General features: G+C 66.1%; 96 protein-coding genes, 3 tRNA genes, 1 other RNA gene and 2 pseudogenes (1 of these 102 running past the window's edge). 47 read left to right on the forward strand and 55 right to left on the reverse strand.

Features of this window, described 5'->3' with window-relative positions:
• Positions 1–25 precede the first annotated feature (25 nt).
• From rnpB to DESTE_RS17830, 27 genes are all read right to left on the reverse strand, one after another.
• Positions 26–389, reverse strand: an RNA gene (rnpB, locus tag DESTE_RS17345) — RNase P RNA component class A.
• Positions 390–414: 25 nt separating this feature from the next.
• Positions 415–1,164, reverse strand: a complete 750-nt coding sequence (locus tag DESTE_RS01590; protein WP_035064289.1) for a zinc ribbon domain-containing protein — start codon at positions 1,162–1,164, stop codon at positions 415–417.
• 18 nt (positions 1,165–1,182) lie between these two features.
• Positions 1,183–2,217 carry a Nif3-like dinuclear metal center hexameric protein gene (locus tag DESTE_RS01595; protein WP_035064291.1) on the reverse strand — a complete coding sequence of 345 codons (1,035 nt, stop codon included), beginning with the start codon at positions 2,215–2,217 and terminating at the stop codon, positions 1,183–1,185.
• Between the two features lie 190 nt (positions 2,218–2,407).
• Positions 2,408–2,483 (reverse strand) — tRNA-Ile (locus DESTE_RS01600).
• 135 nt (positions 2,484–2,618) lie between these two features.
• Complete coding sequence (locus DESTE_RS01605; protein WP_035064295.1) at positions 2,619–3,548, reverse strand: NAD(P)/FAD-dependent oxidoreductase; 930 nt, start codon at positions 3,546–3,548, stop codon at positions 2,619–2,621.
• A gap of 188 nt (positions 3,549–3,736) precedes the next feature.
• The gene (locus tag DESTE_RS01610) at positions 3,737–4,483 is read right to left on the reverse strand and encodes a protein phosphatase CheZ (protein WP_035064298.1); all 747 of its coding nucleotides are present in this window, start codon (positions 4,481–4,483) and stop codon (positions 3,737–3,739) included.
• A 436-nt stretch (positions 4,484–4,919) separates the two neighbouring features.
• Positions 4,920–5,363 (reverse strand): NIL domain-containing protein, encoded by a 444-nt coding sequence (locus DESTE_RS01615; protein ID WP_035064301.1) that lies wholly within the window; start codon positions 5,361–5,363, stop codon positions 4,920–4,922.
• A gap of 33 nt (positions 5,364–5,396) precedes the next feature.
• Positions 5,397–6,398 carry a tol-pal system protein YbgF gene (gene ybgF / locus DESTE_RS01620; RefSeq protein ID WP_035064304.1) on the reverse strand — a complete coding sequence of 334 codons (1,002 nt, stop codon included), beginning with the start codon at positions 6,396–6,398 and terminating at the stop codon, positions 5,397–5,399.
• Positions 6,399–6,503: 105 nt separating this feature from the next.
• Positions 6,504–6,698 carry a PLD nuclease N-terminal domain-containing protein gene (locus DESTE_RS01625; RefSeq protein ID WP_035064306.1) on the reverse strand — a complete coding sequence of 65 codons (195 nt, stop codon included), beginning with the start codon at positions 6,696–6,698 and terminating at the stop codon, positions 6,504–6,506.
• 9 nt (positions 6,699–6,707) lie between these two features.
• Complete coding sequence (lspA, locus tag DESTE_RS01630) at positions 6,708–7,205, reverse strand: signal peptidase II (RefSeq protein ID WP_035064309.1); 498 nt, start codon at positions 7,203–7,205, stop codon at positions 6,708–6,710.
• A 122-nt stretch (positions 7,206–7,327) separates the two neighbouring features.
• Positions 7,328–10,153: an isoleucine--tRNA ligase gene (gene ileS, locus DESTE_RS01635; protein ID WP_035064312.1), complete on the reverse strand. Its 2,826-nt coding sequence runs from the start codon at positions 10,151–10,153 to the stop codon at positions 7,328–7,330.
• Positions 10,154–10,587: 434 nt separating this feature from the next.
• Positions 10,588–11,253, reverse strand: a complete 666-nt coding sequence (locus tag DESTE_RS01640) for an arylesterase (protein WP_035064315.1) — start codon at positions 11,251–11,253, stop codon at positions 10,588–10,590.
• Between the two features lie 143 nt (positions 11,254–11,396).
• Entirely contained in the window at positions 11,397–11,648 is a 252-nt protein-coding gene (locus DESTE_RS01645; RefSeq protein ID WP_035064318.1) for a HypC/HybG/HupF family hydrogenase formation chaperone, read from the reverse strand.
• Between the two features lie 49 nt (positions 11,649–11,697).
• A complete protein-coding gene (locus DESTE_RS01650; protein ID WP_035064321.1) occupies positions 11,698–12,198 on the reverse strand; it encodes a HyaD/HybD family hydrogenase maturation endopeptidase in 501 nt (166 codons plus the stop codon).
• Positions 12,199–12,532: 334 nt separating this feature from the next.
• Positions 12,533–14,236 carry a nickel-dependent hydrogenase large subunit gene (locus DESTE_RS01655; RefSeq protein ID WP_035064324.1) on the reverse strand — a complete coding sequence of 568 codons (1,704 nt, stop codon included), beginning with the start codon at positions 14,234–14,236 and terminating at the stop codon, positions 12,533–12,535.
• Positions 14,237–14,293: 57 nt separating this feature from the next.
• Positions 14,294–15,247: a hydrogenase small subunit gene (locus tag DESTE_RS01660; RefSeq protein ID WP_035064328.1), complete on the reverse strand. Its 954-nt coding sequence runs from the start codon at positions 15,245–15,247 to the stop codon at positions 14,294–14,296.
• Positions 15,248–15,920: 673 nt separating this feature from the next.
• Entirely contained in the window at positions 15,921–16,400 is a 480-nt protein-coding gene (hysD, locus tag DESTE_RS01665; RefSeq protein WP_035064330.1) for a NiFeSe hydrogenase maturation protease, read from the reverse strand.
• 346 nt (positions 16,401–16,746) lie between these two features.
• Complete coding sequence (gene hysA / locus DESTE_RS01670) at positions 16,747–18,279, reverse strand: NiFeSe hydrogenase large subunit HysA (RefSeq protein WP_084559314.1); 1,533 nt, start codon at positions 18,277–18,279, stop codon at positions 16,747–16,749.
• Between the two features lie 29 nt (positions 18,280–18,308).
• Positions 18,309–19,262 (reverse strand): NiFeSe hydrogenase small subunit, encoded by a 954-nt coding sequence (hysB, locus tag DESTE_RS01675; RefSeq protein ID WP_035064337.1) that lies wholly within the window; start codon positions 19,260–19,262, stop codon positions 18,309–18,311.
• Positions 19,263–19,870: 608 nt separating this feature from the next.
• The gene (gene cimA, locus DESTE_RS01680; RefSeq protein WP_035064339.1) at positions 19,871–21,493 is read right to left on the reverse strand and encodes a citramalate synthase; all 1,623 of its coding nucleotides are present in this window, start codon (positions 21,491–21,493) and stop codon (positions 19,871–19,873) included.
• A 9-nt stretch (positions 21,494–21,502) separates the two neighbouring features.
• Positions 21,503–22,732, reverse strand: a complete 1,230-nt coding sequence (locus DESTE_RS01685; protein WP_035064342.1) for an aspartate kinase — start codon at positions 22,730–22,732, stop codon at positions 21,503–21,505.
• Positions 22,733–22,837: 105 nt separating this feature from the next.
• Positions 22,838–23,548: a tRNA (adenosine(37)-N6)-threonylcarbamoyltransferase complex ATPase subunit type 1 TsaE gene (gene tsaE / locus DESTE_RS01690; RefSeq protein ID WP_245590686.1), complete on the reverse strand. Its 711-nt coding sequence runs from the start codon at positions 23,546–23,548 to the stop codon at positions 22,838–22,840.
• 11 nt (positions 23,549–23,559) lie between these two features.
• Positions 23,560–24,012, reverse strand: coding sequence for a CBS domain-containing protein (locus DESTE_RS01695; protein ID WP_035064344.1), 453 nt, complete (start codon positions 24,010–24,012; stop codon positions 23,560–23,562).
• Entirely contained in the window at positions 24,003–25,655 is a 1,653-nt protein-coding gene (locus DESTE_RS01700; RefSeq protein ID WP_051384258.1) for a bifunctional ADP-dependent NAD(P)H-hydrate dehydratase/NAD(P)H-hydrate epimerase, read from the reverse strand. The genes DESTE_RS01695 and DESTE_RS01700 overlap by 10 nt, the downstream gene beginning before the upstream one ends.
• 107 nt (positions 25,656–25,762) lie before the next feature.
• On the reverse strand, positions 25,763–26,134 hold the full coding sequence (locus tag DESTE_RS01705; RefSeq protein ID WP_035064346.1) for a holo-[acyl-carrier-protein] synthase: 372 nt from the start codon (positions 26,132–26,134) through the stop codon (positions 25,763–25,765).
• A 156-nt stretch (positions 26,135–26,290) separates the two neighbouring features.
• Entirely contained in the window at positions 26,291–27,016 is a 726-nt protein-coding gene (locus DESTE_RS01710; RefSeq protein ID WP_035064348.1) for a pyridoxine 5'-phosphate synthase, read from the reverse strand.
• A 39-nt stretch (positions 27,017–27,055) separates the two neighbouring features.
• Positions 27,056–27,211 carry a hypothetical protein gene (locus DESTE_RS17830; protein WP_156925229.1) on the reverse strand — a complete coding sequence of 52 codons (156 nt, stop codon included), beginning with the start codon at positions 27,209–27,211 and terminating at the stop codon, positions 27,056–27,058.
• A 205-nt stretch (positions 27,212–27,416) separates the two neighbouring features.
• Between DESTE_RS17830 and DESTE_RS01715 the strand changes: the two genes are divergently transcribed.
• Positions 27,417–28,754, forward strand: a complete 1,338-nt coding sequence (locus DESTE_RS01715) for a UDP-glucose dehydrogenase family protein (RefSeq protein ID WP_035064351.1) — start codon at positions 27,417–27,419, stop codon at positions 28,752–28,754.
• A 357-nt stretch (positions 28,755–29,111) separates the two neighbouring features.
• Here DESTE_RS01715 and DESTE_RS01720 read toward each other — a convergent pair whose 3' ends face one another.
• A complete protein-coding gene (locus DESTE_RS01720; RefSeq protein ID WP_012611434.1) occupies positions 29,112–29,336 on the reverse strand; it encodes a hypothetical protein in 225 nt (74 codons plus the stop codon).
• A gap of 454 nt (positions 29,337–29,790) precedes the next feature.
• Here DESTE_RS01720 and DESTE_RS01725 point away from each other — a divergent pair, with 454 nt between their 5' ends.
• From DESTE_RS01725 to DESTE_RS01775, 12 genes and pseudogenes are all read left to right on the forward strand, one after another.
• Positions 29,791–30,267, forward strand: a complete 477-nt coding sequence (locus DESTE_RS01725) for a chemotaxis protein CheW (protein WP_007521528.1) — start codon at positions 29,791–29,793, stop codon at positions 30,265–30,267.
• Positions 30,268–30,611: 344 nt separating this feature from the next.
• A complete protein-coding gene (gene mfd, locus DESTE_RS01730; protein ID WP_156925230.1) occupies positions 30,612–34,199 on the forward strand; it encodes a transcription-repair coupling factor in 3,588 nt (1,195 codons plus the stop codon).
• 147 nt (positions 34,200–34,346) lie between these two features.
• Entirely contained in the window at positions 34,347–35,582 is a 1,236-nt protein-coding gene (locus DESTE_RS01735; RefSeq protein ID WP_245590687.1) for a peptidylprolyl isomerase, read from the forward strand.
• 295 nt (positions 35,583–35,877) lie between these two features.
• The gene (locus DESTE_RS01740; RefSeq protein WP_051384259.1) at positions 35,878–36,840 is read left to right on the forward strand and encodes a peptidyl-prolyl cis-trans isomerase; all 963 of its coding nucleotides are present in this window, start codon (positions 35,878–35,880) and stop codon (positions 36,838–36,840) included.
• Between the two features lie 77 nt (positions 36,841–36,917).
• Positions 36,918–37,964, forward strand: coding sequence for a helix-turn-helix domain-containing protein (locus DESTE_RS01745; protein WP_035064357.1), 1,047 nt, complete (start codon positions 36,918–36,920; stop codon positions 37,962–37,964).
• Between the two features lie 72 nt (positions 37,965–38,036).
• Positions 38,037–38,669, forward strand: a pseudogene (recO, locus tag DESTE_RS18280) (DNA repair protein RecO); the annotation flags it as partial.
• 729 nt (positions 38,670–39,398) lie between these two features.
• A pseudogene (locus tag DESTE_RS18285) lies at positions 39,399–39,485 on the forward strand (DNA repair protein RecO); the annotation flags it as partial.
• 98 nt (positions 39,486–39,583) lie between these two features.
• On the forward strand, positions 39,584–40,456 hold the full coding sequence (gene glyQ, locus DESTE_RS01755; protein WP_035064363.1) for a glycine--tRNA ligase subunit alpha: 873 nt from the start codon (positions 39,584–39,586) through the stop codon (positions 40,454–40,456).
• Between the two features lie 27 nt (positions 40,457–40,483).
• Positions 40,484–42,601 (forward strand): glycine--tRNA ligase subunit beta, encoded by a 2,118-nt coding sequence (glyS, locus tag DESTE_RS01760; protein WP_035064366.1) that lies wholly within the window; start codon positions 40,484–40,486, stop codon positions 42,599–42,601.
• Between the two features lie 226 nt (positions 42,602–42,827).
• Positions 42,828–43,091 (forward strand): 30S ribosomal protein S20, encoded by a 264-nt coding sequence (gene rpsT / locus DESTE_RS01765; RefSeq protein WP_035064368.1) that lies wholly within the window; start codon positions 42,828–42,830, stop codon positions 43,089–43,091.
• A 260-nt stretch (positions 43,092–43,351) separates the two neighbouring features.
• On the forward strand, positions 43,352–44,770 hold the full coding sequence (trkA, locus tag DESTE_RS01770; protein WP_245590688.1) for a Trk system potassium transporter TrkA: 1,419 nt from the start codon (positions 43,352–43,354) through the stop codon (positions 44,768–44,770).
• Between the two features lie 2 nt (positions 44,771–44,772).
• Positions 44,773–46,218: a TrkH family potassium uptake protein gene (locus tag DESTE_RS01775; protein ID WP_035064372.1), complete on the forward strand. Its 1,446-nt coding sequence runs from the start codon at positions 44,773–44,775 to the stop codon at positions 46,216–46,218.
• 135 nt (positions 46,219–46,353) lie between these two features.
• On the opposite strand, the gene DESTE_RS01780 is transcribed toward DESTE_RS01775, so the two are convergent.
• From DESTE_RS01780 to DESTE_RS01805, 6 genes are all read right to left on the reverse strand, one after another.
• Positions 46,354–47,025 carry an adenylate kinase gene (locus tag DESTE_RS01780; RefSeq protein ID WP_035064375.1) on the reverse strand — a complete coding sequence of 224 codons (672 nt, stop codon included), beginning with the start codon at positions 47,023–47,025 and terminating at the stop codon, positions 46,354–46,356.
• Positions 47,026–47,327: 302 nt separating this feature from the next.
• Positions 47,328–48,620, reverse strand: coding sequence for a tRNA lysidine(34) synthetase TilS (tilS, locus tag DESTE_RS01785; RefSeq protein WP_035064377.1), 1,293 nt, complete (start codon positions 48,618–48,620; stop codon positions 47,328–47,330).
• A 131-nt stretch (positions 48,621–48,751) separates the two neighbouring features.
• Positions 48,752–49,087, reverse strand: a complete 336-nt coding sequence (locus DESTE_RS01790) for a hypothetical protein (protein WP_035064378.1) — start codon at positions 49,085–49,087, stop codon at positions 48,752–48,754.
• A gap of 8 nt (positions 49,088–49,095) precedes the next feature.
• On the reverse strand, positions 49,096–50,424 hold the full coding sequence (hemA, locus tag DESTE_RS01795; protein ID WP_035069382.1) for a glutamyl-tRNA reductase: 1,329 nt from the start codon (positions 50,422–50,424) through the stop codon (positions 49,096–49,098).
• A gap of 99 nt (positions 50,425–50,523) precedes the next feature.
• Positions 50,524–51,351 (reverse strand): cytochrome C assembly family protein, encoded by an 828-nt coding sequence (locus DESTE_RS01800; protein ID WP_035064380.1) that lies wholly within the window; start codon positions 51,349–51,351, stop codon positions 50,524–50,526.
• On the reverse strand, positions 51,338–52,024 hold the full coding sequence (locus tag DESTE_RS01805; RefSeq protein WP_035064383.1) for a precorrin-2 dehydrogenase/sirohydrochlorin ferrochelatase family protein: 687 nt from the start codon (positions 52,022–52,024) through the stop codon (positions 51,338–51,340). The genes DESTE_RS01800 and DESTE_RS01805 overlap by 14 nt, the downstream gene beginning before the upstream one ends.
• 236 nt (positions 52,025–52,260) lie before the next feature.
• On the opposite strand from DESTE_RS01805, the gene DESTE_RS01810 reads away from it, so the two are divergent.
• From DESTE_RS01810 to DESTE_RS01825, 4 genes are all read left to right on the forward strand, one after another.
• Entirely contained in the window at positions 52,261–53,574 is a 1,314-nt protein-coding gene (locus DESTE_RS01810) for a glycosyltransferase family 9 protein (protein ID WP_035064387.1), read from the forward strand.
• 236 nt (positions 53,575–53,810) lie between these two features.
• Positions 53,811–55,040 carry a CgeB family protein gene (locus DESTE_RS01815; protein WP_425411700.1) on the forward strand — a complete coding sequence of 410 codons (1,230 nt, stop codon included), beginning with the start codon at positions 53,811–53,813 and terminating at the stop codon, positions 55,038–55,040.
• 241 nt (positions 55,041–55,281) lie between these two features.
• Complete coding sequence (locus DESTE_RS01820; protein WP_245590689.1) at positions 55,282–56,076, forward strand: substrate-binding periplasmic protein; 795 nt, start codon at positions 55,282–55,284, stop codon at positions 56,074–56,076.
• A 97-nt stretch (positions 56,077–56,173) separates the two neighbouring features.
• Complete coding sequence (locus DESTE_RS01825; RefSeq protein WP_035064395.1) at positions 56,174–56,380, forward strand: DUF1737 domain-containing protein; 207 nt, start codon at positions 56,174–56,176, stop codon at positions 56,378–56,380.
• Positions 56,381–56,405: 25 nt separating this feature from the next.
• On the opposite strand, the gene DESTE_RS01830 is transcribed toward DESTE_RS01825, so the two are convergent.
• From DESTE_RS01830 to DESTE_RS01860, 7 genes are all read right to left on the reverse strand, one after another.
• A complete protein-coding gene (locus tag DESTE_RS01830) occupies positions 56,406–58,181 on the reverse strand; it encodes a methyl-accepting chemotaxis protein (protein WP_035064398.1) in 1,776 nt (591 codons plus the stop codon).
• A 71-nt stretch (positions 58,182–58,252) separates the two neighbouring features.
• Positions 58,253–58,711 (reverse strand): cache domain-containing protein, encoded by a 459-nt coding sequence (locus DESTE_RS01835; RefSeq protein WP_035064400.1) that lies wholly within the window; start codon positions 58,709–58,711, stop codon positions 58,253–58,255.
• Between the two features lie 317 nt (positions 58,712–59,028).
• Positions 59,029–59,874, reverse strand: a complete 846-nt coding sequence (locus tag DESTE_RS01840) for a split-Soret cytochrome c (protein WP_035064402.1) — start codon at positions 59,872–59,874, stop codon at positions 59,029–59,031.
• A gap of 364 nt (positions 59,875–60,238) precedes the next feature.
• Positions 60,239–61,201, reverse strand: coding sequence for an acetylglutamate kinase (argB, locus tag DESTE_RS01845; RefSeq protein WP_012611457.1), 963 nt, complete (start codon positions 61,199–61,201; stop codon positions 60,239–60,241).
• A 96-nt stretch (positions 61,202–61,297) separates the two neighbouring features.
• The gene (gene hslU / locus DESTE_RS01850) at positions 61,298–62,752 is read right to left on the reverse strand and encodes an ATP-dependent protease ATPase subunit HslU (protein ID WP_198015304.1); all 1,455 of its coding nucleotides are present in this window, start codon (positions 62,750–62,752) and stop codon (positions 61,298–61,300) included.
• Between the two features lie 248 nt (positions 62,753–63,000).
• Complete coding sequence (locus tag DESTE_RS01855) at positions 63,001–64,446, reverse strand: DegQ family serine endoprotease (RefSeq protein WP_035064404.1); 1,446 nt, start codon at positions 64,444–64,446, stop codon at positions 63,001–63,003.
• Between the two features lie 223 nt (positions 64,447–64,669).
• A complete protein-coding gene (locus tag DESTE_RS01860) occupies positions 64,670–66,376 on the reverse strand; it encodes a 30S ribosomal protein S1 (protein ID WP_051384260.1) in 1,707 nt (568 codons plus the stop codon).
• 152 nt (positions 66,377–66,528) lie between these two features.
• Between DESTE_RS01860 and DESTE_RS01865 the strand changes: the two genes are divergently transcribed.
• The 6 genes from DESTE_RS01865 to DESTE_RS01890 all read left to right on the forward strand — a co-directional run bounded on the left by DESTE_RS01865 (position 66,529) and on the right by DESTE_RS01890 (position 73,342).
• Positions 66,529–66,813 carry a peptidylprolyl isomerase gene (locus tag DESTE_RS01865; RefSeq protein ID WP_012611461.1) on the forward strand — a complete coding sequence of 95 codons (285 nt, stop codon included), beginning with the start codon at positions 66,529–66,531 and terminating at the stop codon, positions 66,811–66,813.
• A gap of 373 nt (positions 66,814–67,186) precedes the next feature.
• Positions 67,187–67,615: an Hsp20/alpha crystallin family protein gene (locus DESTE_RS01870; RefSeq protein WP_035064407.1), complete on the forward strand. Its 429-nt coding sequence runs from the start codon at positions 67,187–67,189 to the stop codon at positions 67,613–67,615.
• A gap of 16 nt (positions 67,616–67,631) precedes the next feature.
• On the forward strand, positions 67,632–70,217 hold the full coding sequence (locus tag DESTE_RS01875; RefSeq protein ID WP_156925231.1) for a Lon protease family protein: 2,586 nt from the start codon (positions 67,632–67,634) through the stop codon (positions 70,215–70,217).
• A gap of 457 nt (positions 70,218–70,674) precedes the next feature.
• Entirely contained in the window at positions 70,675–70,914 is a 240-nt protein-coding gene (locus DESTE_RS01880) for a hypothetical protein (RefSeq protein WP_035064410.1), read from the forward strand.
• Positions 70,915–71,454: 540 nt separating this feature from the next.
• The gene (locus DESTE_RS01885) at positions 71,455–71,793 is read left to right on the forward strand and encodes a DUF485 domain-containing protein (protein WP_051384551.1); all 339 of its coding nucleotides are present in this window, start codon (positions 71,455–71,457) and stop codon (positions 71,791–71,793) included.
• Positions 71,783–73,342 (forward strand): sodium:solute symporter family transporter, encoded by a 1,560-nt coding sequence (locus DESTE_RS01890; protein WP_035064413.1) that lies wholly within the window; start codon positions 71,783–71,785, stop codon positions 73,340–73,342. Before DESTE_RS01885 ends, DESTE_RS01890 begins: the two co-directional genes overlap by 11 nt.
• Before the next feature lie 105 nt (positions 73,343–73,447).
• Here DESTE_RS01890 and DESTE_RS01895 read toward each other — a convergent pair whose 3' ends face one another.
• Both DESTE_RS01895 and DESTE_RS01900 read right to left on the reverse strand, forming a co-directional pair.
• On the reverse strand, positions 73,448–73,957 hold the full coding sequence (locus DESTE_RS01895; RefSeq protein WP_035064416.1) for a 4Fe-4S dicluster domain-containing protein: 510 nt from the start codon (positions 73,955–73,957) through the stop codon (positions 73,448–73,450).
• Between the two features lie 9 nt (positions 73,958–73,966).
• On the reverse strand, positions 73,967–76,114 hold the full coding sequence (locus DESTE_RS01900) for a molybdopterin-dependent oxidoreductase (RefSeq protein WP_425411680.1): 2,148 nt from the start codon (positions 76,112–76,114) through the stop codon (positions 73,967–73,969).
• A 481-nt stretch (positions 76,115–76,595) separates the two neighbouring features.
• Between DESTE_RS01900 and DESTE_RS01905 the strand changes: the two genes are divergently transcribed.
• The 17 genes from DESTE_RS01905 (at position 76,596) to DESTE_RS01980 (ending at position 95,265) form a co-directional block, all read left to right on the forward strand.
• A complete protein-coding gene (locus tag DESTE_RS01905; RefSeq protein WP_035064422.1) occupies positions 76,596–77,777 on the forward strand; it encodes an iron-containing alcohol dehydrogenase in 1,182 nt (393 codons plus the stop codon).
• 276 nt (positions 77,778–78,053) lie between these two features.
• Positions 78,054–78,614, forward strand: coding sequence for a 4Fe-4S dicluster domain-containing protein (locus tag DESTE_RS01910; protein ID WP_035064424.1), 561 nt, complete (start codon positions 78,054–78,056; stop codon positions 78,612–78,614).
• Positions 78,611–79,582 carry a CoB--CoM heterodisulfide reductase iron-sulfur subunit B family protein gene (locus DESTE_RS01915; protein WP_035064427.1) on the forward strand — a complete coding sequence of 324 codons (972 nt, stop codon included), beginning with the start codon at positions 78,611–78,613 and terminating at the stop codon, positions 79,580–79,582. Before DESTE_RS01910 ends, DESTE_RS01915 begins: the two co-directional genes overlap by 4 nt.
• Positions 79,579–81,537 (forward strand): CoB--CoM heterodisulfide reductase iron-sulfur subunit A family protein, encoded by a 1,959-nt coding sequence (locus DESTE_RS01920; protein WP_035064429.1) that lies wholly within the window; start codon positions 79,579–79,581, stop codon positions 81,535–81,537. The genes DESTE_RS01915 and DESTE_RS01920 overlap by 4 nt, the downstream gene beginning before the upstream one ends.
• On the forward strand, positions 81,525–83,018 hold the full coding sequence (locus DESTE_RS01925; protein ID WP_035064430.1) for a hydrogenase iron-sulfur subunit: 1,494 nt from the start codon (positions 81,525–81,527) through the stop codon (positions 83,016–83,018). The genes DESTE_RS01920 and DESTE_RS01925 overlap by 13 nt, the downstream gene beginning before the upstream one ends.
• Positions 83,018–84,109, forward strand: coding sequence for a 4Fe-4S dicluster domain-containing protein (locus DESTE_RS01930; protein ID WP_035064433.1), 1,092 nt, complete (start codon positions 83,018–83,020; stop codon positions 84,107–84,109). The genes DESTE_RS01925 and DESTE_RS01930 overlap by 1 nt, the downstream gene beginning before the upstream one ends.
• Complete coding sequence (locus tag DESTE_RS01935) at positions 84,102–84,989, forward strand: FAD/NAD(P)-binding protein (protein WP_035064436.1); 888 nt, start codon at positions 84,102–84,104, stop codon at positions 84,987–84,989. Before DESTE_RS01930 ends, DESTE_RS01935 begins: the two co-directional genes overlap by 8 nt.
• A gap of 249 nt (positions 84,990–85,238) precedes the next feature.
• Positions 85,239–85,727 (forward strand): ferritin-like domain-containing protein, encoded by a 489-nt coding sequence (locus tag DESTE_RS01940; protein WP_035064438.1) that lies wholly within the window; start codon positions 85,239–85,241, stop codon positions 85,725–85,727.
• Positions 85,728–85,991: 264 nt separating this feature from the next.
• Complete coding sequence (locus tag DESTE_RS01945; RefSeq protein WP_035064441.1) at positions 85,992–86,879, forward strand: hypothetical protein; 888 nt, start codon at positions 85,992–85,994, stop codon at positions 86,877–86,879.
• A gap of 253 nt (positions 86,880–87,132) precedes the next feature.
• Positions 87,133–88,275 carry an iron-containing alcohol dehydrogenase gene (locus DESTE_RS01950; protein WP_035064445.1) on the forward strand — a complete coding sequence of 381 codons (1,143 nt, stop codon included), beginning with the start codon at positions 87,133–87,135 and terminating at the stop codon, positions 88,273–88,275.
• A gap of 1 nt (position 88,276) precedes the next feature.
• The gene (locus tag DESTE_RS01955; RefSeq protein WP_035064449.1) at positions 88,277–89,644 is read left to right on the forward strand and encodes a two-component system sensor histidine kinase NtrB; all 1,368 of its coding nucleotides are present in this window, start codon (positions 88,277–88,279) and stop codon (positions 89,642–89,644) included.
• Positions 89,645–89,649: 5 nt separating this feature from the next.
• Entirely contained in the window at positions 89,650–91,059 is a 1,410-nt protein-coding gene (locus DESTE_RS01960) for a sigma-54-dependent transcriptional regulator (RefSeq protein WP_035064452.1), read from the forward strand.
• A gap of 47 nt (positions 91,060–91,106) precedes the next feature.
• Complete coding sequence (locus tag DESTE_RS17835; protein WP_198015305.1) at positions 91,107–91,607, forward strand: hypothetical protein; 501 nt, start codon at positions 91,107–91,109, stop codon at positions 91,605–91,607.
• Between the two features lie 74 nt (positions 91,608–91,681).
• Positions 91,682–92,749 (forward strand): ADP-ribosylglycohydrolase family protein, encoded by a 1,068-nt coding sequence (locus tag DESTE_RS01965; protein ID WP_084559315.1) that lies wholly within the window; start codon positions 91,682–91,684, stop codon positions 92,747–92,749.
• A gap of 255 nt (positions 92,750–93,004) precedes the next feature.
• Positions 93,005–93,081: transfer RNA gene (locus tag DESTE_RS01970), tRNA-Arg, on the forward strand.
• A 311-nt stretch (positions 93,082–93,392) separates the two neighbouring features.
• Entirely contained in the window at positions 93,393–94,520 is a 1,128-nt protein-coding gene (locus DESTE_RS01975) for a glutamate--tRNA ligase family protein (RefSeq protein WP_084559520.1), read from the forward strand.
• 352 nt (positions 94,521–94,872) lie between these two features.
• Positions 94,873–95,265: a hypothetical protein gene (locus tag DESTE_RS01980; RefSeq protein ID WP_035064456.1), complete on the forward strand. Its 393-nt coding sequence runs from the start codon at positions 94,873–94,875 to the stop codon at positions 95,263–95,265.
• 170 nt (positions 95,266–95,435) lie between these two features.
• Here the strand turns inward: DESTE_RS01980 and DESTE_RS01985 are convergent, their stop codons facing one another.
• The 7 genes from DESTE_RS01985 to DESTE_RS02015 all read right to left on the reverse strand — a co-directional run bounded on the left by DESTE_RS01985 (position 95,436) and on the right by DESTE_RS02015 (position 104,566).
• Positions 95,436–96,011: a TetR/AcrR family transcriptional regulator gene (locus DESTE_RS01985; protein WP_035064459.1), complete on the reverse strand. Its 576-nt coding sequence runs from the start codon at positions 96,009–96,011 to the stop codon at positions 95,436–95,438.
• A gap of 848 nt (positions 96,012–96,859) precedes the next feature.
• Complete coding sequence (locus DESTE_RS01990) at positions 96,860–97,717, reverse strand: lysophospholipid acyltransferase family protein (RefSeq protein WP_156925235.1); 858 nt, start codon at positions 97,715–97,717, stop codon at positions 96,860–96,862.
• A 266-nt stretch (positions 97,718–97,983) separates the two neighbouring features.
• On the reverse strand, positions 97,984–98,655 hold the full coding sequence (locus tag DESTE_RS01995; protein WP_035064462.1) for a glycosyl transferase family 2: 672 nt from the start codon (positions 98,653–98,655) through the stop codon (positions 97,984–97,986).
• Positions 98,656–98,748: 93 nt separating this feature from the next.
• Complete coding sequence (locus tag DESTE_RS02000) at positions 98,749–99,975, reverse strand: replication-associated recombination protein A (protein WP_035064465.1); 1,227 nt, start codon at positions 99,973–99,975, stop codon at positions 98,749–98,751.
• A gap of 324 nt (positions 99,976–100,299) precedes the next feature.
• A complete protein-coding gene (locus DESTE_RS02005; protein ID WP_035064468.1) occupies positions 100,300–101,019 on the reverse strand; it encodes a 16S rRNA (uracil(1498)-N(3))-methyltransferase in 720 nt (239 codons plus the stop codon).
• 393 nt (positions 101,020–101,412) lie between these two features.
• Positions 101,413–102,501, reverse strand: a complete 1,089-nt coding sequence (gcvT, locus tag DESTE_RS02010) for a glycine cleavage system aminomethyltransferase GcvT (RefSeq protein ID WP_035064470.1) — start codon at positions 102,499–102,501, stop codon at positions 101,413–101,415.
• Positions 102,502–102,847: 346 nt separating this feature from the next.
• Positions 102,848–104,566 (reverse strand): hypothetical protein, encoded by a 1,719-nt coding sequence (locus tag DESTE_RS02015; RefSeq protein WP_035064473.1) that lies wholly within the window; start codon positions 104,564–104,566, stop codon positions 102,848–102,850.
• A gap of 518 nt (positions 104,567–105,084) precedes the next feature.
• On the opposite strand from DESTE_RS02015, the gene DESTE_RS02020 reads away from it, so the two are divergent.
• From DESTE_RS02020 to DESTE_RS02030, 3 genes are all read left to right on the forward strand, one after another.
• On the forward strand, positions 105,085–106,188 hold the full coding sequence (locus DESTE_RS02020; protein WP_035064474.1) for a GAF domain-containing protein: 1,104 nt from the start codon (positions 105,085–105,087) through the stop codon (positions 106,186–106,188).
• A 50-nt stretch (positions 106,189–106,238) separates the two neighbouring features.
• Positions 106,239–107,261 (forward strand): rod shape-determining protein, encoded by a 1,023-nt coding sequence (gene mreB / locus DESTE_RS02025; protein WP_035064477.1) that lies wholly within the window; start codon positions 106,239–106,241, stop codon positions 107,259–107,261.
• A gap of 120 nt (positions 107,262–107,381) precedes the next feature.
• Positions 107,382–108,248, forward strand: coding sequence for an inositol monophosphatase family protein (locus DESTE_RS02030; protein ID WP_156925236.1), 867 nt, complete (start codon positions 107,382–107,384; stop codon positions 108,246–108,248).
• Positions 108,249–108,341: 93 nt separating this feature from the next.
• Here the strand turns inward: DESTE_RS02030 and DESTE_RS02035 are convergent, their stop codons facing one another.
• On the reverse strand, positions 108,342–109,055 hold the full coding sequence (locus tag DESTE_RS02035; RefSeq protein ID WP_342665685.1) for an NUDIX hydrolase: 714 nt from the start codon (positions 109,053–109,055) through the stop codon (positions 108,342–108,344).
• On the opposite strand from DESTE_RS02035, the gene rimI reads away from it, so the two are divergent.
• The 4 genes from rimI to DESTE_RS02055 all read left to right on the forward strand — a co-directional run bounded on the left by rimI (position 109,054) and on the right by DESTE_RS02055 (position 111,107).
• The gene (rimI, locus tag DESTE_RS02040; protein WP_051384261.1) at positions 109,054–109,614 is read left to right on the forward strand and encodes a ribosomal protein S18-alanine N-acetyltransferase; all 561 of its coding nucleotides are present in this window, start codon (positions 109,054–109,056) and stop codon (positions 109,612–109,614) included. The genes DESTE_RS02035 and rimI overlap by 2 nt on opposite strands.
• 240 nt (positions 109,615–109,854) lie before the next feature.
• Complete coding sequence (tpiA, locus tag DESTE_RS02045; RefSeq protein ID WP_035064480.1) at positions 109,855–110,610, forward strand: triose-phosphate isomerase; 756 nt, start codon at positions 109,855–109,857, stop codon at positions 110,608–110,610.
• Between the two features lie 38 nt (positions 110,611–110,648).
• Positions 110,649–110,984 carry a preprotein translocase subunit SecG gene (gene secG, locus DESTE_RS02050; RefSeq protein WP_035064483.1) on the forward strand — a complete coding sequence of 112 codons (336 nt, stop codon included), beginning with the start codon at positions 110,649–110,651 and terminating at the stop codon, positions 110,982–110,984.
• Between the two features lie 36 nt (positions 110,985–111,020).
• Positions 111,021–111,107 (forward strand) — tRNA-Leu (locus DESTE_RS02055).
• 60 nt (positions 111,108–111,167) lie between these two features.
• On the opposite strand, the gene DESTE_RS02060 is transcribed toward DESTE_RS02055, so the two are convergent.
• The 4 genes from DESTE_RS02060 to lysA form a co-directional block, all read right to left on the reverse strand.
• Positions 111,168–112,418 (reverse strand): substrate-binding periplasmic protein, encoded by a 1,251-nt coding sequence (locus DESTE_RS02060; protein ID WP_245590690.1) that lies wholly within the window; start codon positions 112,416–112,418, stop codon positions 111,168–111,170.
• A gap of 411 nt (positions 112,419–112,829) precedes the next feature.
• Complete coding sequence (locus DESTE_RS17840) at positions 112,830–112,994, reverse strand: hypothetical protein (protein ID WP_012611502.1); 165 nt, start codon at positions 112,992–112,994, stop codon at positions 112,830–112,832.
• Positions 112,995–113,075: 81 nt separating this feature from the next.
• A complete protein-coding gene (locus DESTE_RS02065) occupies positions 113,076–113,843 on the reverse strand; it encodes a LexA family transcriptional regulator (RefSeq protein ID WP_035064484.1) in 768 nt (255 codons plus the stop codon).
• 325 nt (positions 113,844–114,168) lie between these two features.
• Positions 114,169–115,343: the 3' portion of a diaminopimelate decarboxylase gene (gene lysA, locus DESTE_RS02070; RefSeq protein WP_035064486.1), read on the reverse strand. The gene runs 76 nt beyond the window's last position; the window shows 1,175 of its 1,251 coding nt (coding positions 77–1,251); the start codon falls outside the window, past its right edge; the stop codon is at positions 114,169–114,171.

Genomic DNA, 115,343 nt, shown 5'->3' on the forward strand with positions numbered 1-115,343 from the left:
TCCCCCCGTTACCTTTCGATCAACGTTCGGGAGTCGGACTGTAAGCCGGGTTCTGTACCCTTGCGGGTGGCTGTCATTCCTCTAGGAGCGCCGTTACCGACACCCTCAAGCAACCGACCCGGAAGCATCGGCCGGGCAGGCCTCGAACGCTTCCCTATTTGGTCTTGCTCCGGACGGGGGTTACCGAGCCTGGCGCGTTGCCGCGCCAGCTGGTGGGCTCTTACCCCACCGTTTCACCCTTACCCGGCAGGCGAACCTGCCGGGCGGTCTGTTTTCTGTGGCCCTGTCCGACGATCACTCGTCCTGGGGGTTACCCAGCGTCCTGCCCTGCGGAGCCCGGACTTTCCTCCCCGGGCCTTGCGGCCCGCGACGACAGCCCGTCCGGCTCCCGAAAACGGATGTGCGGAGTCCGGCCTATTCGGCGGCCGGGGTTTCCACGCAGAAGTGTTCGCTCCAGTAGATGAGGCGCTGGCAGTTGGGGCAGCTGAGAATCTGGGTGCCCTTCTGCAGCTCGATGTAGCTCTGCGGCGGGATGGAGATGTGGCAGCCGGAGCACACGCCCTTGTCCACGGGCACGATGACCGGGTTTTCCAGCCGCTGGCGGATGAATTCGTAGCGGCTCAGCACGGGCGCGGGCACTTCCTTGCCGGCGGCGTTGCGCTGGGTTTCCAGGTCGGCCAGGCCCGCACCGGCTTCGGTCAGGCGCGCTTCAAGGCTGGCCTTCTTGGCTTCCAGGTCGGCCTTGAGGACGGTGTAGCGCTCGTCCATTTCGGCCATGGCCTCGGTCTGGCGTTGCAGTTCTTCGGCCAGGGCCAGCTTTTCTTCCTCGCGCGAGCGGTTCATCTTTTCCATGTTGTCCATTTCGCGCATCATGGCGTGGTATTCCTTGGTGTTACCCACGAGCATGAGCTTGGACTTGCTCTTCTTGATGCGCAGGGAATCGTCCTCGATCTCGGTGCCGAGGCGCTTTTCCTGGTCCTTCAGGTGCGTGAGCTTGTCGAGGAGGCGGTTGCGCTGTTCCTCGAGGGTGTCGAAGCGCTGTTGCAGCCCTTCCACTTCCTGCGGCGCGTTCTTCAGTTCCGCCTTGATGCCGTAGATGTGGTCGTCCACCTTCTGCAGGGCGACAAGCTGTTCGATCTGCTTGAGATACAGGCTCAACGTCATATCCTCCTGAAATGCGGGTTAGGCCGGATGTTCCGGAACGCGGCCGCCGTCCGTGCCCGTGGGGGGAACGGGCAGGTGCAGCCGCAGTGGATCGCTGGATGGCAGGAAATGCACGGGCAGGCCGGGCAGCGCGGTGCGCAGGCCGTTGGCGAAGCGGCGCATCATTTCCTCTTCAAGGGCAAAGTGCCCCACGTCGAGCAGGCAGCCACGGGCTTCCAGCGCGGTGTGGTACTTCACGTCGCCGGTGACGAACACGTCGGCGCCACGGGCAAAGGCGGCATCGGCCAGCGAACTGCCGGAACCGGTGCAGTAGCCCACCCGCCCGACAATGTCGGGGGCGGGGCCGCTGACGTGGCAGTGGGCGCGTCCGGCAAGCTCGTGCAGACGCCGGACGAAGGCCGTAAATTCAAGCGGCTCGGGCAGGTCGCCCACCAGGCCGAAGCCGAATATCCGCGCGGGCTGCTCCGGCTCGGCGGGCAGGAAGGCAGGCACGGCACCTGCGGGAGCGCTGGAGACGATGGCCGCGCGGATGGCGGGCCACGCAGCGGCCTCGCAACTGAGCACGGCGGTGTTGCCCAGCACCCGGTACGCCAGCACGCCGGAAAGGTCTGCCCAGTGCGGCGGGGGCGTTGTTGCCGTCACGATGCACCGGGTTACCCGTTCCTGACGCAGCGTGGGTTCCAGCACTTCGGGCGCGGCCAGCGACAGTTCGCGGGCCAGCCATCCCACGGGGCCATCGGGATTGGCGTCCAGCGAGGTGTGCGCGGCATACAGCCACGCCCCGCGCGTCAATACGGCAGCAGCCACGGCGTGGTGGTCGTCCAGCGTGTCCAGCGCGCGGGGCGCCATGACCAGCGGGTGATGGGACAGGATGACGTCGGCGCCAAGGTCAAGGGCGGCGGCGACGGCGGCGGGGGTGGGGTCCAGACAGACGGCGAGGGCCGTGGCCTCCGCGTCGTGCCCGGCCACCTGAATACCCGACCTGTCCCACTGGGCGGCGGATGCCGGAAGTGCCGTTTTTTCGATAACGCTAATTATTTCAGAGCGTTTCATGCAAATTTCCCAAGCAAAGAGGGTGCTTCGCCGGATTTGCGCGGCGCAAGCACCCTCGAAGCGGCAAGGCGTGGTTCCGGAATTGGTGCTGCTCCAATGTCCGCGTTCCTGTCCCGTTGCTCTGTTGCACGGCAGGGGGCACTGGCGGTGCCCGGTGCCGGGGCGGCGCAAGCGCCTGCCCGGGAAAATTTGGTGGGCCTAGCGTGACTCGAACACGCAACAAACCGGTTATGAGCCGGGGGCTCTGCCAATTGAGCTATAGGCCCGCACGTAACCGGAGCGGCCCGGCATCATGTCCGGAATGCTGACCGGTGAGCCGACTCTGATACGCCGGGGCGTGGCGGCTGTCAAGCAACCCGTGCCACACCCTGGCGACACCGCCAGCACCTGTCCGGTCGTCATCACCCCGCCTTCCTGATTCCGCATTGTTCCTTGGCGTAGGCAATGGCCGAACGGGCCGCCTTGGCCCCTTCGCCCACGGCCACGCCGATCTGCAGAAAACCGCCGGTGCAGTCACCCGCCGCGAAGATGCCGGGAATGTTGGTGCGCTGCTCGTCATCGGCCACCAGGAACACGCCCTTGCGTTCCACGCCCAGAGAGTAGGCGAAGTCGAGGGACGACGCCTCGCCCATGGCCACGAACAGGCCATCGGCAACCGCTTCCGTGCCGTCGGCGAATACCACGCGCTCAAGGCCGTTGTCACCGGCCAGTCGCGTGATCTTGCGGGTATCGATGGCAATGCCCGCGTCGGCGAGGCGCTGTTCGAAGCCGGAATTGAGCACGGGGGCCTTGCCCTGGGTGCAGATGGACACGTGCGGGGTGTACTGGGTCAGCTCCAGGGCCTGATTGGCCGCGAAGATGCCCTCGCCCAGCACCAGCACCTGCTTGCCGCGAAAGAAGAACCCGTCGCAGCTCACGCAGTAGGAAACGCCCTTGCCCTCGTAGTCGGCAAGGTTGTCGATGCCGGGGCGCACGCGGGCAACCCCGGTGGCCAGCACCACGGCGCAAGCGTCGTAGGCGCCCTTGTCGGTCTTGACGTGGAAGCCGCCCGCATCGCCATGGTGCACGGCCAGCACGCGTTCCTCGCGCAGTTGCGCGCCGAAGCGTTCGGCCTGCCTGCGGCCCCGCTCGATGAGGTCGCGCCCGGAGATGGTTTCGTCGAAGCCGAAGTAGTTGTCGATGTCGTAGTCGCCCGCCACCTTGGGAGCGCTGCCCAGCACCAGCGTGGGAATGCCCGCGCGGGCGGTGTAGATGGCGGCGGAAAGCCCGGCGGGGCCGGAGCCGATGATCACCAGCGGGGCATTGGCGGATGCGGACGTGGATTCGGACATGGGCTTCTCCGTAAGGAAAGGCGCTGGCGGCGGGGCCGCGCGCCTGTTGCGTGTTTCCGGCTGGGCGCGCGGTACTGCGGGAGGGGGCCGCCCGCGCATGGCGCGCCGAACCAGAAAGTAGGCAGTCCGGAGTGGCTGGCAAGGGGGGGGAGGGATGCGGTGTGCCCCCCCCTCTGCGGGCCGAAATTCTACAGGCCGAGCTGGGCCAGCAGGTCGTCCACGTTTTCCTGCGTGGCACCGCGCTGCGGTCCCTTCAGTTCGGAAACCACCTGGCGGGTTTCCGCCTCGATCTGCGAGATGTCCTTTTCCGGGGCTTCCTCGCGCGCGCGGATCAGCAGGCCGGTGGACAGGTAGAGCTCCACGACGGTGCTTTCGATGGTGCGCAGGGCCGCGATGATCTTCTTGATGCGCTGGCCGGTCAGATCCTGAAAGCCGAGGGTGGTCAGGATTTCCACAAGCCCCTCGCCCAGTTCGGCGTTGATCTGCACCATGCGCTCAAGGGCCCGCTCCACGCCCGCTCCGGCGCGCACGGCCTCGATCAGCACGGCCGCTTCCTTCTGGCGTTCGATCTGCACCTCGACCACGTCCATGATCGATTCGGTGGCCTCTTGCGTGGTGACCAGGATTTCGTCCAGTTGGCGCGAGGCTTCGTTGAACAGACGGTCGGCGTCTTCGCGCTCCACCGGCTGCACCCCTTCCGGGGCTTCCTGCGAGCCGGGCTTGGCGGCGGTGGATATCTCTCGGTAGATGGTTTGCAGGCCCCCGCGCATGTCGTCGCTGATGCGGCGGTAAAATTCGCTTTCCACCAGGGCTCGGGTGAGATTGGTGGTGAGTTCCCGCTCGATGGTGGCGGCAAGCACGTCGCGGATGTTGACGACGAGGTTGTTCGTCACGCGTTCCATCACGTTGTCGAGCAGTTCTTCCTGCGTGACCATTGTGCGCTCCTGCTGTGGTGTGTGCGCCGTGCCGCGCGGCCTGCGCCTGCGTGGCACGTGGGGTCCGGCTTTGGTCCGTATCCGGCTTCGGAACCGGGCAGAATCTGGGACTCGACCAAGGGCCGGACGTCCGCATTGGCGAACCTAGCAGATAGTCAGCCGTCGGAAAAGCGGAAAACTGCGGAACAGGCAGCCTTACTTCACGTGCTGGCGCTGGGTGCCGAACGCGGGGGCCAACAGAAAGGCGGGGCATGCGCGGCAGGTTCCGCGCACGCCCCGCCGGGGTGTGTCATTGCAAGGCGGCGATGGGTACGGCAGTGCCCGGTAACGTTTGTCCGGTAACATTTGTCCGGTAACATTTGTCCGGGCAACGCCTATACGGACAACACCTATACGGGCAACGTCTGTACGGGCAGGGCCGCTGCCGCAGTGGCGGCTACAGGCCGCCGTTCTCCATTTCCACGTTCATGGCCCCCACGGGGCACACCCGCGTGCACAGGCCGCAGGCGGTGCAGCGGTCCTTGTCGAACACCACTACCCGTGCCTCGGTATCCATGGCCAGGGCCGAGGTGGGACAGATGGCGGTGCACATGCCACAGTGCATGCAGCTGTCCTCGTCGCGCGAGATGCGCTGCGAGGCGTCGGTGACGGTCACGTCCTGCTCGCGCAGATAGGCGATGCCCTTCAGGCAATTGTCTTCGCCCCCGGAAATCTCCAGGGTCAGATAGCCTTCCTTGCGCGGGGTGATCTGGGCCTTCACGATGTTGACGGTAAGGTCGTACCTGCGCACCAGGTCGCTCACGATGGGCTTGCCCGAGATTTCGGGCGGGAACGTGAGATGGATGTTCTTGCGGTAGGTCTTGGTCTGCTGTTCGGTCATGCTGTTTCCGGGCCGGAGCACCGGGTACTCGGATTATTTGTTCTCGCTCAGGAACTTCTTGGCGCGCTGTGCTTCGGGCGAATCGGGCAGCTTCTTGATCAGCTCGTCCAGGCGCACCTTGCCGGCGTCCTTCTTGCCGAGCTTGTAGAAGCAGATGCCCTGCTTGAGCAGCGACGAGGCGTACTTGGGGCTTTTGGGATACTTGGAGATGACCTGTTCGTACGCAAGCGCCGAGCGGGCATAGTCCTGCTGCTGGAAGTTGGCCTCACCCTGCCAGAACCACGCGTTGCTGGTCAGCTTGTGGTTCCCGAAGGTATCGGTGAAATCGGTGAATGCCTTCACGGAATCCTTGTAGCGCCGCTCGTTGAACGCCGTCATGCCCTGGTCGTACAGCGCCTGGGCCGTGTCCACGGCTGCTGCGGCAGGTTTGGCGGCGGGCGCGGGGGCCGCCTTGGCGGGTTCCGCGTTGGTCACGGCCATGGTGCCGCTTTGCGCCGGGGGCACCGTGACCGGCCCGGTGGGCTGGCTCGATGGCGCGACGACAAAGCCGTTCTCCTTGCCGGGGTTTACAAGCAGGACCGGGGCATTGGGGTCGCCCGCATGGGTCGTGCCGGTGGACGATACGGCGCCCGTGGCGCCTGCGGGCGCAGGGGCCGCCAGCACGCTGTCGATGTCGATGGCCAGTTGCGAGGCCATCTGCCGCAGGGCGATATCGTGGCGGTTCAACTGGTCGCGCATCTGGGGCAGGTCGCGGCTCTGGTCGCCGGTGGCGTTCAGGCGCATCTGCATGTCGTCGATCTGGCCGCGCAGAGTGGCGATTTCCTGCCGGGTGGACTGAACCTGCGACCAGGTGTCCGCCTGGGCAGGCTGCACGCCGGAAAGCTGCGAGTTCAAGGTCTGGATCTGCTGGTCCTGGCGCATGACGCGCGCGTTCAGGGCGTCCACGTCTTCCTGGCGCACGCAGCCGACAAGGGCCACCAGCGCCGCCAGGGAGCACACGGGAAGGATGCGACGGTAAAGAATGCGGGTCTTCATGGCTTTTGGTCCGCCTTTCGGTTCACTAATTGCTGGGCGTAAGGGTTCGGTGCCCGGGCCGGGTGCCGACCATGCGGCGCGGCAGGGGCGTGGGCCGGGCCTGCGTCACGGCTTGCGGGCGTGCCGCTGGCCGAAGACGAGGTAGGCAAGGCCGCCGAGCACGGGAAGGAATATCCCGGCCGCCATCCACAGGGCCTTTTCTGCCGGGCGGTCGAACTCGTGCTTGTAAGAATGCCAGATGCACCACAGGTTGGGCAAGATGGGAATGGCAAGCAGGGGGATGAGCAGGGCCATGTTCATGCGGGTATCCTACCGGGCGTTCGAACGGTTGCGGGGTGCGGGCTGGCGGTACATGGCGATGAAGGCCAGGAACGCGCCCACGCAGATGGCGATGTCCGCCACGTTGAAAGCGGGCCAGTGCCAGTCGCCCACGTAGAAATCCAGAAAGTCGATCACCGCGCGAAAGCGCACCCGGTCGATGAGGTTGCCGAGCGCGCCGCCGAGAATGCAGCCGAACCCGGTGAACAGCACCTTGTCGTCCTGCGCGGCGCGGGTAAGCGAAATGATGGCCCACACGGCAAGCACCGTGGCCACCAGGAACAGCCAGAACTGCCATTCGATGTCGGAACGGTTCAGAAAGCCGAAGGCCGCCCCCCGGTTGCGCACGTTGACCAGGTCGAAGAACCCGGTGACGACCGGCACCGAATGCTGCTCCGGAATGGCCGTCACCGCCCACAGCTTGGTAAGCTGGTCCAGGCCGATGACGGCGGCGGCGATGGAGAAGACCATGACGAATCTGGGACGCATGGGGCCTCTTGGGGCTTTGGGCGCATGCCCCGCCCGGCGGCGCGGTTAACACCGCCGGGTGGGGAGGATGAACGGACCAGTTGCCGCAGTTTCCGCTGTCGCAGCTGTCGCTGTTGTCGCCGTTACTCGGCGCCGCCGGTGCGCAGCACCGTGGTGCAGCGGGCGCAGGCGCCGGGGAAGTCGGGGTCGGCACCCAGTTCCTCGTGGTAGATCCAGCAGCGTTCGCACTTGGCGCCGGGGGCCTTGGCCACGCCGATGCGCAGGCCCTTGACTTCTTCGGAGGCAAAGGCGTCGTGCGGCGCGTCTTCCAGCGGGGCGATGTTCAGCTTGGAGACGATGAACACCGCGCGCAGGTCGGTGCCGGCGGCGCGCAGCAGGGTGGCCAGCTTGTGGTCGGCGTACAGGGTGACGTGGGTGTCCAGCGAATGGCCCACCGTGCCTGCCTTGCGTAGCGGCTCGATGGCCTTGGTCACCTCGGAACGCACGGCCAGCACCGCCTCCCACCGTTCGCTCTCGTCGGAGCTGACGTTGTACAGCGGCGTATCGGACCCGCGCAGGGCGAATACCGTGGGCACGGCGGGGCGCAGCGCCTCGGGGATGTGCCGGAACACTTCCTCCGCCGTGAAGCTGAGCACCGGGGCCATGTCGCGCACCAGCACCAGCAGGATGTGCAGGAGCGCCGTCTGGGCGGAGCGGCGTTCCGGGCTGTCCTTGGCCGAGGCGTACAGGCGGTCCTTCAGCACGTCGAGGTAGAAGGCGCTGAGGTCGGTCACGCACAGGTTGTGCAGGGTGTGGAACACCTTGTGGAATTCGAACTCGGAATACGCCTCCTGGATGCGGGCGTGGGCATCGGTCATGATGTCCAGGGCATAGCGGTCCAGCGGGTCCATGACCGAGAACGGCACGATTTCCTCGGGCGTCAGGTCGTCGATGTTGCCGAGCAGATAGCGGCAGGTGTTGCGGATGCGCCGGTAGGCGTCCACCAGTCGGCTGAGGATTTCATCCGAGATGCGGATGTCTTCGCGGTAATCGACGGAGGCCACCCACAGGCGCAGGATTTCCGCGCCGAACTTGTCGATGATCTCCTGCGGGGCGACGACGTTGCCGATGGACTTGGACATCTTGCGGCCTTCACCGTCCACCACGTAGCCGTGGGTGAGCACGGCGCGGTAGGGCGGCACGCCGCGGGTGCCCATGGAGGCCAGCAGGGAACTGTGGAACCAGCCGCGATGCTGGTCCGAGCCTTCCAGGTACAGGTCCGCCGGGAACGCGGTGTCGCCGCGCTGTTCCAGCACGGCGGAGAAGCTGGTGCCCGAATCGAACCACACGTCCAGGATGTCGGTTTCCTTCTTCCAGTGGTTGCCGCCGCAGTGCGGGCAGGCCAGACCGGCGGGCACGATGTCTTCCAGCGGCGTTTCGTACCAGTAGTCGCAGCCGGTGGGGTGCTTGGCGAAGCGCTCGGCAATGTCGCGCATCCAGGCGGCGTCGTTCCACGCTTCGCCGCAGCCTTCGCAGAGCAGGGCGATGATGGGCACGCCCCAGGTGCGCTGGCGCGAGATGCACCAGTCGGGGCGGAATTCGATCATGTTGTGGATGCGTTCCTCGCCCCAGGCGGGAATCCAGCGCACGTCGTTGCGGATGGCCGACAGCGCGCGGGCGCGCAGGTCGTTCTTTTCCATGGCGATGAACCACTGGGTGGTGGCCCGGAAGATGACCGGCTTCTTGCAGCGCCAGCAGTGCGGGTAGCTGTGCGATATCTTGCGTTCAGCCAGCAGGTGGCCCACTTCGCGCAGCTTTTCGATGACCTTGGGGTTGGCCTCGAACACGTTCAGCCCGGCAAAGAAGGGCACGGAATCAAGGAAGCGGCCTTCGTCGTTCAGCGGCGACAGGATTTCCAGCCCGTAGCGCAGGCCGGTCTCGTAGTCCTCCCGGCCATGGCCGGGAGCGGTGTGCACGCAGCCGGTGCCGGAATCGAGCACCACGTAGTCGGCCAGCACCACCGGCGAGGGGCGGTCGTAGAAGGGGTGCGCGGCGGCCAGGCCTTCCAGCTTGGCGCCGGGCACGGTGGCCACGATTTCGTAGCTTTCCCAGCCGAAGGTCTTGGCGCTGCTTTCCACCAGCGCGGCGGCCAGCACGTAGTGCGCGCCGTCGTGGCGGACCACGGCGTAGTCATGGTCGGGGTGCACGGCCACGGCCATGTTGTCGGGCAGGGTCCAGGGAGTGGTGGTCCAGATGACGATGTAGGCACTGGCAGCGTCCGCCGCGGACAGGCCCAGCACTTCTGCCGCCTTGGCGTCGCGCAGGGGAAAGCGCACGAAGACGGAGGGCGAGGTGTGATCGTAGTATTCCACCTCGGCCTCGGCCAGGGCGGTCTGGCACGAGCAGCACCAGTAGATGGGCTTCTTGCTGCGCACCACGTTGCCCGCGGCCACGAAGTTGCCGAGCTCGCGTGCGGTGGCGGATTCGTAGGCCGGGTCCATGGTCATATAGGGCTTGTCCCAGGCGCCCAGCACGCCAAGCCGCCTGAATTCCTTGCGCTGGATGTCCAGGTACTTTTCCGCGTACTGGCGGCAGCGCTTGCGCACCACGTGGGCGGGCAGTTCCTTTTTCTTTTCGCCCAGTTCCTGTTCCACCTTGTGTTCGATGGGCAGGCCGTGACAGTCCCAGCCGGGCACGTAGCGGGCGGCGTAGCCCTGCATGTTGCGCGACTTGACCACCATGTCCTTCAGGATCTTGTTCAGCGCCGTCCCCAGATGAATGTGCCCGTTGGCGTAGGGGGGGCCGTCGTGCAGGACGTACTGGCCCTTCTGGCCGGAGGCCTGCGCCATGGCGGCGTAGGCGTCGATGCCTTCCCAGAACTTGAGCATTTCCGGCTCGCGCTGGGTGAGGTTGGCCTTCATGGGAAATTTGGTGTCGGGCAGATGCAGGGTCTTCTTGTAGTCGCTCATGGACGTGCTGCTCCTGGGAGGTGTCGGCATGCCGGAAGGTCCGGCCGGCGGCGCATGGCCGCGCCCGGCGGGGGTGACGGCGCGCGTGGCGCGCATCGCCGGGTGATGCAAAACGATGTAATTGGTTCAAGAAGGTGCGGAAGTCAAGCCGCGCGCGGCCCGCGTGGACATTGGGACGGCGGGCGCAGGGGAGCGGCGTGCGCGGGACGGGGGCATGGGATGGTTGCCGTAACCGGAGAAGAAAGCCTGGCGCTGTGGACGGAAGGGGAGCGAGATTCGCCTGACGGGAGAAATCTGAATGGGAGTGGCTGCCCGACGTATTTGCCCGACGTATTTGGCTGACGTATTGGACCTGACGTATTGGACCTGACGTATTGGGCCGGGCGCGTCAGAACGGGCGTGTCGCCTGACTGATCCGGCGTGTTGCGCCCCCGTTACTTTCCGTTGGTCCCCGCCCTGCCGATCATGTCCAGCACGTACGGCAGGGCCTCGCGGGCCATGCGCTCCGCCCCGGCTGCGTTGGGGTGCAGGCCGTCCCACAGTGTCAGTTCCGGCATGCCCCAGATGCCGTCCAGCACGTAGGGCCACAGGGGCACGCCGAACCGCGCGGCCAGGCGTGGAAACAGGGCGTCATATGCTTCGGCGTAGTCCGGATCGTCCGCGAATTCGGCCTTGAACCCGGCCAGCAGGGCGGGCACGCGCCGTTCGGCCAGCAGGGCAAGAATGGCGGCCAGATTTTCTTCCATGTCCTCGGGGTCCAGCCCCATGAATCCGTCATTGGCCCCCAGTTCGACGATGGCGAAGCAGCGCGCAGGAAGTGTCTCGTCGTTTTTGGTGGTGTGGGGTGCGGCGTCGGCTTTGGCATCAGCGTTGCCGAAGCCGGGGGTGCGGGTCAGCCATGCGCGCAGGCGGCGCAGGCCGCCCGCCGTGGTGTCGCCCGATAGCCCAAGGTTGATTACCGTTCCGTCGATGGCGGGCGCGCAGGGGCCACCCGCGCGCAGCAGCCGTTCCAGCGCGGCGGGAAAGGCGGCGTCCGGCTCCAGGCCGTAGCCTTCGGTCAGGCTGTCGCCAAGGGCAAGGATGGTAAGGGGCTGGGGCATGGTGGCCTCCGGGGCGTCCCTGCCTGAGGGAAGGGGAACTGGCCGGGAAAAGGGAAGGGGGAAGAACGTGCGCCGGGCGCGGCGTTCTTCCCCGTAATTTGGTGTGGCCCGGACCGGGGCGCGAATTGCGAAGCCCGGAATTCCTAGAACCCGGCGGGCTGGCCTTCCATGGCCTCGGACATTTCGCGCAGCAGCCGCAGGGTTTCCTCCGCCTCGGCCTTGTCCAGCACGCGCAGGGCGAACCCGGCGTGCACGATGACATATTCGCCAATGGCGGGGCGTTCGGGCAGCAGCATGGCCGAGACGCTGAGGTAGGTTTCGCTCTTGCCCACACGACACTTGGCCATGCCGGCTTCATTGATTTCCACGATCTCGGCGGGAATGGCGAGGCACATCGGGTCTGCTCCGTCGGGTTGGTCAGCCTGACTGGTTCAGGCGGATTGTTCAGGCCGTGGCGATTGCCGGGGTGCAGTCGCCGCCCGCGCGGCGTACCTCGGCGACCACGGCGTCGCACAGCAGGGGCAGGCGCTGGCCCGCCACGGGGGAAAGTTCGGTGCCCAGCGACTGGTAGTCGTGCGGCTCCATGCCGATGATCACCGCCTCTGGCCGTTTGCCCACCAGTTCGCAGAAGATCAGGGTATCCACGAGGTCGGTCTGGTGCATGGAGTCGTTGAAGCCGAGGCTCTTGCGCAGGTCTTCGCCGGTCAGGCGGTAGATGGCGCCGGGTTCGTCCCCCGCGAGCACGGCGTCCACCACGATCAGGTGGTCGCACTCCATGATGGCGTCCATGAGCCGCATGCCAAGGGTGCCGCCGTCCATGACGGAGACGTTGTCGCTGAAGGCATGGGCCTTTTGCAGCGCCTCCACGGCGCGCACGCCGATGCCTTCGTCGGTGTACAGGATGTTGCCCACGCCAAGGACGAGGATGTTGGGGCGATTGCTCATGTGGGGTGTACTATAGGGTTGGAAAAGGCCCGGCGCAAGGCCGTACACTCGATCCGGCGGCGATGCGCCGGTTTGTGAGGTTGCGCTGGCTATCCGCGTGGGCGCTGATCCGGTTGGTAGAAGACGAAAACCGCTTGTGTCCGGCGCGGGCACGCCGCGCAGCCTCGCGGTTTTCGGGGCCGTGGGGGGGCAGACCTGGCGCAGTCAGGGCCGCGGTCGTGCAGGTTCCGCCGATAGTCCGCCGATAGTCCGAGGGCCCGGCACAAGGCCGGGCCCTTCGGTCATTACATTGTTCCGAGTCCCGTCTGCCGGGGCAGACGGGACTGCGGACTGCTTACAGGATGCGGAACTTGTGCACTTCGTTGGTGTGCCCGTCGATGACGTGCACGCCGCAGGCGATGCACGGGTCGAACGAGTGCACCGTGCGCAGGATTTCCACCGGGCGCTTGGCATCGGCCACCGGGGTGCCGATGAGCGATTCTTCGACCGGGGCCATCTTGTTCTTGCCGCAACGGGGGCCAAGGCTCCAGGTGGAAGGCACGACCAGCTGGAAGTTGCCGATCTTGCCGTCCTCGATGCGGATCCAGTGCGACAGGCCGCCGCGCGGCGCGGTGACGAAGCCCACGCCTTCGGCCTGCTTGGGCATTTCCCACGGAGCGCAGATGACGTTGTCGCCCTTGGCGATGTTGTCCTTGTACTCCTGCAGCATCACGCCCACGTATTCGGCGATGACCGCGGTTTCGATGCCGCGCGCAGCCGTACGGCCCAGGGTGGAGAACAGGGCTTCGGGGCCCACGCCCAGCTTGGCCAGCACGGCATCGGTCACGGCCTTCACCTTGGGATGCCCCTGCGAGTAGGCCACCAGCACCTGGGCCAGCGGACCGGTTTCCATGGGCTCGCCCATGTAGCGGGGGGCCTTCATCCACGAGTAGCGGTCGTCGCCGTGCAGGTCGGTGTACTTGGGCTGGGTCTGGCCCTTCCACGGATGGCGGGCTTCCGCGCCTTCGTACCAGCTGTGGCGCACGTGTTCTTCGATCTGCATCTTGTCGAACGGCTTCACGTTCTTGAAGTCGCGCTTGAAGACCACGCCCGGCTTGAAGTACCGGCTGTTCAGGTCGTACTCGTCCTTCGGGAATTCGCCGAAGGTGAGGAAGTTGGTGGTGCCGCCATACTGCGACCAGTCCTTGTAGGCCGCGGCAACCACCAGCAGGTCGGGGATGTACACTTCATCCACGAACGCCTTGGTTTCCTTCCACAGCGCTTCGAATTCGGCGATGCGCTTGGGAGTCAGGGCGTCGTAGCAGGTCACGCCGCCCACCACGGTGAACTGGGTGTGCGGGTTCTTGGCGCCGAAAACGGCCATGGCGCGCGCGGCCTTCACCTGCAGGCGCAGGGCCTCCAGGTAGTGGGCGGTGGCGATGAGGTTGGTTTCCGGGTCCAGGTAGTAGGCGGGGTGGCCGCCCAGGAAGTAGGCGTTGGTGAACGGGCCGAGCTGCCCGCTGTCCACGAAGGTCTTCAGCTTGTCCTGCACCGCCTTCAGGTCCGCCGCCGTGGTCTTGCGGGGCGAGATGGACGAGGCGACCTTGGCGGCCTTGGCCGGGTCGGCCTTCAGCGCGGCGGTCACGTCCACGAAGTCCAGGGCGTGCAGATGATAGAAGTGCACGATGTGGTCGTGCAGGTACTGCGCGCCCAGCACCAGGTTGCGGATGTAGGTGGCGTTCTTGGGAATGTGCACGCCCACGGCGTTGTCCACGCAGCGGGTGGAGGCCAGCGCGTGGGTATAGGTGCACACGCCGCAGGTGCGCTGGGTGAAGTGCTGGGCGTCGCGGGGGTCGCGGCCCTTCAGGATGATTTCAAGGCCCCGGAACAGCGTGGAACTGCTGTAGGCGTTCTTGACCTTGCCGTTCTCCACTTCCACCTCGATGCGCAGGTGGCCTTCGATGCGGGTAACGGGGTCGACGACAATGGGACCGCTATAGGAGCTCTTGGGCGTGACGGGGATGCCGCCCGGAGCATTCTGGGCTCTGCAGCCGCTCATGGTTTCCTCCTTGGCTGTTGCCTATGGGGTGTTGGGTGACCTTGCGCGTGCGCGTGATCAGTTCTGGTAGAACGGGGTCATGGCGTCCCAGAAATCGGGTTCGCTGCACCCGATGCAGGGGTGCCCCGCGTCCACGGGCCAGTTGGTCTGGTTGAACTTGATCTTCGGGCAGTTGTTCATGGTCACCGGACCCTTGCAGCCCAGCTCGTAGAGGCACCAGCCCTTGCGGGCTTCTTCCGATTCGAACGACGGGGCGAATTCGCCCGCGTCGAAGTGCGGCAGGCGGGGGCACTGTTCGTGCACGGTCTGGCCGAAGAACATGGTGGGCCGGTTCAGGCTGTCCAGTTCGGGCACGGCCTTGTTCTTCAGGTAGTACACGATGGTGCCGACCAGGTTGTACGGGTTCGGCGGGCAGCCGGAGATGTTGATGGCGTTGACGCCGAGGTGCTTCAGCGCATCGTTGACGCCCTTGGCCCCGGTGGGGTTGGGCTTGGCCGCCTGCACGCCGCCGAAGGTGGCGCAGGTGCCGTACGAGATGACGGCCTGGGCCTTGGGCAGGATGCGGCTGCAGATATCCAGCATGGTGTGGTTGGCCACCTTGCCGTAGATGCCGTTGGCAGCCGTGGGAATGCCGCCTTCCACCACGGCGATGAAGCCGTGCGGGCTGTTGACGGCCTGTTCCAGGGCGGCTTCTGCCGCTTCGCCCGCGGCGGCCATGATGGTTTCATGGTAGTCGAGGGACAGCGTGTCCAGAATCAGGGTGTCGATGTAGGGTTCGAACGCGCGCAGCACCGATTCGGAACAGCCGGTGCATTCGGCGTTGTGCAGGTAGACCACGGACGGACGCCGGGGACCCATGAGCGCGCGGGCAACTTCCGGCGCGAACGCGGGGCCCATGCCCATGGTCACGGCGATGGCCGTACAGAACTTGAGGAAGTCGCGTCGAGACACGCCGCGTTCCGCAAGCCTTTCCTCCACGCCCTCCTTGCCGAGACCGATCGAGATTTTCATCCCTGCCTCCTTCGGCACGGCGTATCACCGTGCCTGCCCGCCGCCAGCGGCGCGGCGGGGTAAGGGTCGTACTGGTGCGAAAGGCCCCCCGGATGCGGGCGCTTCTGCGTGCATCCGTTTCCCGCGGCGACCTGTCCGCACGTTTGGCGGGAACGTACAACACATTGAAACGTTATTCCAATTGAAAATGCCGATGCGGCACACATTTCTGCATCGCGGAAGGGAATGGATGCGTACAATGCCAAGCGTGGAGCGGCTGGATGTGTGTTGCGGTCATGCAGTGAGGGAGAGGATTGCTGTCGCGGTATATTGTTTGTGCGTTCAACTTTTAGTGATGAATGCAGTTATGGGGTGTGTCGTTGCAATATAAAAGACGTGTCACGTTTTTATAAAACGTGGCACGTTAATTGTTGTAATTTGAAAAACGTATGCGCGTGTTCAGGCAAGCCGTGCGTTCCGCGCCCCGTGAGAGGGCGGCGGCGTCTTCACCAAGGGTGGAGCCCCCCAGCCCCCTCAGTCCAGACCCGACCTCGACCCGCGTCTGGCCAGCCTGTCCCTGTCTGCCCTGTTTGGCCGAGCCTGGCCGAGTCTGGCCGAGTCTGGCCGATTCTGGCCGGGTCTGGCCGGTCTTTTCCGAACCGGTCGATCCCATGCGCGGGCCAGCCCGGTGGTATCAGCCTGCCTGTTCCATTTCCGCGATGATGGTGCGGATTTCTTCGCGCGCCACCTCCACAAAACGCGGAAAGGCGGCCTGCACCGGCTCGGAAAGACCGATGTTCCAGTTCAGGAAGTCGTGTGGCTCCATGCCGACGACCTGCATGCGCGGGCGCGGACCGCGCAGTTCGGCCATCTTCAGCGAGTCGATGAGATCCACGTCGTGGATGGACAGACGCTGCTTTTCGTTCTGGACAAGGTCGTCTTCCGACAGCCGGTAGACGGTGCCGGGGGTGCCCTTGGCATGTACGATGTCCAGCACCAGCAGGCGGTCGTACCCCTCGAACAGGTAGAAGATGTCCTGGGTGAAGGTGCCGCCGTCCATCAGGGTGACGTTCTGCGGCCAGGTTTCCTTCATCAGTTCTTCCACGGCAAAGACGCCGACGCCATCGTCGGTGAGCAGGGTATTGCCGATGCCGAGTACGAGCAACTTCTGCATGTGGGCTCCATGATTTCCGGTACGTAGGCGAAAAGTGTGCGTTCCGTCCGCCGCCGGACGCCGCCGGACGCCGCCCGGACGTCACCCGGACGTCACCCGGACGTCACCCGGACATGGCGGACATGGCGGACATGGCGAATGGGGCGGGGGTGGCGGGCGCAGCCGTCACGGCCACGGATGCCGCTTGCCTGTATCTGCCCGGTCCCCCCCTTGGGTGGACCTACCCTAGGGCGGCCCTGCGCGCCGCGCAAGCGCCCTCCAGACGGATTGCACGAAACGGAACGTCAGGAGGGGACCAGCCCGGCCCCGCCGGTCTGGCCCCCTCCACTGGTTCGGTATGCGGCGTCTACTTCACTTCGACGACGGAAACCTTGCCGGATTCAGCGTGCAGCACGTGCACGGCGCAGCCCAGTCACGGGTCGAAGGCGCGGATCACCCGCGCCACGTTCACCGGGTTGCTGATGTCCGGCACAGGGGTGCCGACCAGCGCGCGTTCCACCGGGCCAAGTTGGCCGCTGTCGTCGCGCGGGTTGCAGTTCCAGAGCGTGGCGGACACGATCTGGTAGTTGTCGATCTTCTGGTCCTTGATGTTGATGTAGTGGACCAGCGAGCCGCGCGGTGCCTCGGTGAAGCCCACGCCCTCGGAACTGGCGGGAATTTCGGCGGCGGCAAAGGTTTCCTCGCCGGCCTTCACTTCCTTCAGCCAGCGTTCGATGGCGGAGAGCATGTAGTAGGTTTCCTCGGCGCGGGCCACGTGGCGGCCCATGACCGAGAAGGCGGCGTCGTCGCCAAGGTCGCGGAAGCGCTTGGCGTTCAGCTTGAACAGGTCCTTCAGCAGCTTCTGGCCCACGGGCGACAGTTCCGGGTTGGTGATCCACATGCGGGCCACCGGGCCGGACTCGACGGCCTTGCCGTTGTAACGGGGGGCCTTGACGAAGCTGTACGCCCCGGCCTTGTTGGGGGCGGGCACCGTCTTGCCTTCCGAGAAGTGCAGGCCGGTGGTGGCGTCGTCGAACCAGGAGTACTTGACGTATTCCTTGATCAGCTTGGGGTCGAAGGGCTGGTCCTTGCCGTCGATGTACACGCCGCGCTTCAGGTGCAGCTCGGTCATGGCGTCGTTGAGCGGGAAGGCGCCGAACGAGATGCAGTTCTTGTAGCCGTGGCCGAACTTGAACAGGTCCTTGTAGGCCGCGCCCACGGTGTAGGCCACGGGCACGTATTTCTTTTCGACGAATTCGCGCACCTTCTTGAAGCGGGCGGCGTATTCGACAAGGGCTTCCTTGGTGGGAATCTGGGTGGTGCCGCCCACGACCTGGCCCTGCACGTGGGGCATGCGCCCGCCGAACATGGCGACCATTTCGTGGCAGATGCGGCGCACTTCAAGCGCTTCCAGGTACTGGTCCACCGCGGCGGCGTTGATGTCCTTGGGCAGGCGCAGGTCGGGCTTGGCGAAGCGCGGCACGAAGGGCGCGCTGTCCGGCCCCTGCACGAAGTCCAGGGCGGCCAAGTGGTAGAAGTGCAGGATGTGCGATTGCAGGTAGTTGGCGCCGAAGGTCAGGTTGCGGGTAAGGCGGCCGTTGGTGGGCACCTTGACCTTGAAGGCGTTGTCCAGCGCCATGCACGATGCGGTGGAGTGGGCCGTGGGGCACACGCCGCAGATGCGCTGCACGATCTGCGAGGCGTCGCGCGGGTCGCGCCCGCGCAGGATGGTTTCGAAGCCGCGATACATGCCGCCGGACAGGCGGGCGTCGACCACCACGCCGTTCTCGACGGTGACTTCGGCCTTCAGGTGGCCTTCGATTCTGCTTACCGGGTCGATGGCGATGGTCGCCTTGCCGGTGGCCCCGGCAGGAGCGGCCTTGGGTGTACAGCCGGACATGGTTTCCTCCTTGATGTATGGCGCCGGGGCTAGGCCGAGTAGAAGGGAGACTTGCCGTCGGGGAAGTCGGGTTCGACGCAGCCGATGCACACCGCGTTGGAGACGCACCAGTTCACGCCGCCGTTCCACTTGCGCTCGAAGCTGTCGCACATGGACATGGGGCCCTTGCAACCGATGTCGTAGCGGCAGCCTTCCTTCTGGGTGAAGGTTTCGCTCATCTTTCCGGCGTCGTAGAAGTCAAGGTAGGGACAGTTTTCATGGACGTTGCGGCCATAGAAGGGGGTGGGGCGGCCGTCGGCGTCCAGCAGCTTGACCACGTCGGCAAGACCGTCGGCCAGGCCCTTGGCCTTGATGGCGTTCAGCGCCACCACCACGGTGCCCACGATCCAGTCGGGATGGGGCGGGCAGCCGGGAATGTTCACCACCGGGGTGGCGATGCCGTTTTCCTTGAAGAATGCGGATACCGACTTGGCGCCGGTTTCGCTGCCCTGCGCGGCGGGAATGCCGCCGTAGGCGGCGCAGGTGCCCACGGCCAGCACGGCGGCGGCGTTGGCGGCAACGCTCTTCATGGCGTCAGCCATGGAGATTTCCTTGTGGTGCGCTTCGCCGATGATGCAGTACTTGCCGTCGGCCCCGGTGGGCACCGCGCCTTCGACCACCACGAAGTACTTGCCCTTGTACTGTTCCGCGATCTTCATCATGTGTTCCATGGCGGGCTCGCCTTCCCACGCCATGACGGTGGGGTGGAACTCCAGGCTGATGACCTTCAGCAGCACGTCGGCGATGGTCGGGTGCACCGAGTTCAGCAGCGACACCGAACAACCGGTGCAGCCCTGGCCCTGCAGCCAGAGCACCGGGGGCCGTTCGCCGTTCAGCGAACCGGAAATGGCTTCACAGACGGCGGGGTGGAACATCTGGGATATCCCGAACCCTGCAACCGTACCTGTGCACAATTTGACGAAATCACGCCTGTTGAGACTCATCCCTGCCTCCTTGGTTGCGGCGTTGCATAGACCGTAGCGGCTATTTTCCCGCGATAGCCCCGTATTCTTCCAATGATGAATAGCTTTCACCCCGCGCAAGGGTCAATGTGATGTCGATGGAAGGGGTGGGTTTTGATAGAAAAAAGTGATTCTTCGAGCCATGTTGCGACGATTGAGTGGTCAAACATGGCTGATAGTGTGAAGAAAATTATAAAAGTGCTATTGCTTTTGGCAATGTGCTACGCATAGTTCGGGGTGAGAGCATGCTTTTCTACCCGTGGCCATTGGAGATTTGTCTGAAATGGCCGCAATGGGGAAGGACAGCTGTTGTGCAGGAGCAGGGTGAAATGCTTGGGCAAGCATTGATGCGGGAAACAGCGGACACGAGAAAACGCCCCGGCCTTGCGGTCGGGGCGTTGCTGGTGGTGACGCTGTTGCGGGGGCGGCGGGGCGGGTGCCCCGGTCGCTTGCTTGGTCGCGTGCGGACGTTGTTCATCGTCCGAACCCGCCCTGCGGGCGTGCTCGACTTTACTCTCCGTCCGAACCCGCGCGCCGGGCGTGCTCGACTTTACTCTCCGTCCGCACCCGCCCTGCGGGCGTGTTCGACTCTACTCTCCGTCCGAGCCCGCCCTGCGGGCGTGCTCGTCCTTGTACAACTTGTAGGTGACGGAGTCGGCCAGGGCCTGCCAGCTTGCCTCTATGATGTTGAACGACACGCCCACGGTCACCCAGCGGCTGTCGGAATCGCCCGACTCGATGAGCACCCGCACGGTGGAAGCCGTGCCGCCGCCGGTTTCCGCGCCGGTCAGCACGCGCACCTTGAAGTCCAGCAGGCGCATTTCCTTCAGGCGCGGGTAGAAGCCCAGCAGGGCCTTGCGCAGGGCGTTGTCCAGCGCGTTCACCGGGCCGCGCCCGGTGGCGGCGGTGTGTTCGGTCACCCCTTCCACGTCCACCATCACCGAGACTTCGGAAACAGGCTCGCCTTCGCTGTCGTGCTTGGTTTCCAGCACCCGGAACTGCAACAGCCGGAAGAACTCGCGCACGCCGCGCCGGGCCAGCTTGCGCAGGATCAGCAGTTCCACCGATGCCTCGGCGGCGGCGTAGTCGTAGCCCAGGCTGGCCTTCTTCTTCAGTTCGGTCAGCAGGCCCTTGACCACCGGCTCGTCCTTGTCCAGGTGAAAGCCGAAGCGCCGCGCCAGCGAGACGATGTTGCTGCGCCCGGCCAGTTCGGTGATCAGGATGCGTTGGCGGTTGCCCACCACGTCGGGGCTGATGTGCTCGTACAGCGACGACTTGCGGTTCACCGCGCTGACGTGCACCCCGCCCTTGTGGGCAAAGGCGGAACGGCCCACGTACGGCTGACGGCTGAACGGCGGAATGTTGGCCACTTCCGAGACGTAGGCGGCCACCGCCGTGAGCTGCTGCAACCGGCCTTCGGGTAGGCAGGCGTACTCCCCGCCGAACTTCAGTTCCAGCGTGGGGATGATGGAGCACAGGTTGGCGTTGCCGCAGCGTTCGCCCACCCCGTTGATGGTGCCCTGAATCTGCGCGGCACCAGCCTGCACCGCCGCGATGGAGTTGGCCACGGCCAGTTCGCAGTCGTTGTGGGCGTGGATGCCCACGGCTGCGCCGGGCAGGGCCTCGCGCACCTCGGCCACGATGCGCGCCACCTCGTGCGGCAGGGTGCCGCCGTTGGTGTCGCACAGCACCAGCACGTCGGCGCCCGCCTCGTGGGCGCGGCGCAGCGCGCTCCGCGCGTAGTCGGCGTTGTGCCTGTACCCGTCGAAGAAGTGCTCCGCGTCAAAGTACACCTCGGCCAGCTTTCCTTTCAGGAAGGCCACCGAGTCGCCGATGATCTCCAGGTTGCGCGTGGCGTCCAGGCGCAAGGCCTCCGCCGCGTGCACCTCGCACGACTTGCCGAAGATGGAGGCCACCCGCGCCCCGGATTCCACGATGGCGCGCAGGTTGGGATCGCTGTCCGCCGTGAAGTTGGGGTGATGCGTGCTGCCGAAGGCACTGATCACCGCATGCTTCAGATGATAGCTGGCGATCTCCTTGAAGAACGCCACGTCCACGGGGTTCGACCCCGGCCATCCGCCCTCGATGCGGTCTATGCCAAGCTCTTCCAGCTTGAGGGCGATCTTCAGCTTGTCGGCCGCGGTAAGGTTGATGTCCTCGGACTGCGAGCCATCGCGCAGGGTGGTATCGTACAGTTGTATGCGCCGGGTCATGACCGCCGCCTACGCGTTGCCGAGGTCGTGATTCAGGCCGAAGGCGTCGTGCAGGGTGCGCACGGCGAGTTCGGTGTACTTTTCCTCGATGAGGCAGGTAATCTTGATTTCCGAGGTGCTGATCATCAGGATGTTGATGTTCTCCGCATGCAGCGCCGCAAAGGCCTTGGCCGCCACGCCCGAATGGTTGCGCATGCCCACGCCGATGGCGGAAACCTTGGCCACCTGGGTGTCGTGCAGCACTTCCTGCGCGCCGGTCCGGGCCCGGATTTCCTCCATCAGCGTCAGGGTTTTCTTGAGGTCCCTGCGGGGCACGGTGAAGGTCATGTCCGTCACGCCGTCGCGGCTGGGGTTCTGGACGATCATATCAACAAGAATGCCCTGCTGCGAGAGCGGGCCGAAGATGGCGGCGGAAACGCCCGGCCTGTCGGGCACGCTGCGCAGGGTCACCCGCGCCTGATCCTTGTCGTAGGCTATGCCGGAAACGAGTACGGCTTCCATCTCGCAATCCTCCTGGGTGACCATGGTACCCGGGGTGTCGGTGAATGTAGAACGCACGTGGACGGGCACCTTGTACTTCTTGGCAAATTCCACGGACCTGATCTGCAGCACTTTCGCGCCCATGCTGGCCATTTCCAGCATCTCGTCGTACGAGACGCGGTCCAGCTTGCGGGCGGTGGAGCACAGGTTGGGGTCGGTGGTGTAGACGCCGTCCACGTCGGTGTAGATTTCGCATTCCACGGAGCCGAGCGCTGCGGCCAGCGCCACGGCGCTGGTGTCGGACCCGCCGCGCCCCAGCGTGGTGACGCGCCCTTCGGGTGTCATGCCCTGGAACCCGGCCACCACGATGACATCGTGAGTTTCCAGTTCCTTGCGCAGGCGCGAGGCGTCGATGTCCATGATTCGCGCCCGCCCGAAGGCGTCGCTGGTGGTAATGGGCACCTGAAACCCGGTCATGGAGCGGGCCTTGATGCCGGAATCCTTGAGCAGCATGGAGAAAAGCGCGATGGAAACCTGTTCGCCGGTGGCGATGAGGGCGTCCACTTCTGCCGGGTCCGGGTCCGTGGACCACTCATCGGCCAGGGCCAGCAGGCGGTTGGTTTCGCCCGAGCGGGCGGAAAGCACCACCACCGGCTTGTAGCCGTCGCGCAGCGCCCGCCGCACCTTCTCGCGCACCTGCTTCATGCACTCGAGGTTGGCGACGGACGTGCCGCCGAACTTCTGCACCAGAATACGCATACCGCTTCCTTATCGTGCGTTGTGTCGAGCGTTGTGCCCGGTGTTGTGCCCGTGCTGTGCCCGTGCTGTGGATGTCGTGCGCCGGGCCGGGGCCCGGCAGCGTTGCTACGTGTTCTCTTGGTCGTTGCGGGCGGCGGGGGCCTGCGTGGCCGTGACCACCGCCCCGTCCGGCGCCCCGTCCGGCGCTCTGTCGGGCGCCGTATCGGGTGTCGTAACGGTCGCCGTAACGGTCGCCGTTTCCGGCATCACGAGGTCCGCGACCTCGCACGCCGTCGCAGCCAGTACGCGGCATGCCGCCTCTCCCCGGGCAATGGCCGTGATGAGCCTGCCGTGCGTGGCCGGAAGCCAGGTGAGCTCCAGCCTGTCGGGGGGCAGCACGTCGGCCGGAAGGCGCTCTGCCCATTCGACGATGACCAGCGCCCGCCGAGGGCCTTCCGTTTCCAGAAGGTCCAGCAGGGCGTCGTCCGCCACCGCCAGGGCGGCGCCGGGCGCCTGTTCCAGCCGGTAGAGGTCGTAATGGGCCGTTTCCGGCCGGGTGGGGTACATGTTGCAAATATTGAAGCTGGGGCTGCTGACCTCGGCATCGTTGCCGCCGGGCAGCGCCTCCACCAGGCCGCGCACGAGGGTGGTCTTGCCCTCGCCAAGCCCGCCGGACAGCAGCAGGGTGCGCGCGCCGGGCTGGCTGGCAAAGGCCAGCGCCAGGGCGCGCCCCAGGCGCAAGGTGTCGCCGGGGCCGGGCAGCCGCAGGGTCAGGGCCGTGTCATGCCCGACTGGTCTGAGGGGCCGGGCGGGCCGGACGGAATTCGCTGGGGCCATGCGCCCGACGGCTACGCCCCCGCAAGGGTGCGCAGCACGTCCTCCTTGCCGATGACGCCCACCAGCTTGCCCGCGTCAACCACGGGCAGGGTGTGGTACTTGGAGTCCACCATCAGGCTGGCCACTTCGTCGATGGGCGTCTGCGGCCCCACGGTGACCGGGGCCGGCGTCATGGCCTGGCCCACGTTGGTGGCGGAGATCTTGCGCATCTCCTCGTCCAGGTCGCTCATGGAACGCAGGGGAATGAAGCCGTCAAGCACGGTGAACAGGGTCGGCAGGTTCAGCTTCTTGTGCTGGGCGATGAGGTCGCTCTGGCAGATGACGCCGACAAGGACACCCTTTTCGTTCACCACGGGCAGGCCGTTGAACTTGCGCTGGATCATGATGCGGGCCGCTTCGGCAATGCCGGTTTCCGGGGTGACGGTGACGGGGGCGGCAGTCATGATGTCTTTGGCTAGCAGCATGGCAGGTGCTCCTTTCGCGCGCGGGGGATGGCGTCGGCGATTTCGCTCGGGGTGTTGCCCCGTGCGGGGTAGTCGTGCAGCAGCAGTTGTCCGGCCTTGGCATGCAGATACGCGGCAAGGCAGGCGGCCACCTCGGTCGGCGCGCCCTGCGCCAGCAGGGCGCCGGCAAGGCCGGAAAGCACGTCGCCCGAACCGGCGACGGCAAGCGTGGGTGCGGCAAGGGGAATGATGGTGATGGGCCGGTCGCGCCGGGTGACGAGGCTGCCCGCGCCCTTGAGCACGAGCACCCCCGCGCAGCGCGCCGCGAAGGCCCGTGCCGTGGCCGCCCTGCCGCGTTGCACGTCCGCCGTGGTAAGGCCCGCAAGACGGGCCATTTCGCCGGGGTGGGGGGTAACAATATCTGTTTCACGCACCAAATCAAGAGAAACAAGGCCTTCCGCCAGCGGGAACAGGCCGTCGGCGTCGATGACGGCAGGGGGCCTGCCGGGCAGCGCCAGCAGGGCGGACAGCACCTCGGCTGCCTCGGGCGAGCGGCCCATGCCGGGGCCGATCACCAGCGCGTTGCAACGCGCCGCAAGTGCCAGCAGGCCGGGCAGGGCGGCGGGGTCCCAGGCGCGGCGTTCGCCAAGGGGCAGGGTCATCACGTCTGGGGTGGCGGCCTTGACCTCTGCGGCAAGGCCGCCGGGGCAGGCCACGGTGACCAGGCCCGCGCCGCCGCGCAACGCGCCCAGCCCGGCCAGCAGCGGCGCGCCGGTAAGCCCTTCCGAGCCGCCCACCACCAGCACGTGCCCGGCGGTGCCCTTGTGCATGCAGGGCGTGGGCGCGGGCAGGGCGGCCAGGCAGGTGTCGTCCAGCATGCGGTACGAGGCGGGATGGCGTGTGCGCACCGCATGGGGAATGCCGATGGGACGCACATGCAGGCGGCCCGTGTAGGGAGCTGCCTCCGGCAGGATCAGGCCGGGCTTTGCCGCTTCGAAGGTGACGGTGGCATGGGCGCGTACGGCGTCTGGCCGGGGGCGGCCCGTCAGCCCCCCGAGGCCGGAGGGAATGTCCAGCGCCAGTACGAAAGCCCGTTCGGCAAGCTCGTTGATGGCGGCCACCAGCCCCGCTTCCCGTTCACGGAGCGCCCCGCTGAAGCCGGTGCCGAGCAGACCGTCTACCACCACGCGGGGCGTCAGCCAGCGCGGGTCGGGCAGGCTGCGCGGCCATGCCCCGGCAGGGCGAAAGGGCACGCCGCAGCGTTTGGCAAGGCGTACGTGATAGCCCGCCGCGCCGCGATAGCCGCCCAGCGGGCGGGTGTGCAGCACCAGCACCTCGGCCCCTGCATCGTGCAGGTGGCGGGCCAGGGCTGCCGCATCGCCGCCGTTGTTGCCGCCGCCCATGAACAGCAGCACCCGCAGGCCGGTGAAGGAGAAGGAGGAAGAGGAAGGGCATGATGCCCTGTGCGTAGCGGTGGGCGTGACGGACGCGGTCAGTTCCGCGCGCAGCACGTGGAGCGCCTCGCGGCTGGCGTTCTCCATCAGGATTTCTTCGCGCAGGCCGTAGTCGGCGCTGGCGGCGCGGTCCCACGTGGCCATTTCCTCCGGGGCGGGCAGGTCAACGTACGGCAGATGCCAGCGGGCGGCGTTGTCGGTGGGGGTCATGGAAGGCTCCTGTGCTGCATGGGATGGATGCCGTCAGCCCCTTTGGGGAGTGGGAGGTGGGGCTTGCCCCTTGTAAGGTCCTTCGATGTCGCTTGTGGCCCGTGTGTTCAGCGCTCCAGCACCACCACGGCGGCGGCGGTGTCTCGGCCATGGGTAAGCGAAACGTGGGCGGCGGTGGCGCCCAACTCGGCGCAACGTGCGGCGGCCTTGCCGTGCAGCACCAGTTGAGGCTGGCCGGTGGGCAGGGGGCGCACCTCGATGTCGCGCGGGCCGATGCCCTGCGAAAAGCCGGTGCCCAGCGCCTTTACGGCGGCCTCCTTGGCGGCGAAGCGCGCAGCCAGAAAGGCCACGGGGGCGGCGGGCAGGCAGGCCAGTTCCGCCGGGTGCAGCACGCGCGCGGCAAAGCGCTGGCCGTGGCGTTCCCAGGCCCTGGCGATGCGCGAAAGTTCCGCGATGTCGATGCCGAGGCCCACGATCATGCGCTACCTCTGGTGTGTGCGGGCTGGTGCATCATAACTATATGGCCGGGGTTGGGTGCGAGATTTGCCCCAGTTGGGGCGGGGAGCATGCCAGACGCGGTTTCGATGCAGGACTTGTGTTCGGCGGCGCGGAGAATCCTGTCCCGGAAGGGGCACCTACGCAGGAAAGCGGGCAATGATGGCCGCCATGTCGGCCACGGCGCGCTCGAAACCGGTGAACACCGCGCGGGCAACGATGGAATGGCCGATGGAAAATTCGCTGACGCCCGGCACGTCCGCGAACTCGTAGATATTGTCGTAGTTCAGGCCGTGCCCCAGATTCACGCCAAGGCCCAACGACCGGGCGAGACCGATGGCCCGCACGATCTTGTCGCGCTCGGCCCGTTGGGCGGCGCGGTCGGGGGCGTCGGCGAAGTGGCCGGTGTGCAGTTCGATGTACGGGCAGCCGATGGCGGCGGCGGCGCGCACCTGCGCCTCGTCCGCCTCTATGAACAGGCTGGACAGGATGCCCCGGGCGTGGATGGGGGCCAGGTAGTCCTTCAGGAATGCTTCGCGCCCGGCCACGGCAAGGCCGCCTTCGGTGGTCAGTTCCTCGCGCTTTTCGGGCACCAGGCAGACCATGTGCGGCTGGCGGGCAAGGGCGATGCCCTGCATCTCTTCCGTCGCGGCCATTTCCAGGTGCAGGCGGGTCTTCAGGGTGCGGGCCATCAACTCCACGTCATGGTCCTGGATGTGGCGGCGGTCTTCGCGCAGATGCACGATGATGCCGCGCGCGCCCGCCAGTTCCGCTAGGTGGGCGGCGGTGAGCGGGTCCGGCTCCTTGCCCTGGCGCTGCTGGCGCAGGGTGGCGACGTGGTCCACGTTGACGACGAGAACAGGCATGGTGGCTCCTTGTGTGAACATACCGAATGTGCGGGATTTTCACACCCTGGCGGGCGTGAAGTCAAGGGTGGGTTGGCGGGATACGCCATGGGGCAACGCTGGCCGGGCCGGGCAGCGGGCAAGGAAGGGCAGGGCGAGGCCGGGCAGGTCCGCGTGCGTTTTCGCCTTGCCGGGGCGTCGGGAAGAGAGCGTCACTGGCCTCTCCGTTGACGAATGGCGGGGCAGCGATGTAGGGCAGGGTGCGCGTGGTTTGTATATACGGCATATATGGCATATACGGTATGCCTGCGAAGAACGACGACGGCCCCGTCCCTTCGGTCGTCTCTGGTAGCCTCTGGCCGTCTCCGCGCACATTCCCCGAACATCCGCAATATCCCGCACGAAACATAACGAGGATCGCATGAACGTCTGCATCGTCGGCACCGGCTACGTTGGTCTGGTCAGTGCCGCCTGCTTTGCCGAGATGGGCAACAACGTCTGCTGCGTGGACGTGAACCCCGACGTGGTGAAAACCCTGACCGTCGGCAAGGTGCACATCTACGAACCCGGCCTTGAGGAATTGGTGCGCCGCAACCACGCGGAAGGCCGCCTGGTTTTCACCACCAGCCTGGAACAGGGCCTTGAGCGCGCCCAGTTCGTGTTCATCACCGTGGGCACCCCCTCGCGCGATGACGGGTCGTGCGACCTGTCGTACGTGGACCAGGTGGCCCGCGAGATAGGCCGCCTGATGCATCGCCCGCTCATCGTGGTGGACAAGTCCACCGTGCCGGTGGGCACCGCCGACCGGGTGCGCGGGCTGATCCGTGAAGAACTGGCGGCGCGCGGCGCGGACATCGCCTTCGACGTGGTGTCCAACCCCGAATTCCTCAAGGAAGGCGACGCGGTGAACGACTTCATGAAGCCCGACCGCGTGGTGGTGGGCACGGAAGACGAGCGCTCCGCCGAATATCTGCGCCAGTTGTACGCGCCCTTTGCCCGCAGCCGCGACAAGCTCATCGTCATGGGCACCCGTAGCGCGGAAATGACCAAGTACGCCGCCAACTGCATGCTGGCCACCAAGATTTCGTTCATCAACGAAATCGCGGGGATCTGCGAAAAGGTGGGGGCCGACGTGCGCGAGGTGCGCATCGGCATCGGCTCGGACCAGCGCATCGGCTACCATTTCATCTACCCCGGCGTGGGCTATGGCGGCTCGTGTTTTCCCAAGGACGTCAAGGCGTTGATCCACACCGCGCGTGAGGCCGGGGCCGTGCCCCAGCTGCTGGACGCCGTGGAAGACGTCAACGCCCGCCAGAAGGTGTCCATGGCCCGGCGCGTGCGCGACTACTTCGCGCCGCAGGGCGGGGTTGCGGGCAAGACGCTGGCCCTGTGGGGCCTGGCCTTCAAGGCCAACACCGACGACATGCGCGAGGCGGCGGCCCTGTCCATCATCAAGGACCTGACCGCTCACGGCATGCGCGTGCGGGCCTTCGACCCGGTGGCGTCGGAGAACGCGGCGAAGCTCATCGGCGACAACCCGCTGGTGGAGATCGTGAACAGCCAGTACGAGGCCTGCCGGGGCGCCCAGGCGCTGCTGGTGGTCACCGAATGGAACCAGTTCCGCAATCCCGACTTCGAGCAGGTGAAAGAACTGCTGACCGCGCCGGTGCTGTTCGACGGGCGCAACCTGTATTCGCCGTCGTTCATGGGCGAGCAGGGCTTTGCCTACTTCTGCGTGGGCCGGGCCGCCAGCCTGTAGCCGGACGGCATGAAGAACGACAGGCCCCCGTCGGAGTTTCCGGCGGGGGTCTTTGTATTGAAAGGAGGAGCCAGCGCTACGCGTGGCGGCAAGCACTGCCCGGCTGACGGGCGCAGAAGGTGCGGTGTGCCTGGTTGGCCTGATTCGGCACGGACGGGCACCCGGGTCAGGTTGGCTGTCCGATCCATCATTGCCTGCTCGCTCCGGCCCGCCAGTCTGTCCCCACCCGCGTTGTGCCCATGCTGGCCGCACCATGCGGAAAGGGCCGCACCCCATGATGAGGGTGCGGCCCTTTCCACTTGGCCGCCGCCTGTTGTCGGTGGCGGAGTGTGCCTGAACGGCGTCTGGGAATGTCTCCTAGGGGCGCCGGTCCAGGCTGCGTCTACAGGATCGCAGTTGCAGTTCCTGCAGGATCAGCCGTTCGTACTCCACGGAGTGTTGCGGCTGCACGTTGAAGTCTTCTTCCAGAAACTTTTCGAGGAACTGGGTCTCCTCCCAGAAGTCGAGCAACTCCTCGTCACCGAGAGCCTTGATTTGCAGGGCGAGGGGCAGGTCGTCGGGGAAGGGGAACATATGCGCCATCGGCAGCATTCCTCCGCATCGGTGGACGTTGTTGTGCCGGGGCGGTCGCCGGGCCGGCCGCCTGCCTCTCTCGGACGTCTCTGGTCACTCGTGCCTTCGCCCACGCGGCCCGATGGCATCATCGTTTCCGCATAATCATGCCGGGCGCGGCCACCACGGGGCGGTCCACGCTTGTCGGGTTCCTGATGCCCGCATGTGCGCAGATGGCGCACGACCGGCGCGAGGTACGCGCAGGTTTTGCGGGGCAACGGACTGGTTGGGCTGTACAGGTGCCTTTTACGCCACGGCGGCATGATTATCAAGTCCCATGGCCGCAATGCAGCCCCCTGAAAGGAAGATGGCGCGGGGGTGTCACTTGCCTTGAAAGGTGATTCCGCATAGGGTTGTGCGAGCGGTCGCGGCGTTCGTCGCCCGGACTGCCGCAACTGTCGCTACCCGCACCAAGGAGCTGGTCATGGATGCAACGCAGAAGAAGCAGGATGATGAACTGCTGCAACTCGTAACGTTCAGCATCGGCGACGAGGAATTCGGGGTGGACATCCTGAAGGTGCAGGAAATCATCCGCACCATGGAGATCACCAAGGTTCCCCGCGCGCCGGAGTTCGTCGAGGGCGTCATCAACCTGCGCGGCAAGGTCATTCCCATCATCGACCTGCGTCGCAGATTCGGTCTCGACTCCAAGAGCCACGACAAGCATACCCGCATCATCGTCATCGAGATCAACAACATGATCGTCGGGTTCGTGGTGGACTCCGTTTCGGAAGTGCTGCGCATTCCTGCGAGCACGGTCGAGCCGCCGCCACCGGTGGTCGCAGGGCTGGAGTCGGAGTACATCAGCGGCGTGGGCAAGTTGCAGGACCGTCTGTTGATCCTGCTGGACCTCGACAAGCTGCTGTCCAACGACGACATGAGCATTCTGGGCCACATCTAGGCATTTTCCTTGTTCTCGCACACGCCCCGGCGGCTTCGGCCTCCGGGGCGTTGCGCATTGGGGGCTGGCTGTCCGGGCAAGGCCATGGCCGGGCAGGAGCCAGCCATGGCGCAGCATGGCCGACATGGACCGAGCCATTGCGCAGCATGGCCGAACCGGATAATGTCCCGCCCTGCGCACGGCACGCGCCGCGCGCAGCACACGACAACCACGCCGTCTTCCCCCGTGCCCGCGCCGCGTCGCAAAAGGGGCGAAGCGGCCTTTTGCCGTTCACCTGCGCACCCGCCCGCGCCCCTCGTCTGACGGGCGTGCCGGGCATCGCGGCGCAGGGGCACGGAGGCACCGTGAATTTCGAGCAATTGACCTCCCGGCTGGCAGCGTCCGGCCTTGCCGTACCAACACCCGGTGGCCCCCATTCCGGCGGGTCGCACGCCGTGACCGAAGCCATGCGGATAGAGGTGGCCCGCAGCGGCATGGGCGGGGCCGCCCGCCTGGCCCTGGCCCTGATGCGCGCCGGGCGCGACGTGGTCATGGTGGTGCGCGACGCCGCCGAACTGGCCGAGGCCCGTGCCCTGACCACGCTGTTCTCGCCCGAGCTTTCCGGTACGGACCCGGCGGTAACCCAGGCCCGCTGGGACGCGCAGTGGATCGTCTTTCCGCAGCACCCCGCAGGCACGCGCGGCCGCGGGTCTTGGGCCGCGCGCATGGCCAGCCTGTACGCCCTGAGCCGCCGCGAGCACCCGCGCGGGGTCATCATTTCCGTGGACAACCTGCTGCCCAAGCTGCCGCCGGTGGATATCTTCGAGCATCACGAACTGCGGCTGGCCCGTGGCGAGGACATGTCGCCCGAACTGGTGCTGGACCAGGCCATCGACTGGGGGTTCGAGCGCGCCCAGATGGTCAGCCGCCCCGGCGAGGCGGCCCGGCGCGGCGACATCCTGGACATCTTTCCCCCCGGCTACGAAAAGCCGTTGCGCCTGGAATTCTTCGGCGACACGCTGGAAGACATCCGGCTGTTCGACGCCACCAGCCAGCGTTCGCTGGCCAGCCTGGACGAATTCCGCCTGCTGCCCGTGGCGCCCGTGGTGGGGTGTCGCGAATACCGCGAGGCCGCCGTGCGCCGCTGGAAGCAACTGCGCAAGGACGGCGTCATCGACGGCGAGCAGGCTGCCGCCCTGGCCCGCATGGCCGAGGGCGAGGTTACCGGCCTGCTGCCCGGGGCCTGGTACGAGAACGCCACCTGGATGGAAGACTGGCTGCCGCGCGATGCCGTGTGGCTGCTGCCCGACCGGGCCGACCTGTCCACCGCGCTGGAGGCCGCCCACAGCAATTGGGAAGCCCTGCTGGATCGCCAGTACGACGAACACCGCCTGCGCCAGCCGCGCACCCTCGTGCTGCGCGACGCGGACGAGGCGGAAGCCGCCTGGCGCGGCCGGTCCGTGGCCCATTTCGAGCGGCTGGTCATGGGTGTGGAGCGCACCGGCGTGGACCTGCCGGAACGGCGGCTGCACGCCTTCCGCGACCTGTTCACCGCGACGTCGGCGTCCGCCATTCCGGTGGACGAGGACCGCCCCTGGCAGCGGCTGGTGACGGCCCTGCGCCAGTGGACCTCGGAACGGCGCCAGGTGGTGCTCTGCTTCGCCAGCGACCGCAGCCGCCGCAAGTTCCTGAAGCTGGCGGAACAGGACGGCGTGCGTCCGGCCCTGCGCTATTCCCCGGCGGACAAGGGCCTGTATGCGCTGGTGGCGCCGTTCCGCGCGGGCATCGACCTTGCCTGGGACAACGTGCTGGTCATTGGCGAGGACGTGCTGCAACCCAAGGCCGACCGCCAGCCCCGCGTACCCACCGGGGCCTTCCTGGGGCTGGACAAGTACGACGATCTTTCGCCCGGCGACCTTCTGGTGCACCGCGACTATGGCGTGGGGCGCTTTGGCGGGCTGCACCGCATGGACCTTGGCGGGGTGGCCAACGATTTTTTGCTGCTGGAATATGCGGGCGAGGACCGGCTGTATCTGCCTGTGGACCGGCTGTCGCTCATCCAGCGCTTCAAGGGCAGCGGCGACGATGCCGCGCCCTCGCTGGACAAGCTGGGCGGTTCCGGCTGGCGGGCCAGCAAGGACAAGGCCCGCAAGGCCATCGAGAAGATCGCCGCCGACCTCGTCCAGATGTACGCCTACCGCAAGGTGGCCAAGGGCTACCGCTACGGTCCGCTGGGAGAACTGTACCGCGAGTTCGAGGCGTCCTTCGGGTTCGAGGAAACCCCGGACCAGGCGCGGGCCATCCAGGACGTGCTGGACGACATGGAAAAGCCGGAACCCATGGACCGCCTTGTGTGCGGCGACGTGGGCTTCGGCAAGACAGAGGTGGCCCTGCGCGCCGCCTTCCGTGCCGCCGCCGAAGGCCGTCAGGTGGCCCTGCTGTGCCCCACCACCGTGCTGGCGGAACAGCACTACCAGACCTTCCGCAGCCGTCTGGCCGGGTTTCCGGTCAACGTGGGCATGCTGAGCCGCTTCGTCTCGCGCCAGAAGCAGAAGGAAGTGCTGCAATCCGCCGCGCGCGGGCAGATCGACATTCTCATCGGCACTCACCGCCTGCTCTCCGACGACGTGCAACTGCCCAACCTGGGCCTGCTGGTGCTGGACGAGGAGCAGCGCTTCGGCGTGCGCCACAAGGAAAAGCTGAAGAAGTTCCGCAAGAACGTGGACGCCCTGACCCTGACGGCCACGCCCATTCCGCGCACCTTGCAGCTGTCCATGTCGGGCATCCGCGAACTGTCGGTCATCGAGACCGCGCCGCCGGAACGCAAGCCCGTGGCCACCGCGCTCATCGAGCGCGACCAGAACGCCCTGCGCCAGATCCTGGAGCGAGAGATCGCCCGCGAAGGGCAGGTGTTCTGGGTGCACAACCGTGTGCAGGGGCTGGAGCGGGTTGCGGAATTCGTGCGAGGGCTGGTGCCCACGGCGCGGGTGGGCATGGCCCACGGCCAGATGGGCGAGCGTGAACTTGAAGACACCATGCACAAGTTCTGGCACGGCGAACTCGATGTCCTGGTGTGCACGGCCATCGTGGAATCGGGCCTCGATTTTCCGCGGGCCAACACCCTCATCGTGGACCAGGCCCAGATGTTCGGACTGGGGCAGCTGTACCAGCTGCGCGGCCGGGTGGGCCGCTCCGACCGGCAGGCCTATGCCGTGTTCGTGGTGTCCGATGCCGAACGCCTGCCCGAACAGGCCCGCCAGCGCATGCGCATCATCCTTGAACTGGACTACCTGGGCGCGGGGTTCCAGGTGGCCATGGAAGACCTGCGGCTGCGCGGCGCCGGGAACATCCTGGGCGAGGTGCAGTCCGGCCACATGACCCGCCTGGGCCTCGACCTGTATCTGGAGATGCTGGAAGAGGAAGTGGCCCGGCTGAAGGGCGACCCCCCGCGCGAATCGGTGGAGCCGGAACTGAATATCGGGCTTGCCGCCCACATTCCCGAAACGTACATTGGCGACGCCCGCGAACGGCTGAAGTTCTACAAGGCCCTGTCGTCCGCGCCGGATGCCGCCACCTTGCAGGACGTGGAAATGGAACTGCGCGACCGGTTCGGCCCCTGCCCGCCGGAACTGCGCAACTTTTTGGCCGTGCTGGTGCTGAAGCGGTTTCTGGCGACCCTGCAGGTGGTGCGGGCCGACATCCACCCCGAGCGGCTGCGGCTGGTCTGGGACGAACGCCAGACCGCCATCGCGCCGGAACGACTGGTGGCGTGGGTGGCGGCCCGGCAGGGCAGGGCGCGGCTGGTGCCCCCGGCCACGCTGGATGTACGCCTGGAGGCCGTGCCCGGTTCCGCCGCCGAGGCGGAAGGCGACCTTGGCGCGCGGTTGGACACCATCCGGACAGAACTGGCGGGATTGGCCGCCGTGTCTGCCCCGGGGCCTGACGTCCGATAGATCTGGCATATCTGCCAGATATGGCAGGCCTGGCGGGCCTGAGCCGTCCATATCCAGTTTCTGCCCGCGTACCGCAACCGGAGAACAGACCCGCCCATGGTTCCTTCACCGTTCCCGTCCTTTCGCCTGACATCTCCGTCTTTCCACATGACGTTACCGTCTTGCCGCCTGACGTCGCGCTTTCGATCGGGCTGTCGCCCATTCCGTGGCGCGCGGACCGTTCTTGCGCTGCTGTGCGCGGTGCTGCTGGCCCTGCCGTTATCCGGCTGTGGCGAAGCCCCCCTGCCCGAAGGCGTGGTGGCCACGGTCAACGAACGGCCCGTCATGCTGCGCACGCTGGAAGCGGTGCACGACATGAGCAGCATGAGCTGGTCCGGGCACGCCCCTTCGGTGGAGCAGTTGCAGGCCCAGTACGGCGCGGTGCTGTCCGACCTCATCGTGCAGGAACTGGTGGCGCAGGCGCTGGCGCGGGAGAACATCGCGGTCACCGACGGGGAAGTTGCCGAGGCTGAGGCGGAGGTGCGCGCAGACTATCCTGCGGGCGAATTCGAAAAGTCGCTGGTCGAGGAATACATAGACCTGGACCTGTGGCGCTCGCGCCTGCGCGCCCGCATCGCCATGCAGAAGTTCATGCGCCTCATCCTGCGGCCCACCATCAGCATTCCCCTTGAAGAGGTGGAGGCCTACTACGCGGACCATCGGCAGGATTACCGGCTGCCGCGCCGGGTGCAGTTCCTGGTGGTGGCCGGGCCGGACAAGGCCGCCGTGGACAAGGCCCGGTCCCTGTCGCTGGGCGGGGCGAAGCCCGCCGACGTGGAAGCCTCCCAGCCTTCGGTGACCGTGCGCGAGGTGAAAATGCGTCGCGACCGCCTGCCCGCCCTGTGGAGCAAGGAACTGGCGGGGCTGGCGCCCCGGCAGGCCTCCGCGGTGAAGCAGGGCGAATGGGGCTACCAGTCGTTTCTGCTGATGGGCGAAATACCCGAGAAGCAACTGGAGCTTTCCCACGCCTACCCGCTGGTGGAGCGGGTGCTGCTGGAACGCAAGATGGACGAGGCCTACGCCCGCTGGATGGATGCGGAACTGCGCACCGCGCGGATCAGGGTGTCGGCCCATCTGCTGCCCGAAGCGCGCGGCGCCGGAAAGGGCGCGGGGGCACAGGGCGACAATGCCACCGGCATGCCGGGCGGGCAGAGCCAGCCCGGGCAGGAGTCTTCCGCCCCGGGCGCACAGGCGATGCAGCCGCAAGCGATTCTGGATGAGGGCGAACCCGTGGATGGGGCCGCGCCGGGGTCGGAACTGGATGTGCCGTCCCCAGCCGAAGACGGCAACACAACGCGGGCGGTGCCGGCAAACGGCACGCAACGCAAGACAAAGTCGAAATAGTACGAATTGTTGCAGTTGATTGCATAAACGGGAAAAAGGTATTACATGCCGGGCGTGCCATGGTCGAACCGGTTGTACAGGCCCATGTCGGCCATTTGCGACCGGCGACATCGGGCCACCTGGGCGGCGCTGACAGAATCTGCCTGGCTCGATTGGCCCGATTGAACGGGCCCGGCTGCATCAGGCTGTCTGCATTCGCATGCTGCAACGGTTGCCCGTCCGCCTTGGCGGTCCCATGGCAACCCCGTGCCGGTGACGATACCGGTCGTCTCCAACCACCAAACAGGAGTGCCCCTTGCGTTCGTTGCTCCGCACCCTCCGCCTTGCCGCCCCCGTCTTTTTCCTCTGCCTCGCCTGCCTGGCCGCCGTGGCTGTCGTGGCGCCCCGGGCCGAACAGATCAACAAGATCGCTGCCGTGGTCAACGGCGAAATGATAACGCTCTTCGACGTGCAGGCCCAGGCCACCCCCGAATTGATGCGCCTTGGCCTTGACCGCAACAACCCCGCCCAGCAGGAGGCGGTGCGCAAGGTGCATTTGCAGGTGCTCGATTCCATGATCTCCGACATCCTGATGAACCAGGAGGCGGAGCGCTGGAAGATCACCGTGCAGGACAGTGAAGTGGACAACGAACTGCGCAAGTTCGTGCAGCGCAGCCAGCTTTCGCAGCAGGAATTCGAGCGCCAGCTGACGCAGCAGGGCCTGTCCATGGACGTCATGCGTGACCGCGTGCGCAAGGGCATTCTGCGACACAGGCTGCTCACGCTGATGATCGCCCGCAAGATCGTGATCACCCAGGAAGACGTCAAGAAGTACTACGAGGCGCACAAGTCGCAGTTCGTCACGGACCGCATGGTGAGCCTCGGCCTGATCATCTTCGCCCCCACCGCCGACGCCGAGGCCCTGGCCGACAGGGTGCGCACCGGCCAGACCACCTTCGAGCAACTGGCCGCCACCGATTCCATCGGCCCCAACCCCGGCTCCGGCGGCAACATCGGCACCCTGAAGTGGACCGACCTTGCCCCGGCCTGGAAGGAAGCCCTGGACGGCCTGAAGGCGGGCGAGACGAGCAAGGTCATACTGGTGGAGGGCCGCAAGGCCATGCTGAAGCTGGTGACGGTGACCACGGGCCGTTCGCAGTCGGTGGAGGAAGCCACCCCCGAGATCGAGAACATCCTGCGCGAACCCAAGCTGCAGGAGCGCTTCACCGAGTACACCAAGCAACTGCACGACAAGGCCGTCATCGACATTCGCATCTAGATTCCGCTGCGTCCCGACCGGTGCGTGCGGCCCGGTCGGGACGCATTGCCGCAGGTTGACCCAGCCAAGGAGAGGAGATGGCACTCAAGGAACTCGGCATCGCCCTGCGCGAGGCTCGCGAGGCGAAAGGCCTCGACATCGACGACGTGGCGATCCGGATCAAGGTTTCCGCCCGCGTGCTGCGCGCCATAGAGGATGGCGATCAGGACCAGTTGCCGCACTCGGTGTACGCGCGGGGCTTCATCAAGTCCTATGCGTCGCTGCTGGGCGTGGACAACGATCTGGTCATGAGCGCCGTGGACGAGGCCTATCCTTTCGAGGTGCCAGAGGATCTGCTGCAGGAAACCGCGATTGCCCAGCCCCAGGCGCGCGGGCGCACCGGCCTTTCGCCGGTGGTGCTGGCGCTGGTCCTGCTGGTGCTGCTGGCGGCCCTTGGCGGGGGCTGGTACTACCGCCAGCAGGCCGCCCGCGAAGCGGACCTGCCCAAGGTGGCCCAGCCTGCCCAGGCCCCCCAGCCCGTGCAGCCTTCGGTGGCCGAGCCTGCCCCGGCGCAGGACGCGGAGCCCGCGCCCGATGCCGCCCCGGCTTCCAATGCCACCAATGCCACGGTGTCCGCTAACGGAACCTCGTCTGTAACGGTTCCCGCAACGCAGCCCGCGCGCAATGCCACGGCTCCGGCGGCGTCTTCCGCCGTGCCCGCATCCGCACCTGCCGCTCAGGCCGCTGCAGCGGCTGCGACGCAGTCCGTGGCCCAGGCGGTCGCTCCGGCCACGCCCGCAGCGCCTGCCGCTGCCTCGGGCGGACCTCAGGGCGGCGTGTTCGACAGCGAGGCAGCCGCCACGGGCGGCGCCGACACCGACGGCTCCATGCTGGCGGGCGGCACCCACCGTATCGTGGTCATTGCCCTGGCCGACTGCTGGGTGCATTCCAGCGCGGACGATTCCGACGTGCGTCAGTTTTCGCTGCACAAGGGGCAGACTTTTGCGCTGACCTTTTCCAAGCGCCTCACGCTCAAGCTCGGCAACGCGGGCGGGGTGCGCATTCGCTACAACGGGCAGGAACAGCCCGCGCCCGGCGAGTCGGGCCAGGTGCGCACGTTGGTGTTTCCGCCGCAGGCGCAGTAGGGATTGCGGCCCTGATAGCCAGTCAGTCGCTGAGCACGCCGTTGTAACAACGCCCGCAAGGGCAGGGCAGTCATGGAGTTTTCGGAACAGGTGCTGATCGTCCGCACCGGACGGTTCAGGGAGGCGGACCTTTGGGTCCGCTTCCTGTCTCCGACGCGCGGCCTGCTCACCGCCTTTGCCTTCGGTGGCTGCCGCAGCCGCAAGCGGTTCTGCGGCTGTCTCGACCTGTTCAACCGGTCGCTCATGCGGATCAAGTCCACCCGGGGCGGGCAGTACCTGTCCATTCAGGAAGGCACCCTGCTGCGCGGGCCGGACCGCCTGCGCCGCGACTGGCCGCGCTTTGGCGCGGCGGTGAACTGCCTGAAATTTCTCGAGGCCCTGGGGTGCGGCCCGGAAGGCGCGGCGGCCACCCATCAGCTGGTCGAGGACGTGCTGGAACTGCTGGAAGGCGGCGGCCCCGTGCCCGACATGCTGCCGGTGCTGTTCCGGCTGCGCCTGGCGGCAGAGCAGGGCTATGCCCCGCGTCTGGACAGTTGCGCCACCTGCGGCGCGGATCTGACCCATGTGGCGGGTGCGGCCTTTCTGGTGCAGGAGGGCGCGGCCCAGTGCGACGCCTGTGCGCCGTTACCGGGGCCGCGCGTTCGGGTGGAACGCGAAGCGCTTGACGTGTTGCGCTTTGTGCAGGAGAATTCGCCGCTTCTGTGGCCGGGCGTGCTGCCCCCGGCACCGGGGATGGGCGATGCGATGCCGGAGCAGGGGCCTTTCCCCTCCGCGCCGCACGCGTCCCGGTCAGAAGGCAATGAATCAGGCCTGGGCGCACCCGGACCCGATATGCCCGGTGCGTATGGGGGGGAACACGATCTGCCCCCGCCGGACATGAGCCCCCGTGCCGATTCCGCTCGCAACGGCTTTGCTGGCGGGGCGTCACCCCGATTCATGGACGGGCGATTCATGGACGGACGTTTCTCGGGCAGCCTGTCGGGCCTCGCCTTTGGCGACGGTGGGCACGGTTCGCTGGATGATTGCCTGTGCCGCTTGCCGGACAGCGTTCTGGCGGACGATAGCGCGCTGCCGGACAGTGCCCGGACAGGCGGGGCTGCCCCTGCACCGCAGCCGCCTCGAGAGATGCAGCGCCCCCTGTGGAACGGCAGTGCGGTGTTCGAGAGCGATCCGTTCGGGCCGGTGCTTGGCAGCGAAGACATGGGCAGCGCGGGCTCGGGTAGTGATGGCTGGGCCGGTGGCCCCGTGGCACGGCAGCAGGAAATTTCGGGGGCAGGGCGCGGTGCTGATGCCTCGGTGCCGCAGCGTCTTTCCGCGTCGGCAGTGTTGGTGACAGGCGATGTCGCCCGTCAGGCGAGTCCGCCCAATGTGGCTGACAGCCACGACGTGGTCGGCACGCTGAACCCGGCGGACACAAGGAACAGGGCCGCCGTGCGGCGGCAGTGCACCCGCGCGGTGGAAGGCTTCATACAGTTTCACATCGGCCTTGCGTGGGACAGCGGGCGGTTCCGCCGCCTGTAGCGCAGGGCCGCATGCCGGGCCAATCAGGCCTAACCGGCCAAGCGGTCCGGCCACCAACGGCAACAGTCAGGTCAAGTCAGGATAATCAGGGGTACAGCATGCATTTTCAGGACGTCATCCTCACCTTGCAGAATTTCTGGGCCAAGCGGGGCTGCGTGATCATGCAGCCCATCGACGTGGAATGCGGGGCCGGTACCTTCAACCCCTCGACCTTCCTGCGCGTCATCGGGCCGGAGCCGTGGAACGTGGCCTACGTGGAGCCTTCGCGCCGTCCCACCGACGGCCGCTACGGCGAAAACCCCAACCGGCTCCAGCACTACTTTCAGTTTCAGGTCATCCTGAAGCCCTCGCCCGACAACGTGCAGGACATCTATCTGGACAGCCTGCGCGCCCTCGGCATCGACCCGGCGGCCCACGACATCCGTTTCGTGGAAGACGACTGGGAATCGCCCACCCTGGGCGCCTGGGGCCTTGGCTGGGAAGTATGGCTGAACGGGATGGAAGTGACCCAGTTCACCTATTTCCAGCAGGTTGGTGGCATAGACCTTGCCCCCACCAGCGTGGAAATCACCTACGGGCTTGAACGGCTGTGCATGTACCTGCAGGGCAAGGAATCGGTCTACGACCTTTCGTGGAACGACCGGGTGACCTACGGGAACATCTACCACCAGAACGAGGTGGAACAGTCGAAGTACAACTTCGAGGCCAGCAACCCCAAGATGCTGCTGGACCAGTTCAACGCCTGCGAGGCCGAGTGCAAGCGGCTGTGCGAAGAAGGGCTGCTGTGGCCTGCCTACGACTACTGCCTGAAGTGCTCGCACACCTTCAACCTGCTTGACGCGCGCGGGGCCATCTCCATCACCGAACGCACCGGCTACATCGGCCGTGTGCGCGCCCTGGCTTCCGCCGTGGCGCGGCTGTACGCCGCCCAGCGCGAGGAACTCGGGTATCCCATGTTGGCCGCCAGCTAGCCCGGAACAAGAAGGAAGGACGTGAGCATGTCGCAATTCGTGCTTGAAATAGGTTTCGAGGAACTGCCCTCCCGCTTCCTGCCCGGACTGGAGCGGGAACTGGTGGAACGCTTCGCCCGTGCGCTGGACGACGACGGCGTGGAGCATGAGTCCATCCGGGTGCTGACCACCCCCCGCCGCGCCGCCGTGCTCATCGAGGGCATCAACCCCGTGCAGCGCGAGGCGGAAGAAGTGGTGCCCGGCCCGCCCGTGCGCGTGGCCTTTGATGCGGAAGGCAAGCCCACCAAGGCGGCGGAAGGCTTTGCCCGCACCCAGGGCGTGGACATGGCCGACATTTTCACCCTGTCCACGGACAAGGGCGAATACATCGCCGTGCGCAAGCGTACCGGCGGGGCCAATGCGGCGGACCTCATTGCCACCGCCTGCCCGGCCATCGTGGCCGCGCTGCCGTTCCCCAAGCGCATGCGTTGGGGCAGCGGCGACTTCACCTTCGGTCGCCCGCTGCGCTGGCTGCTGGCCCTGTTTGACGACGCGGTGGTGCCCTTCGAGGTGGGCAACGTGGTTTCCGGCGGGGTCACCTGGGGCCATCGCATCCACGGGGCCGGACCGCTGGTGGTGAAATCCGCCGATGACTACCTGAACGTGGTCATCGAAAAGGGCGGCGTCACGCCCGACCCGGCGGAACGCCGCGCCATGATCCTTGCGGGCGGCAACGCCGCCGCAGAGGCGGCTGGCGGGCGCATTCTGTGGAAGGAAAGCCTGCTGGACGAAGTGCAGGGCCTTGCCGAGCACCCGGTGCCGCTGCTGGGCGACATCGATCCTTCTTTTCTCGAACTGCCGCGCGAAGTGCTGCTGACCAGCATGGAAAGCCACCAGAAGAGCTTTGGCGTGGAAGGGCCGGACGGCGCGCTGCTGCCGCACTTCCTGACCGTGCTGAACCTCACCCCGCTGGATACCGCGCTGGTCAAGAAGGGCTGGGAACGCGTGCTGCGCGCCCGGCTGGAGGATGGCCGCTTCTTCTGGAAGACCGACCTTGCCTCCAGCTTCGACGCCTGGCTGGCCGAACTGGACAACGTGATCTTTCTGGGGCCGTTGGGTTCCATGGGCGACAAGACCCGCCGCCTGGAAAAGCTGTGCGCCTGGCTGGCGGCCTGTGTGGTCGAGGGCGGCGGCGTTGCCGACGAGCCGGCCTGCGCCCGCGCCGGTCGCCTGTCCAAGGCCGACCTGGTATCCGAGATGGTGGGCGAATTCGACACCCTGCAAGGCATCATGGGCGGCATCTACGCCCGCCGCATGGGCGAGCCGGAAACCGTGGCCGCCGCCCTGGCCGAGCAGTACCTGCCCGCCGGGCCGGACAGCCCGGTGCCCGCAACGCTGGCCGGTGCGCTGCTGTCCATTGCCGACAAGGCGGACACCATGGCCGGGTGTTTCGGCCTGGGCATGATTCCCACCGGCGCGGCGGACCCGTATGCCCTGCGCCGCTGCGCTCTTGGCATTGCCCGCATCGTGCTGGAGCACGGCCTGCGCATCGACGTGCGCGAACTGTTCAGCACGGCGCTTGCGCTGTACGGCGAGCGCGCGTGGAAGCTGGCCCCGGCGGACGCACTTGTGAAGCTGGAAGAATTCTTCATGGCCCGGCTCAAGAACCACTTCATGGCCGCCGGGCATGAAACCCTGCTGGTGGAAGCGGCCCTGGCCGCCGACACGCCCGAGGGCGCGGGCATCGACGTGCGCGCCGCCGGGGCGCGTCTGGCCGCCCTGTCCGACTTCAGCCGCCGCGAGGACTTTGCCAGCGCGGTGCTGACCTTCAAGCGCGCGGCCAACATCATCCGCAAGCAGGGGCAAGAGGGCGGCGCCGTGCTCGACGGCGCGTACAGCCACGCCTTGCTGGCCGAGGACGCGGAAAAGGCCCTGGCCGCCCGGCTGGAAGAAGTGGCCCCGCGCTTCGACGCCCTGTGGGCGGCGGACGATTTTGCCAGCCTGTTCGGCTTGCTGGGTGAGCTGCGCCCGGCGGTGGATGCCTTCTTCGACGGCGTGATGGTCATGTGCGACGATGCAACCGTGCGCGCCAACCGCCTGAACCTGCTCAAGGCGCTGACGTTGCGGCTGGGCCGCCTGGCCGACTTCGGCGCGTTGCAGATGTAGTTTGCCCCCCGGTGACTGTGAGCACAGGGGACGTTGGGGGCCGAGCGGATGTTCCGGCCCCCGAATCCGCGTGCTGGCTCCGAAATCCACCGGAATTCGGCCAATGGCGCGGAATGCGGCGGCACGGGGTTGACAAGCCCCTGCCATGCGGGTATTGACTGGTTCCCCGTGTTCCAGCCCAGAAATTAACTGAACATATATTGCGAAGCCATTCGGAGGAGTTACCTTGGCTAACCACAAGTCTGCCATCAAGCGGCACAAGCAGAGCCTGAAGCGCGCCGCGCGTAACCGCGCCGCCAAGACCAGAATCAAGAACGTGGTGAAGGCCGTGCGTGCCGCCGTCCTGCAGAAGGACAAGGACACCGCCGCCCAGGCCCTGACCGCCGCCATGTCGGTGCTCGACAAGGCCGCCGGCAAGGGCGTCATCCACTGGAAAAAGGCGGCCCGCAAGATTTCCCGCCTGACCAAGGCCGTGGGCTCCGTCGAGTAGTCCCGCCTTTTCATTGCGCGTTGGCCCGCCGGATTCGTCCGGCGGGCTTTTCGCGTTTTCCGCGCGCTGCCCATGTCCTTCCTCATACCTGTTGGGGGGCGTTGCCTTGGCAGCGCATGCGGCGTTTCCGTGTCGTGCCCCCCATGCCGATGCCCCGTGTTTTGCGGGTCTGCGCGCCGTTTTGCATTTCAGGCCTGCCTCTGGTATGCCAGCGCGGCGCGCATTCCTGATGCACCGCGCGCTCTGCACCGGTACCGCCAATGCCCATACGGGGGAACGTGATGGCCTTTTTCCGGCGTCAGCCGCAGTCCGAACAGCTTAAAATAGTCATCATCGGCGCGGGCGAGGTGGGGTTTCACATTGCCGGGCGATTGTCGCGCGAAAACAAGCAGGTGGTCGTCATTGACCAGAACCCCGACGCCCTGCGCCGCGTGACGGACGCCATGGACGTGCAGGCCGTGCCGGGGTCCGGTTCCAGCCCTTCGGTATTGTCCGAGGCGGGCGCGGACGAGGCGGACATCATTCTGGCCGTCACCGACAGTGACGAGACCAACATCATCGCCTGCCTGTTCGCCAATGCCATCGCACCCGACGCGGTGAAGCTGGCGCGCATCCGCAACGAGGAATACACCCTCTATCACGACGCCCTGCGCGGCGATGCCTTGCGCATCAGCATGCTCATCAACCCGGAAGTCGAGGTGGTGCGCACCATCGACCGCATACTCAGCGTGCCCGGCGCGGTGGAGTACGGCGAATTCGCGGACGGGCGCATCAAGATGGCGGGCATCCGCGTGGAAGAAGGCCCTCTTGTCGGCCAGAAGCTGATGCGCTTTCGCGAGATCGTGGGCGAGGGGGCCATCATGGTGGCCGCCATCGTGCGCGACGACCGCCTGATCATCCCCACCGGGGCCGACATCATCCGGCAGGGCGACATCGTCTACTTCGTGTACGACGAAGGTACGCGTCCGGCCCTGCTGGCCTCCCTCGCTCGAGAGGAGCGCATCATCCGCCACGTGCTCATCGTGGGCGGGGGCAACATCGGCCTGCGTCTGGCCCGGGTGTTCGAGCGCAAGGGGTACCACACCAAACTGGTGGACCGCGACGCCGCGCGCTGCGCCCAGTTGGCCGAACAGCTGGATACCACCCTCGTGCTGCATGGAGACGGCACCGACCAGGCCCTGCTGCGCGAAGAGAACGTGGCGGGCATGGACGTGGTGGTGGCCGTTACCGGCGACGAGGAAACCAACATCCTTTCCTGCCTGCTGGCCAAGTCCATGGGTGCGGCGCAGACCGTGACCCGGGTGAACAAGGCCGAATACCAGCCGCTGGTGCGGGCCATAGGCATCGAACACTCCGTCAGCCCGCGCCTTTCGGCGGTGAACAGCATTCTGCACTTCGTGCGGCAGGGCAAGGTGCTGTCGTCCATTTCCGTGCGGGGTGACGAGGCGGAGGCGATGGAGGCCGTGGCCCAGGAACATTCGGCCATCGTGGGCAAGCCGGTGAGCCAGCTGGACTTTCCGTCCGGCGCGCTGCTGCTGGCGGTGCTGCGCGGTGACGACGTGTTCATCCCGCGCGGCGATACGGTCATCCAGCCGCAGGACCGCATCATCATCCTGTCCACCCGGCAGGCGGTGAGCAGGGTAGAGCAGGCCCTGATGGTCTCGCTGAAGAGCTTCTGAGCATGCACGCGAGTACGGTATGCCACGCCGTGGGGGCGTTGTTGTGCTGTCTGGCCGCATCCATGGCCGTGCCCCTTGGCGTGGGCCTGTGGTACGGCGATGCGGGTGTGTGGCCGCTGTTCCATTCCCTGTGGGGTACCGGACTTGTCGGGTGCCTGCTGATGCTGGGCTGGCGCAGGGGGCGCGACTGGTCGCTGAACCACCGCGAGGGCATCGCCATCGTGGCCCTGGGGTGGCTTGTAGCCGGTGTGGCGGGCGGCGCGCCCTACGTGCTGGCGGGCATCTGCGACTGGACCGACGCGGTGTTCGAATCCGTTTCCGGGTTCACCACCACCGGGGCCTCCATCCTTACCGACATCGAGGCGGTGGCCCCCAGCCTGCTGTTCTGGCGGTCTTTCACCCACTGGCTGGGCGGCATGGGCATCATCGTGTTGTCGCTGGCCGTGCTGCCGTTTCTGGGCGTGGGGGGCATGCAGCTGTACCGGGCCGAGGTGCCCGGCCCGACTCCGGACAAGCTGAAGCCGCGCATCAAGGATACCGCCGCCGTGCTGTGGCAGGTGTACCTGCTGCTCACGGTGGTTCAGACGGCCCTGCTGTGCGCGGGCGGCATGAACCTGTTCGACGCCTCCACCCATACCTTCGCCACGCTGGCCACCGGCGGCTTTTCCACCCGCAACGCCTCCGTGGGACACTACGACAGCCCGTTCATCCAGTGGACCATTGTCGTGTTCATGTTTCTGGCGGGCGCGAATTTCGCCCTGCACTTCAAGGTGTTGCAGGGCAGGCCGGGGGCGTTGCTGCGCGACGCGGAATTCCGCTTCTATGCCGTGCTGGTGGGGGGAGCCACGCTGGCTGTCGCCGCCGGGCTGTACGGCGGACATTACGCGGACGCGGAATCGTCCCTGCGTGCGGCGGCCTTTCAGGTGGTGTCCATCTGCACTACCACCGGCTTTGCCACGGCAGACTACGAGATGTGGCCCCACCTGGCGCAGGGCCTGCTGCTGTTCTTCATGTTCCTGGGCGGCTGCGCAGGGTCCACCGGCGGCGGCCTGAAGTGCATGCGGGTAATGGTGCTGCTGCGCCTGGCCCATCAGGAGCTGTTCCGGCTGGTGCATCCGCGTGCGGTGCGCCACCTGAAGCTGGGCGGTCGCACCGTGCCGCAGGATGTGGTTTCCGGCGTGGTGGGCTTTTTCGTGCTGTACATTTCGGTGTTCGCCGGGGTGGGCATCATACTCACCGCCCTCGGCATTGACGTGCTGACGGCGTTTTCCGCCACGGCCTCGTGCCTCGGCAACGTGGGCCCGGCGTTCGGCAGCCTGGGCCCCACGGAGAATTACGCGCATTTGCCGGGGCTGGCCAAGTGGCTGCTTTCACTGTGCATGCTGCTGGGACGCCTGGAAATCTACACCATTCTCGTGCTGTTCCTGCCAGAATACTGGCGCAGGTAGACGGCTCGTGCCGCATGTGTCGCATGCGACACATCAAATATGCCCCGCCCGCTGCTACGGGTGGGACGGCGAACAGCAAAAACGCCCCGACCTTGCGGTCGGGGCGCCGTGCATTCTGGCTTGGAGGAACCCGGCTTAGGCAAGCTGCTTCAGCAGAGTGTCCTTGATGGAGTCGATGGAGCCTTCGCCATCGAGCTCGATGTACCTGGTCACGCCCTTGGCGGCGAGATCCTTGTAGAAGTAGGCGGCGGCCAGGGTGCCGTCCACGGTGTTGTAGTAGATGTCGTGGCGCTTGCCGATGGCGCCTTCATCCTGGTCGTCGGCACGGGCGGACAGGCTGCCGCCACACACCCGGCACTCGTCGCCGTTGGGCTTGATGGCGTCGATGAAGATGTTGTTCGGGTGGTTGTTGTCGTTCTTGCAGAGGCGGCGGCCCATGATGCGGTTCTTGGCCACTTCGCGGGGCAGCAGGATTTCGATGACGTAATCCAGCTTCAGACCTTCGGCCTGAAGGGCGTCCCACAGCTTCTGGGCCTGCACCATGTTGCGGGGAAAGCCGTCGAGCAGCCAGCCGTTGGGGCCGGCGCCCTTCAGGGTTTCCAGCACCATGGGGATGGTGATGTCGTCGGGCACGAGGTCGCCGCGGTCGATGTATTCCTTGGCCTTCTTGCCGAGTTCGGTGCCGCCGCCGATGTGCTGGCGGAAGATGGCGCCCGATTCGATGTGGGCCAGATCGTACTTCTTCTTGACGAGCGCCCCCTGGGTGCCCTTGCCGCTACCATTGGGACCGAAGATGAGGATATTCACCCCGAACCTCCTTGTAATAATTTTCACGAGTGATTACCGCGAAGGCCGCCCCTCTGTCAATCAATGCCCCTGAAAGCTCGTGAGAAATGTCCGAAATGCGGGGAGATTGCACGGGCGGCAAATGGGCGGAACGATCATGCGGAGTTGGCGGTCCGGGCGGTGGAGCGGGGCGGGATGCGACCATCGGGGCTGACAGGTCGCGGCGCAGGCCGGGGAGCAGGCAGGGTCGTCCCCTTCCGGCGCGGAATCATCCCGGTGGAAGTTGGGCCATGGAGGGGGGAACCCGGATGCGGGAAGTGCGGTCAGACCTGTTCCGGCACGGAGGCGGACGCATGAAATTCGATGCCTCCTGCGCCTTCCTTGCAACGGTCGCCGGTGTCGGACATGGGAAGTACCCGCGCAGCCTTGCCGCCGGGAAATTGCACCCAGGCTCCGCCATGTCCGGCGTGCCATGCCGCATCAAGATCCATCAGGCTGGCGGCCAGCGGCTGGCCGGGGCCAAGCCTGTCCAGCATGCGCTTGTACAGGCGCAGGCGTGCCGCGCGGTGCAGGCCGCACAGGGTGCGGGCAGGCAGAAGGATGCGTTGCGGCGGGTCGGCGGCCGCAGTGGACGGCGCACCGGCACGGGGCGCACCGCACGTCGCGACGGGCTGGGCGGGAGCATGAGCAGGGCGATTGCCCTCCGCGGGGCCTGCCTGCGCATGGTCCAGGTGGCAGGTCCAGTAGTCCGCATCGCAGCGGGCCAGTTCCCACAGCGAGCGGACGGCCTCGCCCAGGGCCGGGTTTTCCGCGCGCAGCAGGGGCAGCACCTGGTGGCGCAGCCGGTTGCGGCGATAGGCCGGGTCGGCGTTGGACGGGTCGCGCACGGGCTGCACGCCAAGGTCGGCCAGAAAGGCGTCGATGTCGCAGCGTTCCGTTGTCAGCAGGGGCCGCAGGATGCGCCGTGACGGGTCAAGGGCGGCCATGCCTCCCAGGCCGGGCCAACCGGTGCCGCGCACCAGCCGCAGCAGCACGTCCTCGCACAGGTCGTCGGCCTGATGGGCGGTGCAGATCCAGTCCGCGCCGGTGCGCTGGCGCTCTGCTTCGAAAAAGGCGTAGCGGGCGCGCCGTCCGGCGTCTTCCAGGCCGCAGCGTTCCCGCGCCGCACATCCGGCCACGTCCGCCCGCTTCGCGTTGCAGGGCACGCCCAGACGGCGGCACAGCGCGGACACGGCGCGGGCTTCGTCCGCGGATTCCGGGCGCAGCCCATGGTCCAGCACGGCGGCATGCAGGCGCAGTCCCAGCCGGGGCGCCAGCCAGCGCAGGACCAGCAGCAGGCACAGCGAGTCGGCCCCGCCGGAAACACCCACCACCAGCGAAAGGCCGGGCGCGGGGGATACCTGCGCATCCGCAGTCCCGGCCATCCGCGCGGGTGCGGGAACGCCACCGTCAGGCCTTGTCCCGCGCAGCAGTTCCCCGGTCAGAAAATCCCCCACGCGCAGGCAAAAGCGCGCCGCAGGCGGCGGCAGATCCTGCAGGCGCAGGGGGAGCCGTTCCGGCAGCAGCGGGTGCGCCGCGAGGGCAGGGGGGGCTTGCGGGGTAGCGGTATGGGGCATGGCAGGCCTGCGGACGAAAGGGAAAGGCCCGGCGGAAGGGCCGGGGCGGGGAGACCGGATAGGTATCGGGAGTGGCTGCGCGGAGGGCGTGCCGCGTCGCGGGCAGGCGAGGGCGCGCCACCGCTCCGGCACTACACCGCTATGCCCAGGTCCGCCAGCAGACCGTCCAGATAGTCGATCATGTGCGCCCGCAGTTCGGGCGAGGCGTAGGCGATGCACTCGCAGCGCAGCATGCCCCGCGCCCGCACCAGCAGTTCCATGCGCAGGGCGTCGTCGTCGGCTTCCAGCGCCAGGCAGAACGGGCCGCAGCGTTCACTGTGGGCCACCTGCACGGGCGTAAGATGCTGCTGCGGCACGGGCAGCCAGTACAGGCCGTCCATGCCCGCGCCAAGGTCCATTTCGTGCAGCCGCGCGCGTACTGCGGCGATGTCGGCTGAGGTCAGGTCGTCGATGCGGTAGGTGCGCATGGGGTCTCTTATGCGTCGTCGTGTTGCTGCGGGTGCTTGCGGTCGCTGTGGGCGTCTTCGGGCACGTCGTCGCCGTCCAGGTTGAACATGCGGCGGGTGATGTCGATGTACCGGGTTCCGGCTTCTTCCTCGTCGAAGCGGCGCTTCAGGAAGGTGATGGGCTCGTGGTTCACCTTCTTGACGATGGCGCACAGCATGGCCTGCAAGGCTTCGCGGGTGGCGTCGTCCACCGGGCCAAGGCGTTTCAGGGTGCGGGCCAGTTCGTCCTGGGCAATGCGTTCGCTGCGTCGCAACAGGTCCACGATGGTGGGTTGCAGGTCCAGCGACTTCAGCCATTTGGCGAAGTTGCCCGCTTCCTCCTCCACGATGGAGCGGGCCTTGGCCGCCTCGTCGCGGCGTTGCGCCATGTTTTCCTCGACCACCTCTTTCAGGTCGTCGATGTCGTACAGGTAGACGTTGTCCAGGTTGTTGACGTCGGGGTCGATGTCGCGCGGCACGGCGATGTCGATGAAGAACATGGGCCGGTTCTTGCGGCGCTTCAATACGTCCTTGATGTCCCGCGCCCGGATGATCGGCTCGTGCGCGCCGGTGGAACTGATGATGATGTCCGCCTCGGCCAGCCGCACGAACAGGTCCTGGAACAGCACCGCCTCGCCCTTGAACTGTTTGGCCAGTTGCAGGCCGCGTTCGAAGGTGCGGTTGGCCACCATGATCTCGCGGATGCCGGAATTGAGCAGGTGGGTGGCCGCCAGTTCCGCCATTTCGCCCGCGCCGATCAGCATGGCCTTGTACTGCGACATCTCGCCGAAGATGCGCTTGGCCAGTTCCACCGCCGCGTAGCTGATGGACACGGCGCTGGAGGCCACGGCGGTTTCGGTGCGTACCCGCTTGGCTACGGAAAAGGCCTTGTGCAGCAGGCGGTTCAGCACCACGCGGGTGGCGTTGCGGCCCACGGCCTTGCGGTAGGCGTCCTTGAGCTGGCCGAGGATCTGCGGTTCGCCCACCACCATGGAATCGAGGCTGGAGGCCACGCTGAACAGGTGGCGCACCGCGTCGATGCCCTTGTGCACGTAAACGAAGGGCTCCAGGTCGCCGCGCTGCTGGCCGCGTGCGGCGGCCCAGCAGTCCAGAACACGCTCGGGCACGCCGGAACCGTTGCCCACGGCCATGATTTCCACGCGGTTGCAGGTGGACAGGATGACCACTTCGGAAATGTCGTCACCGGTGGGCACCACCCCCTGTTCAAGGACGGTACAGTCGGTGAGGGCGAACCGTTCACGCACTTCAACGCTGGCGGTGCGGTGGTTGAGGCCGATGAGATAGATTTCCTGATCCATGTGATCTCTGTGCTTCGCGGGGCGCGTCTTGTGGTCCGCTGGGTTGGCGGCGTGCGCCGCCTGCTCCGGGTTGCGGGTCATGGTTCCTGCGGGGTGCGGCTATTGCGGGTTGAAGCTGTGGTGCGTGGTCATCAGGAAGTTGACCCCCAGCAGCGAGAACACGCATACCGCGAAGATCCAGATGGCCATGACGGCGGTCTTGCGGCCCCGCCAGCCCAGCGCCAGCCGCTGGTGGAACAGCACGGCGAACATGCACCACACCACCAGCGAGACGATTTCCTTGGGGTCCCACGACAGCATCTTGCCCCAGGCTATGCGCGCCCACACGAACCCGGAAACCATGCCCAGCGTGAACAGCGGAAAGCCCGCCATCACCGCGAGGTGGTTCACCCTGTCGAAGGCGGAAAGCGCGGGCAGGTCGCGGTCGAAGCCGGAAAGGCGCGTCTTGTGCTTCAGCTTGCGGTCCATGTACAGGAACAGCAGCCCGGCCCCGAAGGCCATGGTCATCAGGCTGAAGCTGAGAAACAGCGTGCCGATGTGCAGGCCAAAGAACAGGCCGGACATGGCGGGCGGCAGCTTGCTCTGCACGTCGGCCAGCATGAACGACGAAACGTAGAACACCAGCGCCACCGGCGAGGCGGTAAGCCCCAGGAATTCCAGGCGCAGGCGCCACCAGACAAAGAAATAGATCAGCAGCAGGCTCCACGAGAGCATGCGGAAATAGTAGGCCTTTTCCAGTATCTGCCAGGTCTGCCCCTGCATGGACAACCCCAGCATGACGGTGTGCAGGGCAAAGCCCGCCAGCGTCAGCCATTGCGAAAGGCGCTTCAGCCTGTCGCGCCGGGCCAGCAGGCCCACGGCGATGCATACCGTGCCCAGCACGTAGAGCATGATGATGGCGATGGAAAGCAGCTCAAGCGAGCTCATGCAGCAACTCCACGATGCGCGGATGCAGTTCCGCGGGCAGCAGTTCGGTCAGGATGCGTTCGGCCCCGGCGCGGTCGCGCGCGGCCAGTGCGTCGATGAGCGGCGATTCCACGATGGCGCGGAACAGCGCCGTATTCTGCCCTGTCTCTTGCCCAAGCGCAAGGACGAGCGGCCGCAGGCGGCCCAGCAGTACGGTAATGCCGTCGTACCGTGCGCCGAACCACTGTTGCAGGTCCATGCGGATGCGCCGGGTAAGGGCCGGGCTGTGCCCCCCGGTGGAAAGGGCCACCGTCAGGTCGCCGCAGGCGAAGTGGGCGGGCACGATGAACGCGCCCGTGTCCGGTGCATCGGCCACGTTGCAGGGCACGTTGCGCTGGCGGCAGGCATCGGCCACGGCGGCGTTGACGGCGCGGCTGCCGGTGGCCGCGAAGGCCAGGGCGCAGCCGTCCACGTCGGCGGGGGCAAAGGGCCGCGCCTCGAAACGCACGGCGGGGTGGGCCAGCAGGGGGGCCAGTTCCGGGTCGTTCGGCGCTTCCGGGTTGGCGTCCAGCACCAGCACGCGGGCCGGGCCGCAATCCAGCAGCGACGCCAGCTTGCGGCGTCCCACGCCCCCCGCGCCCACCACCAGGCAGGCACGTCCGTGCAGGTCGAGAAGCAGGGGATAATAACGCATTGGGGTCGTATACACGAGGGGCGGGCAAAGTAAAACCGGTCCGGCGCGCAAGCGGCGAAGCGGGCGAGAGGGGGGGCAACCCGGCGGCGACCCGGGACTGCGTAGGCACCCGCGCAACAGGCCGCAGTCCGGCCCTTGCCTTGCCGCCACGCGCCACTTGGGCTAGTCTGCCCGGAAAGCCCCGTGATGCCCAATTCCCGCAACGACGCCAACCCCTTGCCGCCATCGCCCACACCATGAGCAAGCACCTTGTCATCCAGTTGGCCCGCTTCGGCGACCTTGTGCAGACCAAGCGTCTGGTGTTGTCGCTGCTGCATGGCGTCGCGCACGACGAGGATGCCGTCTCGCACGAGGCGTATTCGGCCCCGGAGGTCCATCTGGCGGTAGACGCCTCGCTGGTCGAACTGGCCCGGCTGGTCTATCCCGGCGTCACCGTGCACGGGGTGCGCGCCCACGGCGGGACGCCCCAGGCCGACGTTCTGGCGCACAACGCCCGCGTCTTCGCCTCCCTGGCGGCGGAACGCTTCGACACCATCTACAATCTGAACAATTCCGGGCTGAACATGGCCCTTGCCGCGCTGTTTCCGCCCGATGCGGTGCGCGGCTATCGCAGTCTGAACGGCCAGCCCCTGCGCGACCGCTGGATGCGCATGGCCTTCCGTTGGGTGGCGCACCGCCGCCTGTCCCCCGTGAACCTGGTGGACTTCTGGGCGGCGCTGGCCCCCCGGCCCATCGCCCCGGCGCGGGTGAACCCCATCGCCCTGCGGGGCGGACGGGGCATCGGCGTGGTGCTGGCCGGGCGCATGTCGCGCCGGTCGCTGCCCCCCGATGCGCTGGCGGCCTGCCTGCGGGCCGTGTTCGAGGGACTGGGCGGGCCGCGGGTGACCTTTTTCGGCACCAGGGCCGAGCGTCCGTTGCTGCGCAAGGTGCTGGACTATCTGCCCGCATCCGTGGCCGGAAACTACGACGACCTCGTGGGGCGCACCGGCTGGGCGGACCTTGCCGACGCGCTGGTGGGGCTGGATACGCTGCTCACCCCAGATACCGGCACCATGCATCTTGCCGCGCACCTTGGCGTGCCGGTGCAGGGCTTCTTTCTGTCATCGGCGTGGTGCCACGAAACGGGGCCTTACGGCCCCGGCCACCGGGTGTGGCAAGCCACCCTGGACTGCCTGCCCTGCCTGGAGGCGCGGCCTTGTCCCATCGGGGTGCAATGCCTGGATGCCTTCCGCTCGCGCGAGTTCCTGTCCTTTCTGTCCGGACGTCCCGGCGACCGTCACCCGCCCGGCATGCTGGGCATGGTCTCCACCCTCGACGACGTGGGCTCCACCTGGCTGACCGTGTTCGGCGAAGACCCGTCCGCGTTGCGCCGGGTGGAGTTGCGGGCGCTGGTGGGCGAGTACCTTGGCCTGTTCACGGGCGAGGAACTGGCGGACCATGACCTGGCCCGCCTGCTGTACCACGAGGCGGACTGGATGCTGCCCGGCCCGGAGGGCGCGGCATTCACCGCGTTCGACCCGTTCGCGGATGAACCGCTGCGTGGTGCATGAAAGGGTGCGCGGTTGGTTGGCGGTTGAATGTTAAAGCTCGACTTTAAGTCTTGCAGAGCTAAACCTGCCTTGCTTCCCTGAAATTTCCGCCCTTACGCTCCGCCGGGGTACCGGCACGAGGTTTGCGCATGACCCAGTCTTTCGACGTTTCCCAATCCTCTGCGTCTGCCGTGTCCGGCGCATCTGCCATACCGGGCAGCAGCACGCCCCGCCTGCGCGTGCTGGTGGTGCTGCCCATGTACGGCGGCTCCCTGCCCATCGGACGCTACTGCGTGGATGCCCTGCGCGACCTGGGCCACGTGGTGGAAACCTTCGAGGCCCCGTCGTTCCTCGGGGCGTTCACGGCGCTGAAGGATCTGAAGGTGACGGCGGACCGGCTGGAGTTTCTGGAAAACTCGTTCCTGCAGGTGGTGTCGCAGGCGGTGCTGGCCAAGGTGGAAACCTTCGCGCCGGACCTTGTGCTGTGCCTGGCCCAGGCTCCCCTGAATCATCAGGCCCTCAAGCGCTTGCGGCGCGACAACGTGGCCACGGCCATGTGGTTCGTGGAAGACCACCGGGTGTTCACCTACTGGCGGGCCTTTGCGCCGTTCTACGACGTGTTCGCGGTGATCCAGCGCGCGCCCCTGCTGGACGAACTGGCCGCCATGGGCGTGCGCGACGCGCTGTACCTGCCCATGGCCGCGCTGCCGTCCTTTCACAGATCACTTGAACTTTCGCCGGTGGACCAGCGCCGCTACGGGGCCGACGTGGCCTTTCTGGGCGCGGGCTATCCCAACCGACGCGTGGCCTTTCGCCAACTGGTGCATCTGGACTTCAAGATATGGGGCACGGAATGGGATGGCGAACCCCTGCTGGCGCGGCATGTGCAACAGGGCGGGGCGCGGGTGTCCGCCGAGGATTCGGTGAAGATCTACAACGCCAGCCGCATCAACCTGAACCTGCATTCCAGCATCCAGTCGCGCACCCTGGTCACCGGCGGCGACTTCGTGAACCCGCGCACCTTCGAACTGGCCAGCATCGGGGCCTTCCAACTGGTGGACCGGCGCACCCTGATGGACGAACTGTTCGCCGAGGATGAACTGGCCACCTTCGATTCCATGGACGGGCTGCAGGCGGCCATCGCCCATTACCTGGCCCACCCGGAAGAACGGCAGGCCATGGCGGCCCGCGCCCGGGCAAAGGTACTGGCGCAGCATACCTACCAGCACCGCATGCGCACGCTGCTGGAATTCATCGCCCAGCGCCGCCCCGGCTGGCCCACCCCGCGCGCCGCCGATGCGGGGCTGCCCGCCGATCTGCCCGAGGACATGCGCCGCGACCTTGCCACGCTGCTGGACCGGCTGGGCCTGCCCGCCGACGCCGCCTTTGCGGACGTGATTACCGCCTTGCGCCAGCACAGCGGCCAGTTGACCCCGCTGGAAACGTCCTTGCTGTTTCTGGATGAATGGCGCAGGCAGTACGCCTGATACGCGGGCGTCCCGCAGTATGGCATGATCGGTTGCGTCGGGGGGATTTCTGCCGATGGATCGCCCGCGCGGCGACACCAGGAATGGACGCTTCCTGTGCCCAACGCGGCCACGTTGCGTAAGCGTGGCGTGGCTCTTGCCAACGTTTACAGGATGGACTATGCGCCGTGGCATGAGCGTCCGCACAATCCACCATGCCCCGCCAGCCCCGCGCCCCTCTCGTGTCCGGTGTAGTCTTCGCGTGCTGCACGCCGCATGCGCCGTGGCAGCCTGCACGGCGCTTCTGGCGTTTTCCGTGCGTCCGGTGCTGGCTGGTGGTCCCTCGCCGCAAACGCTGGTGGCCGTGTCCGACGAATGGGCGCCGCGCATCATGTCCGGGCCGGACGGTTCCGCCGATGGCATCTGCCCCATGGTGTTGCGTCAGGTGGCCGAGGATCTGGGGCTGGACGTGGATTTCGGCTTCATGCCCAAGCCACGCCGCCAGGCGGCCTTCCGCAGGGGCGAGATCAACGTGGTGCCGTGCGCGTCGCCCGTGTGGGAAGGCGTGCTTTCCGACGTGGCCGTGTATTCCGAGCCGTTCATGATGTCGACGGAGATGGTGCTGGTTTCCGCGGGTACCACAGGCGTGTTCCGCTCCGTACGCGATTTTGCCGGGCTGCGTTTTGGGACCATTGGCGGGTACGTCTACCACGATGGTTTCGATGAAGCCTTCGAGTCCGGGATGCTGCGCCGCGAGGACGCCTACACCGTGACCCAGAACCTGCAAAAACTGCGGGCCGGGCGCATCGACGCCATGATCGTGGACGATTACGAGGCCGCCTACTGGATGCACAGGGCGGGCTGGTCGGAGACCGATTTCCGCGTGGCCTACGTGTTCGCCGACCCCGCGCCCATCACGTTGATGCTGCATGCCTCGTTGCGCGACTTTCTGCCCCGGGTCAACGCCTCGCTGGCCCGCATGCGCGCCAACGGCACCCTGCGCGCCCTGTTCGCGGAATACGGGCCGCAGAAGCTGGCCGCGCACCTGACCCGCTGACGCTTGCGGGGGCCAGCCGCGTGCCCGCCCCCGGCCCCTTCCATCTCTCCGGCGGGCCATCCGGATCCGCGTCCACTCCTTCGTCAAGGAACCTGCCATGAAAGTTTACCGCTACCTGACCGGCCCCGACGATTCCGCCTTCTGCCACCGCGTCACCGAGGCCCTGAACAAGGGCTGGCAGTTGCACGGCGGCCCCACGCTGACCTATGACGCCGAGCGCAAGCAGGTGATCGCCGGGCAGGCCGTCGTCAAGGACGTGGAAGGCAAGGACTACGTGCCGGGCATGGACCTTTCCGCCCAGTAACGCCAGCAGCCTGCGGGCGTCGGCATCAGCCCTGCTGCATCTCGCCGACCAGGCGTTGCAGTTCGCGGGCCTGGTCGGCCAGGTCCCCGATGGCTCGCGCCGCGTGCACCATGGCCTCGGCCATGGACGACGAGATGCGGTCCACCTCCTTGATGGCGTGGTCTATCTCGTCGTTTTCCGCCGTCTCGCGCTCCACGGCCGCCGCAATGCTGCTTACCTGCGCCGCCGTTTCCTCGATGAGCCCCACGATTTCGCGCAGCGTCTCGCCCGACCGTTGCGCCGCCTGCGTCGAATCGTTGATGGCGCCCACCGCGTTGTCCACGTTCTGCACGTTCTTGCGCGTTCCTTCCTGAATGTTGCCGATGGCCTCGCCCACCTGCCTGGTGGCGGCCATGGTCTTTTCCGCCAGCTTGCGCACCTCGTCCGCCACCACGGCAAAGCCCCGACCGGCGTCGCCCGCCCGGGCCGCCTCGATGGCGGCGTTGAGCGCCAGCAGGTTGGTCTGGTCGGCAATGTCCGAGATGACGTTCATGATCTGGCCGATGCCTTCCGCCTGTTCCCCCAGCACGGCCATGTCCGTCTTCAGGCTCAGCGCCTGGTCCTGCGCAAGGCCGATGCCGCGCACCACGTCGCCGACCACGGTGGCGCCCTCCAGCGCCTTTGCGCGCGCATTGTCGGCGGTGTGCGAGGCGTTGGTGGCGCTGTGGGCCACATCGGCTATGGTCTCGCTCATCTCGCCGATGGCGGTCGCGGTGCGCGCCACGCTGTCGAGCTGGGACGAGGCGCCGCTGGAGGTGTGGTCGATGCGGCGCGTCAGTTCCTCCGACGCCCTGGATACGTTGGCCACCACCGTTTCGATGCGTGAAGCCGCCAGCATCATGCCCTTGCGGGTGGCGACCTCCGCTTCGCGGCGGACGTTTTCCGCTTCTTCCGTGGCCAGCCGCGCCCGGTGGGCTTCTTCCGTGGCCAGGCGCTGTTTCTCCTCTGCCCCGGAAATCAGCCCCCGAAGGCTGACGACCATGCGGCGCAAGGCTTCGGCAAGCATGCCCACCTCGTCCGCGCCGTGCACGTCCAGCTCTCGGTCAAGGCTGCCTTCACTCACCGCCCTGGCGTAGTCCACGGCCCGGTGCAGGGGCCGGGTGAGCATGAGCGTGATGCCCACGCCCAGCAGCATGGCCAGCACGGGCCCCCCCAGCATGCCCGCCACGATGGCGGTCTTGTGCCGCGCGGCGCTTTGCATCTCTTGCCGGTAGAGTTCCGCAGATTCCTTGACCCCCTGGTCCGTCAGGGCATCCAGGGCGGCGAACGTGGCGTCGTGCACCTTGCGCAGGTCGGTGGTGCGCGCCAGTATTTCCATCAGGCCCAGGATGTCGCTCTTGTCCTTTTCCCACTCGCGGATGAGGTCGAGCAGGGCGTCGTTGCCCTTGCGGCCTGCGTCGAGCTGCGTGCGGAATTCCGCGAACAGGGCGTTCTCGCTCTCCGAGCGGGGCAGTGCCGCGTACTTCTCCATGGCTTCCGCTATGGCCGTGCGCGACTGCTCTATGGCCGCGTATTGCTGCCGCGAGAAATCCGGAGAAATGCCGGGAACCAGCAGGCTGCGTTGGGCAATGACGACCTCGCGGATTTCCTCCGCGATGCGCAGAAGGTGCGGAAAGCCCGGCATGCGGCGGGCCACGATGCTTTCAAGCGAATGGCTGGCGCTGTTGATGCCAAGGTAGCCGATGACGCCCACCCCGAGCGTTATGGCGGCGACGATCAGAAAAGCCCCAGCGATCTTGGTGCCGATGCGCGAAATGCCCATGCCTCCCCCTGCGGAAAACCGACGCCCGCTCGCGGCGGGCGTCGGTGGTCATGCGGACACGGGGTCCGGATTTACTGATATGCCCCGCACCCCACCAGCAGGTCGTCCACGCGTTCCATGTACATGGATTTCGGTTCGATGAGCTTGGTCTGGGGGTTGGCGAACTTGTAGTCCTGCCAGAACGAGGCCTTGGTTTTTCCCAGTTCCACGCGCTCCTTGACGAAGTACTTGCCGTCGGGGTCGCGCAGTTCCATCAGGTTCTTGCCCACCTGCTTGGCGTTGGCGCCATGGGCAAGGCACTTGCCCTGCATGTCGTAGACGACCACGTACAGGTCGCGATCGACAAACATGCCCTGGGGGTTGCTGATTTCCGCAAAGGCCTTGTCGCGCCCGTTGGCCTTGAGGTACGTCACGGCCTTTTTGACCATGGCCACGGCTTCATCCTTGCTGCCCTTGGACTGGGCGCTGGCCAGCGGGCACAGGGCCGCCACGAGCAACAGGGCCAGTGCCGCGCGCAGTGCGTATTTCATGGGGTCTCCTTTGGCGGGCCATGCCGCGCCTGATGGATATGGATGCAGACCATGATAGCTTGGGGGATACGCGCGGGGCATGATTACTTGGCGCAGGGGCAAGGCCAGGGGCAGGGGAGCAAGGGGGGCGAAGCTGGAAAGGGACAAGGCCGACGGCGGCGACACGCCACGCCACGCCACGATATGACTCGACGGGGCAGGGCAGGCGGACGGACGGGATCGGATACGCAAAACCGGCCAGAGGACCGCAGTCCGTCTGGCCGGTTGCCGCCGTCATGCCGGCAGGCATTGCGCGGCATCGCGGGTGGCGGTGGTCGTCAGGGATGATTCTTGAACTTGTCCGCCGTATGCGGGCTGCCGGAGTGGCAGGGGGTACAGTCCATCTTGCCCTTGAGCAGGGGCGACTGCTTGCCGGGGTTGTGGCATTCGCCGCAGTAGGTGACCGAAGCCGGGTCGCCGTGGGCCACGGCAAAGGCGCCCGCCTGCTTGGCGTTCATGATGGCGATGGCCTTGGTGGCCACGTCGGCGGTGATGCGCGCGCAACGTTCGCCGCGCTCCTTGCTCTTTTCCGCAAAGCCGGATGCCTGGCACCACCGGCCCACGGACACGTGGCACAGCGGCGAATGGCTCACGCTGGTGGGCAGCGCGCCAGCCACGCCCTTGAAGGCCGCACCCGGATCATGCATGGGGAAGGCGGTCTGCTCGTACCAGCGGAACAGTTCCGCCACCATGGGGTCGCGTTCCTTGCGTCCCCAGAACAGCGCAAAGGCGCTGGCCGCGCCCAGCAGCGCGCCGCAGATGGTGCCCCAGTCGGAAATGCCGCTCTTGCCCACCTCCAGCATCGTGAAGGGAAACTGGTTGTACGGCGCGCCGTGCTGTTCGCCCATCATGCCCACGATGGCGTAAAACACCCCGTAGCCGCAGCCGTACCCCTGGTGCCAGTAGCCGTCGTAGGCCACGGGCGCGCAGATCTTGGCGTCCAGCATGTGGGGCTTCCACGAGAAGGGGGCGTCCTTCTGGGCAAAGTGCCCGCTGGCGGCGCCAGCGGCCGCCGCTGCATTTTGGGTTGCCGCGCCCGACAGCAGGCCGCCAGCAAGGCAGCCCGTTGCGCATCCCAGTACCCCCAGGGTCTTCAAGGCTGATCTTCTGTTCATCCGTTCCATGCTGTTCCTCCGATGAAATAAGAGCGACCACTCGCGCTCGATAGTGGATGCGTATCAGCAAGAAGTGTTCCATGCTTGTTCTGTTTTGAAACAATGTGGAACTGCGCCATGTTGCGCGAAACGGAAGAGGGAAGGGGGTGCAAAGTCGGCTTTTCGTCTGCCAACCTGGTGTATCGGGCTGCCAACCGGACATTGCAGGGCCTGCCTGTGTCGGTGCAGACAACGAAAGTGGCCGGAAGGGGGTCCTTCCGGCCATGATGGGTGACAATTTCAGGTGGCGGTGGGCTGTCCGCAGGACGGAACAACCCAGGGGGGCAGGCCCGGGCGGGCAGGGGAATCTGCCTGCGGCTGTTTCCGGATTGTCCTACCGGCGGCAGCCGCAGCTCACGGCGGCGCGCATGCCGCGCTCGCCCACTATTTCGGTGCTGATGCCCTTGTCGGTGAACAATTCCAGCAGGATGCAGTTCTCCACCCGGCCATCCACGATCATGGCCTTTTCCACGCCTTCCTCCAGCGCTTCCAGGCAGCATTTCACCTTGGGGATCATGCCGCCGGTCAGGGTGCCGTCGGTGAACAGTTCCACGGCTTCGCGGGTGGTCAGCGAGCGGATCAGTTCCTTCTGCTTGTCCAGGATGCCCGCCACGTCGGTGAGCAGCAGCAGGCGCTTGGCGCGCAGCGCCGCCGCAACGGCCCCGGCCACGGCATCGGCGTTGATGTTGTACGTCTCGCCGTTTTCGTCCACGCCCACGGGCGCGATGACCGGCACGAAGTTGTCGCGTTCCAGCGAGCGGAGCAGGGTGGTTTCCACCCGCATCACCTCGCCCACCTTGCCAAGGTCGATGATTTCCGGCGCGTGGTTGCCGCCGTTGACGATCATCTCCATCTTGCGGGCGCGGATGAGCTGGCCGTCCTTGCCGGAAAGGCCCACGGCCTTCACCCCGCTGAGGTTCAGCAGGTTCACGATTTCCTTGTTGACCTTGCCCACCAGCACCATTTCCACCACGTCCATGGTGGCGTCGTCGGTGACGCGCAGCCCCTCGCGGAACTGCGACTGGATGTGCAGCTGCTCCAGCATGCGGCCGATCTGCGGGCCGCCGCCGTGCACCACCACCGGGTTGATGCCTACCTGCTTCAAGAGGGCGATGTTGAGGGCGAAGGCCTTTTTCAGGGCCTCGTCCTTCATGGCGTGGCCGCCGTACTTGATGACCACGGTCTGCCCGTGGAACTGGCGCATGTAGGGCAGGCACTCGATGAGCACCTTGGACTGGAGCTTGGCGTAGGCGGCGGGGTCTGCGCAGCAGGACGCGGCCTGTTCGGTCTGGCTCATGGCACTCTCTGCGGGCGGTGCGCTACGGCGAGGTAGCGGCTGGGGTTCTTGCAACAGGGGCTGTTTCCAAAACAGGATTTTCGTTGGAGTCGGAGACTACAGGATGTAGCGGCTCAGATCCTTGTTGGCGCGTACGTCGGCCAGATGCGCGCGCACGTAGTCGCTGTCCACGGTCACCCGGTCGCCGGAACGGTCGGGCGCCTCGAACGAAAGGTCGGCCAGGATTTTTTCCAGGATGGTGTACAGCCGCCGCGCCCCGATGTTTTCGGTCTGGGCGTTGGTTTCTTCGGCAAAGGCGGCGATTTCGCGCAGGGCGTCTTCGGTGAATTCGATGTGCACGCCCTCCGTGTGCAGCAGGGCGGTGTACTGCCGGGTCAGCGCGTTGTGCGGTTCGGTGAGGATGCGCAGAAAGTCGTCCCGGCCAAGGGCGGACAGTTCCGCCCGCAGGGGAAAGCGCCCCTGCAGTTCCGGAATCAGGTCCGAGGGCTTGCTGAAATGGAATGCCCCGGCGGCGATGAACAGGATGTGGTCGGTGCGCACCATGCCGTACTTGGTGTTGACCACGCTGCCTTCCACGATGGGCAGCAGGTCGCGCTGCACCCCTTCGCGCGAGACGTCGGAGCTTTTCTGGGTGGTGCCGCTGGCGATCTTGTCGATTTCGTCGATGAAGATGATGCCGGTCTGCTCCACCCGCTCGCGGGCCAGGTCCGACACGCGGTCGTGGTCGATGAGCCGGTCGGCTTCTTCCTGCGTCAGCAGGTTGAAGGCGTCGCGCACCTTCATGCGGCGGCGCTTGCGGCGCGAGGGAAAGACCTTGCTGAACATGTCGCGCACCTGCGAACCCACGTCTTCCAGCCCTGGCATGGACAGCACGCCCACCTGCGGCCCGCCGGATTCCTCCACCTCCATGTCCACCTCGCGGTCGTCCAGCTTGCCGCCGTGCCACAGGGTGCGCAGCTTTTCGCGCGTGGAGGAGCGGCTGTCCGGGGTAGAGCCGGTGCCCGTGGGGGGGGATGCGTGGGGGGCATCGGCTTGCGCCGGGGGCTGGGGGATGGCCTGCCCGGAGACAAGATCGAAGGTCAGGCCGCCCATGCCTTGTGCAGACTGACCGGACTGTGAAGCGGGCTGGGGCGCGCCGCCGGGCAGCAGCAGGTCCAGCAGGCGTTCTTCCGCGCGGGCCTCGGCCTTCACGCGGACCTTCTCGTTTTCCTCGGCCCGCACCAGGGCGATGCCGATTTCCATCAGGTCGCGCACCATGGATTCCACGTCGCGGCCCACGTAGCCCACCTCGGTGAACTTGGTGGCCTCCACCTTGATGAACGGCGATGCGGAAAGCTTGGCCAGCCGCCGGGCGATCTCGGTCTTGCCGACGCCGGTGGGGCCCATCATGATGATGTTCTTGGGGGCTATCTCGTCGCGCAGGGCCGGGTCCAGTTGCTGGCGACGCCAGCGGTTGCGCATGGCCACGGCCACCATGCGCTTGGCGGCGTTCTGGCCCACGATGTATTTGTCCAGTTCCGAAACGATTTCACGGGGGGTGAGGTTGCTCATGATGGATATGCGCGAAGGCGGGTTGTTCGTTCTGACGGAAGACCGCCGCGCCCTGCGGTGATGGAAGGCGTGGGCGTGGGCGCGGTGCGGGGCACGATACCAGCGCGGACGGCGAAAGCCAACGCCCGGAAAGGGGGCGGCGGTGGGCCGGGCGTGCCGGGCCGGAAACGGAAGGGCCGGAAACGGAAGGGGAGGGGGCGCGTGCGCGCCTCCTCCCCGTTCTTGCGATCGTGTGCGCGCGGTGCGCGCTATTCCAGGGGCACGGTGCGGAAGAAGGTCTGGCCGCGGCGCATCAATTGCAGCATCACCGCGCCGCGCTTCTTGCCGTCCTGCTCGATGACCTTGGTGAGGTCGGCGGGGGTGTTCACCGGCTTCAGGTTGGCCAGCAGGATGATGTCGCCAGCGCGGATGTCCGCTTCTGCCGCGGGCTTGCCGCCCTCGACGGAAACCACCAGCAGGCCGCGCGCGTCTTCCAGTTTCAGATTGCGGGCGTCTTCCGCGCTTACGGGGCGTACGCTCATGCCAAGGCTGGCCGATGCCTGTTCCTTGCCGCCCTTTTCGGGGGCGGCATCGCCGCGCTGGGCGGTCAGGTGTTCCGCCGTGCGTTCGCCAAGGGTCAGGTTGACGGTCTTGGTCTGGCCGTTGCGCCACAGGGTCAGCCTGGTGGTATCGCCGGGTTTCAACGCGGCGATGCGGCGCAGCAGTTGGCTGGAACCGGGCACGTCGTCGCCGTCAACCTTCAGCACGATATCCCCGGCCTTCAACCCCGCCTTGTCGGCCGGTTCGCCGGGCATGACGGAGCCCACCAGCGCGCCGCGCGGCTCGCCAAGCCCCAGGGCGCGGGCCGTGGCCTCGTCAACGTCCTGGATGGTCACGCCGATCCAGCCGCGCCGCACCTTGCCCTCGGCGCGCAACTGGGCGATGACCCGCTCGGCCATGCTGCTGGGAATGGCGAAGCCGATGCCCTGGCCGGAGGCGACGATGGCGGTGTTGATGCCGATGACCTGGCCGTCCATGTTCAGCAGCGGGCCGCCGCTGTTGCCGGGGTTGATGGAGGCGTCGGTCTGCAGGAAGTTGTCGAACGGGCCGGAGCGGATGTCGCGCCCCTTGGCGCTCAGGATGCCCGCGGTCACCGAATGGTCGAGGCCGAAGGGGTTGCCGATGGCCAGCAGCCATTCGCCCACTTCCAGTTTGTCGGAATCACCGAAGCGCAGCACCGGCAGCGAGTTGCCCGCGTTGATCTTCAGCAGGGCAAGGTCGGTCTCTTCGTCGGTGCCGATGACGTTGGCCACGTACGAGTTGGACTTGCCGCTGGCGCCCTGCAGGTTCACGCGGATCACGTCCGCTTCGGCCACCACGTGGTTGTTGGTGACGATGTACCCGTCGGTCGAAATGATGAAGCCGGAACCCAGCGAGCGCTGCTTTTGCGGACGCTGCTGGCGGCCATGGAATTTTTCGAACTGGTCGAAAAACTTGTCGAAGGGGGTGCCGGGCGGCATGTTGCGGAACAGTTCATTGAACGGGTTTTCCGCTGCCTGCACGGTTTTTTCGGTGCTGATGTTGACCACGGCATCGCCCGACTGCTTCGCCAGTTCGCGAAAATCGGGCAGCATGGGCGCGGCCTGGGCGGCGGCTGCAAGCACAAGGCACAGCGCCAGCGCGGCGGCGAGGGTACGGGAAAGTGAACGTGCCATGTAGGGCTCCTTGGCAGGGGGAGTTTGCAGGCGGCGACGTGCCCGCGGCAACGGCCCCCGTATTCGCGGGGCCGACTGGGTGAGATAATAGGGCATACCGGTACGATGTAAACACCGTAACGCCATTTTTTGTCCGTGTGGCGCAAGGCGTGGCCGGACACGGGCGCGAAAAAACGGGGGAACGCGTACGCGCCCCCCCGTTTCGTTGCCGGTAGACGTACGGTTATTTCTTGCGCTTTTCCAGGGCGGCCTGCAGGGCGCTGCCCAGGCTGCCGAAGCCGCTGGAATCGCCCGACACCACGGTGGCCGGGGCAGAGGAACGCGAGCCGCGACCGCCGTCGCGGTTCCAGTCACGCCCGCCGTCGCGCCCGCCATCACGGCTGCCGCCGCGACCTTCACGCGGTTCGCGCTTCTGGGGCTGGGCAAGCTTGCGCCATTCGCCGTCGTCCTCGCCGGTGGCGTCTGCCGGGGCCAGCGAGATGCGGCGGGCCTTCACGTCCAGGTCGCGCACCACCAGCGAGACTTCCGCGCCGGGGTTCAGCCCGGCGTAGGTCTTGGACTGGGGCGAGGTGGCGGCCACGGCGTTGGGCAGAAGCCCGGTGACGCCGGGGGCCAGGTTCACGAACAGGCCGAAGGGCGCGCGCTTTTCCACGGTGCCGGTGACGGTGGAACCGGCGGGGAAGCGTTCTTCCACCGTGGCCCACGGGTCGCCTTCCGCATCGCGCAGGCTCAGGGACAGCCGCTTGCGGGCGGGGTCCAGTTCCTTGATCTTCACGGACACGGTTTCGCCGGGGGTCACGGCCTCTTCGGGCTTGTTGATGCGGCGGGTCCAGGACATTTCGGAAAGGTGCACCAGGCCTTCCACGCCGGGCAGCACCTCGATGAAGGCGCCGAACGGGGCGAGGCGGGTGACCTTGCCGGTCAGGATCTGGTCGGCGTCGAGGCGATCGGCCACATCCTGCCACGGGTCGCCGGACACCTGGCGGATGGACAGGGAAATGCGCGGACCCTTGCGGGAATCCTTGCCGCCCTTGCCTTCTTCCGCACCGGCAATGCCCAGCACCTTCACGCGCACCTTGTCGCCCACGCTCACGGCCTCGTCGGGCTGCTGCACGCGCGACCACGAAAGTTCGGAAACATGCACCATGCCTTCAAGGCCCGGGGCGATTTCCACAAAGGCGCCGAACGGGGCAAGGCGGGCCACGGCGCCTTCCAGCACGTCGCCTTCCTTCACGTTTTCCATGAGGGCGCTCAGCGATTCGGCCTGCTCGCGTTCCAGCAGCATGCGGCGAGAAACCACGATGTTGCGGCCGTTCTGCTCCAGGCGGGTGATCAGGAACTGGAAGGTCTGGCCGGTGAACGAGTCGGGCTCGGCACCGGGGCGCAGGTCCATCTGGCTGGCCGGGCAGAAGGCGCGGCGCTTCAGGACTTCGACGTTGAAGCCGCCCTTGCAGGGGCCGGTAACCTTGCCCTCGATGGGGATGCCCGCATTCAGGGCGTCTTCCATCTGGGCCAGGCCCACCTGGCCGCCCATGGCGCGGGACAGCTTTATTTCATTGGCGTTGGCCGAAACCACGTACAGTTCCAGCACGTCGCCCACGGCCACGGGCAGGTTGCCTTCGGCGTCTTCCAGTTCCTTGCGGTCCACAAGACCGTCCACCTTGGCTCCGGTGGCGACGAAGACGGTGTCCTCGCCGATGGCCACCACGGTGGCCTTCACCCGTTCGCCGGTGCGCACGGTTTCAGCCGCGCCGGAATGTGCCTCCAGCAGGTCCGCGAAGCTGGCGTTCTCGTCGAATGCGTCGTCACCAGCCATGTCCTGCGGGGCAGGGGCGGTGGCGGCTTCGGGGGCGGTGGCTTCCGCCTGTCCGGTTTCGGTGGTGGCCTCCGGGGTTTCCAGCCCGGTGGCTTCGGTGCGTTCACCAGTCATCAGTCCGATCTCCTTGAAAAGTGCTGTGCGCCGCGTGGCGTTCACCCGCAATATCAGCGCCGAAGGGCAAGGGCAAGTGCGACGGCGTGGTTGCGTCGCCGTCCACGGCGTGCGATACTGTAGGGAAATCGCCATTTTCGCAAGGAGGTTTCATGCTCAAAGCCAAGGCACGCCACATTCTCGTTGATACCGAGGATGCCTGCAACGAACTGAAGGCCCGCATTCTGGCGGGTGAAGACTTTGCCGAGGTGGCGCGCGCCCACTCCAAGTGCCCGTCGGGCCGCCGTGGCGGCGACCTGGGGGAATTCCCCCGTGGCGCCATGGTGCCCGAATTCGACGAAGTCGTGTTTACCGGCGAAGTGGGCACCGTGCTCGGCCCGGTGCGCACCCAGTTCGGCCATCATCTGATTGAAGTGACGGCGCGCTCCGGCAGCTAGGGGCCGGAACATCCTGATCCGGACACAGCCCGTGTGACTCCCGCCCGGGAGTGGCCTTTCCGCCGCCCTCTGGACGGGGCAACGCCCCGGTCTTATTCAAACAGACAGGCGGTTGCGGTCCGGCAGGGGCACGCCGCGCTCCATCGTTCATGCAGAGAACCGCAACCCGGCCGGGGCGGCTGCCCCGCAAGGCGCCGCCCCGGCTGTCCGTTTTCCTGCCGGTGAAAGCCCGGCCCCGTCGGCCCGCGTGGGCCGCATGGGCCGGTCAGACCATTTGGACCATCCAGGCAGCGGCGCACCGCGCCGCGCGGGAGGCACGCCGGACCCACCGGCCCGCCCGCTCCTTGCCCCCCCATTTCCGGAGGTCATCCGCATGGCCAACTTCAAGTTGTGGAAAAGCGAGGAATTGCAGCGCCTGAGAAGCGAGAGCGACCGGATGTTCGACCGGTTGTGCTCGGAACTGGGCCTGCCCTCGGTCTGCCAGCCGCTGATGGAACCGGCGCTGCGCATGATCGACACCCCCGATGCGGTGGTGGTCGAGGCGCAGTTGCCGGGTGTCACCGCCGAAGACCTGGACATCGTCATCACCGGCACCGTGCTCATCGTGCGTTGCGCCCAAAGCGCCACCTGCGGCATCGGTGAATCCAGCAGCCGGTATGAAAGCCGCTTCATCCTGCCGTGCAAGATCCGCACGGAAGACGTGGAGGCGGAACTGGACGAGGGCGTCTTGCGCATCACCATGCCCAAGTGCCGCAGGCCCGAAGCCCGCCGCGTTCCCGTCAGGACCGGCCGGGCCGGTTGAGAAACAAGGAGGCACCATGACTACCACCAAGAAAGCGACCAAACGCACCGCTGCCTCTTCCGTATCTTCGACTTCGTCCGCCCCCGCGCCCCAGGCGGGCGGCGGGGCGCTGCCTGCTCCGCTGGCGCCCGAACAACTGCGCTGGACGCTGGACCCCGCAACGCTGCCCTTCGCCCATACCGGCGAGGTGGACGAGCAGACCGACATCATCGGCCAGCGGCGGGGGGTGGATGCCTTTCGCTTCGGCATGGGCATGCAGGGCAAGGGCTACAACATCTTCGTCACCGGGGCCGTGGGCATCGGCAAGCTGTCCATGGTCAAGCGGCTGCTGGGCAACGGCGCGCGGGGCGAGGCCACGCCCGACGACCTGTGCTTCGTGAACAACTTCAAGACGCCCGAAGAACCGATCCTGTTGCGCTTTCCCGCCGGGAAGGGCCGCGCCTTCAAGGCAGACGTGCAGGCTTTCCTGGACACGGTGAAGCGCGACATCCCCCAACTGTTCGAAAGCCAGGAATACATCGCCAGCAAGAACGAGATCATCGAGGCGCACGACAGGAAAACCCGCGAGTTCTTCAAGAACCTGGAAACCAAGGTGCGCGATTCCGGCTTCGTGCTGGTGAACATGCAGATGGGCCAGATCCAGCGGCCGGACATCGTGCCTATTGTGGACGGCGAGCCGGTGCACCTGCTGAAGCTGGAGGAAATGGCCTCCAAGGGGCGCTTTCCGCACGAGGAACTGGAAAAACTTCAGGAAACCTACAAGACCCTGAAGGAAGAGATCGACGCCATCTTCCTGGACGTGCGCGAACTGCAAAAGGAAGTGAAGCGCAAGACCGAAGAGGTGGACCGGCTCATGTTCATGAGCTCGGCCCGCGACCTCGCCAAGCCGCTGCTGGAAGGCTACGACGACCCCAAGGTGCAGAAGCACATAGAGGCCGTGCTGGCCGACATGGCGGAAAACCTGGACGGCCTGAAGGTGATGGGCCAGCAGGTGCAGGGGCCCATGGGCATGTTCGTGCCCGCCCCGGCGGAAGCGGTGCTGCATCCCTACCAGGTCAACCTGCTGGTGGATAACGCGGAACTGGAAGGACCGCCGGTGATCGTGGAATCGTTCCCCAACTACCGCAACCTGTTCGGCTCCATCGAGCGGGTCATGGACCGTTCCGGCCTGTGGCGCACCGATTTCACCAAGATCAACGCCGGGTCGTTCGTCAAGGCCAACGGCGGCTACCTGGTGCTGAACCTGATGGACGCCATCATGGAACCGGGGGTGTGGCAGACCCTCAAGCGCGCCCTGAAGACCTCGGAAATGGAGATCCAGACCTTCGACCCCTACTACTTCGTCACGACCACGGGCATCAAACCCGAATCCATCAAGATGGAGGTCAAGGTGGTGGTCATGGCCACGCCGCAGCTGTACCACATGCTGCGCCACTACGACCCGGACGTGCAGAAGATCTTCAAGGTGTGGGCGGACTTCGATTCGTCCATGCCGCTGGACGAGGTGTGCGTCACCGAGGTGGCCAAGCTGATGAAGTCTTTCGTGGCGGCGCGCAGCCTGCGCCAGTTCGACGCCACCGCCGTGGCCGCCCTGCTGGAACACGGCGTGCGCATGACCGGACGGCGCGAAAAGCTGAGCACCTCGTTCCCGGTGTTGCGCGACATCATGGAAGAGGCCGACTACATCGCCCGCGAGGCCGGGGCGGACATGGTGTCCGCCGCGCACGTGACCCAGGCGGTGGACGGGCGGCAGTACCGTGCCGGGCTCATCGAGGAAAAGGTGCAGGAGATGATCGACCGAGGCAGCGTGTTCATCGACACCGACGGCGAGGTCGTCGGGCAGGTGAACGGGCTGGCCGTGTACGCCATGGGCGACCACATGTTCGGCAAGCCTTCGCGCATTACCGCCACCACCTCCATGGGGCGCGAGGGCATCATCAACATCGAGCGCGAATCGGACCTGTCCGGGGCCATCCACAACAAGGGCATGCTCATCCTTTCCGGCTACCTGCGCCGGGCCTTCGCCCAGGACAAGCCGCTGACCCTGGCGGCGTCCATTGCCTTCGAGCAGTCCTACGGCGGGGTGGACGGCGATTCGGCATCGTCCACCGAACTGTATGCGCTGCTTTCCAGCCTGTCGGGCGTACCCATCCGGCAGGGCCTTGCGGTCACCGGATCGGTGAACCAGAAGGGCGAGGTGCAGCCCATCGGCGGGGTGAACGAGAAGATCGAAGGCTTCCACGAAGTGTGCAAGCGCAAGGGGCTGACCGGCGGGCAGGGCGTGCTGATACCCGCCGCCAACGTCAATGACCTGATGCTGAAGCCGGAAGTGCTGGATTCCGTCCGCGCGGGCACGTTCCGCATCTGGGCGGTGCGCACGGTGGACGAAGGCATCGAACTGCTGACCGGCGTGCCCGCCGGGGTGCGGGGCGCGGACGGCAGCTACCCGGCCGATACCGTGTACGGCAAGGTGGACGCCAGGCTGAGCGAACTGGCCGAAGGGCTGCGCAGCTTTGGCGACAAGAAGGAAGAAAACGGCAACGGCAAGGGCACGGGCAAGCGAGCCAAGCCCGCCAAGAAGCCGGAAGACAAAAAGAAATAGGCTGCGTGGTTGGTGCGGCTGTCCTGATCAGGTCTGACCCGTCACGCATGGTCAGAACGTGACCTGGGGATTGCCGTACGCCACCCCATCGGATGATTGAACGGGCGGCCCTTTCCTGCGGGAAGGGGCCGCCCTTTGCGTGGTTGCGCAAGGAGTGTGCTGGCGGGACCCGTGCAGATCGAGGGTTCCTGCCGATGCATCGTCCGGAATCGCATTGATGGCTGATTGTTCAAACATCGGATTGTCTGTAATTATTTATTTCACAATGGAGTCGGACAGGCGTCCTCAGCGCATCTTTCACGGAAAAAAGACAATGGCGTGTCACGTAGCACACCGAAGAAACAGCTAGTCCCGCAAATGCACAATGTCCGGCCATTCCGTGCGCCGCATCTTGAACGGGAAGCATCATGTGATAAGAGGTGGCGAACCCTCTCCCGTAACGGCCAAAGGAGGACGCATGACCAACGAAGAGTACCCGTACGACCTGATGCAGGTCGTGCTTGTGACGCGCGACGGCAGGCGGCTGGAGATAGAGGCGCGGGTGGGGGCGCTGTTGTTCGTCGATGTCGAACATGAAAACTGTTGCGTCAGTTGCGATGCGCAATCGTGGGGCGATGTGCCGGGCATGCGCCGCCGCGCGGTGCGCCGCATGATGGATGCGCTGCACGAGACGGTGCCGTTGCTGGCCGGGCAGTGACGTGCGCCGGGAATGGTGCAAGACCCTTCGGCAGTGCCGAAGGGGTGTTGTTGGGGGATGTCGTGTGACGCGGCATCCCTTTTTTGTTGTCGAGCGGCGGGAACGGCAGCGGCGCCCTGGCGGCGTATGGTTCGGAAGATGGCTTGGGTACGCATAGGGTTCGGGTTGAATGGCGCGCGGGCCGGGGCGTGCGGCGCGTGGTAGCCGGTGAACGACGTGTGGTGGTGCTGCTTTTTTCGGATGTGCCGCCTTTGTCTGTGTGTCGCCGATGAACGGCAAACGGTGTTGCAGGCGGTTCCGATCGGTCCTTTTTCCGTTTTTTGCGCGTTTGCGGCGGCATGAGCGTCGTTCACCGAAAGTGGTGTGGCGCTCTTGCATCGTGGCCGTACAACGGAGCCATCGACACCGGCGGCACCGTGGCGGCACGGGCGCCCCGACCGGGTAAACGACCGCGATGCGGGCCACATCCGCACGCGGGCACATGCAAGGAGGCTCCACATGGCCACGATCACCGAGACCGCGGAACACATGGGCATGACCATGGACAGCCTTCCGGAGGCTCCGCATTCCTCACTGTGCGACGACGAACCGTTCATGGAACTGGTGCGCGCGCACCGGAGCGTTTCGCTCATTCTCACCACGGCCATGCTGGCCATCTACTTCGGATTCATCATGGTGCTGGCCTTCCGGCGCGACCTGCTGCAGGTGGCGGAGTCGGGCGGCATGCCCCTGGGCATCCCGGTGGGGTTCGGCATCATCCTCACCGCATCGGCGCTCACCGGCATGTACGTGTGGTGGGCCAACCGGTCATACGACGGCGCGGTGCGGCGCATCGTGGCCACGTTGCAGCCGCAGGGGAGGGCGCGCCATGCCCAGTGAATTCTCGTCCACCATCGGGCAGCCCAACGCGCTGTCCATCGGCTTCTTTTTCCTGTTCGTGGCGTTTACCCTGGGGGTGACGTGGTGGGCGGCCCGGCGCAGCCGTTCGGCGGCGGAATTCTATGCAGCCGGGCGCAGCGTCACCGGGTTCCAGAACGGGCTGGCCCTGGCGGGTGATTACATGAGCGCGGCATCGTTCCTGGGCATTGCCGGGCTGGTGGCGCTGAAGGGCTACGACGGCCTCATCTATTCCATCGGCTTCCTGGTGGGCTGGCCGGTGATGATGTTCCTCATCGCCGAGCCGTTGCGAAACCTGGGCAAGTACACCTTCGCCGACGTGGTGGCCTATCGCCTGCGGCAAAAGCCCGTTCGCGTGGCGGCCTCGTGCGGTTCGCTGATGACGGTGGCCTTCTACCTCATCGCCCAGATGGTGGGTTCCGGTTCGCTGGTGCACCTGATGTTCGGCCTGCCGTACGAGGCGGCGGTGCTGGTGGTGGGCGCGGTGATGATCGCGTACGTGCTGTTCGGCGGCATGCTGGCCACCACCTGGGTGCAGATCATCAAGGCCGTGCTGCTGCTGGGCGGGGCCAGCGTGATGGTGTTCTTCGTGTTGCAGAACTTCGGCTTCAGCCCGGCTGAACTCTTCCGTGCATCGGCTGCGCGTTACGGCGACAAGGTGCTGGCCCCCGGCGGCCTCGTGTCCAACCCGTGGGACGCCCTGTCGCTGGGCATGGCGCTGATGTTCGGCACGGCGGGGCTGCCGCATATCCTGATGCGCTTCTATACCGTGCCGGACGCCCAGGCCGCCCGGAAATCGGTGTTCTACGCCACGGGCCTCATCTCGTATTTCTACGTGCTCACCTTCATCATCGGCTTTGGGGCCATGGTGCTGGTGGGGCAGGATATCGTTTCCGGGTTCGACAAGGGCGGCAACATGGCTGCGCTGCTGCTGGCCGAAGTGACCGGCGGCACCATGTTCCTGGGCTTCATCGCCGCCGTGGCCTTCGCCACCATCCTGGCCGTGGTGGCCGGGCTGACACTGGCGGGCGCCACCACCTACGCCCATGACCTGTACGCCAATGTGTTCCGGCGCGGGCAGTCCACGGAGGCCGACGAGGTGCGCATGGCCAAGCGGGCCACCGTGGCGCTGGGCGTGCTGGCCGTGGCCCTGGGCATCGCCTTCAAGGGACAGAACGTGGCCTTCATGGTGGGGCTGGCCTTCGCCATCGCCGCCAGCGCCAACTTCCCCGCGCTGCTCATGTCCATCCTGTGGAAGCGGTTTTCCACCTTCGGGGCGGTGTGCTCCATCGCCACCGGGGCCACGCTGGCCGTGGGGCTGATCATGCTCAGCCCCACCGTGTGGGTGGACGTGCTGCATTCGCCGTGGGGCATGGCCGCACCGTTCGCGCTCAAGAACCCCGCGCTGTTCTCCATGCCCGCAGCCTTTGCGGCGGGATGGCTGGGGTCGGTGCTGCGGCCGGAACAGGACGCCGAAGCACGTTACGCCGCCCAGAAGGTGCGCAACTATCTGGGGGTGGGCGCGGAGTAGGACAAAAGGAAATCCGGGAAGGCAGAAGCCTTCCCGGATCGCTACCGAGGCAATATGAAACCGGGTCGTTCCGCGCCATGTGCGGAACGACCCGGCGCTTTTTCGTTATCTTTCCGCCAGAACCCGCTGCGGCGCGCGCTTGCGCTGTTCCTCGTAGCGGGGGTCGTCCTGGCCGACCAGCGCAAGCGCATGGGTGGTGCAGCCGGTGACGCAGGCGGGCTTCAGCCCGGCGTCGATGCGGTCCATGCACAGGTCGCACTTCACGGCCTTGTCGCCGTCCTCGTTCCACTGGGGAATGTGCCAGGGGCAGGCTTCCAGGCAGGCGCCGCAGCCGATGCAGTCGTCGGCCTCTACATATACTATGCCGTCGGCCTCGCGCTTGGTCATGGCCCCGGTGGGGCACACGTCCACGCATTCCGGCTCCTCGCAGTGGAAGCAGGGCATGTACAGGGTGCGGTAGGCAGGCGCGCCGTTCGGACCGGGCACGGGGCCTTCGGTGAAGTGCTCGCCCAGCTTGATGCCCACGGGCATGGCGTTCTTGACCTTGCAATGGACTTCGCACGCCTTGCAGCTGATGCAGCGGCGTTCGTCGGTGACGATGCAGTAGGTGCTCATGTGTGTCCCCTATGCCCTGGCCGCGGCCTTGCGCACGGCGACGAAGTGTTCCTGCATGGAGATGCCGCCCCCGGCGCGGTCGTAGCGTTCAAGCCCGCCGGGCATCAGTTCCTGGTCGGCCACGCCCTTGCCCCGCGCCCGCGATTCCACCGGCAGCCGGTGGCCGAAGCCGTGCACCATGAACAGTGCCTCGGGGTGCACGAAGTCGGTGACGAAGGCGCGGATGCGCCCGGCGGCGGTGCCCTTGGCGTCCAGCACTTCCAGCATCTCGCCGTCGGCAATGCCCAGTTCCGCCGCCCGTGCGGTGTTGATCCAGGCCACGTTGGTGGCCATCTGCTCGGCCAGCAGCGGGTTGTTCACGGTGTGGCCCTGCGTGTGCAGCGCCGTGCGCCCGAAGGCGATACGGAACATGCCCTGCGGCGGCGCGGGGGGCGCGGCATAGGGGCGCAGGCTGGGTTCCCCGGCCTTGGTCCACTTGGGGCTGATCATCTCCAGTTTGCCGGAGCCGGTGCCGAACTTCAGTTCCGCGTCCTCGCGGTACCTGGGTGCATCGCACAGTTCCACGAAGCCCTTGGCGTCGAAGTCGGCCACGGTCACGCCCGTGGGCTGCAACTGGTACTCCCAGATGTCCTCGATGCGTTCGAAGGCCAGTTTGTTCATGCCCAGCCGCCTGGCAAGGCCGCACAGGATTTCCCAGTCGGCCCTGGTGTCCAGCGTGGGCTGCATGGCCCGCTTGCGCACGAAGAACTGCGGCTTCAGCCCGCCCTTGGAGGCGATGATGCTCTCGCGCGAAAGGTAGGTGGACAGGGGCAGCACCACGTCGGAATGCCACGCCGTGTCCGACCACGAGAAGGTCACGCTGACCAGCAGGTCCAGCCCTTCCCACTTGCGCTTCATGGCTTCCGCGTCGGGCATGGCCATCAGCGGGTCGTGCCGGTAGCAGATGTACGCCTTGACCGGGTACGGATCACCCGTGGCTATGGCGTCGTAGGCCAGGTTGATCAGGCCGGGGCCGCCGTCGAACTGGGTATGCCGCCAGCCCACGCCGTCGGCGCGCTTCTCTTCGGGGGCGGGGTACAGGTCCACCAGCTTCTTCAGGCCCTTGCGGCCCACGTCGCCGGGCTTGTTGGCGATGGGCAGGCCGCCCTTGGCCCCGATGGAGCCGAGCAGGGCGTTGATGATGTACGCGGTGCGACAGACGTGGAACGAATCGTCGTAGCGGGCCACCATCCAGCCGGGGTGCCAGATGACGTTGGGCGCGGCCTCGGCCAGTTGGCGGGCCAGCGCGGTGATGGCAGCGGCGGGCACGCCGGTTTCGGCCTCGGCCCACTGCGGGGTGCAGGCGGCCACATGCTGGGTCAGCGCGTCCAGGTCCTGCACGTGCGCTTCGACGTAGGGCTTGTTGTACAGCCCCTCGTTGATCAGCACGTGGATGACGGCCAGGTTGAAGGCCAGGTCGCTGCCGGGGCGCACCATGTAGAAATTGTCGGCCTTGCCCGCGGTGAAGGTGGCGCGGATATCCACCACGCTGAGCTTGCAGCCCTTTTCAAGGCCGTCGAGCACCGCGTTGGCCTCAGCCACGTTGATGGCCTCGAGGATATTGCGGGTCTGCAACACCAGGTGCTTGCAGTTGCGGTAGTCGTAGACCACTTCCTTGCGGCCGATGCCCATCACCGACTTGGCGGCGTGCTGCACGTTGCGCGCGCAGGCGCTGTCGTGGTTGCAGTAGTTGGGCGAACCAAGGCCGCGCACGAACGCCTGGTGCAGGTCCACGAAGGGGCCGCCCCGGTCGGAAAAGAGCACGCTGCGCCCGCCGTGGGCGGCGGTGATGTCCTTCAGCTTTCCGGCCACGTAGTCCAGGGCCTCGTCCCACGAGGCTTCGCGCCACTTGCCTTCGCCGCGCTCACCCACGCGGATCAGCGGACGCTGCGGACGTTCCGTATCCATTTCAAGGGCGATGCCCGCCGCGCCGCGCGCGCACAGCGAACCCTTGAGGGGCGACTTGGGGTTGCCCTCGATGCGAACGGCCTTGCCGTCCTCCACCTCGACCACGATGGGACAGCGCACGCTGCACATGCCGCATACACTGTACACCTGTTGCCTGCCTGCCATGGCTGCCTCCGGTGTTTGCCTGCCGTTGGATATCTGGTTGAGCATGCCCCGCCTATCAGCGGTAGTCCGCAACAGGCAAGCGAAGCCCCGCATGTGTCGTTTGTAACAGGAACACGCATTTCGATACACGCGTGACCGTGAAAAATCGAGAGGGTTTCGTGAAAACAATCACGATTTGCAGGATTGGCGTGCTTATTGTGCTTTTTCTAGCACATGTAGCATTTCGACCCAACCTGGCCCGTGGGGTGGCCCATTCTGTCCCGTGTCCCGCCAGCCCGCGCCATACCTTGGCCTGCGCAGGTCCATAGGCACGAAAACATGCTGTATCGTGCCCGATGGGCGGGTGTGTCCGTGCGTGACCGGGCCAGTAGTCACCAGTCGCACCAGCGTCAAATAATGCAGTATAACGGAATAACAGGAGAAGAGACTTTGGCCCCGTCCTTGCTCTAGTGGGGGCAGGAGTGTTCGCGGGGATTACGGGCCCCGCGATGACGTCGCTAACCCCAACTCAGCGAGGTAGGCAGACATGGCAGTTCAGGAACAGGTTTACGGGTTCTTCATTCCCAGCGTTACCCTGATCGGCATTGGCGCTTCCAAGGCCATCCCCGAAAAGATCAAGGCGCTCGGCGGGTCCAAGCCGCTCATCGTCACCGACATGGGCATCGTCAAGGCGGGCATCCTGAAGCAGATCACCGACCTGCTGGACGCCGCCAAGATGGCCTACAGCGTGTACGACGAAACCATTCCCAACCCCACCGACGACAACGTCCACAAGGGTGTGGAAGTCTACAAGAAGAACAAGTGCGACAGCCTGATCACCCTGGGTGGCGGCAGCTCGCACGACTGCGGCAAGGGCATCGGCCTTGTCATCGCCAACGGCGGCAAGATTCACGACTTCGAAGGCGTGGACAAGTCGTCCAAGCCCATGCCGCCCTACGTGGCCGTGAACACCACGGCGGGCACCGCCTCGGAAATGACCCGTTTCTGCATCATCACCGACACCAGCCGCAAGGTGAAGATGGCCATTGTTGACTGGCGCGTGACCCCCACCATCGCCCTGGACGACCCGCTGCTGATGATGGGCATGCCCCCGGCGCTGACCGCCGCCACCGGCATGGACGCCCTGACCCACGCCGTGGAAGCCTACGTTTCCACCATCGCCACCCCCATGACCGACGCCTGTGCCGAGCAGGCCATCTCGCTCATCGCCACCTTCCTGCGCCGCGCCGTGGCCAACGGGCGCGACATCGAGGCCCGCGAACGCATGTGCTTCGCCCAGTACCTGGCGGGCATGGCCTTCAACAACGCCAGCCTCGGCCACGTGCACGCCATGGCCCACCAGCTTGGCGGCTTCTACGATCTGCCGCACGGCGAATGCAACGCCATCCTGCTGCCGCACGTCTCGCAGTTCAACCTTATCGCCAAGCTGGACCGCTTTGCCCGCATCGCCGAACTGCTGGGCGAGAACATCAGCGGTCTTTCGGTGCGCGACGCGGCGGAAAAGGCCATCTGCGCCATCAAGCGCCTGTCGGCGGACGTGGGCATTCCTGCCGGCCTGGTGGCCCTTGGCAAGCGTTACGGCAAGGACGTGAAGGCCAAGGACATCGCCATCATGACCAAGAACGCCCAGAAGGATGCCTGCGGTCTGACCAATCCGCGTTGTCCTACCGATGCTGATGTCGCGGCCATTTACGAAGCGGCCATGTAAGGGGTACAGACAAAGCCGGGCGTGGTCCTTTTCAGGGTGACGGCGGGCAACCCCACCTGCAGACCGGCCCGCGCGGGGGATGCACCAACATTCCCGCGCGGGCACATGAAGGCCCCCCACGCTGGTCCCTTCCTTCATATGAAGTGACCAGATCGGCCCGACCGGTTTTGTGACACTATCCCCACTTGCGCTTTCAGCCGCTGCGGGAAGGAGAGTTCCTTCCCCTTCCCGCGGCGGCACCCGTAAGCGCGCAACCGCAACGTGCCGGGAAACGACATGGACGTGACCAACCTTGAAACTGTTCGCGACGACGACTTCATCCATGCTGTCATGGAGGAGAGCGGGCAGGATCTTACGCACTGTTACCAGTGCGGCAACTGTACGGCGGGGTGTCCGTGCGGGTTCGCCTACGACATCCAGGTCAGCCAGATCATGCGCAACCTGCAGGCGGGCCGGAAGGACAAGGTGCTGAACAGCCGTTCCATCTGGCTGTGCCTGTCCTGCTCCAGCTGCACCACCCGCTGTCCCAACAACATCGACGTGGCGCGTGTGATGGACGTTCTGCGCCACATAGCCCGGCGCGAGGGCCGGGTGGCCGAGAAGGGCGTGACCACTTTCTGGGATGCCTTCCTCGCTTCCGTGCGCAAGCACGGCAGGGTCTACGAACTGGGCGTGGTGGCCAACTACGTGGCCCGCACCGGCAGGGTGTGGACCGACATAGACCTTCTGCCGCGCATTGCGCCCAAGGGCAAACTTTCCCCCATGCCGCACGACATCAAGGGCCGGGACGAGATCGCCCGTATCTTCCAGCGTTACGAGGAGGAAAGGACGCGATGAATCTCGCCTACTACCCCGGCTGTTCGGGGCTCGGCACCTCGCGCGAGTACGAACGCTCCACCAGGGCCGCCTGCGCGGCGCTGGGCGTGAAGCTGACGGATATTCCGGACTGGAGCTGCTGCGGCTCCACTCCGGCCCACGCGCTGGAGCACGCCCTGTCGGGCGCGTTGTCGGCCCGCAATCTGGTGGGCGCGGCCCGCGCGGGCTGCGACACCGTGGCCACCCCTTGCCCGAGCTGTCTTTCCAACCTCAAGACCGCCCGCCACCGCATGGCCGACGACGGCTTTCGCGCCAAGGTCGGTCGCCTGCTGGACGAATCTGCCGACAAGCTGGCCGACCTGCCCGACGTCCAGTCGGTGCTGGAAACGCTGGTGACCCGCGTGGGCCTGGACGCCATTCGCGCCAAGGTGCGCCAGCCCCTCGCCGGGCTGCGCGTGGCCCCCTATTACGGCTGCATCATGACCCGCCCGGCGGACGTCATGCGCTTTGACGATCCGGAAAACCCCACCTCCATGGACGACCTGCTCACGGCGCTGGGCGCCGAGGTGGTACCCTTCCCCTACAAGGTGGAATGCTGCGGGGCCTCGTACGGCGTCACGCGGCGGGACATCGTGGCCCGGCTGTCCGGGCGGCTGCTGGGCGCGGCGCGCGACGCCGGTGCCCACGCCGTGGTGGTGGCCTGCCCGCTGTGCCAGATGAACCTGGACCTGCGCCAGACGCAGGTGGAATGGCCCGGCGGCAATGCCGTGGACATGCCGGTGTTCTACTTCACCCAGTTGCTGGGGCGCGCCCTGGGCGTGCCGGATGCGGAACTGGGGCTGGAACAGCTGTGCGTGGACCCGGCCATCGCCTTCCGCCGCGCGGCGCAGGCCGTTGCGGCGCGGCAGGCCGAAGAGGCCGCCAAGGCGGCGCGCTCGGTGAAGGCCCATGCAGGGCAGACTGAACGGGCCGAAGGGGGCAGGGCATGAGAATAGGTGTTTTCGTCTGCCACTGCGGCAGCAACATCGGCGGCACCGTGGACGTGCCCGGCGTGGCCGAGGTGGCCCGCGCCTACCCCGACGTGGTCTTTTCTTCCGACACCATGTACGCGTGCTCCGAACCGGGGCAGGCAGCCATCGTGGACGCCATCAAGGAACATGCGCTGGACGGCGTGGTGGTTGCCTCGTGCACCCCGCGCATGCACGAGCCCACCTTCCGCCGCACGGTGGAACGGGCCGGGTTGAACCGCTACATGTTCGAAATGGCTAACATCCGCGAGCATGTCTCGTGGATCGGCAAGGACCGTGAGGCCAACAGCAACAAGGCGGCGGAACTGGTCCGCATGGCCGTGGAAAAGCTGCGCCTGAACGCGCCGCTGTACCCCAAGTCGTTCGACGTGACCAAGCGCGTGCTGGTCATCGGCGGCGGGGTGGCTGGCATCCAGGCCGCGCTGGACTGCGCCGACGGCGGCATCGAAGTGGTGCTGGTGGAACGCGAATCGACCATCGGCGGCAAGATGGCCAAGCTGGACAAGACCTTCCCCACCGTGGACTGTTCCAGCTGCATCCTTGGCCCCAAGATGGTGGACGTGTCGCAGCACCCCAACATCCGCCTGTACGCCCATGCCGAGGTCGAGAAGATCGGCGGCTACGTGGGCAACTTCAAGGTGGATGTGCGGCGCAAGGCAACCTACGTGGACTGGGAACTGTGCACCGGCTGCGGCCTGTGCATGGAAAAGTGCCCCAGCAAGAAGTCGCCCGATGCGTTCAACGAGCATGTGGGCGTTACCACTTCCATCAACATCCCGTTCCCGCAGGCCATCCCCAAGAAGGCCATCATCGATCCCACGTCCTGCCGCCAGTTCGTCAAGGGCAAGTGCGGCGTGTGCGCCAAGGTGTGTCCCACCGGGGCCATCCGCTACGACATGGAAGATCAGGTGGTGACTGAAGAAGTGGGGGCCATCATCACGGCCACGGGCTACGATCTGTTCGACTACACCAGGTACGCGGAATACGGCGGCGGGCGCTACCCGGACGTGATCACCTCGCTCCAGTACGAGCGGCTGCTGTCGGCGTCCGGCCCCACGGGCGGGCATGTCAAGCGCCCGTCCGACGGAAAAGAGCCCAAGACAGTGGTGTTCATCCAGTGCGTGGGCTCGCGTGACCGTTCGGTGGACCGCCCGTACTGCAGCGGCTTCTGCTGCATGTACACCGCCAAGCAGGCGGTGCTGACCAAGGACCACATCCCCGATTCGCGCAGCTACGTGTTCTACATGGACATTCGCGCCAACGGGAAGATGTACGAGGAGTTCACCCGCCGGGCCATGGAAGAGTACGGCGTGCAGTACGTGCGCGGCCGCGTGTCCATGATCGTCCCGCAGGGCGACACCTACCTGGTGCGCGGGGTAGACACGCTGCTTGGCGAACAGGTGGAGGTGCCCGCCGACCTGGTGGTGCTGGCCGTGGGGGCGGAATCGTCCCACGGGGCGCCGCAATTGGCCGAAAAGCTGCGCATTTCGTACGACAACTACGGCTTTTTCATGGAAAGCCATTGCAAGCTGCGCCCGGTGGAAACCAATACCGCGGGGGTCTACCTTGCCGGTGCGTGCCAGGGCCCCAAGGATATTCCGTCCTCGGTGGGGCAGGGCAGCGCGGCGGCGGCTAAGGTGCTGGGCCTTTTCTCGCGCGGCAGGCTGGAAAGCGACCCGCAGATATCGCAGGTGGACGTGCGCCGCTGCGTGGGCTGCGGCAAGTGCATCACCACCTGCCCTTACGGGGCCATCGAATGGATGGAACTGCGCGGCGAGATGAAGGCCCGCGTCATTGAAACGGTGTGCCAGGGCTGCGGTATCTGCACGGTCACCTGTCCTCAGGGTGCCGTCCAGCTGCAGCACTTCACCGACAACCAGATCCTCGCGGAGGTCAACGCACTATGCCTGTCCTGAAGGGGAAGGAACTCCGCGTCGTAGGGTTCCTGTGCAACTGGTGCTCGTACGGCGGTGCCGACACCGCCGGGGTCGGGCGATTCTCGCAGCCCACGGACCTGCGCATCATCCGCGTGCCCTGTTCGGGCCGCGTGGATCCCATGTTCGTGGTAAAGGCGCTGCTTGGCGGCGCGGACGGCGTGCTGGTTTCCGGCTGCCACCCGCGCGACTGTCACTACAGCCAGGGCAACTTCTACGCCCGACGTCGGCTTGAAACGCTGAAGACCTTCCTGCCCGCCCTCGGCATCGACCCGGACCGCTTCCAGTACACCTGGGTGTCCGCGTCGGAAGGGCAGCGCTGGAAGAACGTCGTATCGAACTTCGTGGAAAAGGTGCACCAGCTGGGGCATGCCCCGCGCATAGAGGAAGCCGCTCCGTACCTGCCGCTGGCAGAAAAGGGCGACACCCCGCGCGCGCCACTGCGTCCGCTTGCCTACCCGGCGGCGGGAACGCTGGCGGCATCGCTGGAGCAACTGCGCGAAAAGATTCGCGCGGCGTTGCCGGAACTGGAATGCGTGATCGGCTGGCAGCAGGGCTTTGATGCGCTGCACGCCACGCCGCTGTTCATGCGCAAGCCCGAGGACGTGGACAAGCTGACCTGGGGTCCGCTGAACGTGCACAACCTGGCCACCTACCTGCCGCAGTTCAAGAACCGCAAGGTGGGCGTGGTGGTGAAGGGGTGCGACAGCCGCTCGGTCATCGAGCTGTTGCAGGAAAAGCTGGTGGAGCCCGACAACGTGCGGGTGTTCGGCATGCCCTGCGAGGGCGTGGTGGACATGACCCGCGTGCAGAAGGCGCTGGACGGCACCGGTAACGCGGATGGCGCAATCTGCGCCGACACGGCGCCTTCTTCGGTAGGCGTTGACGGCGACAACCTGTCCTTTGAAGGCGAAGCCCCCGCCCGGCTCAAGCTGACCGACATGGTGGCCGAAAAGTGCCGCACCTGCGACACCCCGGTGCCCCTGCTGGGCGACGTGGTGGAGGGCAGCGCCTCCGCCTCGGCGGGCCCCGCGCCCGACGCGCCGCCCAGTCTCGAAGCCCTGGACGCCATGACCCCGGAACAGCGGCGCGGCTTCTGGCGCGCCCAGATGAGCCGTTGCCTGCGCTGCTACGCCTGCCGCAACGCCTGTCCCATGTGCGTGTGCCGCGACCACTGCATCGCCGAAAGCCGCGACCCGCACTGGACCACCCAGGAAGGCAACGTGCGCGAGAAGTTGCAGTTCCAGGTCATCCATGCCCTGCACCTGGCCGGGCGCTGCACCGAATGCGGCGAATGCCAGCGGGCCTGCCCGGTGAACATTCCGGTGCTGGCCCTCAAGCAGTGGATGAACCGTTCGGTGCGCACCCTGTTCGACTACCGCGCCGGCGTTGACGTGGACGCGGTGCCGCCGCTGCTGGCCTTTGCCGTGGAAGAAAAGAACATCAAGGAGCATGGGCTGTGATGAGCTTCGCACGATACATCGCGCGCGGCGAGCTTGCCCGCGCCCTCGACGACATGGCGCGGGGCCGCGTGACGTATGCGCCCCGCAGGGAAGGCGATGCCGTGGTCTTCCGCCCCCGCGCGGAAGGCGAGGAACCGCTGCTGGCCCGCGCCACGGTGCCGCCCAAGGGCGTCATCTTTCCGCAGAGCGAGCGGCTGTTCGCCTTCATCCGCGAAAAGGATCCCAACGACCCCGGTCGCACCACGGTGCGGCTGGATTCCAGCGTGGACATCGAACCGGCGCTGATCTTCGGCAGTCGCCCGTGCGACGCACGCGGCTTCCACATCTTCGACAGGGTCTATCTGAACGGCCCCCACCGCGACCCGTACTACGCGGCGCGGCGCGAAGCCACCGTGGTGGTCACCATGGCCTGTACCAAGGCCGGGTCCACCTGCTTCTGTCACTGGACCGGCTGCGGCCCGGCGGACGCCACCGGCTCGGACATCCTGCTGACCCCCGTGGGCAGTGGCGCTGATGCCGGTTTCGTGGCAATGGCCGTCACCGAGCGCGGCGGTGCCGTGCTGGAACAGGCCAACCTGCCGGAAGCCGACGCCGCCCGTGCGGACGCCGCCCAGGCCGTGCACGCGGCCACCCTGGCGGCGCTGGATGCGCAAAGCCCGGCCCCGGACCTGTCCGCCACGCCTGCCCGGCTGCTGGAACGCTTCGGCGATTCCGGCTTCTGGCGCGACATGTCGGACAAGTGCCTGTCCTGCGGGGCGTGCACCTACCTGTGCCCCACCTGCTACTGCTTCAACATCACCGACGAGAACGACGGCGGCGACGGCATGCGCGGCAGGCGGCTGCGCAGCTGGGACAACTGCATGTCCTCGCTGTTCACCCGCGAGGCCAGCGGCCACAACCCGCGCATGGGCAAGGCCCTGCGCCTGCGCAACCGCGTGGGCCACAAGTTCTCGTACTATCCGCAACTGCACGAGGGCGTTGTGTCGTGCAACGGCTGTGGCCGCTGCATCACCGGCTGCCCGGTATCCGTGGACATCCGCGAGATGGTGGTGCGCGCCACCGAAGCCAACGAGGAGACCCCCAATGCCTGATGCCATCACCCCGCAAGCGGGCGCGCACGCCACCACCCTGGGCACGGGGTTCACCGACAACCCCTACCTGCCCGACGTGGCCACCGTGCTGGAAACCGTGCAGGAAACCCCGGCCATCAAGACCCTGCGCGTGCGCATTGACGACCCTGCGCGCATGGAAGCCTTCCGTTTCAACCCCGGCCAGGTGGGCCAGCTTTCGCTGTTCGGCGTGGGCGAATCCACCTTTGTCATCAATTCGCCGCCCACCCGCATGGACTACCTGCAGTTCAGCATCATGCGCGCAGGCGAGGTGACCGCCGCCCTGCACGGGCTGAAGCCCGGCGACAAGGTGGGCGTGCGCGCCCCGCTGGGCAACTGGTTTCCGTTCGAGGACATGCGCGGCAAGGATATCGTGTTCGTAGGTGGGGGCATCGGCATGGCTCCGCTGCGCACGCTGCTGCTGTACATGCTGGACAACCGCGCCGACTACGGCAACATCACGCTGCTGTACGGCGCGCGCACGCCCACGGACATGGCCTTCCGCGACGACGTGCAGGAATGGCTGGGCCGCAGCGACATGCAGACCACGCTGACCGTGGACCAGGCCCCGGAAGACTGGCCGCACCGCGCGGGGCTGATTCCCCACGTGCTGCTGGACCTTGCCCCGTCCAACGCGAACAGCGTGGCCGTGCTGTGCGGCCCGCCCATCATGATCAAGTTCACGGTGGAGGCGCTGAAGAAGCTGCACTTCGCCGACGAGCAGATCTACACCACGCTGGAGCGGCGCATGAAGTGCGGCATCGGCATCTGCGGGCGCTGCAACATCGGCACGAAGTACGTGTGTGTGGACGGGCCGGTGTTTACCTACGCCGAACTGCGCGACTTGCCCAACGAACTCTAGGCGGTGCCGCCACAAGGTGCTTTTTGCCCTCTGCCTTCGTCAGATCGCCTTTTCATTCCGGTCAGATACGACAAGAGTATCCTCCCTCCATGAAAAGGCTCTCTTCCTCGGCAGAGAACAAAAATCCCACTTGTGACGACACCCCCTGAAGAGAAGAAGGGGCACGGTTCGCAGAGCGGATTCGCTTCCAACAGACAGTCCACAAGCCCCCGGCGCGGAAGCGCCGCGCCGGGGACCTACGGAGAGCATATGGCCGAGTTCTTCAACGCAGCAGACGTCACCGCCGCCGCCATCCGCATCGAGCAGCGCGGCCAGGACGTGTACAATCAGGCCGTGGCCATGGCCACCAAGCCAGAGGTCAAGGCGCTGTTCCAGCACCTGGCCGCCGAAGAGGCCAGGCACGAGGCAACCTTCCGCGCCATGGCCGACCGCGTCGGCCCCGTGGAACTGCCCGCCTGGAGCATTGCCGCCGAGTACGTGGAATATCTGCACGCGCTGCTCGATTCGCACGCGCTGTTTACCCAGGCCGGTACCCTGACTGCGCTCAAGGGGGCCGCCGACGACCATGCCGCCGCCCTGCGCATGGCCATCCAGTTCGAGAAGGACACTCTGCTGTTCTTCACCGAAATGCGCGAACTGGTGCCCGCTCAGGAAAAGGCGGCGGTGGATGCCTGCATTGCGGAAGAACGCGCCCATCTGCGCGCCCTTACCGCCATGCTGGCGCAAGTGCACGCATAGCCCTTTGCGCACCAGCGGCCGCTGGTGCACGCATGTTCCGCGCGCGACGACTGACGCAACGGCGCGCGCGGGGCCGGTCCGCACCGGGTGCGGTCCGGCGCAATGGAGGGGCGGACGGCCGGAAAGAGGCACCCGGCCGTCCGTCATCTCCATGGTCAGCGTCGCATGACCGCCCTGTGCAGCCTCCCGCGGGCGGCGGATACAGCCTGGCAGTGTGCCACGGCGCGTTGTCGTCCGTGCCGCCCGCCAGTACGGGAGGCCCTGGTGTTGCAAGCATCCCCCTTCGATTCCTCTCCCCTGGGTGATCCGGACATGGCCCCGGCGTCCTCCGGTTTTCGCGCGGTTCAGTCCGGCGGTGTTCCCGCGTGGAGCATTGCCGACGAGCGTGTCTTTCTGGATCATATCCCCTCGCTGTTCCTGGCATCCGACCTGTTCGCCGCCGCCTATCTGCGCGCGGAACGCCATTGCCTGCGCCCGGTGACGCCGCTGGCGCTTTCCGCCGCCGTCACCTGCGAGGGGCCGTGGCTGGACCAGAGTGATCTGGACGTCTACCTGGCCTGCCTGCTGCTGGCCCTGCGCCAGGGCGGACGTGCCCCCCGGCTGCGCTGCCCGGCGGACGAACCCGCCCGGCTGGCCGGGCTTGGGGGCAGGGCAGGGGCGGCACGCTTTGCCACGCGGCTGCACCGCCTGCACGAGGCCCGCATGGCCTGCGATGATGGCCGGTTTGCGGCACGCATGCAGCTTGTGTCCGCCGTGGTGCGCGATGAGGCATCCGGCACCCTGCGCATCGAGTTCGGCCCCGAGCCCTTCGAGGCGCTGTGCCATGCGCCGGGTGCTGCGCGTTTCATCGCGGACAGGGCCACGCTGGGCCGCGACGGTCTGGGCAAGTGGCTGATGGGCGTGGCCTGGACCCTGCGCGAAACCTGCCTGATCGATCCCCAACGCCTGCGGGCCCTGGCGCCCGGGGGAAAGGGCCGGGATATCCTGCCGCTGTTGCAGGAATTCGCCCGGCGTGGTTATATCCGCGACATGGTCACCCGTTCTGACGGGCTCGTGATCGTTCAGCCGGGCCATCGCCCCGGCGGCTCGCATGCTGCCGTGTGCGGGCACGGCGGCGAGAGCATGCCCCAGCTGTGCAGGTTGCTGACATAGCGGGGATGAGCGGGTGACAGTGCCGCACCGCTGCCATGGGCGGCTGCGCGGCAGCCCCGCGCGCGACGTTGTGGGACGACGCGCGCGGTGACGTGGGCCTGTACGGGCTTGCCCGTGCATTGCCCATACCGGTACGCCGGGCCTGGCCGCCCAAGGTGGGCAGACTGGCCAGCCCGGTGAGATTGTCCGGCGAGACAGACATACAGGGCAGGCGACGCCCCGCCGTGCGCGCGGGCTTCGGGAGCAGGGACACATGCGGATCACCAAATTCGCCATTCCGGAGGTCATCTTCGGGCATGGCAGCCTTGATCATCTTGCGCCGTGCGCGCGCAGGCTGGGTGCCTCGCGCGTGTTGCTGGTCAGCGACAAGGGCCTGGAATCCAGCGGCTGGGTAGAACGGGTCATGGACATCCTGAGCGGCAACGGCCTCGAATGGGTGTACTTTTCCGATTGCAGTTCCAACCCGCGCGACCATCAGGTGCACGAGGGCGCGCGAATCTACCGCGAGGAACGCGCCGACGTGGTCATCGCCCTGGGCGGCGGCAGTCCCATGGACACGGCCAAGGGCATCGGCACCATCGTCGGCAACGGCGGACGCATCAGCGACTACGAGGGGGCCAACAAGATCATGCGGCCCCTGCCGCCCATGATCTTTCTGCCCACCACGGCGGGCAGCGGGTCGGACATCTCGCAGTTCTGCATCATCACCGACGTGGAACGCCGCCTGAAGATGTCCATCATCAGCAGGTCGCTGATTCCCAACGTGTCCATCATCGACCCGCAGGTGCTGCTGACCAAGAGCGAGGAACTGATCATCGCCTCGGCCATCGACGCCTTTGCTCATGCCGTGGAATCGTACCTGTCGCTGCTGGCCTCGCCGTTCACGGACCATCAGGCCCTGCGCGCCATGGAGCTTATCATGGCCAACCTGATGCCCGCCGTGGAACGGCGCGACCCACAGGCGCTGGAGCAGCTCAGCATCGCCAGCACGGCGGCGGGCATGTCGTTCAGCAATGCGGGCCTCGGCATCGGCCATTCGCTGGCCCATTCGCTGGGGGGCATGTTCGATGTGCTGCACGGCTTGGTGCACCCGGTGCTGCTGCCGCATGTGATGCGCTACAACCTGCCGGTGAGCGTGGACCGGCTGGCGGCCATCGGGCGCATCGTGGTGGGGCCGCGCGTGGCCAGCGCGGATAGCATTGCCCGCGCGGGCATAGAGCGGCTGGGCGAATTCTTTGCCGGGCTGGGTGTGCCGGTGCGGCTGGGGCAGTTGCTGCCCGACCGGTCGGCGCTGGAGACCATTGCCCGCACGGCGGTCAACGACGCCTGCACCCTGACCAACCCGCGCGCGGTGACCTGGCAGGACCTGCTGACCATCTGCGAAGAGGCGTGGTGACATGACCCAGGGGACCAGCCTCGACGACCTCATCGGCATAGAGCACAGCAAGCTGGGCTTCTTTCAGGAACTGCGCCAGACCATCGAGCAGCTGAAGGCCGCGCACCGTGAATCGGAGCGCAACCGCCTGGAGATAGAGGCCATCCTGGACGGCATCACCGACCTGATGATGGTGCTTTCCAAGGACTTGCGTATCATTGCCGTGAACCACGTGTTTTACGAGATTCTGGGCGTGCGCGAGCCGGAAGGGCGCTACTGCTACGAAATTTTCCGCCAGCAGGACCACCCCTGCCCGGAATGCCCGGCGCACCGCTCGTTCGTCACGGACGAGGTGTGCCGCGAAACGTCCATCTTCCGCATCAACGGGCGCAAGTTGCAGTTCGAGATGGTGGCCTCGCCCATCAAGGATCCGGCCACCCAGGATCGTCAGATCCTCATCTTCAAGCGCGACGTGACCCTGGAAAAGGAATTCCAGGCCAAGTTCCACCAGGCCGAAAAGATGGCCACCGTGGGCATGCTGGCCGCCGGGGTGGCGCACGAGGTGAACAACCCGCTTACGGCCATCCACGGCTTTGCAGAGGGCATCCTGCGCCGGGTGGAGCGGTTGCGCGGCGTCGTGGACCCGGAGATGCACGCGGACCTTGCGGACTATGCCGGGACCATCCTGGGCGAATGCGGCCGTTGCCAGGAAATCGTCCATTCGCTGCTGACTTTCAGCAGGCCGCATTCCTCGGAATTTTCCCCCGTGAACCTCAATTGCGTCGTGGGCGACACCCTGAAGCTGCTGCACAACCATCTGAAGCAGCCCAAGTACCGCCGCGTGCGCATTGATGCCCGGCTGTGCCCCACGGCCCCGGTGATACTTGGCTGCGAGGCGCAACTGAAGCAGGTGATGCTGAACCTGCTGGTGAACGCGCTGGATGCCTTTGACGGGGCATCCGGGTCGGATGGCGAGCGGTGCACTCCGAAGGGAGGCGCGGGCGGCGCTGTAGGCGATGCAGGCGACGGAACAGGCAGCGGCGGAGGAGACTCCGCAGCCCGCAACGCGGCGGGCAGGCCGGATGGCAGGGCGGCGGGCATGGCGGACGACAGCGCTGCGGGCGAGGCCCCGGTCATCACCGTCACTCCGTTCCGCGACGGACGCCACGCCGGGTTCGTCGTGCACGACACGGGCTGCGGCATCCCGCCGGAACATCTCGATTCGCTGTTCGAGCCGTTCTTCACCACCAAGCCGGTGGGCCGGGGCATCGGCATCGGGCTGTCCACCTGTTATACCATCGTCACGGAACACGGCGGGGACATTCGCGTGGAAAGCCGGGTCGGCGAAGGCTCCACGTTCACCGTCACGCTGCCGCTTCCGCCGGAGTAATCGACGTGCGCACCACCTACACCGTGCTGGCCGTGGACGATGAACCGTCCATCGGCAAGCTGCTGGAAAAGGAGCTTTCCACCCCCACCCGTGCCGTGCACGTGGCCACCAGCGCCCGGCAGGCGCGCGAACGGCTGCGCCGCGCCACGTACGAGGTGGTGGTGCTGGACATCCGCCTGCCGGATGCCGACGGCATCGAATTCATGGTGGAACTGCGCCAGCGATACCCGGAGACCGAGGTCATCCTGATCACCGGGCACGGCAACATCGACAACGCCGTGGAGGCCATGAAGCTGGGCGCCTACGACTACATCACCAAGCCGTTCAACCTGACGGAACTGGAAGTGGTGGTGGAGCGCGCCTATCAGCGGGCCTTTCTGCGCAACGAGAATCGCGCCCTGCGCCACGCGCACGACGGCGCGCGCCCGGCGGTGACCCTGATCGGCAATTCGCAGGGCATCAAGGAAGTGCGCTACCTGATCGAAAAGGTGGCCCCCACCGACGTGCCCGTGCTGATCACCGGCGAGAGCGGGGCGGGCAAGGAGGTGGCGGCGCACGCCCTCCAGTCGCTGGGCAACCGGGCGGACAAGTCCTTCATCATCAAGAACTGCGCCACGTTGCAGAAGGAGCTGGCCCGCAGCGAACTGTTCGGCCATGTGCGCGGGTCGTTCACCGGCGCGCTGGAAAACCGCGACGGGCTGATGGCCTTCGCCAACAAGGGCACCCTGTTTCTGGACGAGATAGGCGAGTTGCCGGTGGAGGTACAGGCGTCGCTGTTGCGTGTGCTGGAAAACAAGACCTACCGTCGGGTGGGCGAAAAGGACCACCGCAGCTGTGACATCCGGCTGATCTTCGCCACCAACCGTTCACTGGCTGGCGAGGTGGAGGCCGGGCGCTTTCACGAGGCGCTGTACCACCGCATCAACGTGTTCAATATCGAAATGCCCCCCCTGCGCGAGCGCAAGGAGGACATTCCGTTGTTGGCCGAATTCTTTCTGGCCCGTCTGGGCAACGGGCGCGACGATCTGCGCATTTCCGACCGGGCCATGGCCTGCCTGATGCAGTACGCCTGGCCCGGCAACGTGCGTGAACTGCGCAACGTGCTGGAACGCAGCATCATACTGGCGGAAAACAATTTGATTACCGAGCATGCCCTGCCGCGCGAACTGGCGGGGCTTGCAGGGGGAACTGGCGGGGCTGGCGGGGGCGCAGGCGTCGGAACGGGAAGCGGCGCGTCGGGGCTGCATGGCGCAAGCGGCGAATCGCAGGGGCCGCTGACGCTGGAGGCCATGGAGCGCGAACACATCGCCCGGATTCTGGAATTCTACGACAACAACCGCTCGCTGGCCGCCACGGCGCTGGGCATCAGCCGCAAGACGCTGTACCGGAAGATGCGGGAGTATGACATCGGGTAGAGGGGCGGTCTAATGATTGGCATGCTATGAGCCTGTGCGAGGTGAATATGGCAAAGCGGAAAGTAGGGTTGAGTGAGGTGCAACATAAATTTGTAAGCTCCACGCTTGAGGATGCATGTCGTACAATATATGATATAAATATTGATATCATACTGTATTACGGTCCAAAAAGCCCTATTGCGAAAATATCAAGAAAAGTTTTTTGGTCCTTGCTAGACGTTCTTCGGAACATTCCTGTTTTTACTGATTACGGTGATTCGAATGTTGATACAGAGAATGTGTTAAGAGATCATGCAGGGAGGCGTAGGGCAATATTCGATTATGATAAGCATTGTGCTGTTGGGGTAGATTTGAATGCTTTATTTGAGAAGATGTGTGTTGTTGCACGGTGTTTCGATTTTGCATATGCCAAAAGCAATTCTGTAAATAAAAAGTTTAATTTATACCTTAAGAATGTTGTACGACTGACTAGTGCTTTGGGATTTCGGTTTAAGGACGATTGTTTTAAAGGAGAGAATAATGTTGAAGCATCTCCTTATTCGCTGTGAGTTACGTGTAACGAGGAGTGGGCGAAACCCGTTAGCGACTCCTAGGAGCGTTTTTAATGTCTGTTGTTGATGCTATGCATAACCGCGCCGCCGGGGCGCTGATGGGCGCGTGGATCGGTGACGGGTTGGGCCTTGGCCCGCACTGGTACTATGACCTTGCCGAACTGCGGCGTGACTACGGCGACTGGATCAGCGGGTACACCGACCCGAAGCCGGGCCGCTACCACGACGGCATGAAGGCCGGGCAACTGTCGCAGGCAGGGTTCATCCTGAAGCTGATGGTGCGCTCGCTGGTGGAGCGGGGCGACTACGACCAGGCCGATTTTTGCCGCCGCATGGACGAGGAGCTGTTTCCGCTGCTCAACGGGCAGCCGGTGAGCGGACCGGGCAACTACACCAGCCAGTCCATCCGCGAGGCATGGCGGCGCAGGGTGGAGCAGGGGCTGCCATGGGGGCAGACCGCAGGCCACGCGGACACCACCGAGGCCATCGAGCGTACCCTGGCCATAGCGGTGCGTTACGCCACGCAACCCGCCCGACTGGCCGCCGCCGTCATCGGTAACGCAGCGTTGACCCAGGGCGACGACGTGGTGCTGTCGCTCACGGTGGCCTATGGCGCGGTGCTGGCCCTGCTGGTGCAAGGGCACCGGCTGACCCCGGAAATTTCCGAAACGTTAATGCATCAGGTTAAGGATGGGGTGTTGCCGTTTCATGCGGTAACCCGCGACGGCTTGCAGGCCCCGCGTCCCGGCGACCCGGACCCGCCGCGCGCCGGGCGGTTTGCCTCGCCCGATGCGCTGCTGTCGCCCGGCTACATGGCGGCGGCAGCGGCGGACCCGGACATCCGTATCGAACCGGCGTGGAAGGTTTCGCTGGTGTATGGCATGCCTTGCGCCATCTACCACATGCTTCCGGCGGCCTACTATCTTGCGGCGCGCTTTCACGACGACTTCGAGTCCGCCGTGCTGCACGCGGTGAACGGTGGCGGGCAGAACCAGGTGCGCGCCATTCTGACAGGGGCGCTGGTAGGGGCACAGGTGGGCTTGGCCGGTATTCCGCAGCGGTTCATCGACGGCTTGGAAGAGGGCGAGGATCTGCGCGCACTGGCCATGCGACTGGCCGGGCAGGTGACGGCGGGATAGAGCGATAGCCTCCCAGGCTGCAGGTGACTGCTTGGTTTTTTGTCGCGACGTTCCGGAAAAGCAGGCGGATGCGCGGAATCTGTTGTGGATTCTTGCTGGCTGAATGTCGTGCCAAGGGGTTTTGGTTGCCCGTAGGTTGCCCAGCATCCTCAGATGCCATGAGCCAAAGATGCGTTTTTGCGTGCGTGTAGCCGCGCGCCGTCGATGTTGACCTTGACAATGCGCTACGGCATCGTCTAGACACCTTCGATTCCTGCGCCCGTAGCTCAGTCGGATAGAGCGATAGCCTCCTAAGCTGTAGGCCACAGGTTCGATTCCTGTCGGGCGCACCAGAACGCAAGAGGATACGAGATGGTTGTCTCGTATCCTCTTTGTCGTTTCAGGGGCTACGTATTGATCGTTTGTTTGTTGTTCGTTTGTTGATTTTATATCTATCCAATAATACATGATATTTTGTGCGAGAAAAAGCGGTGACAGCCTGACCGCCTCACGTTTTCCTGTACCATCCTTGACATTCCCGGCAGAAGGTGATGCCGCTACGGGCATGACGCTTCAGGATTCCTCTTCAATGCCGCAAGGCTGTCGCCCATCATCCGCAGCGTCCGCAGACCGCTCCGGGTGTCTGATAACCGCAGTGCCGGACCTGGCCCGCCCCGTACGTGGACGCCTGGCCCCCAGTCCCACCGGGCACATTCATCTCGGCAATGCCGCGTCCTTTCTGATGGCGTGGCTGTGCGCCCGCGCCGCCGGGGGGCAAATGGTGCTGCGCATGGAAGACATCGACCCGGACCGGTCACGCCCGGAATTCGCGGCGGACATGGTTCGCGATCTGTTGTGGCTGGGACTGGACTGGGACGAAGGACCCGAGTGTCCCGAACTGCCTGATCTGCCTGATCTGCCCGATCTGCCTGATCTGGCCGCTCCGCTGCCCGCCACCCCGTCAGCCAGGACTCCCGCCCCGGTGATCATGCCGCCACCCGGCGCGTGCGCTGCCCCCAGCCGTACCCACATGCCGGGTCGCGGCGGCCCCCACGGGCCGTATTCCCAGAGCGAGCGCCTTGCCCTGTATGCCGCTGCGCTGGCCCGGCTGGAACGGGAAGGGCATGTCTATCCCTGCTTCTGCACCCGCAAGGAATTGCGCTTGCTGGCGTCCGCCCCGCACCCCGGGGAATGCGGCCCCGCCTATCCGGGAACCTGCCGCGACCTTGGTCCGCAGGACCGCGCCCGGCGACTGGCCGAAGGACGCCGCCCGGCCATGCGGGTGCGCTGCGACGACACGATGATCGCCTTCACCGACCGTATCGCCGGGCCGCAGCGCATGTTGCTGGCCGCGTGCGGGGGCGACTTCGCGGTGCTCCGTTCCGACGGGGTGTTCGCCTACCAACTGGCGGTGGTGGTGGACGACATCGCCATGGGCATCACCCAGGTGGTGCGCGGTGACGACATCCTGGCCAGCACGCCGCGTCAGATATGGCTGTACCACCTGCTGGGCGCGCCGGTGCCGGAATACGTGCACGTGCCCCTGCTGCTGGATCACGAGGGCGAACGGCTGGCCAAGCGGCATGGTTCGCTGGCCGTGGCCGCCTTGCGCACGGCGGGCGTGTCGCCATGGGCCATCGTGGGGTATCTTGCCTGGCGGCTGGGCCTGCGCGATGCGCCGGAACTGGCGACGCCGCGCGAACTTGCCGGGGAATTCGACCTGGAAAGGGTGGTTCGCCAGCCGGTGATCCTGCCCGTGGCTGTCGCCGATGTGCTGGGCCGGATGGGGTAGGGGGCAATGAAGGGTATTTTCCGGGCCGCGCCTCGGGCCGCGTTTCGGAACGTGCCGGGGGCAGCCGGGGGTACTGGGCGGGGCAGGGTATGGGGCGGGTACGGGCCGGACTGGGGTGCTCTGGCATCCCCGGCCCCGCTTTGTAAGGGACTTGCTTCGCCGCCCCGTGCATGCTAGCCAGATTTTTCACGAACTCCGCCAATGGCAAGGGGTTCCGCCGCCCGGCCCTGCGCGCCGGGACCGTTTTTCGCTCCATGGGCGCATGTGTCCATCCGTTCCGGAAGGCACGCCGCGCACTGACGGGGTATCGATTCAGCGCCGCCAGCCACTGCCGCGAAAAGGGAGAACAGCGATGCCCACCACCAGCAGCGAATGCATCTTCACCCCCCAACGGCTTGCCGCCATGTTTCCGCCAGAGCGGGCGAACGCCTTTTTCGACGCCCTGTATGGCGACGCGGAAGACGGCGCCTACGACATCGCCCTGACCTTCGAAGGCGAGCACGCCAACGGCATGGAATTTTCGTTCCGGCTCACCCAGCGCCCCGGCCACTGTCTGGCCTGCAATCTTACCTACGGCTTGCCGCAGGTGTTCGAGCGGCACCCCGTCATCGATCTGCCCGGTGTGGTGGCCAAGATTGCTGGCGCCCTGGACAAGACCGAAGGCGCGCTGCAATGGCGCCTGCTGCCCACCCGCGAGATGTCGCGCACGTTGCACGTCATTCCGCTGCTGGTGACCTTCGGCTGATCTCTCCCCTCGTGCGGTTCCGGCAGATGGGGAGCATGCCGCCTGAGTCCCTGTCACCATGGTGACGACTGACGACAAGAAGCCGAGCCCGGTGGGTTCGGCTTCTTTGCGTTGCAACGAAAAACCGCCCCGAACGGGGCGGCTTCGTTTCGATTCCGGGAGTAGGGCGCCTAGGGGGCAATGCTGCGCGAAATGAAGCGGATGGCCTCTTCGTACAGGTTCGGCGGCGCATAGGGGGTCAGCAGGCGGGTACGGTTGGCGCCGACCATCATGGAAATGATCACCTGGGCAGTTTCATGCACCGGCAATTGACGGATGGAGCCATCTTCCACGCCGCGACGCAGTTGGGTTTCCAGTTCGCGGGGGACCTGGTTGAACTTTTCGTACATCAGGTCGCGATCGGTCTTGGTCTTCATGTCGCTGTAGGGCGAACACCGCACAAGCACCAGCCAGTTGGAGGTCTTGTCCACGGAGAAGTCGAGGTAGGCGGTGCAGAAGTTGATGACCGATTCGTACCCGTTCTTGCCCCTGGCGGAGGCGTCGCGCAGCACGCCAAGAAACTGTTCGAGCACGTCTATGCCCGCGGCAAGGAACAGCTTTTCCTTGTTGCCGTAATGGTGCGTCAGCAGCCCAAGGGCCACGCCGGCGCGTTCGGAAATCTTCTTGAAGGTGGTGTCGGCATAGCCGTATTCACCAAAAAGCTCTTTTGCCGCATGAAGCAGTGCTTCTTTTTTCGAGATGCTCATATCAACGGCCCGTGGTAGTGCTTGAGGTGTATATACAGGGGCTCCGCATCCGAACGGGCGGATGCTCGTCGTGGAGCCGCAGAAGAACCGTCGGACCCGCACCCGACGGAACACCGGGAACACTTGAACCTTCGCTGACGGCCCGGCGAGGGGCCACGAAGGGCTGCACCTGTGTAGCTTACATGCATGGGGCAGTCAACGCCGCCTGTGCGCACAGTGAAAATGTTGGCGCGGGTTTTGTCAACTAGATTCCTCGGAAATGTTGCATTGCCCTGGGCTGTAGTAACACGTGCATTTGAATGGTTGATCAATTCAATTTCATTTGTCGTGCTCTGACAGCAAGGTGGCGCAAAAAACGAAGACGGCCCCACAATGGGGCCGTCTCGTGAGGAGTGTTCCGTTGCTCACCTTGCGCACCGAGGGCGCCGACGAACCTGTCCAGGAAAGCGTGAAGGAGGCAGGCGGAGTGCGTCGGGCCGGTTTGTTTGGCCAAGCAATCAATAGCTAGCATCGTGAGGGCGACACGTCAAGGGCGGCAGGGTGTGCCGTTTGGTGGCGGGGGCTGTGCCTTGTCTGGAGATAGCGGCGCTGAGATGTGCACTTTTCCTGACGCGGGCAGTTGGGGAAGCCGGTTTGGCATACCGCGAATTGACTGATTAAACAAACAAGACGGCTCCCGTGAAAGGGAGCCGCCTCGGAGAGGAGTGTACTGATGCCAGGAGAGCTTGACCGGTAGGTGCATACCGGAGGGTGGATGGTGCAGATCGCGCCCTAAGCTGACTGGGTAATCAATCAGTGCGAAGAAACTATAGTACCCACTCGGGTGGGTGTCAACACTTCACCGCCTGTCAAGATGAAATTGCACGAATTTCATTGCGCCATTCGGCAAGGCAGCCTTCTATGAAGGCGTACACGGCGGCCTGCTCCTCCTTGCCGTTGCCGGAAACGGCAAGGGGGGCGGCAAAGCGGAAGTGCACCGTGCGCTGGGGGCGGATGGGGCCAAAATCCTTGATGGGCCAGCCGGTGCCCCAGGCATCGCTCTTCAGGGCCAGCGGCACCACGGGCACACCGGCACGGCGCGCCAGCTTGACCCCGATGGAGTTGAAGGTCTTCGGGTCCAGGGTGTCGCTGCGCGTGGCCTGCGGAAAGATGATGACGGAAATTCCTCGCTTCAGCCGTTCCTCGCCGCCTTCCAGCACGGCAGCCAGATCGTCGCGCGGGTTCACGCGTCCCACGGTGATAGGATCGCGCGTGCGCAGCACATGCTTGAACACAGGGTAGTCGGCCAGGCTCTGCTTGACCACGAAGGTCACATCCTTGTGCGGCTGGATGATGGAGGGCAGCACGAAGGTTTCCAGCGTGCTCATGTGGTTGCCCACGAACACGCACGGCCCTTCCAGGCGTGTGAAATGTTCCATGCCTTCTATGAGCAGGCGCACCCCGGTGCGCTCCAGCGCGCGGACCACCTCCAGACTGCTGCCCACCCACGCCGCAGCAGGATATTCCCCACGCACGGCCGCTGCCGCCGCGCGGCACACGATGCCTGCCATCATCGGGTAGTAGGCAAGTGTGGGAAACATCCGGGCGATGGGGCCAGCCGCGTCGGCAGGGGTGGTGTATGTATCGCCCTTGAACGGCACGGGCATGTCAGGCACGGGTATGTTGGGCACGGGCATGTTGGGAGTGGGGATGTCGGCGTTGGTCATGTAGGTATCCCTTTGCGGTCTTGTCGGCACGTGGCGCGCGGCTGCGGCATGAACTGGAGCGGAAAACGTGCGCTGCACCGCCGTATATCCCGGCGGCAGGGAAAGGAAAATACCTTTTGCGGGCGGTTGGATGGCTGATGGATACCGCAGGGGCATTCGCCGGGGCGCGGCGTTTTCCGGTTCCTTCTTCACTTGCCGGAAATTCAGGCCGCCCGCGATTGACGAACGGGATTCGTTCGGTCGGTCAAAGCCATACCGGCGTGCGGTCAGGACGCGGCGCTTTCCTGCTCCTTTTTCACTTGCCGGAAATTCAGCCCGCCCGCGTCCAGACCCCGCCCGGAATCGTAGATGCCCACGGTGCGGTCGGTGAACTGCACGCTGCGGGCGCGGCGGTAATAGCGCAGCATGTTGCGATAGTCCGCCTCGTAGCTGCGACCCTGCCAGCCTTCGCAACGCACCACGGCAAGCTCGCGGGTCATGCACAGGCACAGCGGGTCGATGTTGCTCTGCCACACCGGATCGCGTCCTTCCTCGATCACCGGCAGGTAGGCGGCCTTGTGGGCCAGGCTTACGTCGATGCGCGCGATGAGCAGGTCCACGTCCGGGTATGCTTCATAGATGAGGAATGCTTCCGGCGTCAGCGAGTTGTCGTCGTCCAGGAACAGGATGCGCCTGCCGCGCGCGGCCCGCAGCAGGCCATTGCGGATGGCGTTGCCGTAGTCCTTGTCGGGCCGGAAGTCGAACCAGCGCACGAAGCCGTCGGGCCGCACCCGTTCACCCTTCACGCCGTCAAAGCCGATCAGCATTTCCGTGTCGCCGGGGGCCAACTCGGCCCGTTCCATGGCCGCCCGCACGCTGTCGATGGCCAGCCCCAAGGCTACCGGACGGTCGCCTCTGCTGGGGGTGATGATGGAATATCGCGGCGTGGTTTCGGGCATGGGAGGTTCCGGCGGGTTTGGCGCGTCGTGCGGTTGCGGTGGGCGGTGCGTCCGGTCTGGCAAGCCGGGTGGCAATGCGGCGTTGCGGGGCCGCTACTCGCTGCGCGGCTTGCGCTGGCGGACCAGCCTGCGCCACCAGTTGGACAACCGCTGCTCGTCGCCATGTTCCTTGGGCTGGTAGAAACGGCGTTCCGTCAGGCCGTCGGGCAGGTAGTCCTGCTCTATCCAGCCGTCCGGATAGTTGTGGGGGTACTTGTACCCCTTGCCGTAGCCCCAGTCCTTCTGCAGCTTGGTGGCGGCGTTGCGCAGGTGCATGGGCACGGGCTGCGGGCCGTTCAGCTTTACCTCTCGCGCGGCGTTGAGGTAGGCGGCGTAGCTGGAATTGCTCTTGCGGGCCAGCGCCAGGTGCACCACGGTCTGGGCCATGGGAATGAACCCTTCCGGCATGCCCACGAATTCAACGGCCTGCTGGCAGGCCACGGCCAGCGGCAGGGCCTGCGGGTCGGCCAGGCCCACGTCTTCCGACGCGGAAAGAATCAGCCTGCGGCACACGAAGCGCGGATCCTCGCCGCCTTCCAGCAGGCAGGCCAGGTAATACAGGGCCGCGTCCGGGTCGCTGCCGCGTATGGACTTGATGAGTGCGGAAGCCAGTTCGTAGTGGCTGTCGCCGTCCTTGTCGTGACGGCTGACGATTTCCGGCATGGCGGCGCGCACGCCGTCCAGCCCCCGGTTTTCTTCGGGCAGCCCGGCCACGTATTCCACCAGGTTCAGCATGGCGCGGGCGTCGCCGTGGGCCATGCCGGACAGAAAGTCCAGCACGTCGTCAGTCAGCGGGGCTTCCTGGGCAGTGCCGCCGCGCCTGCCGAGTTCCATCAGTTCCTCGCGGCCCAGCGGACGCAACCGCATGACATGCAGCCGCGACAGCAACTGGCGGGTCACGCTGAAGGACGGATTTTCGGTGGTGGTGGCGATCATGGTGATTTCGCCGCTTTCCAGGATGGGCAGGAAAAAGTCCTGCTGGGCCTTGGAGAAGCGGTGCAACTCGTCCAGCACCAGCACGTCCACCCCGGACAGCGCGCGGCGCAGTTGCTGCAATCCGGCCTCGGGCGCGCTAAGGCGCAACACCTTGGTGCCGTGGGCATTGGCCAGCAGCAGGGCCAGCGTGGATTTGCCGCACCCCGGCGGGCCGAACAGCAGCAGGCTGGGCAGGCGTTCGGCACGCAGCAATGCGGCAATGCGCGGCGTAAGGTGGGTCTGGCCCACGAAGCCGTCAAGGGTGCTGGGCCGGATGCGCTCCGGCAGGGGCTGCTTCAACGTCACGTCATGGTCTCCGGAAATGTGAGGCGGGCCGGGCGGGTGCCGGGCGTGAACACGATTGGTCGGGGATGCATGGCCGGGCCTGCGCATGCAGGAGCAGGCACCCGGCCTGCTTGCGGACGGATGGTGCCGGGCAAGCCGGACCTGCGGCCTCGGTCCTGTGTATCAGTCCCGCTGCACAAGGAAAAGGTGGGTGCGCAACTCGGGACCGCGGAGTCTGGTGACCAAAGCCGCCCGATGGATGGCCCAATGAGCGGGGCTTTCGTGAGGGAAGGGCCGGTGCGGCATGCGGGCTGCCCGCGCATCCGTCGCAGACTGCGCCGGTTGCTACTGCCCCTGCCGGGCCCACCAGTGCAGCCCCAGGCAGAGCATGGCCGCCGTCTCCCAGCGCAGCACCCGGTTGCCAAGGCTGACGGCCTGCATGCCGGAATCCAGCAGCGCGGCCACCTCGCGGTCGGAGAAACCGCCTTCCGGGCCCACCACGAACAGGGTGCGCCCCGGCTGACCCAGATCCCCGGCGCCCAGCAGCACGCCGCCGGTGTCGCCTTCCCACAGGATGAACCGCTTGGCGAAATCGCGGCTGGCCTCGGCCAGTTCGGCCACGCCGCCGGGCAGGGTGCGCAGTTCCGGCAGCCACGGGTTGCGGCTCTGTTTGGCCCCTGCCTCCATCTGGGCGTGCCACGATTCTTTGGTTTCCTCGGGCACGCGCGACTGGCTGCGTTCGGCCTGCCACAGCCAGACGCCGCCCGCCTCAAGCTCCACCGCCTTTTCCATCAGCCAGCCCCGGCGCACTTCCTTGCCCCAGCCGATGGCCAGCACCGCCTGCGATGCCGGGGCCGGGTGCTCGGTGATCGACACAGGTTCCAGGCGCACCAGGGCCTTTTCCGTGTCCGTGACCCGGAACTCGCCTTCGCGTCCCTGGCCGTCCAGCAGGCGCACCGTATCGCCCTCGCGCACCCGCACCACCTTGACCAGATGGCGGGCCTCCTGCCCTTCGAGCAGGTACGGTTCTGCCCAGCGTTCGGGCGGCAGGAAGAAGGTGCGCATGGTGATGCTCCGGGAGGTATGGATTGTAAGACGAACCGGGGAGGGGACCTTTTCGCTTTGCGGTCGCCATCCGTAAGGCTCGCGCAAGGCGCTCGCCTAACGGCTGCCGCAAAAGGTCTCCCTCCCCGGACCCCTCCCCCCCAAACTTTTTAATTGGGGGTATAGCAAACAACAGAAGCGACGTAATGCCAACTGGCCTTCGCTGCGGCGTTTGACGCAGCCAGCAGGAAAAAGACGCCGCGCGCTAAGGGGCGGTTTTCAAATTAGGATTTTCGTTTGTTGGCAAGGAAAACAAGCCCGCCATGACGGGAGTATACTCTTATCGTATTCGACCGGAATGGCGGGTGAAGTTTGACGTAGCCAACGGGCGAAAGGACAATTTGAAAACAGCCCCTAGGCCAGTTTGGTCCGCGCAGTCCCCTGCGTGTAAAACGGCAGTCCCACGCGGGTGGCTTCCAGTTCCACCTTGGCAGCCTTGACCACGAAGGCCGGGGCCTCGGCATGGGCGGCGGCCACGCGGGCCAGCGCCACGGCGTAGCCCAGCGAGGGGCAGAACGACCCGCTGGTCACCACGCCCGCCACGGTGCCGTCGGGCAGGGCCACCACGTCGCCGTGGCGGGCGCTGCGGCGTCCGGGGATGGACAACGCCACCAGCGGTTCGCGCACTTCGCGGTCCGCGCCCTTGCCCACGTAGTCGGCGGGGTTTGTCAGCATTCCGCCGTAGCCCGCTTCCGCAGGAGTGTGGGTGTCGTCCAGATCGTGGCCGTACAGGGGCAGGCCCACTTCCAGACGCAGGGTGTCGCGCGCGCCAAGGCCCGCGGGCTTCACGCGCTCGTCGGCCAGCAGGGCGGTCCACAGGGCCTCGGCCTTGTCCCAGGGCAGGTACAGTTCCACGCCCAGTTCGCCGGTATACCCGGTGCGGCTGACCAGCAGCGGCGCGCCGCCGAAGGTCACGGAGCGGAAGCCGAAGTAGGGCAGGTCGCGGAAGCTTTCGCCCAGCACCGCTTCCAGCACGTCGAACGATTTCGGGCCTTGCAGGTCCAGCTTGGCGGTGCGGGCCGAGATGTCCTCGAAGGGCAGGGCGGCGGGCAGGCGCGAGCGCAGGGCGGCGAAATCGCTTTCCGTGCAGGCGCCGTTGACCACCAGCATGTAGTCGTCCTCGGCGATGCAGTACACGATGAGGTCGTCCAGAATGCCGCCCGCCTCGTTCAGCAGAAAGCCGTAGCGGCAACGGCCCGGCTTCAGCGTTTCCAGATTGTGGCTGACGGCGCGGGACAGCGCCTCGCGCGCGCCGGGGCCGCACAGGGTGAATTCGCCCATGTGGCAGATGTCGAACAGGGCGGCGGATTCACGCGTCTGCACATGCTCGGCGATGATGCCGGTGGGGTACTGGATGGGCATGTCCCACCCGGCAAAGGGGGCCATCTTGGCCCCGGCGGCCCGGTGCCACGCGGAAAGCGGGGTTTGCAGCAGGTCCGACAAGGGGTGCTCCTTCGTGTCTCCGTTGGGGTTGGCGCGGTCATGTGGTATGGGGGCGCGCTGCGCCGGGGCAAGGCGGTCCTGCATCCGGCGCGGAAATTCGGTGCGCCGTGCGGCGCGCGCCAGAAATAGCGCGAGACGAGATTTGCGGCAACCGGCTGGCGACCGGTTGGGGGTGGACAGGATGGGCGCGTGACGGTTTGGACAGCCGGGGCGGTGGGCGGTGTTGCGGGCCGGGTATCCTCGCGCGCCGCATGCATCGCAGGTGCCGCATGCGGCCATACCGGGCGACCGGCGGCGCGCCATGCCGCACGGCATGGCCTGCGCTGCCGCGCAGGGCTGCGGTCCGCTACGCGGCGACCTTGCGGGTGCGCTGGATGGCCCGGAACTCGTCCACCAGCGCCACCAACTTGCCGTAGTTGCGCTTGATTTCGAGGCCGCCGGGGGTCAGTTCGTCGTCGCGCTTTTCAATGTAGGTGCGCAGCAGATAGCGGTCGTTGAGCATGTTTTCGCCAATGGCGATGACGCTGGAGACCAGCGTGTCGAAATAGCTGACGATTTCGAACTTCAGCCCGTGCAGCAGTTGCACCGCCTCTGCCAGCATGCGCCGGTAGCCGATGCGTTCGCCCCGGTATTCGCGGTCCTGGATGTCCTCGAAGTAGCGCACCTTGCGGGCCTGCTGGATGTAGCTGTATTTGGCCCAGACCTCCTGGTAGAGCTCGTGCAGATGGCCGAAGGCCTCGTAGTTGTCCGGCGAGAGCAGGTAGTTGTCCAGCACCTTGATCACGTTGGCAAAGAATTCGTCGCTGTAGCCGATGATGCGCCGCTGGTGCTTGGACAGCCACGCGTACAGGAACTTCAGGCGTTTTTCGTCCGTATCGGTGTTTTCGACGATCTCGTTGCGCTTGAAGATGATCCTGCCCGTGTATTCGCCACGGGTTATGTCGTTCAGGCGCAGGAACATGTTGCTGGCGTCCTTGATGATGTTCAGGTCGCCCAGCGCCTGCCCGGTCACCGGGTGAATGACTTCCTGCGATTCCACGGACAGGGCGCGGTCCTGCCGCACGTTGTCGGGGTTGAACTTGTGCTGCCGGTAGGTCACCCGCAGAATGACCACGCGCCGTTCGCGGTCCAGGAAATAGCCCGCCTCGTCGATGGCGCGCAGGGCCTCTTCCTGGTCGGCGTCCACGCGCACCAAGGCCAGCTTTTCCACGCGGGGGTAGGGGCGCGAATCGCCCTCGCCGATCATGGTGGTGATGGTGCGGTCCGACTGGCCCAGCACGCGGATCATGAAACGTTCGCCCATCTTGTGCAGCCGCCGCGCGAACAGCGCGCTGGAGGTGCGGCGTTCCGACACGATGGGAAAGCCGTACAGTTCCATCAGGTACTGGTACACGAACAGCCGGTTGCGTTCGTACATCTCGTTGTCGCCCACGTCGAACTTGCCGATGCGCATGCCGAAGCGCTTGATCTCGCTGTCGAGGTCGGACGGGAACGAGGCGTACACCCCGCCCAGATGGAAATGGCCGAAGCTGTCCAGCGCGAAGACCTGGGCGCGGTCCATGGCCAGCAGAAAGGGCATCAGGGCGGGGTAGTAGTCGAGCACGGAGGTGTCGAACCGCCCGAAGCGCTGGCGGAAGGATTCCTGAAAGGCCTTGGGCAGGCGGGTCTGCATGGCCTGCACGTTGCGGGCGATGACCTGCGATTCCAGCGGGCACGACGCGCCTTCCGCCACGCTGGCCGTATCCAGCACCGGGTGCAGGATGTCGAACTGGAAGACTTCCTGAAAGTAGTTGAGGGGCCGTTCGAAGGCCGCCATGCTGAAGCCGGGCAGGTGCTTGTATTCCCACAGGTCGGCTTCGAACGAAGGCAGCAACTCGCGCGATTCCACCAGCGGGTAGTCGGCGTGCTCGAAAAAGGGGCGCAACAGGCATTGCTTGACGTGCACCACGTCGAGAAAGCGCTTCAGCGCGGCAAGCGACGTAAGCTCCACCGGCTCGGACAGCAGACCGTCCTCGCGGTAGATGAACTCTCCCTTGCTGAAGGCGTTTTTCAGGGTGATCTTCATGTGCCGTCCTGATGCACGTGGCGCTTCGCCATTCCCCTCCGGCATGGCGAGGCGGATTGCAGTTGCCCCTTTGCGATATCCAAGCCTATTTTTTTTTCTAAAAAAATTCTACCATAATGTGACGGACAAAGGTTCCGGCACAAGGGTTTCGCGGTGTCCACGCGCCGTGGGCGCCGCGGCGCGCGGGCCCAGGACGGGCGTGCGGCTGTTGCGGGAACCTGCCCGGCTTTGTTAAAGCACCGGTTGAAACGGAGCGATGGGCCGCAGCGGCATTGCCGCAGTGCGGCAACGCACGCCCCGGCCTGGCGCCTGTACGCTCGCGACGGTTCTGCCGCGACGGGTATTTTTTCTTCCCGTTCGCCATACGCCGCCCGTCCCCTTGCGGGCGGCATCGCGCGGGGATAGGCTGTCATCCGCCTTCGTTTCGTCCACCGCGCGCGCCACCGTGGGCTTCAGCCGGGCCGCACGCCATACGCCATGAACTCCGGGCCCCGCACGGGGCCGGAGAGGAACCGGATATGAACAGCCAACGTTGCCACGAACGCATTCTTGCCATCATTTGCAGCGTGTTCGACGCGTATTCCGCCGTGCTCTTTCTGCCGGACGGAACCAGCGCCGAAAGCACTGCCGACCTTTCGGCCGGCGCCGCCACGGCGGCGGCCACCGCCGCGCTGGACCGCGACAGCCAGTTGCACCGCCTTGCCGCCAGCTTCAGCCTGGGCGACATGGTGGACACGGGGACGGCCATCGCCCCGGGGCGCGGGCTGGTGGGCTGGATCATCCGCAACCGCGAGCCGCTGCTGGTCAACAACTTCGACCAGCGCCAGAGCCATCTTGGCTACTACCGCAGCAACGAGGAGGCCACCATCAAGGCCTTCATGGGCTGCCCGGTGCCGGGCGGCGGCGCGCTGTGCATCGACAGCAAGCGGCAGTACTCCTTTTCCGACAAGGACCAGAAGATCCTGCAACTGTTCGCCGACCTCATTTCGGGGGTGCAGGGCGTGGTGTGCCAGGGGGCCGGACAGGCCAGCCTGACCCGCTATTACGCGGCGTTGCAGGTAATCAGCGAACTGCGCGGGCGCATCAGCCGCTGGCCGCAATTCCTGGCCGAATTCCTGCGCCTGATGGCCGAGGCCACCGGCTTCGACCACGCGCTGTTCGCCGCCCGCGACGGCGACGGCCAGAACTACATCCTGGAAGGCGAAAGCCACCCGTTGCTGCTGGGCAAGGGCGATGCGCCCATGTACCCCATCGGCAACGGCATCGTGGGCTGGGTGTTCCGCAACGACGCCCCGGTGTACACCGAGGGCACCGACGGCGCGCCCATGGCTCCGCTGTTCGGCAAGGGGGCGCACATGCCCGCCTTCCGTTCGGTCATGTGCCTGCCGCTGATGATCAACAAGGTCACGCGCGGGGTGCTGTGCCTGGGCCACGGCGAGCCATGCGTCATCCCCGACGACCTGCGCGCCTTCACCCGCATGTCGGTGGATCATCTGGCCCTGTTTCTGGAGAACCTGTACCTGAAGAGCAGGCTGCGCGAACTGTTGCCCAAGGCCCGGCTGGAACGCCGCGTGCCCGCGCCCGCCCCGCACGACCGCCCCGATTCCGACACCGACGACTGACGCCGCCGACGGGCATCGTCGCCCGACACCGCAACCGCGAGAGCCACCAGATGCTGCGCAGACTGTTCGGTTTCCTGGGCAAGGACCTTGCCATGGATCTGGGTACGGCCAACACGCTGCTGTATACCCGTGCCGAGGGCATCGTGCTGAACGAGCCTTCGGTGGTCGCCCTGGAAACCGACCGCAACACCGTGCTCGCGGTGGGCCGCGAGGCCAAGGAATTCCTTGGCCGCACCCCCAGGCGCATCCGCGCCATCCGCCCCATGAAGGACGGCGTCATCGCCGACTTCGAGGTGACGCGGCAGATGATCGCCTTCTTCATCCGCAAGGTCATCAGCGGTTTTTCGCTGGTCAAGCCCGGCATCGTCATCTGCGTGCCCACGGGCATCACCCAGGTGGAGAAGCGCGCGGTCATCGAATCGGCCCACCAGGCTGGCGCGCGCGACGTGCGTCTGGTGGAGGAGCCCATGGCCGCGGCCATCGGGGCCAACCTGCCCATCCACGAGCCGCTGGGCAACATGGTGGTGGACATCGGCGGAGGCACCACCGAGGTGGCGGTGATCACCCTGTCCGCCATCGCCTACGCGGAATCGGTGCGGGTGGCGGGCGACGCCATGAACCAGGCGGTGCAACGCTACTTCAAGGAAGAATTCCAGCTGCTCATCGGCGAGAACACCGCCGAGCGCATCAAGATGGCCATCGGTTCCGCCTTTCCCCTGCCGGAACAGCTGATGGTAGAGGTGTCCGGCAAGGACATGGTGAGCGGCACCCCCAAGGTGGTGCGCGTTACCGACGGCCATGTGCGCGAGGCCTTGCAGGAGCCGGTGCGGGTGATCATCATGGCCATCCGCAAGGCGCTGGAAAAGACCCCGCCGGAACTTTCCGCCGACATCGCCAGCAACGGCATGCTGCTGGCGGGGGGCGGCGCACTGCTGAAGGGCCTGGGCGCGCTTGTTTCGCGCGAGACGCGCCTGAAGGTCATCATCGACGACGACCCGCTGACCACCGTGGTGCGCGGTACCGGGCGCACCCTGGACGACGGCAAGTTCTACCGCCGCGTGTACATCAACTAGACGTCGCCCGGCGGCGGGCGGGCCGGATCCTCCTTCCCCCAGGGGGGCGGCCCTGCACGCCCTCGGTCGTGCAGACGCCGCAAGCACGGGCGCGGTCACGCTCCCCCGCAACGAGCCATCATGTCCAGCAAGCCTTCGTCACTTCCTTCCGGCAAGCCTTCATCAGTTCCTTCCGGTTCGTCTTCGGCATCCCCTTCCGGCCTTGCCGCTTCCCCCTTTGCCGGGCAGTTGCCCCGCATTCTGGAGATCATCCGCGAAAGCGGCGCCCTGGTCATGGACCACTGGCGCAAGCCGCGCAACATCCGGCTCAAGGGGCGCATCGACCTGGTGACCGAAACCGACCTTGCGGTGGAGGCATTCCTCAAGGACCGCTTGAAGGACGTTGTGCCCGGCGTCACCTTCATGGCCGAGGAAAGCGCCACCTCGCGCACGCCGCAGGGCACCTGCTGGATCATCGACCCCATCGACGGCACCACCAACTTTGCGCATTCGCTGCCGTTCGTGGCCACCTCCGTGGGATTGTGGCACGAGGGGCGCGTGGTGCTGGGCGTCGTCAATGCGCCGGTGCTGGGCGAATGTTTCTGGGCGGTGCTGGGCGGCGGGGCGTTCTGCAACGGCGAACCGCTGCGCGTTTCCGACCGCGAGCCGCTGGAGCAGGCCGTGGTGGCCACCGGCTTTCCCTACACCATCCGCGAGGACGTGGACACGGTGCTGGCGCGGCTGCGCAAGACCCTTGTCACCACGCGCGGCGTGCGCCGTTGCGGTGCCGCGGCCATAGACCTGGCCTTCGTGGCGGCCGGACGGTTCGACGCCTTCTACGAGGCGGACCTGAAGCCGTGGGACACGGCGGCGGGCTGGCTGCTGGTGGAAGAGGCGGGCGGATGCGTGACCGGATTCGACGGCGCGCCGTACGATTTTGCCAACGAGGGCATTCTGGCCAGCAATGGCCGGGTGCACGAGGCCATGCGCGCGGTGCTGGCGCTGTAGGCGGGCTCGGGCCGGTTCGGATCATTTGGGCGCTCGGATCCGCGTCGACCGGTTCGAAGCAACGTCAGCCGGTTCGGAGCAGTGTCGGCCGATTCAGGACGATTCGGGCAGTTCAGGCTCCATGGAGTGGGGCGGGGCCGGCATGTCGCGAAACACGTCACCGCGCTCCGTGGCCCAGACCAGCGCTGGCGTCAGCATGTCCCGAAAGTGTTCAAGCAGCGCATCAAGTTCGTCGGCATCCACGAACATGCCGTCGGCCACTTCCTCGGGGTTGGGCTGGGGCGCTTCGCCCACGGGCCCGGCAGCGAACAGGGTGATGTGGGCGTAGCCGGTGGCCTCCGTGGCCGGAATTTCCGCCCTGCGTATCAGGCGCCCGGCGGCAATGCCCAGTTCTTCGCGCAGTTCGCGCAGGGCGGCGTCCTCGCGCGATTCTCCGGCCAGTACATGCCCGGTGGCCGAAAGGTCCCAGTGCCCGGGGTACAGATGCTTGGTCGCGGCGCGTTTTTGCAGGTACACGCGGCCTTCCGCGTCATGCAGCATGACCAGCACCACCCGGTGGCGCAGCGGCTGGCGGCGCGCCTGGGCAATGGGCATGACCATCAGGGGCCGGTCGCGCTCGTCGGTAATTTCCAGGTATTCCACGCCATCAGCGGGGGGCGCGTCGTCCTGATGCCCTGGTCTGGCCCTGACGGAACGGCGGGGGGCCGTCCGGCCACGGGGTTTGGCGCGCCAGCCCTTGGCGATGGGTGAAGGACGGCGGGGTTCGACCGCATCGTCCGCAGTACGTGAAGGAGGGCGTTTGCCCATGCAGTCTCCTGTCTGTTCCGGATCCGGCGGGGGCCAGTGCGGCCCGAGAGCGGAATTTTTTCGCCTGGGCTCCGGCGACATCGCCGAAGTTGCCGAGTTGGAACGCCGGTGCTTTTCCACCCCGTGGAGCGAAGAGCAGTTTCACCTGGCCTTCGAACGCAAGGTGTTTTCGGTGTTCGGCCTGCGCGATGCGGGGCGGCTTGTGGCGTACGTGGCTGTGTACCACCTGGCGGGAGAGCTGGAAATACTCAACGTGGCCGTGCACCCCGACCAGCGGCGGCGCGGTCTGGGCCGCCGCCTGCTGGCCATCCTGTTGCAAGTGGGCGCCAAAATGGGCATACATAGGGCCGTGCTTGAGGTCCGCACTGGCAATGCACCGGCCATCGGCCTGTACGAAGGGCTGGGGTTCACCCGTGCGGGCGTGCGGCCGCACTACTACGGCGATACCGGCGAAGACGCCATCATCTACGAATGCGATCTTGCGGGCTGGACCTGCCGCGAGCCGGATTGCGCGGCCCCGAGCGGAGGGCATGCTCCCGGTGAGGCCGATGCTTCCTGATGGCGCTTGTCGGTGACGTCTGTTGATGATGCCCGGCGGTAATGCCCGGCGATGGTATTAAAGACGCCGGGCCGGGCGAGATCGCCATGGATTTCGGCACGGCTTGATTTTGCGGCCTTCCTGCGTCCCGCCGTCGGCATTCGGTCGGCACCGGGTGCGGTACCGGACAGGCAGATATTTCGGACGGGCACACCCGTCCGCCACCGTTCACCTTTCACGCAACACCGTCCGGAGACCCGCATGAAGAAGCTCATGGCCGCCAACTGGAAGATGTACAAGACCGCCGGGGAAGCGCGGACCACCGCCGCCTCGCTGGCGGCGCTGACGGCGGACACGCTGCCGGACGACCGCGAGGTGGTGATCTTTCCGCAGTTCACCGCGCTGTCGCCCGTGGCCGATGCGTTGCGCCATGCCGAGGGCTTTTCGGTCGGCGGGCAGGATGTGTATCCGGCGGCGGAAGGAGCCTACACCGGCGAGATTTCGCCCGGCATGCTCATAGATTGCGGCTGCACCTGGGTGCTCACCGGCCATTCGGAGCGGCGCCACATCATCGGCGAGAGTGATGAACTGGTGGGCGCCAAGACCGCGTTCAGCATCAATGCCGGGCTCAAGGTAGTGCTGTGCATTGGCGAAACCATCGAGGAGCGTGAGGCGGGCCGTCTGGGCGAGGTGCTGGAACGCCAGCTGGCCACCGGCCTTGCCGGGGTGAAGGGAGATGCCGTGCCGGATGCCATTGCCGTGGCTTATGAACCCGTGTGGGCCATCGGCACGGGCAAGGTGGCCGGACCGCCGGAAATCGTGGAGGCCCATGCCCTGGTGCGCCAGTTGCTGGTGACCCGCTACGGCCAGGCGGGCAGTGCGGTGCGCATCCTGTACGGCGGCAGCGTCAAGCCCGAGAACGCCCGTGAAATCATTGCCCTTGACAATGTGGACGGTGTCTTGGTAGGAGGCGCTTCTTTGCAGGCTGACTCGTTCAGCCGCATCATTCTGGCGTAAGCCGTGCCCCGGCGCGGAGTTTTCACAAGGAGAGTACGGTGCAGACCCTGATCCTGACCCTGCATGTGGTCGCGTGTCTTGCCCTGATCGTGCTGGTGCTGCTGCAGTCCGGCAAGGAAGGCATGGGCGTGATCTTCGGCGGCGGCAACACCTCGCTGTTCGGCAGCACTGGCGCTGGCGGCATGCTTGCCAAGCTGACCGCGTTTCTGGCGGTTCTGTTCATCATCACGTCGCTGTCGTACAACGTGCTCACCAGCAGCCGCAAGTCGGACGATTCGACCATCCTTGACGTGAAGCTGGAAGACGTGCAGCCCGCTCCGGCGGCCCCTGCCGTGCCTGCTCCCGCCGCTCCGGCCGAACAGAAGTCCAACTAGCAGCGCAAGTTTCGGCGCGCCCTGCGCCAACCCCGTGCCGAGGTGGTGGAATTGGTAGACACGCTATCTTGAGGGGGTAGTGGGAGAAATCCTGTAAGGGTTCGAGTCCCTTCCTCGGCACCATCGGAGTATCGCGCAGGCGAGCGGAAAAGGCCCCATATGGGGCCTTTTCGCGTTTCCAGTCTATTCGAGAGGGGGCTTGATGTTATCCCTGATTTCTTTTTTTGCGTCTTCGGGTGTATTGTCATTGAAGTCGATAGAGATACCTTTGTCCTTGTCTATACTAACCCGTTTCACATGTTTTCCAAGGTGAGCAGGCAAGGAAGCGACGAATTTGGCGGTGAGTTGATCTGCGCTATCGTCATTGTGGAAGATTTTTTTTGCCCCCCACACGACAAGGCAGACTCCCCCGGCCACGGCAAAGGCTGGAATGAAGAACGGCATTTGGGAACTCCCTAGTTTATAATTAAAACGCAGTATACTATACATGGTATAAATAGGATTATCAATAGGAAGGCGTAGTGCTTGATGGGGTAACTCTGGATCGGCGGGGCGGAGGTGGGGGCAGTTGCGTTCTTCCGGGAATGAACCGGACGGAAAATACGGGGAATAGGGCTGCACCATGCGGGCGAAATCGCTGGCGCCCGGACTGCCACCGTTGCAGCGCAGGGCATCCAGGGTGGATTGCAGGCGGTCCAGCAGGGCGCTGTCAACGTCGGGGTTGAACGCCATGTACAGGTCCAGCTTCTGGAGCACCATGGAGACGGTGTATTCCGCGCTGTCGATGTTACCCTGTTCCATCATGTACAGGGTGGAATGGATGTTGAAAGCCAGCACGTCCACTCTTCCGGCGACCAGCATGCGCACCGCATCGCCTGGGGTGGTTGCGGCGTGCAACATGGCGGAGGGCACCCCCTGCTCGATCAGCAGCTGTTCCCCTACGGTATTACGCACCGTGCCCACGCGCAGGCCCTGCAGATCGCGCCATTTCCGGGGAGACAGGCGGCTGTTCTTGCGTACCACGGTACCAACGGTAACCCGCATGACCGGCCCTACCCATTTGAACAGTTTTTCGCGTTCCGGCGTGCGCGCGGCGCAGAACAGCAGGGCATCGGGGGTATTGAGGGCAAGCTGGAAGGCCCTGGGCCAGGGCAACACCCGGATGTCTCCGGGAGATGCGCCAAGGCCGTTGCGGCGCAGGACTTCCATGACGATATCCACGCCGGGGCCACGTGCCGCATTGTCCTGAACGAAGTTGAAGGGAGGAAGGTCTTCCGTGAGCAGGGTAAATGCATCGGCAGGGGGTGGGCAGACAATGCACACGCACAATACGGCCCACACGCACAACACGGCGCGCAAGCTCAACATGGCGCAATGAGGCAACACGGTCAGACAGGTGCGCAGCGCGCGGGCACAGGCACGGGCAAGAAGCATGGGTGGCATGGCCCTGGGCGCCATTGTGGGGCAAGGGCACGGCGTGGAGCCCACAGGCGGCTCGCCCGCGGCGCTGGATGGGGAGGGGATAGTGCTGCCTGGCATAAGCGAACGACCATGGGACGGATGCCCGAGGGGCTGACCGGGTACAGGGCTTGCGTGGGTATGTACGCGGCGTTTACGGTTTGTCGATACTATCACCAGGCGCGGGGGGCGGGTCAATGCTGGTGCGCCCTGCACATAGACGGGGAAAAGGTGGGGATGTCTGGGGGGAGGCTACGCACCAGGGCAGGGTGAAGGCGTCCCGGCGGCCCGCCGCGTGGTGTGGCGACGGGCCGCGCCCGGTGGAGCCGGGATTTCGGGGCGGGCAGGTGCGTGGTGAAGCCGCAGCGGGAGGCGCAACACGCCGTCCTAGTTCAGGCGGTTGATGTCGAGGGGGGCGCCGCAGCAGGGGCAGATGTCCACGCGCTTGCCGCTGAAGCAGGTACCGGCAAAGAACATGGTGCGGAACTTGCGTTCGATGGAGCTGTACAGAACCCAGAGCTGATGGCCGCAGGTGCAGAAACGCTGTTGCATGACGGTCTCCCTGATGAGGCGGCGGGGCATGCCGCCCGTTGATGTGTTTATAAAAGTGAACATGCCGGATAAAAAAGGGGGTTACCCCAGTTCCCGGCACAGCCAGACAACCCGGCCAATGACGCGGAACTGTTCCAGTTCGTCGCCACGCACGCGGATGGGCGAGTACGCGGGGTTGTCGCTGACAAGGGCAAGGCCGTCCGGGGTGCGCATGATGCGCTTGACCAGCACGGCATCTTCCAGGCCCACGGCATAGATCTGGCCGAAGCGCAGGTCTTCGGTGGCGCGGTCCACCAGTACGGTGTCGCCGTCGCGGATTTCCGGTTCCATGCTGTCACCCACCACATCCATGAGCACCATGGCCGAAGGGGTACCCTTGCGGGCCAGCCAGGCATGCGCGAAGGGCTGGCCGCCCACGGGCATGGCCTGCACCTCGAACGAGCCGCCGCCAGCGCTCAGGCGGGCACGGACCTTGGGCACCATGTGCACGGCGGGGGGCAGATCCGCAAGGGGCGAGGCAGGCATGGCCGGGCGCAATGCTGCCGTACGTCCGCGAACCGCCCCGGCGGCAGCCAGCGGCGCGGGGTGAACCGTTCCGTGTGCCGCTGCCGCGAAGGTCTGCGCCAGTGGAGCAGGGCGAGGGGTGCCGCGCCCGTATTCCAGCCAGTCGGGTGACAGTCCGTACACCCGTGAGAGCCGCAGAATCCATTTCTGCGGGATGGCATCGCGGTTCTTGGCCTGGGTGATGGCGCTACGGTTCACCCCCAGCACGCGGGCAAGAGCCTGCTGCGTGGTGATGTCCGTGCCCTGCATGACCCGGGCGAAGAAAGTGTCGAAGGCATCCGGCATGGTGGTGTCCTGTGCTGGCGGTTTTGCCGCCTGTGGTGCAATGGCTGCGTGAGGCTGTTCCGGCCGTCGTGTTCACTTTTATAAACAAGATTCCGTGCCGGGTGCAAGCAAAAATTCGTCGAGCGCAAGCAAGAATTTGCCGGGTGCAGGCAAGAATTTGACTGACGAGCGCTGTTTAAATTTATTCTTTTAAATTGGTATGATGGCCGTAGTTCCGTGCGCGCGGCGTCTGTCCCGGCAATGCGAAAGGGGGTCCGCAGGACCCCCTTGATGGTGCTTGCATGCCCGTCCGGGCGCACAGGCGCAAGGCTGTGCGCCTGGAGGTTCACTCTTCCGCGTGCAGTTCCGGGGCCACCAGATCGGCCAGGGTCTCGCGCTTGCGGATGCACCGCGCCGTTGCCCCGTCCACCAGCACCTCGGCTGCGCGGGGGCGCGAGTTGTAGTTGGAGCTCATGGAAAAGCCGTACGCCCCGGCGGAGAACACCGCCAGCAGGTCGCCCTGCTGCATGCCCGGCAGGATGCGGTCGCGCGCCAGAAAGTCGCCCGATTCGCAGATGGGGCCCACCACGTCGGCGGTGATCTCGTCGCGCCCGGCGGGCTGCACCTCTGCGATGCGGTGGTACGACTGGTACAGCGAGGGGCGGACAAGGTCGTTCATGGCCGCGTCCGCGATGATGAAGTTCTTGCTGGGCGTGGACTTGGTGTAGATTACCCGGCCCACCAGAATGCCGGCGTTGCCCGCGATGACCCGCCCCGGCTCCAGGATCAGCGACAACCCGCGCCCGCGCAGCCGTTCGGAGACGGCCTCGCCGAATTCCTTGGGATGGGGCGGGGTTTCCTCCCCATAGGTGATGCCGAGTCCGCCGCCAAGGTCCAGATGGGTGATGGCAAGCCCCAGGTCGCGCAGCCGTTCGTGGAAGTCCAGCACCCGGTCCAGCGCTTCCAGGAACGGGGCCAGGGTGGTGAGCTGCGAGCCGATGTGGCAGTCGATGCCCACGGGCACGACGTTGGGCAGGTCGCGGGCCAGCAGGTAGGCCGCCTGGGCCTGTTCCATGTCCAGCCCGAACTTGTTGTTGCGCATGCCCGTGGAGATGTACGGGTGGGTCTTCGGGTCCACGTCCGGGTTGATGCGCACGCCGATGCGGGCGGTGCGGCCCATCTGCCCGGCCACGGCGTCGATGCGTTCCAGTTCCTGCATCGATTCCACGTTGAACAGCAGGATATCCGCTTCCAGTGCGGCGCGGATTTCGTCGTCGCGCTTGCCGACCCCGCTGTACACGATGCGCTGGCCGGGCACCCCGGCGGCGAGTGCGCGGTGCAGTTCGCCCCCGGACACGATGTCCATGCCCGCGCCCATCTCCGACAGCAGGCGCAGCAGGTGCACGTTGGAGTTGGCCTTGACCGAATAGCAGGTCAGGTGGCCGACGCCGGTGAACGCGCTGTCGAAGGCCTGGAAATGGCGGCGCAGCGTGGCCGCCGAATAGATGTACAACGGGGTGC

This window comes from Nitratidesulfovibrio termitidis HI1, assembly GCF_000504305.1.
GTDB lineage: Bacteria > Desulfobacterota > Desulfovibrionia > Desulfovibrionales > Desulfovibrionaceae > Cupidesulfovibrio > Cupidesulfovibrio termitidis.

Coding starts and splice junctions, on each gene's coding strand:
- DESTE_RS01590 (WP_035064289.1), bottom strand. CDS start 1,164: ATGACGTTGAGCCTGTATCTCAAGCAGATCGAACAGCTTGTCGCCCTG.
- DESTE_RS01595 (WP_035064291.1), bottom strand. CDS start 2,217: ATGAAACGCTCTGAAATAATTAGCGTTATCGAAAAAACGGCACTTCCG.
- DESTE_RS01605 (WP_035064295.1), bottom strand. CDS start 3,548: ATGTCCGAATCCACGTCCGCATCCGCCAATGCCCCGCTGGTGATCATC.
- DESTE_RS01610 (WP_035064298.1), bottom strand. CDS start 4,483: ATGGTCACGCAGGAAGAACTGCTCGACAACGTGATGGAACGCGTGACG.
- DESTE_RS01615 (WP_035064301.1), bottom strand. CDS start 5,363: ATGACCGAACAGCAGACCAAGACCTACCGCAAGAACATCCATCTCACG.
- ybgF (WP_035064304.1), bottom strand. CDS start 6,398: ATGAAGACCCGCATTCTTTACCGTCGCATCCTTCCCGTGTGCTCCCTG.
- DESTE_RS01625 (WP_035064306.1), bottom strand. CDS start 6,698: ATGAACATGGCCCTGCTCATCCCCCTGCTTGCCATTCCCATCTTGCCC.
- lspA (WP_035064309.1), bottom strand. CDS start 7,205: ATGCGTCCCAGATTCGTCATGGTCTTCTCCATCGCCGCCGCCGTCATC.
- ileS (WP_035064312.1), bottom strand. CDS start 10,153: ATGAGCGACTACAAGAAGACCCTGCATCTGCCCGACACCAAATTTCCC.
- DESTE_RS01640 (WP_035064315.1), bottom strand. CDS start 11,253: ATGCCCCAGCCCCTTACCATCCTTGCCCTTGGCGACAGCCTGACCGAA.
- DESTE_RS01645 (WP_035064318.1), bottom strand. CDS start 11,648: ATGTGCCTCGCCATTCCCGCCGAGATCGTGGAAATCAATGAAGCCGGC.
- DESTE_RS01650 (WP_035064321.1), bottom strand. CDS start 12,198: ATGAGCAATCGCCCCAACATCCTCGTCCTTGGCGTGGGCAACATCCTG.
- DESTE_RS01655 (WP_035064324.1), bottom strand. CDS start 14,236: ATGAGCGGCTGCAGAGCCCAGAATGCTCCGGGCGGCATCCCCGTCACG.
- DESTE_RS01660 (WP_035064328.1), bottom strand. CDS start 15,247: ATGAAAATCTCGATCGGTCTCGGCAAGGAGGGCGTGGAGGAAAGGCTT.
- hysD (WP_035064330.1), bottom strand. CDS start 16,400: ATGCAGAAGTTGCTCGTACTCGGCATCGGCAATACCCTGCTCACCGAC.
- hysB (WP_035064337.1), bottom strand. CDS start 19,262: ATGAGTCTCAACAGGCGTGATTTCGTCAAATTGTGCACAGGTACGGTT.
- cimA (WP_035064339.1), bottom strand. CDS start 21,493: ATGACCCGGCGCATACAACTGTACGATACCACCCTGCGCGATGGCTCG.
- DESTE_RS01685 (WP_035064342.1), bottom strand. CDS start 22,732: ATGCGTATTCTGGTGCAGAAGTTCGGCGGCACGTCCGTCGCCAACCTC.
- tsaE (WP_245590686.1), bottom strand. CDS start 23,548: ATGGCCCCAGCGAATTCCGTCCGGCCCGCCCGGCCCCTCAGACCAGTC.
- DESTE_RS01695 (WP_035064344.1), bottom strand. CDS start 24,012: ATGCTGCTAGCCAAAGACATCATGACTGCCGCCCCCGTCACCGTCACC.
- DESTE_RS01700 (WP_051384258.1), bottom strand. CDS start 25,655: ATGACCCCCACCGACAACGCCGCCCGCTGGCATCTGCCGTACGTTGAC.
- DESTE_RS01705 (WP_035064346.1), bottom strand. CDS start 26,134: ATGATCGTGGGCCTCGGCATCGACATCGCGGAACTTTCGCGCATCGCC.
- DESTE_RS01710 (WP_035064348.1), bottom strand. CDS start 27,016: ATGCCTGTTCTCGTCGTCAACGTGGACCACGTCGCCACCCTGCGCCAG.
- DESTE_RS01715 (WP_035064351.1), top strand. CDS start 27,417: ATGAACGTCTGCATCGTCGGCACCGGCTACGTTGGTCTGGTCAGTGCC.
- DESTE_RS01720 (WP_012611434.1), bottom strand. CDS start 29,336: ATGGCGCATATGTTCCCCTTCCCCGACGACCTGCCCCTCGCCCTGCAA.
- DESTE_RS01725 (WP_007521528.1), top strand. CDS start 29,791: ATGGATGCAACGCAGAAGAAGCAGGATGATGAACTGCTGCAACTCGTA.
- DESTE_RS01735 (WP_245590687.1), top strand. CDS start 34,347: ATGACGTTACCGTCTTGCCGCCTGACGTCGCGCTTTCGATCGGGCTGT.
- DESTE_RS01745 (WP_035064357.1), top strand. CDS start 36,918: ATGGCACTCAAGGAACTCGGCATCGCCCTGCGCGAGGCTCGCGAGGCG.
- glyQ (WP_035064363.1), top strand. CDS start 39,584: ATGCATTTTCAGGACGTCATCCTCACCTTGCAGAATTTCTGGGCCAAG.
- glyS (WP_035064366.1), top strand. CDS start 40,484: ATGTCGCAATTCGTGCTTGAAATAGGTTTCGAGGAACTGCCCTCCCGC.
- trkA (WP_245590688.1), top strand. CDS start 43,352: ATGCCCATACGGGGGAACGTGATGGCCTTTTTCCGGCGTCAGCCGCAG.
- DESTE_RS01775 (WP_035064372.1), top strand. CDS start 44,773: ATGCACGCGAGTACGGTATGCCACGCCGTGGGGGCGTTGTTGTGCTGT.
- tilS (WP_035064377.1), bottom strand. CDS start 48,620: ATGCCCCATACCGCTACCCCGCAAGCCCCCCCTGCCCTCGCGGCGCAC.
- DESTE_RS01790 (WP_035064378.1), bottom strand. CDS start 49,087: ATGCGCACCTACCGCATCGACGACCTGACCTCAGCCGACATCGCCGCA.
- hemA (WP_035069382.1), bottom strand. CDS start 50,424: ATGGATCAGGAAATCTATCTCATCGGCCTCAACCACCGCACCGCCAGC.
- DESTE_RS01800 (WP_035064380.1), bottom strand. CDS start 51,351: ATGAGCTCGCTTGAGCTGCTTTCCATCGCCATCATCATGCTCTACGTG.
- DESTE_RS01805 (WP_035064383.1), bottom strand. CDS start 52,024: ATGCGTTATTATCCCCTGCTTCTCGACCTGCACGGACGTGCCTGCCTG.
- DESTE_RS01810 (WP_035064387.1), top strand. CDS start 52,261: ATGAGCAAGCACCTTGTCATCCAGTTGGCCCGCTTCGGCGACCTTGTG.
- DESTE_RS01815 (WP_425411700.1), top strand. CDS start 53,811: ATGTACGGCGGCTCCCTGCCCATCGGACGCTACTGCGTGGATGCCCTG.
- DESTE_RS01825 (WP_035064395.1), top strand. CDS start 56,174: ATGAAAGTTTACCGCTACCTGACCGGCCCCGACGATTCCGCCTTCTGC.
- DESTE_RS01830 (WP_035064398.1), bottom strand. CDS start 58,181: ATGGGCATTTCGCGCATCGGCACCAAGATCGCTGGGGCTTTTCTGATC.
- DESTE_RS01835 (WP_035064400.1), bottom strand. CDS start 58,711: ATGAAATACGCACTGCGCGCGGCACTGGCCCTGTTGCTCGTGGCGGCC.
- DESTE_RS01840 (WP_035064402.1), bottom strand. CDS start 59,874: ATGGAACGGATGAACAGAAGATCAGCCTTGAAGACCCTGGGGGTACTG.
- argB (WP_012611457.1), bottom strand. CDS start 61,201: ATGAGCCAGACCGAACAGGCCGCGTCCTGCTGCGCAGACCCCGCCGCC.
- hslU (WP_198015304.1), bottom strand. CDS start 62,752: ATGAGCAACCTCACCCCCCGTGAAATCGTTTCGGAACTGGACAAATAC.
- DESTE_RS01855 (WP_035064404.1), bottom strand. CDS start 64,446: ATGGCACGTTCACTTTCCCGTACCCTCGCCGCCGCGCTGGCGCTGTGC.
- DESTE_RS01860 (WP_051384260.1), bottom strand. CDS start 66,376: ATGACTGGTGAACGCACCGAAGCCACCGGGCTGGAAACCCCGGAGGCC.
- DESTE_RS01865 (WP_012611461.1), top strand. CDS start 66,529: ATGCTCAAAGCCAAGGCACGCCACATTCTCGTTGATACCGAGGATGCC.
- DESTE_RS01870 (WP_035064407.1), top strand. CDS start 67,187: ATGGCCAACTTCAAGTTGTGGAAAAGCGAGGAATTGCAGCGCCTGAGA.
- DESTE_RS01875 (WP_156925231.1), top strand. CDS start 67,632: ATGACTACCACCAAGAAAGCGACCAAACGCACCGCTGCCTCTTCCGTA.
- DESTE_RS01880 (WP_035064410.1), top strand. CDS start 70,675: ATGACCAACGAAGAGTACCCGTACGACCTGATGCAGGTCGTGCTTGTG.
- DESTE_RS01885 (WP_051384551.1), top strand. CDS start 71,455: ATGGACAGCCTTCCGGAGGCTCCGCATTCCTCACTGTGCGACGACGAA.
- DESTE_RS01890 (WP_035064413.1), top strand. CDS start 71,783: ATGCCCAGTGAATTCTCGTCCACCATCGGGCAGCCCAACGCGCTGTCC.
- DESTE_RS01895 (WP_035064416.1), bottom strand. CDS start 73,957: ATGAGCACCTACTGCATCGTCACCGACGAACGCCGCTGCATCAGCTGC.
- DESTE_RS01900 (WP_425411680.1), bottom strand. CDS start 76,114: ATGCTCAACCAGATATCCAACGGCAGGCAAACACCGGAGGCAGCCATG.
- DESTE_RS01905 (WP_035064422.1), top strand. CDS start 76,596: ATGGCAGTTCAGGAACAGGTTTACGGGTTCTTCATTCCCAGCGTTACC.
- DESTE_RS01910 (WP_035064424.1), top strand. CDS start 78,054: ATGGACGTGACCAACCTTGAAACTGTTCGCGACGACGACTTCATCCAT.
- DESTE_RS01915 (WP_035064427.1), top strand. CDS start 78,611: ATGAATCTCGCCTACTACCCCGGCTGTTCGGGGCTCGGCACCTCGCGC.
- DESTE_RS01920 (WP_035064429.1), top strand. CDS start 79,579: ATGAGAATAGGTGTTTTCGTCTGCCACTGCGGCAGCAACATCGGCGGC.
- DESTE_RS01925 (WP_035064430.1), top strand. CDS start 81,525: ATGCCTGTCCTGAAGGGGAAGGAACTCCGCGTCGTAGGGTTCCTGTGC.
- DESTE_RS01930 (WP_035064433.1), top strand. CDS start 83,018: ATGAGCTTCGCACGATACATCGCGCGCGGCGAGCTTGCCCGCGCCCTC.
- DESTE_RS01935 (WP_035064436.1), top strand. CDS start 84,102: ATGCCTGATGCCATCACCCCGCAAGCGGGCGCGCACGCCACCACCCTG.
- DESTE_RS01940 (WP_035064438.1), top strand. CDS start 85,239: ATGGCCGAGTTCTTCAACGCAGCAGACGTCACCGCCGCCGCCATCCGC.
- DESTE_RS01950 (WP_035064445.1), top strand. CDS start 87,133: ATGCGGATCACCAAATTCGCCATTCCGGAGGTCATCTTCGGGCATGGC.
- DESTE_RS01955 (WP_035064449.1), top strand. CDS start 88,277: ATGACCCAGGGGACCAGCCTCGACGACCTCATCGGCATAGAGCACAGC.
- DESTE_RS17835 (WP_198015305.1), top strand. CDS start 91,107: ATGGCAAAGCGGAAAGTAGGGTTGAGTGAGGTGCAACATAAATTTGTA.
- DESTE_RS01965 (WP_084559315.1), top strand. CDS start 91,682: ATGCATAACCGCGCCGCCGGGGCGCTGATGGGCGCGTGGATCGGTGAC.
- DESTE_RS01980 (WP_035064456.1), top strand. CDS start 94,873: ATGCCCACCACCAGCAGCGAATGCATCTTCACCCCCCAACGGCTTGCC.
- DESTE_RS01985 (WP_035064459.1), bottom strand. CDS start 96,011: ATGAGCATCTCGAAAAAAGAAGCACTGCTTCATGCGGCAAAAGAGCTT.
- DESTE_RS01990 (WP_156925235.1), bottom strand. CDS start 97,717: ATGACCAACGCCGACATCCCCACTCCCAACATGCCCGTGCCCAACATA.
- DESTE_RS01995 (WP_035064462.1), bottom strand. CDS start 98,655: ATGCCCGAAACCACGCCGCGATATTCCATCATCACCCCCAGCAGAGGC.
- DESTE_RS02005 (WP_035064468.1), bottom strand. CDS start 101,019: ATGCGCACCTTCTTCCTGCCGCCCGAACGCTGGGCAGAACCGTACCTG.
- DESTE_RS02015 (WP_035064473.1), bottom strand. CDS start 104,566: ATGAAGATCACCCTGAAAAACGCCTTCAGCAAGGGAGAGTTCATCTAC.
- DESTE_RS02020 (WP_035064474.1), top strand. CDS start 105,085: ATGAACAGCCAACGTTGCCACGAACGCATTCTTGCCATCATTTGCAGC.
- mreB (WP_035064477.1), top strand. CDS start 106,239: ATGCTGCGCAGACTGTTCGGTTTCCTGGGCAAGGACCTTGCCATGGAT.
- DESTE_RS02030 (WP_156925236.1), top strand. CDS start 107,382: ATGTCCAGCAAGCCTTCGTCACTTCCTTCCGGCAAGCCTTCATCAGTT.
- rimI (WP_051384261.1), top strand. CDS start 109,054: ATGCAGTCTCCTGTCTGTTCCGGATCCGGCGGGGGCCAGTGCGGCCCG.
- DESTE_RS02035 (WP_342665685.1), bottom strand. CDS start 109,055: ATGGGCAAACGCCCTCCTTCACGTACTGCGGACGATGCGGTCGAACCC.
- tpiA (WP_035064480.1), top strand. CDS start 109,855: ATGAAGAAGCTCATGGCCGCCAACTGGAAGATGTACAAGACCGCCGGG.
- DESTE_RS02060 (WP_245590690.1), bottom strand. CDS start 112,418: ATGCTTCTTGCCCGTGCCTGTGCCCGCGCGCTGCGCACCTGTCTGACC.
- DESTE_RS17840 (WP_012611502.1), bottom strand. CDS start 112,994: ATGCAACAGCGTTTCTGCACCTGCGGCCATCAGCTCTGGGTTCTGTAC.
- DESTE_RS02065 (WP_035064484.1), bottom strand. CDS start 113,843: ATGCCGGATGCCTTCGACACTTTCTTCGCCCGGGTCATGCAGGGCACG.